The sequence below is a fragment of the Cryobacterium sp. Y82 genome (genome assembly GCF_002929495.1).
GTDB classification, from domain to species: Bacteria; Actinomycetota; Actinomycetes; order Actinomycetales; family Microbacteriaceae; genus Cryobacterium; species Cryobacterium serini.
This window is the reverse complement of record NZ_PJJJ01000024.1, coordinates 1-113517: the sequence shown is the minus strand read 5'-3', so window position 1 is coordinate 113517 and position 113517 is coordinate 1. Positions and strand designations below refer to the sequence as shown.

101 protein-coding genes are annotated in these 113517 nt (G+C 65.1%); 63 read left to right on the top strand and 38 right to left on the bottom strand.

Annotated elements, in window-relative coordinates; all coding sequences use genetic code 11:
* A partial coding sequence (locus CXY70_RS17710) for an HNH endonuclease signature motif containing protein (protein WP_199183361.1) occupies positions 1 to 463 on the top strand: 463 nt, incomplete at its 5' end.
* Between the two features lie 10 nt (positions 464 to 473).
* On the opposite strand, the gene CXY70_RS03435 is transcribed toward CXY70_RS17710, so the two are convergent.
* Positions 474 to 722 carry an SCO7613 C-terminal domain-containing membrane protein gene (locus CXY70_RS03435; RefSeq protein WP_369851621.1) on the bottom strand — a complete coding sequence of 83 codons (249 nt, stop codon included), beginning with the start codon at positions 720 to 722 and terminating at the stop codon, positions 474 to 476.
* Between the two features lie 28 nt (positions 723 to 750).
* Positions 751 to 1566, bottom strand: a complete 816-nt coding sequence (locus CXY70_RS03430) for an alpha/beta fold hydrolase (RefSeq protein ID WP_104190985.1) — start codon at positions 1564 to 1566, stop codon at positions 751 to 753.
* Positions 1567 to 1646: 80 nt separating this feature from the next.
* Between CXY70_RS03430 and CXY70_RS03425 the strand changes: the two genes are divergently transcribed.
* The 3 genes from CXY70_RS03425 (at position 1647) to putP (ending at position 5069) form a co-directional block, all read left to right on the top strand.
* Entirely contained in the window at positions 1647 to 2567 is a 921-nt protein-coding gene (locus CXY70_RS03425; protein WP_104190984.1) for an AEC family transporter, read from the top strand.
* A gap of 16 nt (positions 2568 to 2583) precedes the next feature.
* Positions 2584 to 3306 carry a fumarylacetoacetate hydrolase family protein gene (locus tag CXY70_RS03420; RefSeq protein ID WP_104190983.1) on the top strand — a complete coding sequence of 241 codons (723 nt, stop codon included), beginning with the start codon at positions 2584 to 2586 and terminating at the stop codon, positions 3304 to 3306.
* A 260-nt stretch (positions 3307 to 3566) separates the two neighbouring features.
* Positions 3567 to 5069, top strand: a complete 1503-nt coding sequence (gene putP, locus CXY70_RS03415; RefSeq protein ID WP_104190982.1) for a sodium/proline symporter PutP — start codon at positions 3567 to 3569, stop codon at positions 5067 to 5069.
* Between the two features lie 95 nt (positions 5070 to 5164).
* Here putP and CXY70_RS03410 read toward each other — a convergent pair whose 3' ends face one another.
* Positions 5165 to 6001: an exodeoxyribonuclease III gene (locus CXY70_RS03410; protein ID WP_104190981.1), complete on the bottom strand. Its 837-nt coding sequence runs from the start codon at positions 5999 to 6001 to the stop codon at positions 5165 to 5167.
* 110 nt (positions 6002 to 6111) lie between these two features.
* On the opposite strand from CXY70_RS03410, the gene CXY70_RS03405 reads away from it, so the two are divergent.
* Entirely contained in the window at positions 6112 to 7113 is a 1002-nt protein-coding gene (locus CXY70_RS03405; RefSeq protein ID WP_104190980.1) for a TIGR03557 family F420-dependent LLM class oxidoreductase, read from the top strand.
* A 48-nt stretch (positions 7114 to 7161) separates the two neighbouring features.
* On the top strand, positions 7162 to 7944 hold the full coding sequence (locus tag CXY70_RS03400; RefSeq protein WP_104190995.1) for a coenzyme F420-0:L-glutamate ligase: 783 nt from the start codon (positions 7162 to 7164) through the stop codon (positions 7942 to 7944).
* Here the strand turns inward: CXY70_RS03400 and CXY70_RS03395 are convergent.
* Positions 7941 to 8291: a polyketide cyclase gene (locus tag CXY70_RS03395; protein ID WP_104190979.1), complete on the bottom strand. Its 351-nt coding sequence runs from the start codon at positions 8289 to 8291 to the stop codon at positions 7941 to 7943. The genes CXY70_RS03400 and CXY70_RS03395 overlap by 4 nt on opposite strands.
* A 108-nt stretch (positions 8292 to 8399) precedes the next feature.
* On the opposite strand from CXY70_RS03395, the gene cofC reads away from it, so the two are divergent.
* Positions 8400 to 9080, top strand: coding sequence for a 2-phospho-L-lactate guanylyltransferase (gene cofC, locus CXY70_RS03390; RefSeq protein WP_104190978.1), 681 nt, complete (start codon positions 8400 to 8402; stop codon positions 9078 to 9080).
* 1 nt (position 9081) lies between these two features.
* On the opposite strand, the gene cofD is transcribed toward cofC, so the two are convergent.
* From cofD to CXY70_RS03370, 4 genes are read right to left on the bottom strand one after another with little or no spacing between them, the layout of a single operon-like run.
* Complete coding sequence (cofD, locus tag CXY70_RS03385) at positions 9082 to 10059, bottom strand: 2-phospho-L-lactate transferase (RefSeq protein WP_104190977.1); 978 nt, start codon at positions 10057 to 10059, stop codon at positions 9082 to 9084.
* Positions 10056 to 10844, bottom strand: coding sequence for an ABC transporter ATP-binding protein (locus CXY70_RS03380; RefSeq protein ID WP_104190976.1), 789 nt, complete (start codon positions 10842 to 10844; stop codon positions 10056 to 10058). Before CXY70_RS03380 ends, cofD begins: the two co-directional genes overlap by 4 nt.
* Positions 10835 to 11851 carry a putative F420-0 ABC transporter permease subunit gene (locus tag CXY70_RS03375; RefSeq protein WP_104190975.1) on the bottom strand — a complete coding sequence of 339 codons (1017 nt, stop codon included), beginning with the start codon at positions 11849 to 11851 and terminating at the stop codon, positions 10835 to 10837. Before CXY70_RS03375 ends, CXY70_RS03380 begins: the two co-directional genes overlap by 10 nt.
* Positions 11852 to 11873: 22 nt before the next feature.
* Positions 11874 to 12863 carry a putative F420-0 ABC transporter substrate-binding protein gene (locus CXY70_RS03370; RefSeq protein WP_104190974.1) on the bottom strand — a complete coding sequence of 330 codons (990 nt, stop codon included), beginning with the start codon at positions 12861 to 12863 and terminating at the stop codon, positions 11874 to 11876.
* Positions 12864 to 13066: 203 nt separating this feature from the next.
* Here CXY70_RS03370 and CXY70_RS03365 point away from each other — a divergent pair, with 203 nt between their 5' ends.
* Complete coding sequence (locus CXY70_RS03365; RefSeq protein ID WP_104190973.1) at positions 13067 to 14518, top strand: FGGY family carbohydrate kinase; 1452 nt, start codon at positions 13067 to 13069, stop codon at positions 14516 to 14518.
* Positions 14519 to 14573: 55 nt separating this feature from the next.
* Here the strand turns inward: CXY70_RS03365 and CXY70_RS03360 are convergent, their stop codons facing one another.
* On the bottom strand, positions 14574 to 15941 hold the full coding sequence (locus CXY70_RS03360) for a PLP-dependent aminotransferase family protein (RefSeq protein WP_104190972.1): 1368 nt from the start codon (positions 15939 to 15941) through the stop codon (positions 14574 to 14576).
* Between the two features lie 152 nt (positions 15942 to 16093).
* On the opposite strand from CXY70_RS03360, the gene CXY70_RS03355 reads away from it, so the two are divergent.
* The 9 genes from CXY70_RS03355 (at position 16094) to CXY70_RS03315 (ending at position 26130) form a co-directional block, all read left to right on the top strand.
* Positions 16094 to 16957, top strand: coding sequence for a nitrilase-related carbon-nitrogen hydrolase (locus CXY70_RS03355; RefSeq protein ID WP_104190971.1), 864 nt, complete (start codon positions 16094 to 16096; stop codon positions 16955 to 16957).
* Between the two features lie 27 nt (positions 16958 to 16984).
* Positions 16985 to 18418, top strand: a complete 1434-nt coding sequence (gene hydA, locus CXY70_RS03350; protein WP_104190970.1) for a dihydropyrimidinase — start codon at positions 16985 to 16987, stop codon at positions 18416 to 18418.
* Positions 18419 to 18426: 8 nt separating this feature from the next.
* Positions 18427 to 19443, top strand: a complete 1017-nt coding sequence (locus tag CXY70_RS03345) for a TIGR03842 family LLM class F420-dependent oxidoreductase (RefSeq protein ID WP_104190969.1) — start codon at positions 18427 to 18429, stop codon at positions 19441 to 19443.
* Between the two features lie 8 nt (positions 19444 to 19451).
* Positions 19452 to 20408, top strand: coding sequence for an ABC transporter permease (locus tag CXY70_RS03340; protein WP_104190968.1), 957 nt, complete (start codon positions 19452 to 19454; stop codon positions 20406 to 20408).
* Positions 20405 to 21232 carry an ABC transporter ATP-binding protein gene (locus CXY70_RS03335; RefSeq protein WP_104190967.1) on the top strand — a complete coding sequence of 276 codons (828 nt, stop codon included), beginning with the start codon at positions 20405 to 20407 and terminating at the stop codon, positions 21230 to 21232. The genes CXY70_RS03340 and CXY70_RS03335 overlap by 4 nt, the downstream gene beginning before the upstream one ends.
* Positions 21229 to 21999, top strand: coding sequence for an ABC transporter permease (locus tag CXY70_RS03330; RefSeq protein WP_104190966.1), 771 nt, complete (start codon positions 21229 to 21231; stop codon positions 21997 to 21999). The genes CXY70_RS03335 and CXY70_RS03330 overlap by 4 nt, the downstream gene beginning before the upstream one ends.
* A 48-nt stretch (positions 22000 to 22047) precedes the next feature.
* Complete coding sequence (locus CXY70_RS03325; RefSeq protein ID WP_104190965.1) at positions 22048 to 23196, top strand: ABC transporter substrate-binding protein; 1149 nt, start codon at positions 22048 to 22050, stop codon at positions 23194 to 23196.
* A gap of 88 nt (positions 23197 to 23284) precedes the next feature.
* Positions 23285 to 24607 (top strand): aspartate aminotransferase family protein, encoded by a 1323-nt coding sequence (locus tag CXY70_RS03320; protein WP_104190964.1) that lies wholly within the window; start codon positions 23285 to 23287, stop codon positions 24605 to 24607.
* Positions 24608 to 24630: 23 nt separating this feature from the next.
* On the top strand, positions 24631 to 26130 hold the full coding sequence (locus CXY70_RS03315; protein WP_104190963.1) for a CoA-acylating methylmalonate-semialdehyde dehydrogenase: 1500 nt from the start codon (positions 24631 to 24633) through the stop codon (positions 26128 to 26130).
* A gap of 80 nt (positions 26131 to 26210) precedes the next feature.
* Here CXY70_RS03315 and CXY70_RS03310 read toward each other — a convergent pair whose 3' ends face one another.
* Complete coding sequence (locus CXY70_RS03310; protein WP_104190962.1) at positions 26211 to 27125, bottom strand: LysR family transcriptional regulator; 915 nt, start codon at positions 27123 to 27125, stop codon at positions 26211 to 26213.
* Between the two features lie 392 nt (positions 27126 to 27517).
* Between CXY70_RS03310 and pyrE the strand changes: the two genes are divergently transcribed.
* Both pyrE and CXY70_RS17705 read left to right on the top strand, forming a co-directional pair.
* Positions 27518 to 28066, top strand: coding sequence for an orotate phosphoribosyltransferase (gene pyrE, locus CXY70_RS03305; RefSeq protein ID WP_104190961.1), 549 nt, complete (start codon positions 27518 to 27520; stop codon positions 28064 to 28066).
* Positions 28066 to 29244, top strand: coding sequence for a hypothetical protein (locus tag CXY70_RS17705; RefSeq protein ID WP_158250896.1), 1179 nt, complete (start codon positions 28066 to 28068; stop codon positions 29242 to 29244). Before pyrE ends, CXY70_RS17705 begins: the two co-directional genes overlap by 1 nt.
* Positions 29245 to 29306: 62 nt before the next feature.
* Here the strand turns inward: CXY70_RS17705 and CXY70_RS03295 are convergent, their stop codons facing one another.
* From CXY70_RS03295 to CXY70_RS03285, 3 genes are all read right to left on the bottom strand, one after another.
* Positions 29307 to 30107: an HAD-IIA family hydrolase gene (locus tag CXY70_RS03295; protein WP_104190959.1), complete on the bottom strand. Its 801-nt coding sequence runs from the start codon at positions 30105 to 30107 to the stop codon at positions 29307 to 29309.
* Positions 30108 to 30197: 90 nt separating this feature from the next.
* Positions 30198 to 30842 (bottom strand): metal-dependent transcriptional regulator, encoded by a 645-nt coding sequence (locus CXY70_RS03290; RefSeq protein WP_104190958.1) that lies wholly within the window; start codon positions 30840 to 30842, stop codon positions 30198 to 30200.
* A gap of 19 nt (positions 30843 to 30861) precedes the next feature.
* Positions 30862 to 32133, bottom strand: a complete 1272-nt coding sequence (locus tag CXY70_RS03285) for an Nramp family divalent metal transporter (RefSeq protein WP_104190957.1) — start codon at positions 32131 to 32133, stop codon at positions 30862 to 30864.
* Positions 32134 to 32207: 74 nt separating this feature from the next.
* Here CXY70_RS03285 and CXY70_RS03280 point away from each other — a divergent pair, with 74 nt between their 5' ends.
* From CXY70_RS03280 to CXY70_RS03245, 8 genes are all read left to right on the top strand, one after another.
* On the top strand, positions 32208 to 32858 hold the full coding sequence (locus CXY70_RS03280; protein ID WP_104190956.1) for a TrmH family RNA methyltransferase: 651 nt from the start codon (positions 32208 to 32210) through the stop codon (positions 32856 to 32858).
* 42 nt (positions 32859 to 32900) lie between these two features.
* Positions 32901 to 33269 carry a nuclear transport factor 2 family protein gene (locus tag CXY70_RS03275; RefSeq protein ID WP_104190955.1) on the top strand — a complete coding sequence of 123 codons (369 nt, stop codon included), beginning with the start codon at positions 32901 to 32903 and terminating at the stop codon, positions 33267 to 33269.
* Between the two features lie 61 nt (positions 33270 to 33330).
* Positions 33331 to 33816 (top strand): DUF3151 domain-containing protein, encoded by a 486-nt coding sequence (locus CXY70_RS03270; RefSeq protein ID WP_104190954.1) that lies wholly within the window; start codon positions 33331 to 33333, stop codon positions 33814 to 33816.
* Positions 33817 to 35103 (top strand): adenylosuccinate synthase, encoded by a 1287-nt coding sequence (locus CXY70_RS03265; RefSeq protein WP_104190953.1) that lies wholly within the window; start codon positions 33817 to 33819, stop codon positions 35101 to 35103.
* An 84-nt stretch (positions 35104 to 35187) separates the two neighbouring features.
* Positions 35188 to 35991, top strand: a complete 804-nt coding sequence (locus CXY70_RS03260) for a GNAT family N-acetyltransferase (RefSeq protein WP_199183360.1) — start codon at positions 35188 to 35190, stop codon at positions 35989 to 35991.
* Positions 35992 to 36129: 138 nt separating this feature from the next.
* Positions 36130 to 37089 carry a DMT family transporter gene (locus CXY70_RS03255; RefSeq protein ID WP_369851597.1) on the top strand — a complete coding sequence of 320 codons (960 nt, stop codon included), beginning with the start codon at positions 36130 to 36132 and terminating at the stop codon, positions 37087 to 37089.
* A 28-nt stretch (positions 37090 to 37117) separates the two neighbouring features.
* A complete protein-coding gene (locus tag CXY70_RS03250) occupies positions 37118 to 37501 on the top strand; it encodes a chorismate mutase (RefSeq protein ID WP_104190952.1) in 384 nt (127 codons plus the stop codon).
* A gap of 4 nt (positions 37502 to 37505) precedes the next feature.
* Positions 37506 to 38429 (top strand): SDR family NAD(P)-dependent oxidoreductase, encoded by a 924-nt coding sequence (locus tag CXY70_RS03245; RefSeq protein WP_104190951.1) that lies wholly within the window; start codon positions 37506 to 37508, stop codon positions 38427 to 38429.
* Between the two features lie 157 nt (positions 38430 to 38586).
* Here CXY70_RS03245 and purL read toward each other — a convergent pair whose 3' ends face one another.
* Positions 38587 to 40893 (bottom strand): phosphoribosylformylglycinamidine synthase subunit PurL, encoded by a 2307-nt coding sequence (gene purL, locus CXY70_RS03240; protein WP_104190950.1) that lies wholly within the window; start codon positions 40891 to 40893, stop codon positions 38587 to 38589.
* 221 nt (positions 40894 to 41114) lie between these two features.
* Here purL and CXY70_RS03235 point away from each other — a divergent pair, with 221 nt between their 5' ends.
* From CXY70_RS03235 to CXY70_RS03180, 12 genes are all read left to right on the top strand, one after another.
* Entirely contained in the window at positions 41115 to 41630 is a 516-nt protein-coding gene (locus CXY70_RS03235) for a GNAT family N-acetyltransferase (protein ID WP_104190949.1), read from the top strand.
* Between the two features lie 133 nt (positions 41631 to 41763).
* Positions 41764 to 42219 carry a tetratricopeptide repeat protein gene (locus tag CXY70_RS03230; protein WP_104190948.1) on the top strand — a complete coding sequence of 152 codons (456 nt, stop codon included), beginning with the start codon at positions 41764 to 41766 and terminating at the stop codon, positions 42217 to 42219.
* A 160-nt stretch (positions 42220 to 42379) separates the two neighbouring features.
* Positions 42380 to 42580 carry a hypothetical protein gene (locus CXY70_RS03225; protein ID WP_104190947.1) on the top strand — a complete coding sequence of 67 codons (201 nt, stop codon included), beginning with the start codon at positions 42380 to 42382 and terminating at the stop codon, positions 42578 to 42580.
* A complete protein-coding gene (locus tag CXY70_RS03220; protein ID WP_104190946.1) occupies positions 42577 to 43224 on the top strand; it encodes a response regulator transcription factor in 648 nt (215 codons plus the stop codon). The genes CXY70_RS03225 and CXY70_RS03220 overlap by 4 nt, the downstream gene beginning before the upstream one ends.
* 77 nt (positions 43225 to 43301) lie before the next feature.
* On the top strand, positions 43302 to 43640 hold the full coding sequence (locus tag CXY70_RS03215; protein WP_104190945.1) for a hypothetical protein: 339 nt from the start codon (positions 43302 to 43304) through the stop codon (positions 43638 to 43640).
* A gap of 93 nt (positions 43641 to 43733) precedes the next feature.
* On the top strand, positions 43734 to 44261 hold the full coding sequence (locus CXY70_RS03210; protein ID WP_104190944.1) for a PadR family transcriptional regulator: 528 nt from the start codon (positions 43734 to 43736) through the stop codon (positions 44259 to 44261).
* Entirely contained in the window at positions 44258 to 44941 is a 684-nt protein-coding gene (locus tag CXY70_RS03205) for an ABC transporter ATP-binding protein (RefSeq protein ID WP_104190943.1), read from the top strand. The genes CXY70_RS03210 and CXY70_RS03205 overlap by 4 nt, the downstream gene beginning before the upstream one ends.
* Complete coding sequence (locus tag CXY70_RS03200) at positions 44938 to 47157, top strand: FtsX-like permease family protein (protein WP_104190942.1); 2220 nt, start codon at positions 44938 to 44940, stop codon at positions 47155 to 47157. Before CXY70_RS03205 ends, CXY70_RS03200 begins: the two co-directional genes overlap by 4 nt.
* A 23-nt stretch (positions 47158 to 47180) precedes the next feature.
* Positions 47181 to 47669: a hypothetical protein gene (locus CXY70_RS03195; protein WP_146066041.1), complete on the top strand. Its 489-nt coding sequence runs from the start codon at positions 47181 to 47183 to the stop codon at positions 47667 to 47669.
* Positions 47666 to 48649: a hypothetical protein gene (locus CXY70_RS03190; protein WP_104190940.1), complete on the top strand. Its 984-nt coding sequence runs from the start codon at positions 47666 to 47668 to the stop codon at positions 48647 to 48649. The genes CXY70_RS03195 and CXY70_RS03190 overlap by 4 nt, the downstream gene beginning before the upstream one ends.
* Entirely contained in the window at positions 48646 to 49833 is a 1188-nt protein-coding gene (locus CXY70_RS03185; protein ID WP_104190939.1) for a S9 family peptidase, read from the top strand. Before CXY70_RS03190 ends, CXY70_RS03185 begins: the two co-directional genes overlap by 4 nt.
* A gap of 172 nt (positions 49834 to 50005) precedes the next feature.
* A complete protein-coding gene (locus CXY70_RS03180) occupies positions 50006 to 51373 on the top strand; it encodes an NAD-dependent succinate-semialdehyde dehydrogenase (protein WP_104190938.1) in 1368 nt (455 codons plus the stop codon).
* A 20-nt stretch (positions 51374 to 51393) separates the two neighbouring features.
* Here CXY70_RS03180 and CXY70_RS03175 read toward each other — a convergent pair whose 3' ends face one another.
* Positions 51394 to 52986, bottom strand: a complete 1593-nt coding sequence (locus CXY70_RS03175) for an AMP-binding protein (protein WP_104190937.1) — start codon at positions 52984 to 52986, stop codon at positions 51394 to 51396.
* A gap of 21 nt (positions 52987 to 53007) precedes the next feature.
* Between CXY70_RS03175 and CXY70_RS03170 the strand changes: the two genes are divergently transcribed.
* The 3 genes from CXY70_RS03170 to CXY70_RS03160 are packed head-to-tail and all read left to right on the top strand — an operon-like array spanning position 53008 to position 56770.
* The gene (locus CXY70_RS03170; RefSeq protein ID WP_104190936.1) at positions 53008 to 54828 is read left to right on the top strand and encodes a TIGR03364 family FAD-dependent oxidoreductase; all 1821 of its coding nucleotides are present in this window, start codon (positions 53008 to 53010) and stop codon (positions 54826 to 54828) included.
* Positions 54825 to 55565, top strand: a complete 741-nt coding sequence (locus CXY70_RS03165; protein ID WP_104190935.1) for a phosphonatase-like hydrolase — start codon at positions 54825 to 54827, stop codon at positions 55563 to 55565. The genes CXY70_RS03170 and CXY70_RS03165 overlap by 4 nt, the downstream gene beginning before the upstream one ends.
* 2 nt (positions 55566 to 55567) lie before the next feature.
* Entirely contained in the window at positions 55568 to 56770 is a 1203-nt protein-coding gene (locus CXY70_RS03160) for an alcohol dehydrogenase catalytic domain-containing protein (RefSeq protein ID WP_233205711.1), read from the top strand.
* Between the two features lie 97 nt (positions 56771 to 56867).
* Here CXY70_RS03160 and CXY70_RS03155 read toward each other — a convergent pair whose 3' ends face one another.
* From CXY70_RS03155 to kynA, 7 genes are read right to left on the bottom strand one after another with little or no spacing between them, the layout of a single operon-like run.
* The gene (locus CXY70_RS03155) at positions 56868 to 57329 is read right to left on the bottom strand and encodes a DUF3817 domain-containing protein (RefSeq protein WP_104190934.1); all 462 of its coding nucleotides are present in this window, start codon (positions 57327 to 57329) and stop codon (positions 56868 to 56870) included.
* Positions 57330 to 57366: 37 nt separating this feature from the next.
* On the bottom strand, positions 57367 to 58656 hold the full coding sequence (locus CXY70_RS03150) for an MFS transporter (RefSeq protein WP_104190933.1): 1290 nt from the start codon (positions 58654 to 58656) through the stop codon (positions 57367 to 57369).
* A 3-nt stretch (positions 58657 to 58659) separates the two neighbouring features.
* Positions 58660 to 59358 carry a phosphoribosylformylglycinamidine synthase subunit PurQ gene (purQ, locus tag CXY70_RS03145; RefSeq protein ID WP_104190932.1) on the bottom strand — a complete coding sequence of 233 codons (699 nt, stop codon included), beginning with the start codon at positions 59356 to 59358 and terminating at the stop codon, positions 58660 to 58662.
* Entirely contained in the window at positions 59358 to 59642 is a 285-nt protein-coding gene (locus CXY70_RS03140; RefSeq protein WP_104190931.1) for a phosphoribosylformylglycinamidine synthase subunit PurS, read from the bottom strand. The genes purQ and CXY70_RS03140 overlap by 1 nt, the downstream gene beginning before the upstream one ends.
* Positions 59643 to 59695: 53 nt before the next feature.
* A complete protein-coding gene (locus CXY70_RS03135) occupies positions 59696 to 61024 on the bottom strand; it encodes a kynureninase (RefSeq protein WP_104190930.1) in 1329 nt (442 codons plus the stop codon).
* A complete protein-coding gene (locus tag CXY70_RS03130) occupies positions 61021 to 61920 on the bottom strand; it encodes an amidohydrolase (RefSeq protein WP_104190929.1) in 900 nt (299 codons plus the stop codon). The genes CXY70_RS03135 and CXY70_RS03130 overlap by 4 nt, the downstream gene beginning before the upstream one ends.
* Entirely contained in the window at positions 61917 to 62771 is an 855-nt protein-coding gene (gene kynA, locus CXY70_RS03125) for a tryptophan 2,3-dioxygenase (RefSeq protein WP_104190928.1), read from the bottom strand. The genes CXY70_RS03130 and kynA overlap by 4 nt, the downstream gene beginning before the upstream one ends.
* Positions 62772 to 62867: 96 nt before the next feature.
* Here kynA and CXY70_RS03120 point away from each other — a divergent pair, with 96 nt between their 5' ends.
* On the top strand, positions 62868 to 63587 hold the full coding sequence (locus CXY70_RS03120) for a TetR/AcrR family transcriptional regulator (protein WP_104190927.1): 720 nt from the start codon (positions 62868 to 62870) through the stop codon (positions 63585 to 63587).
* Positions 63588 to 63641: 54 nt separating this feature from the next.
* On the opposite strand, the gene CXY70_RS03115 is transcribed toward CXY70_RS03120, so the two are convergent.
* The 3 genes from CXY70_RS03115 to CXY70_RS03105 form a co-directional block, all read right to left on the bottom strand.
* The gene (locus CXY70_RS03115; RefSeq protein WP_104190992.1) at positions 63642 to 64493 is read right to left on the bottom strand and encodes a VOC family protein; all 852 of its coding nucleotides are present in this window, start codon (positions 64491 to 64493) and stop codon (positions 63642 to 63644) included.
* Between the two features lie 111 nt (positions 64494 to 64604).
* On the bottom strand, positions 64605 to 65555 hold the full coding sequence (locus CXY70_RS03110) for a phosphoribosylaminoimidazolesuccinocarboxamide synthase (RefSeq protein WP_104190926.1): 951 nt from the start codon (positions 65553 to 65555) through the stop codon (positions 64605 to 64607).
* Positions 65556 to 65569: 14 nt separating this feature from the next.
* Positions 65570 to 66271, bottom strand: coding sequence for a FadR/GntR family transcriptional regulator (locus CXY70_RS03105; RefSeq protein ID WP_104190925.1), 702 nt, complete (start codon positions 66269 to 66271; stop codon positions 65570 to 65572).
* Between the two features lie 127 nt (positions 66272 to 66398).
* Between CXY70_RS03105 and CXY70_RS03100 the strand changes: the two genes are divergently transcribed.
* Genes CXY70_RS03100 through CXY70_RS03090 form a run of 3 tightly spaced genes read left to right on the top strand, consistent with a single transcriptional unit; the run spans position 66399 to position 70540 of the window.
* A complete protein-coding gene (locus CXY70_RS03100; RefSeq protein ID WP_104190924.1) occupies positions 66399 to 67766 on the top strand; it encodes an SLC13 family permease in 1368 nt (455 codons plus the stop codon).
* Between the two features lie 37 nt (positions 67767 to 67803).
* Positions 67804 to 69012, top strand: coding sequence for a CaiB/BaiF CoA-transferase family protein (locus CXY70_RS03095; protein ID WP_104190923.1), 1209 nt, complete (start codon positions 67804 to 67806; stop codon positions 69010 to 69012).
* Between the two features lie 19 nt (positions 69013 to 69031).
* Complete coding sequence (locus CXY70_RS03090) at positions 69032 to 70540, top strand: acetyl-CoA carboxylase carboxyltransferase subunit alpha/beta (RefSeq protein WP_233205710.1); 1509 nt, start codon at positions 69032 to 69034, stop codon at positions 70538 to 70540.
* Positions 70541 to 70619: 79 nt separating this feature from the next.
* Here CXY70_RS03090 and purD read toward each other — a convergent pair whose 3' ends face one another.
* Entirely contained in the window at positions 70620 to 71894 is a 1275-nt protein-coding gene (purD, locus tag CXY70_RS03085; protein ID WP_104190921.1) for a phosphoribosylamine--glycine ligase, read from the bottom strand.
* A 52-nt stretch (positions 71895 to 71946) separates the two neighbouring features.
* Between purD and CXY70_RS03080 the strand changes: the two genes are divergently transcribed.
* Complete coding sequence (locus tag CXY70_RS03080) at positions 71947 to 72324, top strand: sterol carrier family protein (RefSeq protein WP_104190920.1); 378 nt, start codon at positions 71947 to 71949, stop codon at positions 72322 to 72324.
* Between the two features lie 433 nt (positions 72325 to 72757).
* Positions 72758 to 77317: a lamin tail domain-containing protein gene (locus tag CXY70_RS03075; protein WP_104190919.1), complete on the top strand. Its 4560-nt coding sequence runs from the start codon at positions 72758 to 72760 to the stop codon at positions 77315 to 77317.
* Between the two features lie 65 nt (positions 77318 to 77382).
* Here the strand turns inward: CXY70_RS03075 and CXY70_RS03070 are convergent, their stop codons facing one another.
* Positions 77383 to 78300, bottom strand: coding sequence for a ribokinase (locus CXY70_RS03070; RefSeq protein WP_104190918.1), 918 nt, complete (start codon positions 78298 to 78300; stop codon positions 77383 to 77385).
* 38 nt (positions 78301 to 78338) lie between these two features.
* On the opposite strand from CXY70_RS03070, the gene CXY70_RS03065 reads away from it, so the two are divergent.
* The 3 genes from CXY70_RS03065 to purM are packed head-to-tail and all read left to right on the top strand — an operon-like array spanning position 78339 to position 81466.
* Complete coding sequence (locus CXY70_RS03065; protein ID WP_104190917.1) at positions 78339 to 78764, top strand: hypothetical protein; 426 nt, start codon at positions 78339 to 78341, stop codon at positions 78762 to 78764.
* 12 nt (positions 78765 to 78776) lie between these two features.
* Complete coding sequence (purF, locus tag CXY70_RS03060; RefSeq protein ID WP_104190916.1) at positions 78777 to 80366, top strand: amidophosphoribosyltransferase; 1590 nt, start codon at positions 78777 to 78779, stop codon at positions 80364 to 80366.
* Complete coding sequence (purM, locus tag CXY70_RS03055) at positions 80363 to 81466, top strand: phosphoribosylformylglycinamidine cyclo-ligase (protein WP_104190915.1); 1104 nt, start codon at positions 80363 to 80365, stop codon at positions 81464 to 81466. Before purF ends, purM begins: the two co-directional genes overlap by 4 nt.
* 144 nt (positions 81467 to 81610) lie before the next feature.
* On the opposite strand, the gene CXY70_RS18460 is transcribed toward purM, so the two are convergent.
* Positions 81611 to 81907 (bottom strand): DUF3073 domain-containing protein, encoded by a 297-nt coding sequence (locus tag CXY70_RS18460; RefSeq protein WP_104190914.1) that lies wholly within the window; start codon positions 81905 to 81907, stop codon positions 81611 to 81613.
* Positions 81908 to 82059: 152 nt separating this feature from the next.
* Here CXY70_RS18460 and CXY70_RS03045 point away from each other — a divergent pair, with 152 nt between their 5' ends.
* Positions 82060 to 83145 (top strand): NAD(P)-binding domain-containing protein, encoded by a 1086-nt coding sequence (locus CXY70_RS03045; RefSeq protein ID WP_104190913.1) that lies wholly within the window; start codon positions 82060 to 82062, stop codon positions 83143 to 83145.
* Positions 83146 to 83163: 18 nt separating this feature from the next.
* On the opposite strand, the gene CXY70_RS03040 is transcribed toward CXY70_RS03045, so the two are convergent.
* The 4 genes from CXY70_RS03040 to CXY70_RS03025 form a co-directional block, all read right to left on the bottom strand.
* Entirely contained in the window at positions 83164 to 85305 is a 2142-nt protein-coding gene (locus tag CXY70_RS03040) for an APC family permease (RefSeq protein ID WP_369851569.1), read from the bottom strand.
* A gap of 132 nt (positions 85306 to 85437) precedes the next feature.
* Positions 85438 to 86190 (bottom strand): PadR family transcriptional regulator, encoded by a 753-nt coding sequence (locus CXY70_RS03035; protein WP_104190912.1) that lies wholly within the window; start codon positions 86188 to 86190, stop codon positions 85438 to 85440.
* Positions 86187 to 87110 carry a DUF4097 family beta strand repeat-containing protein gene (locus CXY70_RS03030; RefSeq protein ID WP_158250894.1) on the bottom strand — a complete coding sequence of 308 codons (924 nt, stop codon included), beginning with the start codon at positions 87108 to 87110 and terminating at the stop codon, positions 86187 to 86189. The genes CXY70_RS03035 and CXY70_RS03030 overlap by 4 nt, the downstream gene beginning before the upstream one ends.
* A gap of 87 nt (positions 87111 to 87197) precedes the next feature.
* Positions 87198 to 87992: a CPBP family intramembrane glutamic endopeptidase gene (locus CXY70_RS03025; protein WP_104190911.1), complete on the bottom strand. Its 795-nt coding sequence runs from the start codon at positions 87990 to 87992 to the stop codon at positions 87198 to 87200.
* Between the two features lie 112 nt (positions 87993 to 88104).
* On the opposite strand from CXY70_RS03025, the gene CXY70_RS03020 reads away from it, so the two are divergent.
* Positions 88105 to 89265, top strand: coding sequence for a M20/M25/M40 family metallo-hydrolase (locus CXY70_RS03020; protein ID WP_104190910.1), 1161 nt, complete (start codon positions 88105 to 88107; stop codon positions 89263 to 89265).
* Here the strand turns inward: CXY70_RS03020 and CXY70_RS03015 are convergent.
* Positions 89262 to 89885, bottom strand: a complete 624-nt coding sequence (locus CXY70_RS03015) for a YitT family protein (protein WP_199183359.1) — start codon at positions 89883 to 89885, stop codon at positions 89262 to 89264. The two genes, CXY70_RS03020 and CXY70_RS03015, sit on opposite strands and share 4 nt — an antisense overlap.
* 52 nt (positions 89886 to 89937) lie before the next feature.
* On the opposite strand from CXY70_RS03015, the gene CXY70_RS03010 reads away from it, so the two are divergent.
* Positions 89938 to 93048, top strand: a complete 3111-nt coding sequence (locus CXY70_RS03010; RefSeq protein WP_104190990.1) for an efflux RND transporter permease subunit — start codon at positions 89938 to 89940, stop codon at positions 93046 to 93048.
* A 47-nt stretch (positions 93049 to 93095) separates the two neighbouring features.
* On the opposite strand, the gene CXY70_RS03005 is transcribed toward CXY70_RS03010, so the two are convergent.
* Entirely contained in the window at positions 93096 to 94658 is a 1563-nt protein-coding gene (locus tag CXY70_RS03005) for a M23 family metallopeptidase (protein WP_104190908.1), read from the bottom strand.
* A 225-nt stretch (positions 94659 to 94883) separates the two neighbouring features.
* Positions 94884 to 96410: a histidine ammonia-lyase gene (hutH, locus tag CXY70_RS03000; protein ID WP_104190989.1), complete on the bottom strand. Its 1527-nt coding sequence runs from the start codon at positions 96408 to 96410 to the stop codon at positions 94884 to 94886.
* A gap of 203 nt (positions 96411 to 96613) precedes the next feature.
* Between hutH and CXY70_RS02995 the strand changes: the two genes are divergently transcribed.
* Complete coding sequence (locus CXY70_RS02995) at positions 96614 to 97384, top strand: IclR family transcriptional regulator (protein ID WP_104190907.1); 771 nt, start codon at positions 96614 to 96616, stop codon at positions 97382 to 97384.
* A 96-nt stretch (positions 97385 to 97480) separates the two neighbouring features.
* On the opposite strand, the gene CXY70_RS02990 is transcribed toward CXY70_RS02995, so the two are convergent.
* Positions 97481 to 97942: a GNAT family N-acetyltransferase gene (locus CXY70_RS02990; RefSeq protein WP_104190988.1), complete on the bottom strand. Its 462-nt coding sequence runs from the start codon at positions 97940 to 97942 to the stop codon at positions 97481 to 97483.
* Positions 97943 to 98201: 259 nt separating this feature from the next.
* Here CXY70_RS02990 and CXY70_RS02985 point away from each other — a divergent pair, with 259 nt between their 5' ends.
* The 8 genes from CXY70_RS02985 (at position 98202) to CXY70_RS02950 (ending at position 111080) form a co-directional block, all read left to right on the top strand.
* Positions 98202 to 100295, top strand: a complete 2094-nt coding sequence (locus CXY70_RS02985) for a DEAD/DEAH box helicase (protein WP_104190906.1) — start codon at positions 98202 to 98204, stop codon at positions 100293 to 100295.
* Between the two features lie 187 nt (positions 100296 to 100482).
* A complete protein-coding gene (locus tag CXY70_RS02980; RefSeq protein ID WP_104190905.1) occupies positions 100483 to 101727 on the top strand; it encodes an amidohydrolase family protein in 1245 nt (414 codons plus the stop codon).
* A gap of 64 nt (positions 101728 to 101791) precedes the next feature.
* Entirely contained in the window at positions 101792 to 103039 is a 1248-nt protein-coding gene (locus CXY70_RS02975; protein WP_104190904.1) for a hypothetical protein, read from the top strand.
* Between the two features lie 143 nt (positions 103040 to 103182).
* Entirely contained in the window at positions 103183 to 104367 is a 1185-nt protein-coding gene (locus tag CXY70_RS02970) for an acetyl-CoA C-acyltransferase (RefSeq protein WP_104190903.1), read from the top strand.
* Positions 104367 to 105260: a 3-hydroxyacyl-CoA dehydrogenase family protein gene (locus CXY70_RS02965; RefSeq protein ID WP_104190902.1), complete on the top strand. Its 894-nt coding sequence runs from the start codon at positions 104367 to 104369 to the stop codon at positions 105258 to 105260. Before CXY70_RS02970 ends, CXY70_RS02965 begins: the two co-directional genes overlap by 1 nt.
* A 50-nt stretch (positions 105261 to 105310) precedes the next feature.
* Positions 105311 to 107368, top strand: a complete 2058-nt coding sequence (gene paaZ, locus CXY70_RS02960; RefSeq protein WP_104190987.1) for a phenylacetic acid degradation bifunctional protein PaaZ — start codon at positions 105311 to 105313, stop codon at positions 107366 to 107368.
* Between the two features lie 165 nt (positions 107369 to 107533).
* Positions 107534 to 109102, top strand: coding sequence for a hypothetical protein (locus tag CXY70_RS02955; protein ID WP_104190901.1), 1569 nt, complete (start codon positions 107534 to 107536; stop codon positions 109100 to 109102).
* A gap of 61 nt (positions 109103 to 109163) precedes the next feature.
* Positions 109164 to 111080, top strand: coding sequence for an O-antigen ligase family protein (locus CXY70_RS02950; RefSeq protein WP_104190900.1), 1917 nt, complete (start codon positions 109164 to 109166; stop codon positions 111078 to 111080).
* A 31-nt stretch (positions 111081 to 111111) separates the two neighbouring features.
* Here the strand turns inward: CXY70_RS02950 and CXY70_RS02945 are convergent, their stop codons facing one another.
* Positions 111112 to 111489 (bottom strand): ATP-dependent DNA ligase, encoded by a 378-nt coding sequence (locus CXY70_RS02945; RefSeq protein ID WP_104190899.1) that lies wholly within the window; start codon positions 111487 to 111489, stop codon positions 111112 to 111114.
* 178 nt (positions 111490 to 111667) lie between these two features.
* Positions 111668 to 112918, bottom strand: coding sequence for a low temperature requirement protein A (locus CXY70_RS02940; RefSeq protein ID WP_158250893.1), 1251 nt, complete (start codon positions 112916 to 112918; stop codon positions 111668 to 111670).
* Between the last annotated feature and the right edge of the window lie 599 nt (positions 112919 to 113517).

Sequence of the window (113517 nt, the reverse complement as noted above, 5' to 3'; positions counted from 1 at the left end):
GCGCATCCTCACCCACCCGCACACCGGTATCGTGCTCGATGTCAGCGCAGAACCGTTCCGGGTGCCGGCAAGCTTGAAGAAGTATTTGCGCCTGCGGGACGGGACCTGCCGGTTCCCCGGCTGCAACCGCTCCGCCGGGCACAGCGACCTCGACCACACCCGCGACAAACAATTCGGCGGCCCCACCACCGCCACCAACCTGCACCACCTCTGCCCCGCTCACCACAATCTGAAGCACTACTCCGCCTGGACCGTCACCGTCGACCTTGACGGCCCCCTCAATTGGACCAGCCCCGCCGGCAAACACTACGCCACCGACCCCGCCACCCGCATCAGCCCCCTGCGACAACAGGCCGACACGTCACCACCCCCACCGCAACCCGAGCCCGCAGTCGAACCGGCTCCGCCCAACCCGTGGGCCTCGGCCTGGGACATCACCGACCCCGACCCGCAGCCGTTCTAGGTGTAACCGGCTACCGCAGCGCGCTGATGCGCAGGGCAACCGACTTGAAGTTCGCTATGCGCTGTTCGTAGCGTGCAGCGAGAACGATAAGCAGGATGCCACCGCCACCGAGCCAGAGGAACCACGGAACCACGGAACCACGGAACCACGGAACCACGCTGTAGGCGAGGGCGATCCACGGCCAAAGCTGGGCGACACCGTTGATCAGCAGCACGGCAGCACCGATCACGAACGGCGCTTGCAGTAGACAATTGCCCACGACGCGGGCGGGGGAGGAGACGGAAGGATCAGAGGCTGTTGGTCGCGAGCCAGCTGACCAACACGCGCTGAAACTCCAGCGGATGCTCGACACTCGGCAGGTGAGCGGTGTCGCGGAACGTGCAGCCGCTGGCCTGCGGCAGCATTTCCAACAAAAATTCGTAGTGAGCCAGCGACGACGTGACGTCGAGCTCGCCCACGGTCACCAGCGCCGGAACGTCAATGTCACTGACCCGGTCGAGCGCGGCGGGCTCGAGCGGAATCGGGATTGGCGCTTCCGTGGCGTGGATGACGTTACGAAGGTTGAGCTCCTGCGCGAGGGCCAGAAAGGCGGGGTCGACGTCGGCCGCCTTGCGGGTCGGCCCGACCGCCCACAATGCAACTTCGAGCCGCGCCAGCCGCGGCCATTGCCGGCCGGTGAAGGCCGCATCCAGCTTGTCGAACAGGGCGTCTTCACGTTCGGTGAGCTCCACATCGGGAAATCCGCTGGGTCCTGACCCAATAGTGACCAGGCCTGCGACGCGCTCGGGGCTTGCCACAGCAAGATCGATCGCGATCGTGCCTCCGCGCGAGCACCCGATCAGGGTGGCTCGAGCCACGCCGAGATGATCGAGCAGCGCCGTGGCATCCGCTCGGTTGGAGAATTCAACATTCTCGGTCGTGGTTTGGCCGAAACCACGGGTATCGAAGCGGATGACATAGTGGCGGGCCGAGAGGGCCGCGACCTGCGGGTCCCACATGCGCAGGGTCGCGATGCCCGCGTGGAGCAGGAGCAGGGCGGGCGAGTCGGGGTCTCCCTGGGTCTCGTAATAGAGGGAAGCGCCAGGAACGTCGAGTCGGGGCATGCGTTGAGCGTAGCAACGTCGATCGCACGGCCGAAAGGGCCGTGCCGGTTCGTGCTGGGGTAAGCCTTAGGCTCGTCAGAATGGGCGGTGTATTGGTTGGGTTTTCGATTATCGGGTTTGTCATCCTGATCGGGTATTTTGTCGAGCGGTTCGGCATTATCGGCGCGGGCGCAGGCCGGGTACTCAACCGAATGGCCTTCTTCGTCGCCACTCCCGCGCTGCTGTTCACCGTGCTCTCTCACGCGGACGTATCGGTGATTTTCTCTGTATTTCTGGTCGCCATCGTCTGCACCCTCGTGGTCGGCGTGGTCATCTACCTCGCCCTCGCGCGGCTGTTCTTTCGAACGCCGCTGGCCGAGACGGTGCTCGGTGCCTCGAGCGCGACCTACGTCAACGCCAACAACATTGGGCTGCCTGTGGCCATCTACGTGCTCGGCAGCGCCCAGTATGTGGCGCCCGTACTGCTGCTTCAGCTGGTGATTCTGGCCCCGACCATCCTGGCCGTTCTCGACGTGGCCACCAGAGGCCGGGCCTCGTTCGTGTCGCTCGTGACGCAGCCGTTTCGAAACCCGATGATTCTCGGCTCGCTTGCCGGCGTGCTCGTGGCGACCTTCGATATCACCCTGCCAGCCCCGGTGTTGGCGCCGTTCGAACTGATCGGCGGAGCCGCCATTCCCCTGGTGCTGCTCTCATTTGGCATGTCGCTGCACGGCCAACGACTACTGAAGGCCGGAACCGGGCGTAAACAGGTCGTGGCGGCCACCATGATCAAGGTCGTACTGATGCCGATCATCGCGTTTCTGTTCGGACGCTTCGTGTTCGATCTTGATGGCGCCGAGCTCTTCGCCGTAGTCGCCGTCTCGGCTTTGCCGACCGCGCAGAACATCTTCAATTTCGCCTCGCGTTACGATCGAGCCATGGTCGTCACCCGGGACACCGTTTTTCTCACCACGATTTTGTCGATGCCCGCTCTACTCGTCATCGCGGCCCTGCTCGCCTGAGTCCCGAAAGGACCGCATGTCTACTTCTGGCCCGTTTACCGCACCCGAGGCCACCAGCTTGCCGATCATCGGCTCCGCTGAGCGCTTCTACGTGCACCGGGTGTACTGCGTCGGACGCAACTACGCCGATCATGCCCGCGAAATGGGCAACGACCCCGACCGCGAGGCGCCGTTCTTCTTCGCCAAGCCGGCCGACGCCGTGTTCGCCGTCGACGAGGGCGTTCCCGCGTACAGTGTCGCTCCGCACACGGTTCCCTTCCCGTCAGAGACCGACAACCTGCACTACGAGATGGAACTCGTGGTCGCGATCGGCGTCGGCGGCGCCGACATTGCGGCGGCGGATGCCCTCACCCACGTCGTCGGCTACGGCGGCGGCGTCGACCTCACCCGGCGCGATCTCCAAAATGCCGCCAAAGCACTGCGTCGCCCCTGGGATCTCTCCAAGGGCTTCGATTTCTCGGGACCCTGCACTGCGCTCGTTGCCGCCAGCGAGGTCGGCCATCCAGCTTCGGCACGTATCTGGCTCAATGTCGACGGCGTGACCCATCAGGACGGCGACCTTGCCGACCAGATCTGGCCAGTGCCCGACGTGATCGCCGCTCTGTCGCGGTTTGTCGCCCTGCGGCCCGGTGACCTCATTTTCACCGGTACTCCTGCCGGTGTGGGCCGAATTGGGCCGGGAAGTGCCGTCACCGCCGGCATCGACGGGGTCGGCGACCTCGCCTTTCACGTGGTCTGACGCATCATTTTGAGACTGTATCCAATTCTGCAAAACAACGGAAGGGACGACGGGATCGTCGGCCGTGTGAGGGCATTCTGGACCGGCGGCGCACAGCCTCGGACAGGGGGTAAGCCCCTCTGTTAACAAACGGTTACGTGGGCAATTGGGTGGTCAAACATGGCGTAAAGCCCGTATTTCTGCGAGACTGGAGTCTTGACCTTGCCCGCAACGCGGGTAATCACGTCCAGTACGTCGGGCATCCCAACAAAGGAATCCCATTGACGGATCAAACATTTCAGATAATCGCGATCGTTTTATACCTCGCTGGCATGGTCGCCATCGGGTATTTTGCCTTTCGGCAGACCAAAGATCTTGACGACTACATGCTCGCCGGCCGAGGCCTCAAACCCGGTACGGCTGCGCTGAGCGCCGGCGCGTCAGACATGTCCGGCTGGCTACTGCTGGGTCTCCCCGGGGCCATCTACGTATCCGGCCTCGTCGAGGCCTGGATAGCGATCGGCCTCACCATCGGTGCCTGGCTGAACTGGAAGTTCGTTGCTCCGCGGCTGCGCTCCTATACCTTCGTGTCGAAGAACTCCATCACCATTCCGAGCTTCTTCGAAAATCGGCTGAAAGACACTTCGCGTTTGCTGCGCGTGGTCTCCGGCCTGATCATCCTGGTGTTCTTCACCTTCTACGTCTCCTCGGGCATGGTGGCCGGCGGCGTCTTCTTTGAAGAATCCTTCGGCTCCACCTTCCTCACCGGCATGCTCATCGTGGCCGGCGTCACCCTGCTCTACACGCTGTTCGGCGGTTTTCTCGGCGCCACCCTCACCGACGTCGCCCAGGGCATCCTTATGCTCGTCGCACTGATCGCGGTGCCCTTCGTGGCGCTCAATGCCACCGGCGGAGTCGTCGCCACGCTCGAGTCCATCCGCGAAATCGATCCGAACCTGTTGTCCATCACGGCCGGCGGATCCGTGCTCGGTGTGATCTCGGCTGTTGCCTGGGGCCTCGGTTACGTCGGCCAGCCGCACATCATCGTGCGTTTCATGGCCCTGCGCACCCCGCAGGATGCCACGGCCGGACGCCGAATCGGCATCGGCTGGATGGTCGCCACCTCTCTCGGCGCTGTCGCGACTGCCCTGATCGGACTCGCGTACTTCCAGCAGAACCCGGACCTGACGCTCGCCAACCCGGAAACGGTGTTCCTGCTGCTCTCGCAGACCCTCTTCCACCCCTTCATCGCGGGCCTCGTTCTGGCCGCTGTGCTGGCCGCCATCATGAGTACGATCTCCTCGCAGCTGATCGTTTCCTCGTCGGCTTTGGTCGAGGACCTCTACAAGATCGTCGGCAAGGACGCGGCCCCGAAGCAACTCGTCATGCTCGGACGGGTCGGCGTACTACTCGTTGCCGTTGTCGCCGGACTCATCGCGCTGCAGCAGAACTCCACCATTCTCGACCTGGTCGGCTTCGCTTGGGCCGGTTTCGGTGCCGCCTTCGGACCTGTGGTTATCCTCTCGCTGTACTGGAAGAAGCTGTCCACCTGGGGCGCCCTCGCCTCGATGGTCACCGGTGCCGTCGTTGTCTTCATCTGGGGCAACTCCCCGCTCGGCGATATCCTGTACGAGATCGTGCCCGGCTTCGCGGCCAGCCTGATCGTGGCCGCCGTGGTTTCCCTCGTGACCTACAAGCCCAACGCCGACATCGACGCTGAATTCGATGCCGCTGCGGAGCAGGCTCACCCCAAGTATCAGGTACCGGAGAAGATCTCCGCGTAGCGCGCACCTGGCACGATACGACGGCACCTGCCCTCGGCCTCACGGCTGGGGACCGGTGCCGTCTGTGTTTGTGTCCGCGTGGCCGGCTGCAGGGTTTAGAAAATCATCGGACGATCGTCGTCATCGCCGCCGAGATCGAGGTCAACGAGCACCGGCACGTGGTCGCTCGGGGCGTCGCCCTTGCGTTCGTTACGGTGGATGCTGGCATCCGTCACGAGGTCGGCGAAGGCCGGCGAGCCGAGGATAAAGTCGATGCGCATGCCCTCGTTGCGCGGAAAACGCAGCTGCTTGTAGTCCCAGAAGGTGAAACCCTCCGGCACGATCGGTCGCACGACGTCGCTCAGACCGGCCTGCTCGAAGGCGTCGAACGCTGCACGTTCTTCGGGCGAGATGTGGGTCGACAGACCGGGTACGAAGCTCGGGTCGCCCATATCTTCGTCGCGGGGGGCGACGTTCCAGTCGCCCATCATCGCCAGGGCGAGTGCGGGGTGTCGGCTAAGTTCCTCGGCCGCATGGGACTTGAGGGCGTTCAGCCAGCCCAGCTTGTAGGCATAGTGCGGGTCGCCGAGAGCGCGCCCGTTCGGCACATACAGGCTCCACAGCCGCAGGTCATTCACGGTCACGCCGAGCGCGCGCGCCTCGAGCGGCTGATCTGGACCGACGGCACCTTTTTGAAAGCCGGGCATATTCGGAAAGGCGGTGACGACATCCGTCATCGGTTCGCGGCTCGCGAACGCCACGCCATTCCACTGGCTCAGGCCGTGAATGGCGAGGTCGTAGCCGGCGTCTTCGAATACCTGGGACGGAAACTGTTCGGGCTTGCACTTGATCTCCTGCATGGCCAGAACATCGATGTCCTCGCGTTCCATCCAGTCGATAATGCGCCCGGAGCGGGCACGAACGGAGTTGACGTTCCAGGTGGCAATGCGCATGCTCTCAGCCTATAAGGCGCCAAGCGGATGCCGGCTCGGCGGTATCGAATGCGCTTCTCGTCGTGTTGCGATTGAATGGGTACAAAATCTTTAGGCGCAGGAAGGTCACAATGACGGAGTTGCAGATTGGCTATGCGGCCATGTTGGAGCAGTTCGCACCGGCTGAGGCGGTCGCGCTCTCGGCCTACGCCGAGGAGCACGGTTTCACCGGCGTTATGGCGGCCGATCACTTTCAGCCGTGGGTTCCGGCCCAGGGGCAGTCGAGTTTCGTCTGGAGCGTGCTCGCCGCGATCGCCGAGCGCACCAAGGGCGACTTCGGTCCCGGCGTGACCGCCCCGACTTTTCGCTGGCACCCGGCGATGGTGGCCCAGGCTTCGGCCACACTGGCGTCAATGTATCCTGGTCGGCACTGGCTGGGCTTGGGTTCTGGCGAGGCCCTGAACGAGCACATCGTTGGTGGCTACTGGCCCGAAGCGCCCGAGCGCATCAACCGCATGTTCGAGGCCATCGAGATCATCTCGAAGCTGTTCGCCGGGTCGATCGCCGGCAAGGACGTCAAGCACTCCGGTCAGTTCTTCAAGCTCGAGTCGACCCGGCTGTGGACCATGCCCGAGGTAGCCCCCGAGATTCTGGTCGCCACCGCCGGCCCGGTCACCGCCAAGCGTGCCGGCCGGCTCGCCGACGGCCTCATTACGGTCGGCGCCCCGCTGGAGAAGATCTCGATGCTGTTCGGCAAGTTCGACGACGGTGCCCGCGAGGCCGGCAAGGACCCGTCGATCATGCCCAAGGTGCTGCAGCTGCACATGAGCTGGGCCGAAACCGACGAGGAGGCCATGACCAGTGCGCTGCACGAGTGGCCGAACGGTGGCATGAAGTTTCCGAAGGGCGACATCCGTTCGCCGTTTGAGTTCGAGCAAATGGCCAAGCTCGTGCGTCCGGAAGACTTCGAGGGCCGCATGATCATCTCGGCCGATCCCGACGAGCACCGCAAATACATTCAGAAGTTCGTCGACCTCGGCTTTGATCGCATCTACCTGCACAACGTCGGCCGCAATCAGAAGCAGTGGATCGACGTCTTTGGTGCATCCGTTCTGCCGAAGCTCGTTCGATAGATGCCGTACGATTCCCGGCCCGACGCTGCCGCCGCAGAAGTGGGCGCTATGGAACTGTTCGGCCTCAAGGTGTTCACGCTCGGTGGATTCGGCGAGATTCAGGCCGGCGACGACCTTGCCGGCCTGATCGCGGAGGCAGCGCGGTCGCGCCTGCTCGACGGCGATATCGTAGCAATTACCAGCAAAATCGTCTCAAAGGCCGAGGGCCGCGTCGTGGCGGCGGTGAATCGGGAGCAGGCGATCACCGACGAGACCGTGCGCGTCGTGGCCTCGCGGGCGCACCCCGGTGGTGTCACGCGCATCGTCGAAAACCGGCAGGGTCTGGTCATGGCCGCGGCTGGCGTCGACACCAGTAATGCCCCCGATGGCATGGTGCTGCTGCTGCCGGTTGATCCGGATTCCTCTGCGCGCATTATCTGCGCTGCCCTTCGCGAGCGCACCGGGCTGCAACTCGGCGTGCTGGTGACCGATACCGCCGGGCGTCCCTGGCGGGAAGGCCAGACCGACATGGCCATTGGCGCGGCCGGGTTCGCGGTGCTCGACGACCTGCGTGGCACAGCGGATACTTCCGGCCGCCGCCTCGACGTCACGGTCGCGGCCGTCGCCGATGAGATCGCTGCCGCTGCCGACCTGGTCAAGGGCAAGACCAGCGGCAACCCGGTCGCCGTGGTGCGCGGACTTGGCCGCCTGGTCGGCGCCCTGGCGCTTCCCGGCGCTCGGGCATTGCAGCGGCAGAGTGACAGCGACATGTTCCGGCTCGGCACGGCGGAGGCCTGTGCCGAGGGGTATGCCGAGGGGTACGCCGCGGGGCTCGCGGCTGGAAGAGACTAAATCGAGATCGTGAGGGCCTCGATCAGGCCGCTTTCGGCGTCGAGCTCGAAACGGTAGTTCAGGTCGACGCTGCGGCCGGGAAAGTTGCCCTCGACGCGGTTGACGACGGTCGTGGACGATTGATCTGTCTCGGTGCGCAGCGGGGTGGTCGTGTACTCGAACTCGGCAACGCTGCCGGCGAGCCAGGCGGCGATGGCCACCTCGCCCGTGTAGGTCTTGCCGTCATCGATGACGACCGCGTTCTCGGTGAAGGTCGCTCTGGCGGACGCGGGCTTGGGGCTCGCGCTGCGTTCAAGGTAGGTGGTGATCGACATGGGCAGCGTGCGTGCCTGGGTGGTGACTGACATGAAACCTCCTGGGTAGTTCAAACGAACGTATTCGGGTCGACGGATGTTTGCCGTCGACCCTTGAGGCTACCGCGCGCCGACTGCGCCCGACGCTGCTAGCGTTTTGCCATGGACGAAACACGCGGCACAGTCGACCGACCGTCGTCGCCGCCAGCCGCGGCCAACTGGGTGGTTGTCGTTCCCATCAAGGGGAGCTTGGAGGCGAAGAGCAGACTCGGGGCTGGGCCCGAACGGGCCGCGCTCGCCGATGCGTTCGCGCTCGACACGGTGGCGGCGCTGGTGGCGGCATCCGCTGTGGCACGCGTGTTCGTGGTGACCGCGAGTGCACGTCTGGGAGCGCTGCTCGCCGGGCTCGGCGCGGTCATCGTGCCCGAGGTGCCCGGCGCTGAAACGGGGTATGCCCGGTTGAATGCAGCGATCATGCAGGGCGTCGTGGCCGCGCGACTCGACCAGCCCGACGCGAATCTGGCCGTGCTGACCGGGGACCTGCCCGCCCTGCACCCGACCGACCTTGACGCTGCCTTCGTGCTCGCCGCCCAGCACACACGGTCCGTGGTACCCGACGCCGAAGGCGTGGGAACGACGAGTCTGTTTGCCCGTTCTGGCATCTCGTTCACGCCGCAGTTCGGAGTTGGCTCATGCGCCGCGCACCAGGCCGCCGGGCACGTTGTTCTCGACCTGCCGCCCCCCTCGACGCTGCGTCACGATGTCGACACCATTGTCGACCTCGACGTAGCCCGCACACTCGGGCTCGGCCCGCACACGAGCGCGCTGCTCGCCCAGCTCTAGTTCACAGGGCGAGCACGGCGGCGGCCATCGCGGTCGTGGCGGGCAGGTCGGTCATCCACAGCGGCGCCGCAGCAGAACGGATGCCGGCGGCCGTCAGCGCGGGCAGCGCCGCGGCATCCGTTTCGTCGACGAGCCAGGCGTCCAGGAGCCCACCTTGACTGCGGGCGCCGTAGTGCAGTCCGACGGCGAGGGCGCTCGTGTCGACCCCGATCGTGTGCAGGCAGGCGTCGGCCATGCCGCGCACGGCCGCGCCGCCGATGATCGGGGACACACCGGCCACCAGGGCCCTCGTGGAACGCAGGGCGTCGCGAACGCCGGGTACGGCCAGAATCGTGCCGATCGACACGACCGGGTTTGATGGCGGAAGCACGATGAGGTCGGCTGTCTGGATGGCGTCCAGCACGCCGGGCGCTGCGACCGCGTTGGCCAGCCCTCGCTGCTCAAACCGGGTTACGGCCACTCGGGCGCGGTAACGCACCCACCATTCCTCAAAATGAATATAGTCGCCGGCCGCATGCTCATCGATATTCTCATCGAGGCATACATATGTTTCGACGGGTTGGTCGCTCATCGGCAGTAGCCGCACTCCGGGCTGCCAGCGCCGGCACAGAAACTCGGTGGCTTCGCTGAGGGTCGACCCGCTTCGCAGTAGATCGGTGCGCACGATGTGCGTGGCAAGGTCGAGATCGCCGAGTGTGAACCACGACCAGCCCCGGCCGTAGGCGGTAATCTCGGAGGAGGCCCGCCGGGTTTCTTCGGGTCGGCCCCAGCCCTGCTCTTCGTTGATGCCTCCGCCGAGGGTGTACATGACGGTGTCGAGGTCGGGGCAGATGCGCAGCCCGTCGAGCCACATGTCGTCGCCGGTGTTCACGATCACCGTCACGGCTGCGTCGGGGGCGGCCGTGGCGAGGTGGGCGAGCAGCCCGCGGGTGAAGCGGGCGCCACCGACGCCGCCGGCGAGTACGGTTACGTTCCTCATGAGTTGCCCTTCGACGTGGCGGCGGAGTACACGATGACCGGGTGGCCGCCGCGCGGGTGTGGCAAAACGAAGCAGTCCACGCCGTAGACCTCGCCGATGATCTCGGGGGTGAGCACCTCGTCGGGGGTGCCGGTGGCAACGAGCCGGCCGCCGTCGAGCAGCAGGATATGGTCGCAGTACGCCGCCGCAAGGTTGAGGTCGTGCAGGGCCATGATCGCTGTGACTTCAAGCTCTCGCACCTGCCCCAGCAGCGAGAGCTGGGCGCTGACGTCGAGGTGATTGGTCGGTTCGTCGAGCAGCAGCAGGCTCGGCTGCTGTGCCATGGCCCGGGCAATCTGCACGCGCTGCTGCTGCCCGCCGCTCAGGGTCTGCCAGGACCGTTCGGCCAACGCCGCCGCGCCGACGGTCTTGAGGGCGCTGAAGGCGACGGCGCGGTCATCCTCACCGCCGAACGACCCCATCAGCCTGGTGCGATGTGGAATGCGGCCGAGCAGCACGACGTCGAGCACGGTCAACTCCACACTCGGCGCCGCGTTCTGTTCGAGCAGCGCGATGCGGCGGGCCGCTTCGCGCCGGGGCAACGACCCAACCGAGGCGCCGTCGAGGGAAACAGCGCCGGTATCCGCTTTGTCGATGCCGGCGATGAGCCGCAGCAGGGTGGACTTGCCGGCACCGTTCGGCCCGAGCAGGCCGGTGACGCTGCCGGTGGGAAGCGACGCCGAAACGTTCCGCAGAATTCTGGTGCCGTCGATGGAAAACGACAGCTGGTCGAGGTCTACGCCCACAGGTGCGATTTCTTTCTCTTGATCAGCAGAATGAAGACCGGCACGCCAATGAACGCCGTGATGATGCCCACCGGCAACTCGCGCGGATCGAACACCGTGCGCGCGAGCGTGTCGGCGATGACCAGAAACAGCGCGCCGCAGACCGCTACCAGCGGCAGGAGCCGGCGGTGCCCCGGGCCGCTGACGCCGCGCACGAGGTGCGGCAGGATGAGTCCGACGAATCCGATCGACCCGCTGACGGCCACCATCGCGCCGGTCAGCAGTGCGACCGATCCAAGCAGCGCCCAGCGGGTGCGGTTCACGTTGATGCCGAGGCTTGCCGCCGCGGTATCACCGAAGGCGAAGGCGTCGAGCCGGGTCGCCGACAACAGGATGCCCGTTCCCACGACGGCCACTGCCGTTGCGGCGATCGTGACACTCTGCCAGGTGGCGCCAGCCACCGAGCCGAGCAGCCAGTTGAGAATCTCGCGGTACGAGTCGCCCTTGGCGGCCCAGAAAATGATGAATGACGTCAGGGCGCCGGCGAGCTGCGCGATGGCAAGTCCCGCCAGTACGGCCCGCACGGGGGTGATCGTGCCGCCGACCCTGGCGATGCTCAGCGTTGCGACGAGGGCGAGCAAAGCGCCGGCAAATGCCGCGGCCGGCAGAAAAAACCCGATACCGAGAATCACGACGCAGACCGCACCGACGGATGCCCCGCTTGAGAGCCCGAGCAGGTACGGGTCGGCGAGGGGGTTGCGCGTTACGCTCTGCATCACGGCGCCGCTGAGCGCGAGGCCCGCGCCGACCAGCGCAGCTGTGAGCACGCGGGGCAGTCGCAGCTGCCAGACGATGGAGTCGATGAGGATCGGAACGGGCTCCGTCGCGAGGCCGAGGTGGGCGCCGATGCTGCCCGCCACCTGCCCGAGGGACACGGCGGCCGGCCCGATGGTCACGGCTACACCACACCCCAGAATCAAAGTGACGGTGGCCGCGAGGAGCCACCCGAGGTATCTGCTCCGAGTCACCGCAGTTCCCCACTGAACAAGATCACTCGTTCAGGTCGGCTAGCTGGGTGATCGCGGAGGACGCCGCTTCTACGTTGCGGATGCCGGCTTCGGTCGAAGCGAACGGCAGGATGATATAACGCTGGTTCTTCACGGCATCGAGCACCTGGGTGGCCGGGTCGGATTCGAGGTGGGCGATCTTTGAGGCGGCCGTGTTCCAGGTGGCGTCGACCAAAACAATGACGCTCGGGTTGGCCTCGATGACCGATTCCCAACCCACCGAGGTCCAGGTGTCGTTCACGTCAGCGAAGATATTGCTCAGGCCGGCGGCCTTCATGATCATTTCCGGCGAGCCGATACCGGCGCCGACGTAGGGCGTGGTGGTGCCGCTGGAGTACCAGAGGGCGGAAGTGTCGGTGGAGGTCGGTTCGAGCGTGGCCAATTCGTTCCGCAGGGCGCTGACCAGGTCGGCGGCGGCGGGCGCTGCCCCAAAGATTGCGCCGGCTTCCTCAATTTCGCTGAAGACGGTGTCGAAGGTGAGAGGGTTGGGCATCCGCTCGCCCTTGCAGGCAGCGGGAGAGACGTAGGTGCCCACACCGAGCGTCTCTAGGGCGTCACGTTCTCCTGCACCGTCCGCAGTGAAATTGGATTCCCAGCCCCCGTAGATGAAGTCGGGGTCCAGTCCGAGTACAGCCTCCTGACCGGGCAGAAAGTCGCTGATCACGTTGAGGTCGGCGCCTGTCGTTTCGAGCGACTCTGGCAGCGGGCCGTCGAGAAAGGCCGAACCCACGATGCGGTCGCCGACGCCGAGGGCCAACAGCAGTTCGGTCGCCGACGATTTGATCGACACGATGCGTTCGGGGGCTGACTCGACAGTGACGACCCGGTCACAGTTAAAGGCTGTCACCGGATAGCCGGCGCCAGCGGCGGGAGTCTCGGCGGGCGTGGCGGCCGGCGACAAGGCGGCGGCGCATCCGCTCAGCAGCAGGGTCGAAGTGGCCAGCGCAGCCAGGCACACGGTAAGTCGATTCATGAGGTCTCTTTCGGCTCGTCGCGGCTCGTCGCACGCGGCAACGCCACCGCAAACTGGCGGAATAATGATGGACCTCAGCCCAAATCCAGGCCAGCAGAACCGGTCAAAGCAAACCGGTGGTCTGCCTAAACTCTAGATCAATGAGACCGGGTCCGACTCCGCGACCCCGACAACATCGACCGATCAATTCCTGAAGGAAGAACATGGCTGACACAGAGTGCGTTCTTGGACTGGATCTGGGGACGAGCGGGCTCAAGGGCACTCTTCTTCGCTATGACGGACGCGTCGTGGCGACGGCTTCCGCTGAGTACGAATTCGACTCCCCGCACAGCGGATGGGCTCAAATCGATGCTGCCAAATGGGAGTTGGCAGCACGCTCGGTCGTCGGTCAACTCCGGCAGCTTGCACCAGATGCACAGATAGAAGCAGTCGGCATCGATGGGCAGATGCATGGGGTCCTCCTCGTCGACGAGCGCGGCGAGGCCATCGCCCCAGCGCTACTGTGGCCGGATACTCGAGCAATGGCCGAAGTTGAGACGTGGCGCACACTTGCGCCGCATTTAAAAAGTGCACTGGCCAACCCTTTGGGCACCGGAATGGCGGGTCCTCTTCTGCTCTGGGCGGCAGGTCACTGGCCGGATCAGTACCGTAGCGCCCATCGGTTCCTGTCCCCAAAAGATTGGCTCCGTACACGACTCATTCCAGAAGTTCTCGTCACGGACGCGTCCGACGCCTCCGCAACGCTGCTATGGGACGTTGTGAACAATGGATGGCACCGTGAACTCGCTGCCGAGTTGGGCATTCGCGCCTCGCTGTTTCCCGAAATCCGTCCCAGCAGCAGCGTTGCCGGGCGTCTGGATGCTGCAACTGCGGCGAGTTGGAGTCTTCCTGCGGGTATCCCGGTTTCTGTGGGATGCGGTGATGTCGCCGCCACCTTGACAGCGATCAACACCGGGTCTGCAACGTTGTCGATCATCGTGGGTTCTGGTGTACAGGCGCTCGTGGCCGACATCACCCCAACCGCCACTGCGCACCCGACGTTTCATTCATTCCGGTCCGCGACCGGGTCTTATTTCGGAATGGCCGCCCCGTTGAACGGTGGCCTCGCCCTCAAACGAGTGCGTGACCTGCTCGCAATGGAATGGAGCGAGATCTATGAATCGCCATATTTATCGATTCCCAACGATGAAGCCGTCTTCCTGCCGTACTTCGCCGGTGAACGAATCCCCGCGCTCACTCACGCATCGAACGCCGGCTGGCAAGGAATGGGGCTGAGCACCAGTCGTGAAATGCTCGCCGCCACGGCGGTCGAAGGGATGCTTTTTGGGCTCCGCCGAGCGATCGACCAGCTGCCCGGGCATGCGGGACTCATCCAAATGGTCGGGGGTGGCAGCAAACACCACGGAATTCGGCAACTAGCGGCAAACGTTCTGGGGCACCCCGTGGCCGGTCGACGCATCGAGAACGCCACCGCTTTGGGAGCGGCCCTTATCGCCGGAAAGATTGCAGGATGGCCGGCCGTCGTCTTCGACGAAGATGAAGCACTGCTGTCTCAACCTGAGCCATCCACCCGCATCGAGGGACGATTCGCCCGTTTTCAGGAAGCATCCGATCGAGTCGTGGCGCAGGCGAGCAACGAAGGAATGACTCGATAACTGGGTTCTGTATTCAGGTCTGCTGAACGAACGGCCCAACCGCGTTTGGCGAGGGCTACGACCAGCGCGCAGCGACCGGGTTCACAGTAGCGTCAAGCGGATGCGCCGCAGCGCGCAGGGCCTCGGCTACGGGTCGTATGTCGTCGGGCAGGGCGCCGGCGGTCACCCGAATGAACTCGGGACCACCGGTGTTCGACAAAAAGGGCGAGCCGCCGGCCACGCGAATGCCCGACGCGGCGAGACGCACAATGGCGTCACGCTCGTTGTGCACCGGCAGCCAGGTATTGATGCCGTCGGCTTGCACCACATTGAGCCCGCACTCGGCCAGGGCGTCGGCGAGGGCACGCTGGCGGGCGAAGTAGATGCGGCGGGCCTCGCTGACCTGCGCCATGCTCTCGCCGTTGGTGAGCAGGTCGTGCAAAATAGTTTGCAGCATGCGGCTGGTCCAGCCGGGACCGAGCATGCGCCGTGACACGATCGGGTCGATGAGCGCGGTCGGCCCGCCGAGGGCGGCAATGCGCAGGTCGGGGCCGTGCGATTTAGAGAAGCTGCGCACGTGCAGCGTGCGCTCCGGCAGCCAGACGCCAAGACTCACGTCGGGCGCGATGCTGATCTCGGCGGAATGGTCGTCTTCGATCACGATGGTGTCAGCGCTCGCGAAAGTTGTGCGTAGCAGCCGGGCCAGTTCTTTGGCCCGATGCGCCGTCATCGACGCTCCGGTCGGGTTCTGCGCGCGCGGCTGCAACAGCACAACCGCTGGGCCGAGCTTCAGTGCCGCAGCGAAGTCGGCCGGAACGATGCCGTGCTCGTCGACGGACACCGGCAGCCGTTCGAGGCCGAGCTGGTCGAGCAGGTCGAAAAACGGCGGAAACGACGGGTTCTCCACGATGACTCGGTCGCCGAAGTGGGTCACCGCGTCGAGGCTGCGCGAGATGGCGTCGAGGGCGCCGTCGACGATGGTGATGGTCGGGGCCGGGTAGGGCCAGGAAGCCCGCAGCACCTCGAGCAGCTCCGGAATAATCGGCAGATCCTGGTAGCTCGGCGTCACCGCTCGCTGGGAAACCCGGGAAAGCGCCGGCCCCAGCGACGGCAACAACCGCGGGTCAGGCGTGCCGCGCGAGAGGTCGAGGCGAACCGCGCCAACCGCACCAACCATGGACTGGCTGCGGGCCGGCAGCCACTTGGGTGCGGCTTCCTGCACGAAGGTGCCGCCGCGCCCACGTGACGTGATCAGGCCGACCGCGGAGAGCGCCTGCCAGGCGTGGCTGACCGTGGCGGGGCTCACGCCGAGCTCGCCGGCCAGCGCTCGAACGGTGGGCAGGCGGTCGCCCGGTGCGAGCCGGCCGGAGGCAATCAGCCGGCCGATGGCCGCGGCTATCCCCGCGGGGGAGCGCTGCTCGATCTCGCCGATAAAGTTCTGCATTGCCCTTGCCCTTGGGTGCGTTGGCCGACAGGATGAATAATGCGTGCGATACACAGAGAAACACATTTGAAATGTTTACGTTAAATAATAACAATACGAACAGCGCGGTTCGCATTGTCCCTTGACTAACGAAAGCAAGTGGAAGGCACAGCATGACTGTCGACAGTAGGAACGTCGTTCGAACAGCGATCACCCAGGCCACCTGGACCGGCGACGAGGAGTCCATGATCGCCAAACACGAGGGTTTCGTGCGTACCGCGGCCGCCCAGGGCGTGCAGGTGATTTGCTTCCAGGAACTGTTTCATGGCCCCTATTTCGGCATCGTGCAGGACTCCAAGTACTACGACTACGCGCAGGCCGTGCCCGGCCCTATCGTCGAGCGCTTTCAAAAGCTCGCCGCCGAGTTCAAAATGGTCATCGTCGTGCCGATGTACGAAGAAGAACAGCCCGGTGTGCTCTACAACACCGCCGCGGTCATCGACGCTGATGGCACCTACCTGGGCAAGTACCGCAAACACCACATCCCCCACCTGCCGCAGTTCTGGGAAAAGTTCTACTTTCGCCCCGGCAACACCGACTACCCGGTTTTTGACACGAAGTACGGCAAGATCGGCGTCTACATCTGCTACGACCGCCACTTTCCCGAGGGCTGGCGCGCACTCGGCTTGAACGGCGCCGAGATCGTGTTCAACCCCTCGGCCACCAAGCCCGGACTGTCCAACCGTCTCTGGGAGCTCGAGCAGCCGGCCGCCGCGGTGGCCAACCAGTACTACGTCGGAGCCAACAACCGTATCGGCAACGAGAAAGCCGAGTTCGGCGAGGAGGCCGTGACCTTTTACGGCAGCTCCTATTTCGTTGATCCCAAGGGCAACTACGTCGGCGAGCGGGCGTCGACCGACACCGAAGAGATCCTGGTGCGTGACCTCGACCTCGGCGTGATCCGCGAGGTGCGTAACTCCTGGCAGTTCTACCGCGACCGCCGCCCCGATTCCTATGAGCCCCTCGTCGCGCCGTAGCCCCAGCCGACCACAACGGAGGATGCCATGAAGACTTTGATCAAGAACGGCACCGTGGTCAACGCCACGGGCCGAGGGCTCGCGGATGTGCTGATCGACGGGGAGAAAATCGCCGCGGTGCTCGCACCCGGCGCGAACCTGCTCGGATTCGACGTGGCGGGCAATGTCGATCGCGTCATCGACGCGGGCGGCAAGTACGTCATTCCCGGCGGCATCGACGCCCACACCCACATGGAGATGCCGTTTGGCGGCACCCAGGCCAGCGACACCTTTGAAACCGGCACCCGCGCCGCAGCCTGGGGCGGCACCACGAGCATCGTCGACTTCGTCGTGCAGTACGCCGGCGAGGACGTGCTCGAGCGCTACGCCGCTTGGCAGCAGAAGGCCGCCGGACAGTGCGCCATCGACTATGGCTTTCACCAGATTCTCTCCGACGTGCAGGACACCTCCCTCACCGCGATGGACGAACTCGTGAACGAGGGCGTCTCAAGTTTTAAACTGTTCATGGCCTATAAGGGCGTGTTCCTGAGCGACGACGGCCAGATCGTCAAGGCCATGCAGCGGGCTGCCCAGAACGGCAGCATGATCATGATGCACGCCGAGAACGGCAGCGTCATCGACCTGCTCGTGCAGCAGGCCGTCGCCGCCGGCAACACCGGCCCGCTCTATCACGGCCTCACCCGGCCCTGGCAGGCCGAGGAAGAAGCCACGCACCGGGCGATTATGCTCGCCAACCTCACCGGCGCTCCCCTTTATATTGTGCACGTTTCAGCCAAGCAGGCGGTGGACCAGATCGCGACAGCGAGGGACAACGGCCAAAACGTGTTCGGCGAAACCTGCCCGCAGTACCTCTACCTCTCGCTCGAGGACAACCTCGGCGCAGAGAGCGACGAGTGGGGCCGTTTCGAGGGCGCCAAGTGGGTCTGCTCTACGCCGCTGCGCGCCAGGGCCGAGGGTCACCAGCACCATATGTGGCAGAGCCTGCGCACGAACGACATCCAGATGGTCTCCACCGACCACTGCCCGTTCTGCATGAAGGGCCAGAAAGACATGGGCCTGACCGACTTTTCCAAAATTCCCAACGGCATCGGCTCGGTCGAACACCGCATGGACCTCCTATACCAGGGCGTCGTCGATGGCAAGATCTCCCTCGAACGCTGGGTCGAAGTGTGCTCAACCACCCCGGCACGCATGTTCGGCATGTACGGCCAGAAGGGCGTCATCGCACCTGGCGCCGACGGCGACGTGGTGATCTACGACCCGAACGGACACACGTCCATTGGCGTCGAAAAGTCACACCACATGAACATGGACTACTCCGCCTGGGAGGGCTACGAGATCGACGGCCACGTCGACACCGTCATCTCCCGCGGCAAGGTCGTCGTCGACGATTTCGCCTACCTCGGCACCAAGAGTGACGGCCGATTTATCAAACGCGGCCTGAGCCAGTACTTGATTTAGGGGCAGACATGGATTTCGGAGCAGTACTCCAGACCAACCCGCCGTCATCGCGCACCGTGCAACTGGCCAAACTCGCCGAGGCACACGGCTACAGCCACGTCTGGACCTTCGACTCACACCTGCTCTGGCAGGAACCCTATGTGATCTACAGCCGCATCCTGGCCGAAACCAGCAGAATCATCGTCGGTCCCATGGTCACCAACCCGGCCACCCGCGACTGGACGGTCACGGCGTCGACCTACGCGACCCTCAACGAGATGTACGGCAACCGCACCATCTGCGGCATCGGCCGCGGCGACTCAGCCGTGCGCACCACCAACGGCTCCCCGACCACCCTGAAAACACTGCGCGAGTCGATCCACGTCATTCGAGAACTCGCCAACTCAAGGCCGGTCGAATACAACGGCGCCACCGTGCAGTTTCCGTGGAGTCGCGGCTCCAGCCTGGAGATGTGGGTCGCCGCGTACGGCCCGCTCGCGCTCAAGCTCGCCGGTGAGGTGGGCGACGGTTTCATCTTGCAGATGGCCGACCTCGACGTCGCCAAGTGGATGATCGAAAGCGTGCGCACAGCAGCCTCCAACGCCGGCCGCGATCCGCTGTCGATCAAGTTCTGCGTCGCCGCCCCCGCCTACATCGGCGAAGACTGGGAACACATGCGCAACCAGTGCCGCTGGTTCGGCGGCATGGTCGGCAACCACGTGGCCGACATCGTCGCCAAGTACGGTGCCGATTCCGCCGTGCCCAAGGCGCTCACCGACTACATCAAAAACCGCGAGGGCTACGACTACAACCAGCACGGCAAGGCCGGCAATGAACACGCTGCCTTCGTGCCCGACGAAATCGTCGACCGGTTCTGCCTGCTCGGCACCGCCAAAGACCATATCGAAAAGCTGGAGGCGCTCAGAGACCTCGGCGTCGACCAGTTCGCCGGCTATCTACAGCACGACAACAAGGAAGAAACGATGCGCGTCTACGGCGAGACCGTGATTCCAGCCCTGGCCGACTCGATCATGGCCACGAAATAGCCAAGCGGATGTCGACGACCAGCGAGCAGGCCGCCCCGCTCACGCGCGGGGCGCTCGGAGTGGCGAAACAGCACCAGCCCCGGCGTTCGGGGGTGCGCACTCGCCTGCGCGGTGGCCTGTTCGGCCTGGCCGGCCTCGTGCTGCTCGCCCTGATCTGGGAGCTGTACAAGACCTTTGGTCCGGTCGACGGCGTTGTCATCGGCACGCTTACCGTTCTGCCGCGCACGAGCGACCTGGCTATGCCCCATCTCTGGGTCATGTTCGAGCGCGTGCTCGAGCCGGTGACCGGCGCGGCATCCGCTCTGCCGCTGTGGGCGGCGGTGCTGGCCGGTTCGCTGTTCACCCTGGGTATCGCGGCGGTCGGCTGGCTGGTCGGGGTGACCGTGGGGCTCGCTCTGGCGCTGCTCATGCAGCGTTTTCGCCTGGCCGAGTCGGCCATCCTCCCGTGGATCATTCTGAGCCAGACCGTGCCGCTGATCGCGATCGCCCCGCTCGTGCGACGCTGGGGCGCACAGATCCAGTTCGGTGAATTCAGTTGGGAGAGCTGGATGTCGGTGGCCCTGATCGCCTCCTACCTCGCGTTCTTCCCGGTGTCCGTCGGCGCCCTGCGAGGCCTCGCCTCGCCCGACACCAACCACGTCGACCTCATGCACTGCTACTCGGTGGGGTGGTGGAAGACGCTCTGGCGGCTGCGCCTGCCAGCCAGTGTCGGCTACCTACTACCGGCCCTGCGCCTGGCCGCGGTCAGCGCCGTGGTCGGCAGCGTCGTCGCCGAGGTGTCGATCGGGCTGCGCGGCGGCATTGGCCGGCTCATCGTTGAATACGCCGGCGCGGCTGGCAATGATCCGGGCAAGCCCTGGGCGCCCATCTTCGGATCAATCCTGGTCGGCCTGGTCGCCGCCGGTTTTGTAGGTCTGATCGGCTTGTTCCTTCGGCGCTTTCGCAGGGAAGAGGTGTCAGCATGACCAACACAACGGATGTGCCTGCCGTGGATGTGCACAGTGTCAGCCGCATCTTTGCCGCCCGCAAAGGCCCGGGGGTCACTGCCCTCGACGATGTGAGCCTCACGGTTGCGCCCGGTGAATTCGTCAGTCTGATCGGACCGAGCGGATGCGGCAAGAGCACGCTTCTCAGACTCGTCGCCGACCTCGACGTTCCCACCAGCGGCAGCATCGAGGTGTTCGGCAAGCCGGCCCGGCAGGCCCGCATCGATCAGGACTACGGCATCGCCTTTCAGCAGGCTGGTCTGCTGCCCTGGCGCACCGTCGCCGGCAACATTGAGCTGCCGCTCGAACTGCACGGAGTGGGCAAGGCGACCCGGCGCCGTCGCGCGGCCGAACTGATCACGCTCGTCGGGCTCGCCGACTTTGCGAGCCACTACCCCGACCAGCTCTCCGGTGGCATGCAGCAGCGCGTAGCGATCGCCCGTTCGCTCGCCGAAAGCCCGAGCCTGCTGCTCATGGACGAACCGTTCGGCGCTCTCGACGAGATGACCCGGGAGCGCATGCAGAACGAACTCGTGCGCATCTGCGTCGAGACCCGGGCGGCCGTTGTGTTCGTCACCCACTCCATTCCCGAGGCGGTGTTTCTCTCCAACCGCGTGGTGGTCATGTCGCCGCGGCCCGGGCGCATCCGCTCCATTGTGAGCGTGGGACTTGGCGATATGAGCGGCCGCAGCGAGGACCTGCGCGAAAACGAGGGCTTCTTTCACTCCCTCAGCGAGGTGCGCGACCTGCTGCACGGCGATGCCGCTGCCCCAACGGGAGCGCAGGGGGTCGAGACCCGATGAGAACCAGTCAGCCGCGGCTCGTTCAGACCGTACTGGCCCCGATCGTGTTCGGCGTGGCCGTCATTGCGCTCTGGCAGGCCCTAATCACCGGGCTGGGCATCAAGGCCTTCATCCTGCCGGCACCCTTTGCGATCGGCGCTGAATTCGCCGGCAATCTAAACAACGTTGCCAGCGGAATGGCGGTCACCGGCCGCAACTCCCTGATCGGCCTGATCATCGGCGCCCTGTTCGGTATCACACTCGCAATCCTGGCAGCCCTCGCGCGGCTGCTCGACGAGATGGTCGCGCCGGTCGTCGCCGCCCTCTCGGTGGTGCCGATCGTGGCGCTCGCTCCGGTGCTCTACACAATGTTTGGCGCCGGCGCGGAGACCGCCCGGCAGCTCGTCGCGGCGCTCGCCGTGTTCGTGCCGGTCTACTTCAACACCCTCAAGGGCCTGCGCCAGGTGCGTCCGGTGCACCGCGACCTCATGCGTGCCTACGCCGTCACCAGTTGGCAGGCCACCCGGGCGGTCACCCTGCCCACTGCCTTGCCCTATGTCTTCACCGGCCTGCGCGTAGCGTCCTCGCTCGCCGTGATCAGCGCCCTGATCGCCGAATATTTCGGCGGACCGGTCGGCGGCCTCGGCAAGTCGATCACGTCAGCCGCGTCGAGCAGCAACTATGGCCTGGCCTGGGCCTACGTGCTTGGCTCGATCATTCTTGGTCTCCTCTTCTATTGCGCAGCTCTCGCTGTGGAGAAGCTCGTGACCCGCCGATCCGGCGGCTAACCGGTCCACCTGGAAACACTCACAGCACCAGCAACCAAGGAGGTAGTCATGAAACAGCGCATCAAATGGTTCGGCACACTCGGTTCTCTCGCGGCAGTTGGCGCTCTGGTTCTCAGCGGATGCAGCAGCGACGGCAATGCGCCGACCTCGAGCGACGCGAGCGGCGCACTCACGCCCATGACCCTGCAGCTGCAATGGTTCGCCCAGGCCCAGTTCGCGGGCTACTACGCTGCCGTAGACCAGGGCTATTACGAAGATGAGGGCCTTGACGTCACCATCGACGAGGGTGGCGCTGACATCGTTCCGCAGGATGTGCTTGCCGCCGGCGACGCCGACTATGCCATCTCGTGGGTGCCCAAGGTACTCGGCTCGATCGAACAGGGAGCCAACATCACCAACGTTGCTCAAATCTTCGAGCGCAGCGCCACCACCCAGATCTCACTTAAAGACAAGAACATCAGAACGGCGTCCGACCTGGTGGGCAAGAACGTGGGCAGCTGGGGCTACGGCAACGAGTGGGAACTCTTCGCCGGCATGCAGAAGAGTGGCGTCGAGCTTGGCGACATCAACCTGATCCAGCAGGCATTCGACATGACCGGCTTTCTGGCTGGCGACATTGACGCGGCCCAGGCCATGACCTACAACGAATACGCCCAGGTTCTGGAAACGGTCAACCCCGACACCGGCGAACTCTTCCAGCCCGATGAGCTCAACGTCATCGACTGGAACGAAGAGGGCACCGCCATGCTCCAGGACTCCATCTGGGCCAACGCCGACAAGCTTCAAAGCGACGCAGACTACGCCGACAACACGGTGAAGTTCATCAAGGCGTCGATCAAGGGCTGGATCTATGCGGCCAACAACCCCGCCGAGGCCGCCGGCATTGTCACGGCAGCCGGTTCGACTCTGGGTGAGAGCCACCAGCTGTGGATGACCAACGAGGTCAGCAAGCTGATCTTCCCGTCCAGCAACGGCGTCGGCATGATCGATGAATCGGCCTGGTCCAACACGGTGGACATCGCCATGAACACCAAGAACGAGACCGGCGCGACCATCATCACGACCGAGCCGCCAGTAACGGCCTACACGAACGAGTACGTCACGAAGGCCCTCGACGAGCTGAAAGCTGAGGGTGTCGACGTTTTGGGCACCGATTGGAAGCCCACCGAGGTCACCCTCAACGAGGGCGGCAACTAACTGCACCCGGCCGGGCGGCGCAGGCCGCCCGGCCCCACACCTTTCTCATGACGACAACCATCCACTACAAAGAAAGCCAGCGATATACGTGACTGACACCAGCACACAAACCCTCAATGCGCACACCAGCGAACTCGACCGCGCGCACGTCTTCCATTCCTGGTCGGCGCAGGCGGCACTGAAGCCGCTCGTCATCGCCGGCGGGCTCGGCTGCCGCGTCTGGGACCACGACGGACGAACGTACCTTGACTTCTCGAGTCAGCTGGTGAACGTGAATATCGGCCACCAGCATCCGGCCGTCGTGAAAGCCATCACCGAACAGGCCGCCCTGCTGACGACCATCGCTCCGTCCACCGCCAATCTCACCCGCGGCGAAGCGGCCAGGCGCATCACCGACCGTGCCCCGGCCGGGTTCAACAAGGTCTTCTTCACCAACGGGGGAGCGGATGCCAATGAGAACGCCATACGCATGGCCCGCCTCAACACCGGCCGCGACAAGGTGCTCTCGCTCTACAAGTCGTACCACGGCAACACCGGAGCGGCCATCGTCGCGACCGGCGACTGGCGCCGCATTCCCAACGAGTATTCGCGCGGCCACGTGCACTTCTTCGGCCCGTTCCTCTACCGCAGCGAATTCTGGGCGACCAGCGAGGCCGAGGAATGCGCGCGTGCCCTGCACCACCTCGAACGCGTCATCCAGAGCGAGGGCGCAGCCTCGATCGCCGCCATTTTGCTCGAGTCCATTCCCGGCACCGCCGGCATCATGATGCCACCGGCCGGCTACCTGCCCGGTGTGCGCGCGCTCTGCGACAAGTACGGCATCATGCTCATCCTCGACGAGGTCATGTGCGGCTTCGGCCGCACCGGCCACTGGTTCGCGTTTCAAGCGTATGACGTCATGCCCGACCTGATCACTTTTGCGAAGGGCGTCAACTCCGGTTACGTGCCCGCCGGCGGTGTGATCATCTCCGATGCCATCGCGGCTACCTTCGACGAGACCGTCTTTCCCGGCGGACTCACCTACAGTGGGCATCCGCTCGCCATGGCGTCGATCGTCGGCGCGCTCGACGCGATGGAGGCCGAAGGCATCGTCGAGAACGCCGCCCGCATCGGGCGTGACGTGCTCGAGCCGGGCCTGAAAGCGCTGCAGGCCAAGCATCCGATCATCGGCGAAGTGCGCGGTGTCGGCGTCTTCTGGGTTCTCGAGCTCGTGGCTGACCCGGCGACCCGCGAGCCGGTGAGCGCCGCCGTCATGGCCCGGGTGAAGGCCGAACTGCTCGGCCGCGGCCTGCTGCCGTTCCTCATGGAGAACCGCATCCACGTTGTGCCGCCCTGCGTCGTCACCGATGCCGAGGTGGCCGAGGCGCTCGCCATCTACGACGAGGTTCTCAGCCTCGCCCTTCTGTCCTAACCGATCCACTGAAAGGCTCAACCATGACCGACCTTCCCACCATTTCGCACTACATCAACGGCGCAGCAGCAGCAGGTACCTCGACCCGCACCGCGCCGGTTTTCAATCCGGCCACCGGCACAGTCGCCAAAAACGTGTTGCTCGCGAGCGCTCGCGACCTCGACGACGCCGTCGCGGTCGCCCGGGCGGCCTACCCGGCCTGGCGCGATATGAGCCAGGCCCGCCGCCAGACCATCATGTACAACTTTCGCGAGCTGCTCAACGCCCGCAAGGGCGACCTGGCCGAAATCCTGACCGCCGAACATGGCAAGGTCACCTCCGACGCACTCGGCGAGATCATTCGCGGGCTCGAGGTCGTCGAATTCGCGCTCGGCATGCCGCATCTGTCCAAGGGCGAGTACTCCGAAAACGTCTCAACCGGCGTCGACGTATACTCGGTCCGCCAGTCGCTCGGCGTCGTTGGCATCATCAGCCCGTTCAACTTTCCGGCGATGGTGCCGCTCTGGTACTTTCCGATCGCCATTGCGGCCGGCAACACCGTCGTGCTCAAGCCGAGCGAGAAAGACCCATCCGCGTCGAACTGGCTCGCCGAGCTTTTCACCGAAGCTGGGCTGCCCGCCGGTGTGTTCAACGTCGTGCACGGCGACAAGGAAGCCGTCGACGCATTGCTCGTAAACCCCGACGTGCAGGCGATCTCCTTCGTGGGCTCGACGCCCATCGCCCGCTACATCTACGAGACTGCCGCCAAGAACGGCAAGCGCGTGCAGTCCCTCGGTGGCGCGAAAAACCACATGCTCGTGCTGCCAGATGCCGATCTTGAGTTGACAGCGGATGCCGCAGTGAATGCCGGTTTCGGATCCGCGGGAGAGCGCTGCATGGCCATCAGCGTCATCGTGGCCGTCGAGCCGGTCGCCGACGAACTCATCGCGAAGATCGCCGAACGCGTCAAGAGCCTCACCGTCGGAGACGGCACGCGCGGCTGCGACATGGGCCCGCTGATCACGAAGGTGCACCGCGACAAGGTGGCCGGTTACATTGACATCGCCAAGGCTGACGGCGCCGACATCGTCATCGACGGTCGCGGTGTCAAGGTCGACGGCGACCCCAACGGTTTCTGGCTCGGCCCGACCCTGTTCGACAAGGTCAGCGTTGACTCGGCCGTGTACCTCGACGAGATCTTTGGACCGGTGCTGTCGATCGTGCGGGTGGCCAGCTACCAGGAGGGACTCGATCTCATCAACGCCAGCCAGTACGGCAACGGCACCGCCATTTTCACCAACGATGGTGGGGCCGCCCGCCGGTTCCAGAACGAGGTGCAGGTGGGCATGGTTGGCATCAACGTGCCCATTCCGGTGCCGGTCGCGTATCACTCCTTCGGCGGCTGGAAGAATTCGCTGTTTGGTGACGCCAAGGCCTATGGCCCCGCCGGGGTCAACTTCTTCACGCGAGAGAAGGCCGTAACGAGCCGTTGGCTCGACCCCAGCCACGGCGGGATCAACCTGGGCTTCCCCCAGAACCAGTAGTCCCGCATCTCTCTCCCGCGAGAGCGCAAAAAGTGCTCGTTTGATCCGTCTAATCGGGCACTTTCTGCGCTCTCGCCGACCTACTTCGCGCTGTGAGAGAGTTGCACCTGCGAGGCTTGGGCTCGCAGCGCCTCTATGACGGTGCGCACGGCCAAGCGCTCAGCTCGGTCGGGGCGCATGAGCGCCACGATCTGGCGCTCGGATTCGATGCCCCGCAGGGGCTTCAGTACGAGGCGGCCGGGCTGGCCCCCGCCGGAGGTATAGCGCGGCACGAGGGCGATGCCAAGCCCGGCAATCACAAACGATTCAATCAAGGCGAGGTCGGCAAAGCGCTGCGCCATCGACAAGTGAGCGCCGGCTTCCTGCTCGATCGCGTGCAGAATGCGCTCGAAGGGGTAACCGTCGGTCACCCCGATCCAGGTCTCTCCGATGAGGTCACTCGGGCGCAGCCAGGCGCGATCGGCAAGCGGATGCCCCACCGGCAGCCCCACATCGAGCGGCTCGGTCATCAGCGGAACGACGGTGAGGCCCCGGCCGGCCCAAGACAGCTGCCCGCTCATTGCATGGGCCAACACAATGTCATACTCGGCGGTGAAGGCGGGAAAGTCGCTCAGTTCGGGGTCTTCGTCGGCGCAGTTCAGCACGAGCCCGGGCCCCAGGTTTTTTATGACGCCGGGCAACAGCATTTGACCGGCCGTTGGAAAGGTGACCAGACTCACCTCACCAGTGGCGTTGTTGCGAAATTCGTCCCAGAGTGCGGTTGCTTTCGCCAGCGACACTGCGACATCCGTTGCGCTGCGGGCGAGGGCGCGGCCAGCGTCTGTGAGTTCGAGGCCGCGTCCGTGCCTCTGGGTGAGCGGCAGACCGGCCTCGCGTTCGAGCACCTTGAGCTGCTGCGAGACGGCGGAGGGGGTGCGATGAGTGGCCAAAGCGACCGCGGTGACGCTGCCGCGGTCGGCAAGCTCGCGGAGTAGTTCAAGTCGTTGCACGTCCATGTAGCCACTCTAAACAATCCATGCAAAATAAAGCGATTGTGCTGCATGGTTCAGGGTGGTCAAATAGGAAAGTCATACACGAGCAGTGTCGCCTCCGTGCCGGGCCAGTTCACCTCCTTCGAAAGGCACTCCGTGTTCATCCTCATCGCCATCTTGCTCGTTGCTGTTGTTTCAATCGTTGCCCTCGTCGTCGAGGTGCATCGCGATGGCTACCGCCAGATCGAGCGTCGCAACCTGGTTCGCATCTTCTAACACAAGAGTTCGGCTATCCGAGCGTGGACGAGTCGTAGCCCACGCGACGGCTCGCCTCTGGCCTGTGTGAAAAAGCCCCCTCCACTCGCGCCCGTTGGCGGCCACGTTCGGCCTGCTGGGCATGCCCTAAACTGGCGATTGTGACTGATACACGGCAAAAACTCATCGACTTCATCTCGGCCGAGGCCGTTTTTCACGGAGACTTCGTTCTCACCAGCGGCAAAAAGGCCACCTATTACGTGGACCTGCGCCGGGTGAGCCTCGACCATCGGGTTGCGCCGCTGATCGGGCAGGTCATGCTCGACCTCATCAAGGATGTGCCGAATGTGGTTGCTGTTGGAGGCATGACCATGGGGGCCGACCCAATCGCCGCTGCGGTCATGCACCAGGGCGCTGCCCGCGGCGCGACCTATGACGCGTTCGTCGTGCGCAAGGAACCCAAGGACCATGGTCGCGGCCGCCAGGTTGAAGGCCCCGACCTCGCCGGCAAGCGCGTGATCGTGCTCGAAGACACCTCGACCACCGGCGGCTCCCCTCTCGCCGCCATCGAAGCCTTGCTCAAGGTCGGTGCTGAGATCGCTGGCGTCGCCGTCGTGGTCGACCGCAACACCGGTGCCCGCGAAGTGATCGAGGCTGCTGGCTACCCCTACTTCGCCGCGATCTCCCTTGAGGATCTGGGGCTCAACTAGTGGCACCAGACGATGACGAGCGGGGAATCGACTGGCTCGCATCGCAGCTCAACCCGGGCGCCACTGGTGCTGACTTGCCTGTCGAAGCTTCAGATGACGCCAAAACGGTCGTGACCGAGCGCGAGGTTGCAGAGCCCGTTGAGGTGCCCGTTCCGGCAGCGCCCGCCGGGCCGGCTCCCTGGTGGACCACTCCGCTGCCGCAACCGGTCGAAGTTGAAGCTGACACCAGCGAGGTTGACAGCGCTGAGGCTGAGCCCAGCGGACACTCCGATTCAGCGCATGACGATGAACCGGCCACCGCTGCCGAACAGGAGGTCGTCCCACCGACCGAGAGTGAGCCGGAGCTGGAGCTGGCCGCGCAGCCCGCTGCAGGGGGCGAGCCGATCACACCCGACCCGACGGCGCCCGAACTAACCACACCGGCACCGGTGCCCACTGTCGTGCCCGAGGCGGTCGAACACCAGGGCACGGCAGCAACCGAGTTGCTTCCCGTCTCTGCAAAGGATGCTGACGCGAGCATCCGCTTAGCCGAAGCCGGCGAGCCAACGTACGCCGAGGCGCAGAGCCGCCACTGGTCCAGGCGCGGCGCTCCCGGAGCGACCCAGGCAGCCCTGGTCTGGACCGCCGTCGGGTTACTCGCCCTCATCGTGCTCGTGGGGTTGTTCTATCTCGGCCAGCGCCTCGTCGCGAGCCCGGCAGCGGCGCCGGCACCGACCCAATCCGCGACACCGACGCCGACACCGACACCGACACCCACACCAACGCCGACCCCGGAGGTCACGGCGGCGCAGACTGCCGGAGTGCACGAGTGGAACGCTCTGTTTGGTGGCGAGTGCCTCGAACCGTATGCGTCCCCATGGGCGGAGGAATTCACGGTCTTCGATTGTGCAGCCGCACACACGGCCCAGCTGGTGTATCGCGGCAATTTTGGCGGCGACGCGACCACAGCCTTTCCGGGGGAGGCAGCACTCGCGGCCCAGATCAACCTGCTGTGCACGGCACCCGGCATCCTCGACTTGAACGCGGCCGGCGCCTACCCGAATCTGCAGATGCAGGGGAGCTATCCGATCAGCGCAGAACAGTGGACCGATGAGCCGCGCTACTACTACTGTTTCGCCAGCCGCGCCGCGGCCGAGCCGCTCACTGCGAGCATCGTGGGAGCCGGTCCGACCGCTTAAAGCGGGCGCACCGCCTCGCGCCTAGACGGAGCGCTAAACAAACCGGCGGGGGAGGAAGGCGTCTAGATCTCGTCGCTTTCGATCGGCTCGGTCGAGAGTAGCTCGTGCACGCCGGCCACGATCTCGTCTGGCCGAAACGGGTACCGGTTGATTTCGGCCTCGTCGCTGATGCCGGTCATCACGAGGATCGTGTGCAGCCCCGCCTCCATGCCGGCGACGATGTCGGTGTCCATGCGGTCGCCGATCATGCCGGTGTTCTCCGAGTGCGCGCCGATCTTGTTCATCGCCGAACGGAACATCATCGGGTTGGGTTTGCCGACGACATAGGGCTCCATACCGGTGGCCTTGGTGATCAGCGCCGAAATCGCGCCGGTCGCCGGGGTGGGGCCGTCCTTGCTCGGCCCGGTCGCATCCGGGTTGGTTGAGATGAATCGCGCCCCGCCGAGGATCAACCGAATGGCCTTGGTGATCGCCTCGAACGAATAGTTGCGGGTCTCGCCGACCACCACATAGTCGGGGTCGGTCTCGGTCATGATGAACCCGGCTTCGTGCAGCGCTGTCGTGATGCCGACCTCTCCGATCACGAAGGCCGTGCCGCCGGAGACCTGAGACTTGAGAAAGTCTGCCGTTGCCAGGGCGGAGGTCCAGATGCGGTCCTCTGGCACGTTCAGCCCGCTCGCGCGCAGCCGGGCGCTCAGGTCGCGCGGCGTGAAAATGGAGTTATTAGTGAGCACGAGAAACGGCGTGCCAGCGTCGGTCCATTGCTGCAGCAGTTCGGCCGCCCCCGGGAGGGCCTGGTTCTCGTGCACAAGCACACCGTCCATGTCGGTGAGCCAGCATTCGATTTCGTCGCGTCGTGCCATCAGGCGCTCCTTTTCGTCGTGTTCAGCCTAGCCGCGCTGAGTTTCGCCACGGTAACTGGCAACACGCAAATAAGCGGATGCCCTACTAGCTCAGACGGTCACCCAGATCGACGCTGCCGCAGCCGTCGTCAGCTGCCGGCTCTGGCCATCCGCTAGAACGATGGTCAGCGCCGCCGCCAGCGTGAACTCGGTGCCCGGTCCGATCAGATCGGCAGCAAGTTCGCGCAGTACGGCCGGGTCGCGGTCGCTGATGCGCAACACGGTGCCCGTATGCCCGACCGTGACCTCCGCCAGCAGTACGGCCGGCGGTCGCAGCACGGTGCCATCGGCGGACGGAATCGGATCGCCGTGCGGATCGTGCGCCGGAAACCCGAGCCGCGCATTGATCGCCGCGAGCAACCGGTCCGAGATGGAATGCTCGAGAATCTCGGCCTCGTCATGCACCTGGTCCCAGTCGTAGCCCATCTCGCCGACCAGCCAGGTCTCGATCAGGCGATGCCGCCGCACGACGGCGGTCGCGCGCAGCCGGCCGGTATCCGTCAGCGCCAGCGGACCATAGGGAACGTGGGTAAGGAGCCCGCTTGCAGCGAGTTTCTTCACCATTTCCGTAACGGATGACGGCGCCACACCCAGCCGAACGGCGAGCGCTGAGGGTGTGATCAGGTCGGACTGCCACTCGGTGTGGGCATAGATGGTCTTGAGGTAGTCCTCGGCTGCGCCGGAAGTGTGCGTCATATCTATTTCAGGTTACCGTTCAGGCTCCGGTGAAAACGAGTACCAGCAGCACGACGTTCAGAGTGACCAGAGCGAGGGCGCAGGCAACCCCGGCGGCGGTCGTGAACCAGCGATTGGTGAAGGTGCCGAGGAGGCCGCGCTGCGCGGTGAGCCAGACCAGCGGAATCAGGGCAAACGGAATGCCAAAGGACAACACCACCTGGCTGAGCACGAGCGCCTGGGTCGGGTCGAACCCCACACCGAGAATGAACAGCGCCGGAATCAGCGTGACCAATCGGCGCAATATCAGAGGGATGCGCACGTGCAGCAGGCCGTGCATGATCTCGGCCCCGGCATAGGCGCCGACCGAAGTAGAGGCCAGACCCGAGGCGAGCAGTCCAATAGCGAACGTTGTCGCAATCGCCGGCCCGAGCGTGTCTTTGAGCGCCGCATACGCCCCCTGCAGGGTGTCGGTTCCGTCTACACCCTGCAAAGCGGATGCCGCGAGCAGCAGAATGGCCAGGTTCACCGTTCCGGCAATCACCATGGCAATCGTCACGTCCCATTTGGTAGCCCAGATCAACCGCCGGGTGGCGACGATTCCCTGCCATTCGGGAAATCTGTCCCGCGCCAGAGAAGAATGCGCGTAGATGGCGTGCGGCATGATGGTGGCGCCCAGGATGGACGCGGCGAGCAGCACCGAGTTGGAGCCCTCGAACCGCGGCACCAGTCCGGAGAGCACCCCGCCGGCCTCGGGCGGCGAGAAGAACACGCCAGCGGTGAAGCCCACGGTGATGATGAGCATGAGCGTGATGATGACGCGTTCGAAGACGCGCGGTCCGCGTCGTGTGTGCACCATGAGCACGATCATTGAAATGGTGCCGGTGATCACGCCGCCCCAGATCAGTGGCAGGTTGAATAGGAGGTTGAGGGCGACCGCGCCGCCGATGATCTCGGCGAGGTCGGTGGCCATGGCGACGAGTTCGGCCTGCACCCAGTACAGCCGACGGGCCGTCGGTCGTTTCATGCGCACGCCGAGAATCTCGGGCAGGCTCGCCCCGGTGACGATGCCGAGCTTGGCCGAGAGGTATTGGATGAGCCAGGCCATGACGTTGCCCGCTACGACGACCCACACCAGTAGGTAGCCGTAGCGGGCTCCGGCGGTCATGTTGCTCGCCACGTTTCCCGGGTCGAGGTAGGCGACTCCCGCAACCAGAGCCGGTCCGAGCAACCACAGTAAGCGGCTGGAGGCGACCGTGGTGGGAGCCTTGGAGAGCAGGCGATCGGGAGCGACTGCATCCGTTTTAGTCATGCCGAAACCATAGCCAGATTTTCGGTTAACCGAAAGCCCAAATGTGAGCGCTGGGCGCAGGTTACGGTTAAGTAGTGACCGAGCCAGCCGCCCCAACCTTCACCGCCGACAACCCCACCCCTGAGCGCTCGACCTACGGCGTCGGCCCGTGGCCGGGGGAGTGGCCGAGCGAGGAGCGCTACGACGCCGACCTGCTCGAGCACGGCGACACCCGCAATGTGATCGACCGCTACCGCTACTGGAACATGGCGGCCATCGTGGCTGACCTTGACGAGCACCGGCATCCGTTTCACGTGGCCATTGAAAACTGGCAGCACGACATGAACATCGGCTCCATCGTGCGCAGCGCCAACGCGTTCGGCGCCGACACCGTGCACATCATCGGCCGAAAGCGCTGGAACAAGCGCGGCGCCATGGTCACCGACCGTTACCAGCACGTTCTGCACCACACCGACGTCGCCGCTTTTGTGGACTGGTGCGAGAGCGGGGCACTGCCGATCATCGCCATCGATAATGTGCCCGGCAGCGTCATTATCGAGACCTTCACCTTTCCCGAACGCTGCGTACTCCTGTTCGGCCAGGAAGGCCCCGGACTGTCGGAGGAGGCTATCGCCGCCGCCGATTCCATCGTCGAAATCAGCCAGTTCGGGTCGACCCGGTCGATCAACGCCTCGGCCGCCGCGGCCGTCACCATGCATTCCTGGGTGGTTCAGCACCGGTTCTAACGTTTTCTGCATTCCGTGACGGTTTGGGGCTAGCGTGACGGTATGACTGCGATCACTGACGATCTTCCCGCCCGGCTCCTCCACGAAGAAAACGCCGGCTGGCAGGCAATCCTGGGCGGGCGGGGCGGCGCGTACTATCAGCGCGAAATGACCGACGATGCCCTGATGATCGTGCCCGGCGCTGTCATTACTCGCGACCAGGTCACCGCATACTTCGACCAGGCGGCTCCATGGGAGAGCTACGGCATTCACGAACCCGCCATCATCCGTCTCGGTGAGCATGCCGGTGTCGTCGTTTACAAGGCAATCGCTCGCCGGGGCGAGGTGGTCGCCGAGTTGAACATGTCGACGACCTACCTGTTCGTGAACGGTGGCTGGCGCGTCGCAGCCCGGCAGCAAAGCCCGGCCTAGCCTTTTCGGCCGACCGGGCCCGTCGCGGGGGTGGGGCTCCCCGGCCTTGCTAGGATTCAGTGTGACCGGCGACAATTTGATTTCAGAGCCCGAGACCCTTCTTCCCGCAGAACCGGAGGTGCTCGAGGCCCTACGCCGAACCGCGAGGAGCGAGATCGCCGCGGTGGCGCAGGTGCACCCGACCTCTCCGCTGGCCTGGGCTGAACTGGCCGACGCCACCCACCACGAGGGTCGCCTCCTAGAGTCGTACGCGTACGCCCGGGTCGGCTACCACCGCGGACTCGATGCCCTGCGCAAGGCCGGCTGGCGCGGCCACGGCCCCATTCCGTGGCGCCACGAACCCAATCGCGGCGTGCTGCGCGCCCTGTTCGCGTTGCGCCGGGGCGCCGAAGAGATCGGTGAGACCGACGAGGTCTCCCGCCTGACCGCTTTTCTGACGGATGCCGATGCGAGCGCCATCGACATCATCGCTAATTTGCACACCGGCAGCCCCGGCTTCGACCCGGCGCCGCCCACCGAAGCTTTTGTTATTCGAGGAGAAGACTAGATGCCCGCGATCGTACTCATCGGAGCCCAGTGGGGCGACGAGGGCAAGGGTAAGGCCACCGACCTGCTCGGCAGCCGGGTCGACTACGTCGTCAAGTTCAACGGCGGCAACAACGCCGGTCACACCGTCGTCGTCGGCGACGAGAAGTACGCGCTGCACCTGCTGCCGTCAGGCATCCTGAGCCCCGGAGTCACCCCGGTCATCGCCAACGGCGTCGTCGTCGACGTCGAGGTGTTGTTTGAAGAACTCGATGCGCTGGCCGAGCGCGGCGTCGATGTGTCGCGGCTCAAGGTCAGCCTCAACGCGCACGTCATCACCGCCTACCACCGCACCCTCGATAAGGTCACCGAGCGTTTTCTCGGCAAGCGCCAGATCGGCACCACCGGGCGCGGTATCGGCCCCGCGTACGCCGACAAGATCAACCGCGTCGGTATTCGTGTGCAGGACCTGTTCGACGAGAACATCCTGCGGCAGAAGGTAGAGGGAGCTCTCGACCAGAAGAATCACATGCTGGTCAAGGTCTACAACCGTCGCGCCATCGAGGTCGAGGAGATCGTCACCGAACTGCTCAGCTACGCTGAACGACTGCGCCCGATGGTCGCCGACACCGCCCTGCTTCTGCACCAGGCCTTGAACGCCGGCAAGACCGTATTGTTCGAGGGCGGCCAGGCCACCATGCTCGACGTCGACCACGGCACGTACCCCTTCGTCACGTCGTCGAACGCCACCTCGGGCGGCGCGGTCACCGGTTCGGGTATCGCTCCGAACCGCATCGACCGGGTCATCGCGGTCGTCAAGGCCTACACGACCCGGGTGGGCAGCGGCCCGTTCCCCACCGAACTGTTCGACGAGTCGGGCGAATACCTGCGCGCCAACGGCTTCGAGTTCGGCACCACCACCGGGCGCCCGCGCCGTTGTGGCTGGTACGACGCTCCGATCGCCCGCTATACCGCGCGCATCAACGGCGTCACCGACTTTGTGCTGACCAAGCTCGATGTGCTCACCGGCCTGGCCGAGATCCCGGTCTGCGTGGCTTACTCGGTTGATGGTGTGCGCGTCGACGAAGTGCCGGTCTCACAAAGCGACTTTCACCACGCCGTTCCAATCTACGAGAACTTCCCCGGTTGGACCGAGGACATCACCGGTGTGCGCACGTTTGACGCGCTGCCGCAGGCCGCGCAGAACTATGTGCTTGCACTCGAAAGCATGAGTGGATCGCGCATTTCGGCGATCGGCGTCGGCCCCGACCGTGAAGCCATCGTGGTGTGTCACGACCTGATCGACTAGAACTGAATCGTCAACCGGACTCGAAATGTGTCCAGTTGACGCAATAAGCGGAGAATTCCTCACTTTACCTGTCACACTGGGCGAGTGAGCGCCGTGAGACCCCATTCCCTGACCCTGACCGGTCGTTTTGTACAGCTTCAACCGCTCGGTAGTGCGGTGCTGCCCGACCTGGCGCGCGCTATCGCGCACCCCGAAGTGTTTGCGGCTGGCTTCGGTGGAGGCCCGGCAGCCCTGCACCGCGATGTTGACGGCTTCATCAAGTGGGCGCATGAGTACTTTCAATGGGAGGGGCTGCCCTATGTGGTGCGGCTGCTCGGCGGCCCGAACGACGGCGACGTCGTCGGCACGACCACCCTCGGCGACATCGACGTCGTCAACGAAGCCATCCACCTCGGCTGGACCGCCTACGACCCGCGCGTCTGGGGCACCGCCGTCAATGCCGAAACCAAACTGCTCGTGCTCGGTACCGCCTTCGACAACGGCTTCGGCCGGGCCAAAATTCAAGCGGATGCCATCAACGAGCGTTCCCGCGCCGCCATCCTCGGCATCGGCGCCACGTTCGAGGGCATCCTGCGCCGTGATCGTCCGCGCGCCGACGGCACCTGGCGTGACAGCGCCGTGTACTCGATCCTCGCCGATGAATGGCCGGCCGTGCGCGCCGGGCTCGAGGCTCGCCTCGACGCCTTCGAGGGCCGATTCGTGACCTATCGTGATCTGCGTCCCGCCGGGCCGAGCGGCACAATCGTGGGCGGTGGGCCACGCGGCGGCTTTGGTCGGGCCGCCGGAAATGTGCCGGATGTGCCGGATACGCCGGATGTGCCGGATACGCCGGATGTGCCGGGTGCGCCGGATGTCGAGCGCAGCGCCGGGGCCGACGCGTCTCAGTAGGGAGCGGCATCCGGTCCTGCCTGTCGGTTGGATTTTTTGAATTAGCCGCCAAGAGCATCCGCTGCCATTGTTCGGCGCATTGCAGACGTTGAGCTCCACCGAGCCCGTGCCTGGCAGCGGCCGCTATAGGCTCGGGGAGTGCCCTCAACGACTGCCGCCAGCAAAAGCCTGATCGTGCTGCAATTTCTCGGCATGGGAGCGATCTGGGGTTCGAGCTTTCTCTTCATGAAGGTCGCGCTCGATGGCGTCAGCTTCGGGCAGATCGCCTGGTCGCGACTCGTGCTCGGCGGGCTGACCCTCGGGCTGATCGTGCTCGTAACCCGTCCACGCATCGGGAGCGGGCCGGTGCTGCCTCGGGAGGGCGTGGTCTGGCTACACTTTCTGGTCATCGCGATCAGCGGATGCGTGATTCCGCACCTGCTCTTCGCCTGGGCCGAACAATACGTCTCCTCAAGCCTGGCGAGCATTTACAACGCGGTCACTCCGATCATGACGGCGTTGATGGCGACGCTCGCCTTTCGAGTGGAGAAACTCGTGCGCGCGCAGGTCGCGGGCGTCGTGCTCGGCATCGTCGGTGTTGTCGTGATCATCGGTCCGTGGCAGTATTCCTCGCTCACGGGCAATCTTTGGGGCCAGCTTGCCTGCCTGGGCGCGGCCGTCTGCTACGGCTTCACCTTCGGCTACACTCGGCGTTTTCTGAGTGGGCGGCCGATCGCGGCATCGACGTTCGCCTTTCTGAACATCGGTATCGCCGGTGTCATCATGCTGCTGCTGACGCCGGTGCTGGCCTGGAGCCCGGTGGCGCTGACCGTGCCGATCGTGCTGTGCCTGGTCGCGCTCGGTGCGCTCGGCACCGGTCTGGCCTACATCTGGAACATCAACGTGTTGCGCGCCTGGGGTCCGACCAATGCGTCCACGGTGACCTATGTGACGCCCGTGGTCGGCGTGGCGCTGGGGGTGCTCGTGCTCGCGGAAACATTCTCCTGGCACGAGCCGACCGGGGCGCTGTTGGTGCTGCTGGGCATACTCCTGACGCAGAAACGATTGCGGCTGCGGTCATTCGGGGCGCGCAGCCGGGCGGCGGCGGCATCCGCTTGACGGCGTGGGCATGCATTATCGTAAAAGTATGGCTGTACACGAGGAATTACCCGCCGACGCCGACGCGGCCGCGACCCTGCAACTGCACAGCATTCGGGAGAGCATCGACAACATTGACGCCGCGCTCATTCACCTGCTGGCCGAGCGGTTTAAATTCACCCAGCAGGTTGGGCGGCTCAAGGCTGCCCACGGACTGCCGGCCGCCGACCCGGCGCGTGAACTCATGCAGATCGACCGACTGCGCGGCCTCGCCGAGGATGCTCATCTCGACCCGGCCTTCGCCGAAAAGTTTCTCAACTTCATCATCGCCGAGGTGATCCACCATCACGTGCGAATCGCAGGCGGCGAGCCGGTGGAGCCGGGGCGCTCTGCCGGATCGGCGCCAGCATCGTCGCCGATTTCAGCGTCGTAGCCTGGTGAGCTGGAACCCGCGTTCGCTGCCCGACCAGTCCGGCAAGACCTTTGTCGTGACCGGCGCCAACGCCGGACTCGGTTACTTCACGAGCGAGCAACTCGCCGGCACGGGCGCCCACGTTGTGCTCGCCTGCCGCAACCTCGCCAAAGCGGACACCGCGGCGGCGGCCATCCGTACCCGCGTACCGGGGGCATCCGTTTCTGTGTTGCAACTCGACGTGGCCGACCTGCAGTCGGTGCGAGGCGCGAGCGAGACCTTGCGCGCGCTGCCGCGCCTCGATGGCCTGATCCTTAACGCCGGAATCGTGCATCCGTCCCGCGACCGTCAGGTCAGCCTCGACGGCAACGAGCTGATCTTCGCCACGAATTTTCTCGGGCACTTCGCGCTGACTGCGGGTTCGCTCATGGCGCTGCGCCGCACGCCCGGGAGTCGGGTGGTGTCGCTCGGGTCGCTGATCTCCCGGCTGATGGATTCCTCTCTCGACGACCTCCAGCTGGCCACCACCTACAACGGGTGGAGGGCCTACGCGCAGTCCAAGATCGCCATGCAGGTGTTCGGGTTCGAGCTCGACCGGCGCCTGCGGGCTAGTGGTGCCGGAATGGTGCAGTCACTGGTGGCGCATCCGGGATATTCCATTTCGGGGTTGACTCCTGGTATCCGTTCGGTGAACGATGTGTCACGCGGTAAACGGGTGAGCGACGGCCTGCAGCTGCTCGTCGGAGCGCAGGGCAAGGAACAGGGAGCCTGGTCGACCGTGCGCGCGGCCCTCGACCCGGATGTCCATGGCGGCGACTACTTCGGCCCGCGCCTGCTGACCCGCGGCGCTCCCACCCGCCAGCCGGCCACACGCACCTCTCGCGACCGCGCCGTGGCCGCCCGGCTCTGGGAGCGAGCCGAAACCCTGATCGGCGAACCGTTCCTCTAGGCCATTTCCAGGTGGTCGGCCGGCTCTCGGCGCATAACTCCTGCAATTGGCGCGCCAATGGTGACAGTGCCGCGTGTTTCCGGGACCTGGCTTGGCGCGCCGCGGAATTTGCAGGAGTTACGCGCCCTCGACGTCTCGAAAACCGGGGACGGGGACGTCAGGCGAAGGCGGCGGGGAGCGGGGATTGGTGACGATTGCGCATTTCCGTCAGCGGGGCGGCGAAGACGTCCTGCACCTCGAGGGCGTGCAGGGTGGCGTCGGTCACGCCGATGCGCAGCACCGGAATGTAGCGGCCGGCACACAGACCGAGAAATTTCACGTCGTCTTCGCGCGGCACGCTGACGATGACGCGACCGGCTGACTCTGAGAACAGGGCAGTGGATGCGTCCACCCCGTCCCGATCCAGAATGTCACCGAGCCAGACCCGCGCGCCCACTCCGAAGCGCATGACGGCTTCGGCGAGGGCCTGGGCGAGCCCACCCTCGCTGAGGTCGTGGGCGCTGTCGATGAGGGCTTCCTTCGACGCGGCGTGCAGCAGCCCGGCGAGGGCCTTCTCGCGGCCGAGATCCACGACCGGCGGACGACCACCGAGGTGGTTGTGCAAGACTCCGGCCCAGGCCGAGCCGTCGAGTTCGAGGCGGGTGTCGCCAAGCAGGTAGATGTTGTGCCCGTCGTCCTGCCAGCCGCTCGGGATGCGGCGGGCGACGTCGTCGATCACGCCGAGCACGGCCACGACCGGAGTGGGGTGAATCGGCTGGTCGCCGGTCTGGTTGTAGAACGAGACGTTGCCGCCGGTGACTGGAATCTCGAGCTCCAGGCATCCATCGGCGAGGGCCGTTACGGCCTCACGGAACTGCCACATGACCTCGGGGTTCTCGGGGGAGCCGAAGTTGAGGCAGTCGCTGACGCCCGCTGGCACCGCACCGGTCGCGGCAACGTTGCGATAGGCCTCGGCGAGGGCGAGCTGCGCGCCGCGGTACGGGTCGAGCTGGCAGTAGCGGCCGTTCGCGTCGGTGGCGATACTGAAGCCGAGTCCGCTCTCTTCGTCGACGCGAATCATTCCGCCGTCGTCGGGAAAAGCCAGAGCCGTGTTGCCCTGCACGTAGTGGTCGTACTGGTCGGTGATCCAGCTCGGGTCGGCGAGGTTGGGCGAACCGAGCAGGTCGAGGAACTGCTCTCGTAGGGTCTCGCCGTCGAGCGCGCGCGGCAGCACGGAGGCGGTGTCGGCCTGCAGGGCGTCGATCCAGGTCGGGTAGGCGAGCGGGCGTTCGTAAACCGGGCCGTCGACGGCGACGGTGCGTGGCAGTACGTTGACGATTTCTTCGCCGTGCCAGTTGATGATCAACCGGCCGGTATCGGTGACCTCGCCGAGCACGCTGGTCTCGACATCCCATTTCTTCGTGACGGCCAGAAAGCCCTCGAGCTTTTCGGGTGTGACGATGGCCATCATGCGTTCCTGGCTCTCGCTCATGAGAATCTCTTCGGCGGTCAGCGTTGGATCGCGCAGCAGCACCTTCTCGAGTTCGATGAACATGCCGCCGTCGCCGTTCGAGGCGAGCTCGCTGGTCGCGCACGAGATGCCCGCCGCCCCGAGGTCCTGGATTCCCTCGACGAGCTTGCCAGCGAACAGCTCTAGGCAGCACTCGATGAGCACCTTCTCGGCGAACGGGTCGCCGACCTGCACCGCGGGGCGCTTGGTGGGCCCGCCGGCGCTGAACGTGTCCGAGGCGAGAATGGATGCCCCGCCGATGCCGTCGCCGCCGGTGCGGGCTCCAAACAACACGACCTGGTTGCCGACGCCGCGGGCGTTGGCAAGGTGCAGGTCTTCGTGGCGCAGCACGCCAACCGAGAGAGCGTTGACGAGCGGGTTGCCCTGGTAGACCCGGTCGAACACGGTTTCGCCGCCGATGTTGGGCAGGCCGAGGCAGTTGCCGTAAAAGCTGATGCCCGAGACCACGCCGTGTACAACGCGGGCGGTATCGGGATCGTTGATGTCGCCGAAGCGCAGGGCATCCATTACGGCAACCGGGCGGGCGCCCATCGAGATGATGTCGCGCACAATGCCGCCCACGCCGGTCGCGGCGCCCTGGAACGGTTCGATGTACGAGGGGTGATTGTGCGATTCGATCTTGAACGTGACCGCCCAGCCCTCGCCGACGTCGAGCACGCCCGCGTTTTCGCCCATGCCGACCATGAGGTTCTTCTTCATGGCGGGGGTGACCTTCTCGCCGAACTGGCGCAGGTACATCTTCGAGCTTTTATAGGAGCAGTGCTCGCTCCACATGACCGAGTACATGGCCAGCTCGCCCGACGTTGGGCGGCGGCCCAGAATTTCGCGGATCTTTGCGTACTCGTCGGCTTTGAGCCCGAGTGCCCCGTAGGGCTGCTCCTTTTCGGGCGTCGCAATAGCGTTGGAAACGGTGTCGGCGACGCCGCGGGAAGAGGTTTTAGAAACAGCGGTCACGTGTGGAATTCTCCCCGAGATAGCGGATGCTTGACCCGGCAAGTCTACCGGTCGCCCCGACCCCGCCCGCAGGCAGTGAACTTGGGCCCCCTTGCCGCCCTCTGTTGGCTGGTCAGCCGACAATCAGGAGGGCGACAGCACTGTCGCTTGTCCATAGAGCCAGTACCCTTATCCAGGGTAGAGGTACTTCTCCGGGGCGTTCCAGTCCGTACTCTTGGTACATGGCAGCCAGCGTCCGCTTCGCCCGATCGAGAGACCTCGACGCTTTCGAGAAAATTGAAAACGACGCTGATCGGCTTTTGATCAACAAACTCAAGCCGGATGACTGGGCTGCCGCACCCACGGGCGCTAATCGTGCATCGGAGCCCGGCTTCATCCTCGTCGTCGAGCTCCACGACGGTCACGTAGCCGGCTTTGTCCACGTTCTAGAGGTCGACGGCATCTGCCACTTGGAGCAGCTGTCCGTAGCACCGGGGGATGGGCGAAAGGGCTGGGGTCGAGCGCTCGTCGAGGCCGCCAAAATTCAAGCGCGGAAGCGCGGCTACCACCGCATCTCGCTTCGCACCTACGCGGACATTCCCTGGAACGCCCCGTTCTACGCGAGCGCCGGTTTTGTGGAGGAAGAACCAGCAACGCAATTTCACCGTTCCCTTGTCGGCATCGAGAACGAACTTGGGCTTGACCGATATGGGCGCCGGGTGCAGATGGTTGCCCACCTTGAGGCGCCAGGTCCGTAAGACGTTCCCTGACGGGCAGTGCTCAAGGAGTCCTACAGTCTGCCAAAATAGGCCCGTGACTGACTGGGAAGAACGAATCAGAATATTTTAGACTGACGCCAGTGGCGCCGACCAGGAGCTCACTTTCGGCTCTATGCAGGCTCTGGTCGCAGAGCGACGTGACGATGATCCGGCCGCCATCTTCGAGTGGGCGTCGGTGCATGACTTTCTTGGACGGGAAGCGGAAGCGATTCCGCTTTACCGCCGTGCACTGGAACTTGGTCTCGATCCTGTCCGTAACTCTCAGGCTCAAATGCAGCTGGCCAGCTCACTTCGCAACGTCGGTGAGACCACCGAAGCGGTCAAGATTCTCGAAGGCATGGAACCGGACGCAACTGTCGGCGAAGCTTTTCTTGCTTTAGCGCTCTTCGACGCTGGGCGGCCCGGCGATGCTTTACGAGTCGCCCTCAAGGCTTCGGCAAAGTCCCTGCCCGTCTATCGCGGTGCGATCAACCACTACGCCGACGCGATCGTCGACTCCCACCAGCCGCCTGCGATGGACAGAAGGTTTAACCGTCCCAGTGAGGGTTCGAGCTGCGGACACATGTGACCGTGACGGGTGCGCTGTCCGAAAAGGGCAATGTATGAGGGGAGCATGGTGGTGCAAGAGCTCTACATGATTTGCGCATTTTGCGCTCGTTATTGCCAGCCCGCCTGTGACGGTGGCTTGATTTTGCAAACATGCACCGGGCGCGCGTGTCGAGGTGCTGATGCGCGGGCGACCGGGGCAAGAACTCCACCTGCGCATCAGCAACACGCTATTACTGGGCCGCGTCGATCCTTCATCCGGTGGCCTCGGACTGATCGGCCTGACCGAACGGGTGAACATGGTCAGCGGCACCCTGACGAACCTTGTCGCCGATGAACGGTTCATTCTCGATGCGACACTGCCCTGGGAGATGCCCTCGTGATCCGTTTGGCGATCGTGGACGACGACGCGTTGGTGCGCACCGGGTTACGGCTCATTCTCGGTGGTGAAACTGATATCCAGATCGTCGCCGAAGCAGCCAACGGCGTGGAGGCAGAAAAACTTGCCGGTGACGTCGACGTGATGCTGATGGACATCCGCATGCCGGTACAAGACGGAGTGACGACGACGGAGAAGCTCATGGCGCACCCCACAGCGCCAGCCATCATCGTGCTGACAACTTTCGAAGCGGACGACCTCGTCCTTCGTGCTCTGGGGGCCGGCGCCGCCGGCTTTCTGTTGAAAGACACGTCGCCCGCGCGCCTGATCGGCGCAATCCATGCCGTCGCAGCCGGTGAACCCATGCTCTCACCAACGATTACACGCCGGTTGATCGCCGCAGCCACCAGCACCGCTGCAACAGCCTTGCTGAACTCCGCAGCGTTAGCCTCGCTCGCCACGCTCACCGACCGAGAACGCGACGTCGCTATCCAAATTGCACGCGGACTTCCCAACGCAGAAATAGCCACTCGTCTGTTCGTGAGCGTCGCGACCGTAAAAGCAACGATCACACACATTTTTCAGAAAATCGACACCACTAACCGAGTGCAGCTGGCGATGATGGTGCGCAACGCCGGACTGCTCTGATCCCCAACCGGCGCCTGCCTTTATAGCGGAGAATCTTTTCGTTGTAGTCCCGGTCTGTGGGCACTAGGTTATGACGCATGGAGCGACTTCAGCCGCGTGCGACCGTGGCAGTACCGGTTTTCGCCCTCGCGCTGGCAGTTGGCGCTGCGGCTTCCTTCGGCATAGGCGACGCCGTCGGTATCCTCAGCGGGGCCGCGGAAGGTGTGTCCGTGCTCACATGGCTGATGGGTTGGGTGCTTCTCACCTGGGCCGTAGTCATCGGCGGAAGCTACAGTATTCTGCTCGGCGTGCGGTCGCTTTCTCGGCGCCCGATATCCGTTGTGCAAGTTGCGCTGATCGCCTGCGCTTTCGCACTCATCGCGGTCGTGCTGGCGACCTATCCACTCTGGGGAACCGGTTCGGGCGTCGGCAGCTAACCGAGGGTTCACCAGCTCGTTGAACTCCGGGCTGGTTTTGCCTGACCACGGAAGCATGACGTGTGACTATACACTGCGTGTATAGTTGGAGTCGTGGACAACTCCTTGACCTTGCTCGGGTTGCTCAGCGTCGAACCCAGCTATGGCTACGACCTCAAGCACACCTACGATCGATTTTTCGGAGTGCGCAAGCCCCTCGCCTTCGGTCAGGTCTACGCGAGCCTCGCGCGCATGACCCGCGACGGGCAGATTCTTGCGCTTGCCGACGAGGCTGGCGGCGGTCCCGACCGCAAGAAGTATGAGGTGACCGACCTTGGCCGGCACCGCGTTTCGCAGTGGATGTTCACCCCCGACGTCCCCTCAGAGACTTTGCAGAGCAACCTTTTTGCCAAGACCATCATTGCCCTTCTAGTCAACGACAATGCCGACCGGCTCCTCGACGTGCAACGCACCGAACACCTCGCGCGGATGCGCGAACTCACCCGTGAAAAGCAGGGCGCGAATTTGATGCGCATGCTGCTGTGCGACCACGCGCTCTTCCACATTGAGGCCGACCTGCGCTGGATCGACCTGACCGCCGCCCGACTCACCCAACTGCGAAACGAGATCACCCTGCCATGACCGTCTTCATCCAGGCCCGGGGCCTGCGCAAGTCCTTCGGCACGACGGATGCCCTCCGGGGCATCGATCTCGACATCCACCGCGGCGAGGTCATCGCCGTGATGGGCCCATCGGGCTCTGGCAAGTCGAGCCTTTTGCACTGCCTCGCCGGTGTGCTGGTGCCGGACAGCGGCAAGGTAATCGTCGACGGTGTCACCGTCAGCGCCCTCAACGAGGCTCGTCGCTCTGCCCTGCGCCTGGCCGAGTTCGGCTTCGTTTTTCAGTTTGGGCAGCTCCTGCCCGACCTGACTGCGGTCGACAACATCACCATCCCCCTCCTGCTCAGGGGTATGAAACGCCGGCAGGCGTTGAAGGAAGCGCACGGATGGCTCGACCGCCTCGGCCTCGAGGCTGCCGCCGCCAAGCTGCCCGGCGAACTTTCCGGCGGCGAGGCCCAGCGCGTAGCGATCGCGCGGGCCCTCGTGGCGCATCCGTCGGTGCTCTTTGCAGATGAGCCCACCGGTTCCCTGGACTCACTCGCCGCCGAGAACGTTCTGACGGCGATGCTCGAGCTCGTGCGACAGGCGGGAACTACCCTGGTGATGATCACCCACGACCCTCGCACGGCGGCCTACGCCGACCGAGAGATCATCGTGCGTGATGGCCAGCTGGCCGCAACTGACCGAGTCGGGATCTCATGAACCCGAGCATCGTGCGTCTAGCCGTGATCGGCAGCCGTGCCTCCTGGGGTCGGCTCCTGGGTATCACTGCCGGTGTCGCGGTGGGTGTCACGCTCGCGCTCTTGCTCGGGGGCGCCTACCAAGGCCTCGACGCTCGCGACGAGCGGTCTAGCTGGATGAGCGCCTCCGGGGGCTACGTGGCCGACGGCGACACAAGCCCGCGCGCGGTGACCGGTGACATGGCGTCGCTCGGCACTGACCGAGTACTGCTGGCCCGGACGACCGACCGGCACGAGGGAGCACGGATCGGGCGCTTTGATGTCGCTGCACTAACGACGTCGAGCGTCACGATTCCGGGCATCACCGACCTGCCGCAGTCGGGGGAATACTACGCATCGCCCGCGCTCATCGACCGCATTGCGAGGGTTCCAGCCGACGAGCTCGGCGACCGCTTCGGAACACTCACGGGAACCATTAGTGACGCGGGTTTAGCGAGCCCCGACTCGCTCGTCGTGGTTGTCGGTGCCACTGCGAACGACCTGCTCGAGCGCCCCACGGCCCAGATTGTGACCGACTTCACGGGCCTGCCCTACCGAGCGAACTCCAGTTACCAAACCGTGGCGATCGTGGGCGCCATCGCCGTATTGTTCCCAGTGCTGCTGCTGGTGAGCATCGTGACCGGGCTCGGTGCCGCCGCCCGGCGGGAGCGCTTTGCCACACTGCGTCTGATCGGCGCTACCCCGCGCACGGTCGCCGCGATCGCCGCGTTGGAGACGGCGGCCACTAGTCTCGTCGGCGCGCTGATCGGCGTGCTGATGGCCGCACTGCTCGGCCCGGTCGCCGCGCTCGTTCCCGTCGACGACGGCGTGTTCTTTGCCGCAGACCTCGCCGTGACTCCGCTCACGGCAGCCCTGGTGGTGGCGGTGACCGTCGCGGCATCCGCGGCGACCGCGGGCTGGCGCATCCGTCGTGCGGGTATCGGGCCGCTCGGCCAAACGAAGCAGCGACAAGAGAAGACCCCCTCAATGCTTCGCCTGCTGCCCCTCGCCGGCGGGTTGGGCATGCTCATCGCCACGACCCTGGCCGTGCTCGCCGGACTACCAGTTCCGCGCGTCGGAACGCTGATCATCATCGGTTTCACCATCACCACCGTAGGTCTGCTCGTGGCAGGCCCCTACCTGACCCTGATTGCCGGCCGCATCATGGCGCGGCGCAGCGGAAAAGCGGCCGGAATCATCGCGGGCAACCGCATCCGTCGCACGCCCGTGGCCACGTTCCGCTCCGTGAGCGGCCTCGTGGTTGCCGTATTCATGGTGAGCGTCTTTGCGGGCGCCGCGACAACCGCTGACCAAAGCGCGGCCCCCATTGTTGGGCCTGGATCACTTGCCGTCACTACCCTTATCCAATATTTGGAGCCCACCCTAGACGCGGCCGACCCCGTGGGAACGGATGCAGAACGCGCGCGTCTCGCCGCAACCCCGGGCATCACCGGGGTGGTCACCGTGTACACGCTTGACTCGGGTGACAGCCCCGACGTGGGCCGGCTCTTACTCGTGGCGGAAGCCGCGAACGGCCTCGGCCTCGGGGCTGTTCCGCCTGCGGCCGTCGTCTCCGTCAATAGCGACGTCATGACGGGTGCGCCCGCCGTGTTCACCCCGGCGGAAGCGACCGATGTGGCGGAGCTCACGCCGAGCATCCTGCTCCTTGGCACCGACGGGTCGACGGCCGCGCTCGAACGGGCACGAACGGCGTTGCAGGCAAGCACGATTTTCACAACCGGATGGAGGCCCGCCGTCACCCGAACGGATCTCGCCGATGATCGACTGCAGTCCATGGCGGCCAGTTATGCCACCCTCGCCTATTTGGGTATCGGCGTGGCGACGCTTATTGCCGGGCTCTCACTCGCTATCGCCACCGTCTCGGCAATGATCGACCGTCGACGGATGCTCGCCCTGCTGCGGTTGCTCGGCATGAACCTCGCCGGCCTTCGCCGCATCATCATCCTCGAAGCGGCCGCCCCGCTACTGGCCGTAATGGCCCTGTCCATCGGGCTTGGCTTTCTCGTCGCCGACCTCATCCTTGTGGGGTTGACCGACAGTGGCCGATCGGTCGGCTGGCCCGATGCGCGCTACCTCGGAGCGCTCACAGCGAGCGTGGTACTGGCCCTCGCTGCGGTTGCCGCTGCCGCCGGTCGGCTGGGGAAAAACACGGATCTGGCCGCGATTCGCTACGAATGACCTCCTGATGCAGGATGGATCTGATGAGAACAAGAACTGACGAATCGGCCTCGGGGGATGACCGCACCTCTCGGGGTCACGCCGTGGCCGCATTTACGGCATTGGGCCTCCCCGTTCGTGTGTCCCTGCCGAGCCTCGTGTCCCTCGTCGAACAGTCAAGGAAGACGCGAATCTCGATCGCCTCCACGCCACTGCTGAATGGAACCGAAATTTGCGGGCTCTGGTTGTCGCGCGAAACCGACGATTTGATCTTCCACGTCGAAACGGATTCGGAACATCATCGGCAGCAGATTGTCTGTCATGAGTTGGCGCATATGATCTTGCGCCATGACGAGGTGGCCGACCCGACGTTACATGGCATGCTCGGAACGGATGGTCCGCTCATCGCGTTCGGCCGTTCCGATTTTCGCGACGAGTTCGAGTTGGCGGCGGAGTCGCTGGCCGATCTCCTGACCGGCGCCATTCGCACCAGCACTAAGGAGCCTGAGGGCTTCGAAGGAGTGTTTGGATGATGCAACTGATCGTCGCCCTGGCCCTCTGGGGACTCGTAGGCGCGCTGTCCCTCGGTACCCGCCGACGCACGGATCAGAGCATTCTCTATGCCGCCGTCATGATTGCGGTCTCGCTGACCCTGAACATCGACGCGGTGTACTTCGCAGCAGACGGCCTTCTCGGGGGCCGAAATTACGCGGATCTGCCCGCAAATCTTTTACTCCTCCTCGGCGTTTATTTCCTGTCGCGAGCCATTCTGCGAGCATCGTCGCCCAGCCGCGCGAACGCGGCGGCCAGGCCGTTTCGGATCGGGGCCGTCATCACGGCCAGCCTCATGGTGACGACCTTCGTCCTCATTGACGCGCCCACAACCTCGGGAACGTTTATGCAGGACTTCGGCAACCAACCCGCAGCTGCCGCCTACTCCCTGATTCAATTTACCTATTTGGGCATCGTCGTGGCCCTGACTGGAACGATCTGCCTGCGCTTTGCCGGACGCATGAGCACCCCGGCTCGTCGACTCGGGTTCCGTGTCGTGGGCGCCGGTTGTGGCGCGGCCGTTCTCACTGTGCTCAGCGTCGTGGGAATGGATCTTGCGCATGTCTTCGGGTCGCTGTCGCTGCTTTCCCTCTTTGCGAGTGCCTACGATGTGCTGAATCTGGCCGCTATCCTGCTTCTCTGTTTCGGATTATCTCTCCCGCCGATTCTGGGCTGGGTCAGCACTAAGCTCCATCGGCGCAAACTACAGGCGGCTCTCCCCGACCTCACGCGCATTTGGGCTGATGTTTCTGCCCAACGCATTGAGTTGGGTGATGGGTCTCACCCTTACGCGCCAGGTTTGGTATCGCGCGACGTTGACACCGTTGTGCACCGCATGCTGGTGGAGATCCGTGACGCTCTTCTGTTCAACCCGACTGCTCGCGACCGACTTAGAGATAAAGATCTCACGTTGCTCGCAGCGACCGAGACGCGCATCGGTGCGCAGCGGACATCCGCTTGAGAATCGGTTATCTGCTGTTCTCCGGCGGTTTGTTCTCCGGCGGTCTCCTGGTTGCGAGTCTGGCTGTCGTCAGGAAGATCATCAGAACGGATGCGCCGAGGTGCGAACGACTCCGCCTCCTCGAGGTCGATGATGTCTCGTCGTCGCCGTACGCCGTGACCCTGCCCTTGAACGATGCGACACAGGCGCCGGGACACTACGCGATCTGGTTCGACTCCGGCCGTGGCTACGCACAGCTCGGTGCAGTCCTCGCCGTTGATGAGCGCGCCTCCATCGTTACGCGTGCGGTCGTCATCGCGCGCGGCACACCGCTGCGAGCGGGCCTCTCGGCGAGGTGGAGCGGGGTCGTACCGTCGCAAGCAGTGGATGTCGCACTGCCGTTCACCGCCGTCACCGTCCCGACCGCACTCGGTCCTGCGCCCGCCTACCGCTTCGACGCCCCGATCGACCGGCTACCCGCCTCGACGTGGGCGATCCATATCCACGGGCAGGGCGCGAGCAGGGCGGGCCCGCTGCGCGGCGTTCCGGTCGCCCACTGTGCCGGCCTCACATCGCTCGTGGTCTCGTACCGGAACGACCACGAGGCCCCGAGCTCGCGCGATAGAAAATCGATGCTGGGCCAGACCGAGTGGCGCGATATCGACGCGGCCCTTACGTACGCCGTGGCCCACGGCGCAGAAAAGATCATTCTCGTTGGCTGGTCAATGGGCGCGACGATCGCTCTGCAGCTCACCCGGTCATCACAGCATCGGAAGCGCATCATCGGGCTGTGCCTCATCGCCCCGGTCGTCAATTGGCGGGCGACGATTCTTGCCGCCGGCCGTCGAGCGCGCGTGCCGGCTCCCGTGACTCGCTTGGCGCTACATGCCCTCGAAAGTCCCTCGTGGCGACGGGTAACCGGCCTGCAAGAGCCAATACGCCTCGGTGATCTGAACTGGATCGACAACGGCTTTGACCTCGAGGTCCCAACGCTGGTACTGCACAGTTTTGGCGACCTCTCCGTTCCGATCGCCCTGTCGCGGGCGTTCGCGGATGCCCACACCGGCCTGGTCGAGCTCGTCACGCTACCCCCGGCTCCGCACACGCTGGAATGGAACAGGAGCCCCCACCTGTGGGAATCCGCTCTCTCCGAGTGGCTGCATCGCATACAGCTATCGAGAAGTCCCTGGCGCAGCTCGGAATAAGGCCCAGAGCCAACGCTGGGTCTGCAGCTGCCCGTGATTCGAGGACCAGCGCGCGCTGAAACTAGCGCCTCAACTCCACTGGCCTCCTGAGCCTTGACAATTGCCGCGAACATGATTGGCTCGTATTACGTGATTTCCTCCGGAACAGTAGCCCCGTGAAAGGAGGTGGCTCGTGAGCCACCACGCCGTTATCAACCCCGCCACCGGCGAGACCGTCAAGACGTACCCCCAGATTTCGAGTGATGAACTCGAGCAGGTCATCGCATCGGCAGATGCGGCCCACGTTGGCTGGTCACGGTCTTCCTCGACCGACGAGCGGGCCGCCCTCCTGCGCCGGGTCGGTGATTTGCATGAGGAACGCCGCGACGAGCTCGCGGCCATGATCGTGCGCGAGATGGGCAAGCCCGTCGATCAAGCGCTCGGCGAGGTCGACTATGCCGCCGACATCTACCGGTACTACGCCGAGAACGCGCAGGAATTTCTGAAGGACGAACCCATCACCCTGCGCAGCGGCGGGGGTTCTGCCTTCATGCGCTCCAAATCGCTCGGTGTGCTGATCGGTGTCATGCCGTGGAATTTCCCGTATTACCAGGTTGCGCGCTTCGCTGCACCGAACCTCATGACGGGCAACACGATCATCCTCAAGCATGCGTCGCAGTGCCCGGAGTCGGCCGCGGCGATTGAGCAAATCTTTCACGACGCAGGCTTCCCGGCCGGCGCCTATACCAATGTCTACGCGGACAGCGAGCAGGTCGCCACGATCATCGCCGACCCGCGGGTACAGGGCGTCTCCCTCACCGGTTCGGAGGGCGCCGGCGCGGCCGTTGCCGAGGTCGCCGGTCGCCACCTCAAGAAGGTCGTGCTGGAGCTGGGCGGGTCGGACCCGTTCATTTTGCTGAGCACCGACGACATGGCCGCAGCAGTGGATGCCGCCGTCGCCGGTCGCCTCCGCAATGGCGGACAGGCCTGCGACGCCGCCAAACGATTCATCGTGATCGATGGACTTTACGATGAGTTCACACAGAAGTTCACCGCCGCTATCCTGGCGTGCTCTCCCAGCGATCCGACCGTCCCCGGGGCAGACTACGGACCCATTTCGTCCCTCGCCGCGGCCGAGCATCTCGAGGAGCAGGTCGAGCGCGCAGTCGCGCAGGGAGCGACCCTAGCGACCACGGGCAAACGGTCTGGCACTTTCTACCCATCGGCCGTGCTCACCGATGTCACGCCAGACAACGACACGTACCATGAGGAGTTCTTCGGCCCCGTAGCATTCGTCTACCGGGCAGCCTCAGAAGATCACGCCGTCACCCTCGCAAACGACACTCCCTTCGGCCTGGGCTCCTACCTGTTCACGACCGATCCCGAGCAGGCTCTGCGCGTTGCTGACCGCATCGAAACCGGCATGGTGTTCGTCAACCTCGTCGACGCCGGCAGCGCAGAGCTACCGTTCGGCGGGGTGAAAAGAAGCGGCTTCGGGCGCGAACTCGGACGCTTCGGTGCCAGCGAGTTCGTGAACAAGAAGCTCATCCGCATCGGCTGACCCCATGCCGACCGTGGCGGCTAAACCGTCGCTGCACGCTCCTGCGCTCGAAGGTCTTTGCGCAGAATCTTGCCGGAGGCCGACTTCGGAATCACCTCGATGAACTCGACCGCGCGCACCTTCTTGTGCGGGGCGACCCGCTCGCTGACGAAGGCCATGACCTCCTCGGCCGTGACACCAGACTCAGCCACGGTGACGACGAAGGCCTTCGGTATCTCCTGGCCGTCGGCATCCGCTGCGCCGATCACGGCCGCATCCGCGATCTCTGGGTGGGTGAGCAGCAGCGCCTCGAGTTCGGCCGGCGCTATTTGGTAGCCCTTGTACTTGATCAGTTCTTTGCTGCGGTCGACGATGGTCACCTCGCCGAGCGCGCTGACTGTGGCAATGTCTCCGGTGTGCAGAAACCCGTCGGCGTCGATGGTCTCGCGGGTCGCCTTCTCGTTGTTGAGGTAGCCGAGCATCACGTTCGGGCCACGCACCAGCAGTTCGCCCCGTTCGCTCACCCCGTTTTCTGGAGCCTCGATCTCGTCCCCGGTTTCGGTCGAGATGAGCTTGCAGTCCATGTTCGGAATTGTCACACCCACCGAGGCGCGCGACAGGTGCGGAGCATCGATTGGAATCAGGTGACTCACCGGGCTCACCTCCGTCATGCCGTAGCCCTGCAGAATGCGACAGTCCAGCCGGGCGGCGACGGCCGCGGCGAGGGCGCCGTCGAGCGGTGCTGCCCCGGAGAGAATGGTGTGAACGCTTGACAGGTCATATTTTTCGACCAGCGGATGCTTCGCGACGGCCACCGCGATCGGTGGTGCGATGAAGACGTAGCTGCAGCGGTGGTCCTGGATCATGCGCAGAAATTCGACGAAGTCGAACCTGGCCATGGTGACGAGGGCAGCCCGCTGTTTGAAGGCGAGGTTCAGCAGAACCGTCATTCCGTAGATGTGGTAGAACGGCAGCAGCGCGAGCACCTTGTCCTCTGGGACGACGCCGATCAGGTCGCGCGCCTGCTGCACGTTCGCGATGAGGTTGCGGTGGCTGAGCATGACGCCCTTGGGCGCTGCGGTCGTGCCGGAGGAGTAGGGCAGAACGGCCACGTGCGTGGCCGGGTCGATGGTCACGGTCGGCGCTGCGGCATCCGCTGCCAGCAAATCAGCGAGCGACGGATGCCCCGTCTCGCCCTCGATGACCACGATGCGCTCGTCGGGAATGCCCGACGCGTGCGCTGCCGCCTTGGCGCCCGGTAGCAGCGGCGAGACGGTGATGAGCCAGGTGGCGCCGGAGTCGTGGAGCTGGCGGTGGATATCGTCGGGGGTGTAAAGCGAGTTGATGGTGGTGACGGTTGCGCCCGCGCGCAGGATGCCGTGGAAGATGGCCGTGAATGCAGGCGTGTTCGGGCAGAGCAAGCCCACGACCGTGCCGGGACCGACACCTTCTGCGGCAAGAGCACCAGCTACCCGGGTGATCTGATCGACCAGAGTGCGGTAGCTGAGTTCAGCGCCGCTCACCCCGTCGATGACGGCAATGCGATCGAGTTCAGCCTCGCTCAAAGCGTCGAACAGGTAGTCGAAAATGGTGACGTCGGGAATCTCAACGGGAGCGTAGGGGCTCGTGAACACGAAGATCTCCTTTGATCGGGCGTGAACTCTACACGGTACCGCCCAGCGCCGGGACGAAACTGTGCATGTGACCACAGACACGCTCGTCCAATTGCCGCTGCCCGTTCACCTGCTGGTTACCCGGCGCACCATCGTTGTTGGCGTGGCCTGCTTAACGTGGCTAAACGTACTGGCCTTGACTCAGGAAGGTTTCACGTGGCAATCCCCAGCCCTTTTTCACGCACCTCTTCTCGTACCGCCACGACGGTGCTCGCCCCGATCTCCTCGATCGTGACGACCAAGGGTGAGGCGCCCGGGCATTACTTCCAGGCGATCGTGCCGGCGGACAGCAGCATTTCTTCACTCGAGGAATTCGCTGGCAAGACGGTCTGTTTCGTCGACCCGTCCTCGACCAGCGGTTACCTGTTTCCCTCCTATAACCTGCTCGAAGCTGGCGTCGATCCCGTCTCCGACGTGACCCCGGTCTTTGCCGGCAAGCACGATGTGAGCGTGCAGAAGGTGGGCGAAGGCAAGGAATGCGAGGTCGACTTCGCCGAAGACAGCGAGGTCGCCAAGAGTAACAAGGTGAAGGTCGTCGCTGAGACCATGGTTCCCGGTGCACCCGATCGTGCTGATGATTCTCGTGACGGTGGTCCTGGTCGAAGGGCTGGCAGTGTGGATGCGGCGGGTGTTCCGATGACGCGCTTCGACGTGGTCGTCGTCGGCAGCGGAATCGTCGGACTCGGGCACGCGCTCGCCGCCGTCGACCGGGGCTTGTCCGTGGTCGTTGTCGACCGGGCGGGAGCCGTCGGCGGGGCATCCGTTCGAAATTTCGGTCACCTGTGCTTCACGCCGCAAAGCGGCCTGGCCCGTGAATTTGCGCTGCGATCGCGCCCGCTGTGGCTGCGACTGGCAGCGGATGCCGGAGTCTGGCTGCGCGAGTCGGGCACCGTCGTCGTTGCCAGGGCAGACGACGAACTGGCCGTTTTATCCGAACTGGCGGCCCAGCGGGGAACCGAATCGCTCTTTGGTAGTGGTCAACCCGACGTGGTGGTGCTGAGCGCTGCCGAGGTCAACGCTCGTTTGCCGCTGGCCCCCGATACGGCACGCGGCGGAGCGATGCTTGCGTGGGACCTTCAGGTCAATCCGCGCCAGGCCGGAGCCGGTCTCGCCGCGTACCTGGCCAGTCGGGGCGTCGAATTTCGATACCGAACCGCGGTGACGGCCGTGCGCCCCGGTCGGGTCACAACGACTCGGGGGTCGATCGATGCCGGAACGGTCATCGTGGCGGTGAACCATGACATCGACCAGTTGTACCCGGAAGTCGCGGAGCGCGACGGCATTGTGCGCTGTGGCCTGGACATGCTGCGCGTCGACGCAGGCCTTCGTGCGCCCCTGCCTGCGCCGGTGCTGACCGGCTGGTCGCTTCTGCGCTACGGGGCATTCTCCGGTCTGCCGGCCGCCGCGGTTTTGGGCGAACGGCTACGGCGGGAGTACCCGGCGCTCGGCGAACTCGACCTCAACCAGATGTATACCCAGTTGCCCGACGGATCGCTGATTGTGGGGGACACGCACTATCGCGGGGCTTCCGTTTCTCCATTCCAGAATGAGCATGCCTTCGAGCAGCTGCTGCACCTCACAGGTGAGCTGTTTGGCGTGACGCGCCCGCGGGTGCTGGAACGGTGGCAGGGCGTCTACGCCTCAGGCCGTGCCGACTTTCTCATCGACCAGCCCGAACCCGGCGTCTATCTCGTTGCGGCAACCACCGGAATCGGTATGACGACCGGGCTCGGTCTCGCGGAGCACGTCATCGCAACCGTGTGCGATTCATCCATCTCCCTTACCCTGAAAGGCACCCCATGAGCACTGCACCACTTTCCCTCGATCTCGACGATTTTGACACCGAAGACGTTGACGTTGAGCTCGTAGTCTTCGACATGGCCGGCACCACCGTGACCGACGACGGACTGGTCGAGCGGGCGTTCGTGCTCGCCGCCGAGCGTTGCGAATTGGCGGACACCGCCGATGAGGTCGCCGAAGCCATCGATTTCGTGCGCGAGACCATGGGGCAGTCCAAACTTGACGTCTTTCGCGAACTGACCGACTCCGAAGAAGCGGCCGTCGCCGCGACGGCCGAGTTCGAAGCCGCCTACGGTGAACTCGTCGAACAGGTCGGGGTGACGGCGATCGCGGGCGCGGCCGACCTGTTCCAGGAACTGCGGGACTCCGGTGTGAAAGTGGCGCTGGTGACCGGATTCTCCCGAGCGACGCAGGACACGCTCATCGACTCACTCGGATGGAACGACCTCATCGACGTCAGCCTCTGCCCGGCCGAAGCCGGCCGTGGCCGCCCCTACCCCGACCTGCCGCTCACCGCGCTACTGCGTACCGGGGCGTCGAGTGTTGCAGCCATGGTTGTCGTCGGCGACACCGCGAGCGACATGCGCTCAGGCCTGAACGCTGGCGCCGGCCTGATCGTGGGAGTGCTGACCGGCACACACGACAGCGACACCCTCGAAGAAGCCGGGGCCGACGTCGTCATCGCGAGCGTCGCCGACCTCGCCGAACTGCTCGGCCTGCGTGAGGAGACGATCGAGTAGCCATGCCCGAACACGATTCAGTTGCTGAACACCTGACGCTGCCAGCCCTCACCCGCGGAGTCGGACGTGAGGTGGTGTTGCCGCGCGCCGCAGAGGCCATGGTCTGGTCGGGGGTTGGCCAGCCGCTCGCATGCGTGGCGGTACCCGGCGTGCTGCTGCGACCCGGTGACGTGCTGGTCGAAGTTGAATTGGCCACGGTTTGCGGCTCCGACGTACACACAGTGCTCGGTCACCGTTCGTCTGCCAAACCGCTCGTGCTCGGGCACGAGCAGATCGGCCGCATCGTCGCCGTCACCGAACGATCATATGCAGCAAATGGAATGCCCCTGCGGGTCGGGCAACGAGTGGTCTGGTCTGTCGCCGTAAGTTGCGGAACCTGCCCGCGCTGCCGTCGTGGCCTGCCCCAGGAGTGCCTCGAGGTGGTCAAATACGGCCACGAACAGATGCAGCGCGGCTGGGAACTCAGTGGAGGTTTCGCCACCCACGTGCAGGTGCGCGCCGGGACCGCGGTCGTCGTCGTCGACGAGCAGGTTCCCGCCACGGTCCTGGCCCCGGCTTCCTGCGCGACCGCCACGGTTGTCGCGGCGCTTCTGGCGGCATCCGCTCTCGTGCCGCTGGCCGGAGCCACCGTGTTGGTGACCGGCGCGGGAATGCTCGGCGTTACGGCCTGCGCGATGGCCACGGACGCCGGCGCCGTCGTGGTCGTCAGCGACCCGGACGCCGCCCGCCGGCAGCTCGCGCTCGCGTTCGGGGCCGCAGCGGTCGCGGACCCTGAGGCGCCGCGCGAATCGCCGACCGGGGTTGCGAGCGTTCTCGCCGCACTACAGGATGCGGGTGCTGCCGAGCCGACGATCGCACTCGAACTGAGCGGCGCGCGGTCAGCCGTGCAAACGGTGATAGACCTGATCGGTACCGGCGGCGTGGTCGTGCTGGTCGGCAGCGTCTCACCCGGGGCGCCGGTGCTGCTCGACCCGGAGTCGATCGTGCGCCGCCTGATCACCGTGCGCGGCGTGCACAACTACACACCGGGCGACCTGCAGCAAGCCGTGACCTATCTCAGCGGAGCGTGGCACCGGCATCCGTTCTCGGCCCTCGTCGGAACGACGTTCCCCCTCGAGAAAGCGGATGCTGCGCTCGCGTTGGCCGCCATCGCGCGGCACCCCCGTGTCGGCATCACCCCGCAGCCACCCGCGACGCTCGGCTGAGTCACCCCGGTCGTTCTTCACCGCGCCAGCTACTGGTGGACGCGCCAGTCATCGTGGGGGCACCGACCGGTTACCGGTGCGGTGACCAATAATGGCGCTAGCTGCCGGCGCCGGGTGGACCGATCGTGAGCAGAGTCGCCATAATCGACACCAGCGCGATACCCATGATGCTGGCGAGCAGGACCGGTCGGGCCAGCATCCAGCGCAGCAGGGCGCTGAGCCGGGTGTGGTCGCGTAGATCGCTTGTGCGCGTGGAACGCCAGCCGCCGTCGAGGGCCCCGCGGCGTTCGAGGGCCCGGTCGAAGGCAATCGTCGCGAACGGAATGATCGCCGTGAGGCAGGCCAGGGCGATCAGCCGGGCTTTCCAATGCTGGTTGACACCAATGAAGACGGCCGTCATGGCGTAGGCGATGAAGACGAGACCGTGCAGGAACCCGCCGATCTGCACTCCCCACTCGCCGGCCCGTACGACGTATTTCAGTAGCATGCCGATGATCAGCAGCGACCAGGTGATCGCCTCGGCAATGGACACGAAGCGGTACAACGAGCGGGGAGACACGAAAATACTCCAGAAGTTGGTAGACGGTAGGCGAAAGCTACGCCCGAGGATGAGCCTGATCTTTTAGGTCATCCGCGGCCGGGTGTTGGTCAGGGTCAGGCGCACGAGTCGAGCGGGGCTGTTGGACGACCTTGGCCAGCACTGGAGAGAACAGCACCACGAGCAGCCCCGCCGCCGGAACAATGAGCAGGCCGAATCGGAGGGACGAGGCATCTGCTATCGCACCGACGAGCGGCGGCGACAGGAGAAACCCCACCCGCAGGAGCCAACTCACGATCGTGAGGCCCGTGCCGGGCTTGAACCCTGGGAGTTCATTGGCGGCATGCATCGCTGCCGGGATGAGCGTTGCTACGCCAAGCCCGGCCAGGCCTAATCCGATCACCGTTCCGACGATTGTCGGGAAGATCAGGGCAACGCCCATTCCGACAAAGACGATCACGCCGCCGGTGCGAGCCACGGCGCGCTGGCCGAAGCGATCCACCAGTCGGTCCCCGAAAATCCGCCCGACAAACTGCATCCCCTGCAGGGCGATGAAGCCGAGACCCGCGACGAATGCCGATGCGCCGAGGGAATTCGACAGGTAGATCGCAGACCAGGAGCTTCCCGCATCTTCCACGACAGCGCCCGATGCCGCGATCATGACCAGCGCGGCGAGGACCGCGTATTTAACCAACGATCCCAGCGTGAGCCCGGCTGCTTTCGGTCGGCTGTTTTCCGGAGCCAGAAACGGGGTGACCTCGGAAGGTTCCGGACCATCCAGGAGCAATCGGTAGGCAACGAGCGCCATGAGACTGAACAGAACGGCTGAGGCGGTGAGGTGAGCGGACAGCGGGATTGCCAGTTGCGCCGCCACCGCGCCGAGGATGCCACCGCACACCGCTCCAACACTCCACACCGCGTGGAAGGAGTTCAGGATCGATCGTTGGTAGAGCCGCTGCACTCGTAAGCCGTGCGAGTTCTGCGCGACGTCGGTGATCGAATCCATCGCTCCGGCGAGAAAGAGGCCGGCGGCGAGAGCAACCCAGACGGGGGCAACTCCGGCCAGAAGTATTCCGGTGGCCGTCAGTGCGGTGGCCACGATCGCCACTCGAGACGAGCGGAAGCGGCGAACCAGTACTCCGGCCGTCAACCCAGCGATGAGCGCCCCGAGGGGGAACGCGGCGACAGCGAAGCCAAACGCCGCGTTGGTGAGTTCGAGGTCGGCTTTGATCTCGGGGTATCGCGGCAAGAGGTTGGAGAAGAGAGCCCCATTGGTGAAGAACAGCACCCCCACGCCGGTGCGAGCTCGACGCACACGGGTGGGGGGTTGCGCGGAGGGGCCCGGCATGGGCTAGCGCGCGACGAGCGCCCCGGCGATGACCGAGGTGAAGAAAGTCAGGCCGTCGACGCCGCTCGCCATGGCATCGTCGGTGTCGGGGCCGAACCCGGCCTCGACGGCGTGCTCGGGGTGCGGCATGAGGCCGACGACATTGCCGCGGGCGTTGGTCACGCCGGCGATGTCGTTCAGCGACCCGTTCGGGTTGCCGCCAATGTAGCGGGCCACGATGCGGCCCTCGCCCTCGAGTGCCTTGAGGGTCTCGTCGGAGGCCATGAACGAGCCCTCGCCGTTCTTGAGTGGAATGACGATCTCGGCGTTGGCGGAGAACTCGCTCGTCCAGTCGCTCGCGTTGTTCTCGATGCGCAGGCCCTGGTCACGGCAGATAAAGCGGCCCTTGTCGTTCCGAATGAGTCCGCCGTCGAGCAGGTGGGCCTCGGTGAGCATCTGGAATCCGTTGCAGATTCCGAGCACGGGCATGCCTTTGTTCGCCGCGTCGATGACCTCGGTCATGATCGGTGAGAGGCTCGCGATGGCTCCGGCCCGCAGATAGTCGCCGTAGCTAAATCCGCCCGGCAGCACGAGGGCATCGACACCGTGCAGGTCGTGGTCGCCGTGCCAGAGGGACACGGCGTCGGCGCCGGCCAGGCGAATCGCGCGCGCAGCGTCGCGATCATCGAGCGAGCCGGGAAAGGTGACGACGCCGATGCGCATCAGGCGACCGCTGACGAGGGGGCGTCCTGCACGTGGATGCCGACGACATCTTCGATCACGGAGTTGGACAGCACCGTGTCGGCGAGCTCGCGCACGGCGGCTAAAGCGTCGGCATCCGCTTCACCTTCGATGGAAATCTCGAAGCGCTTGCCGACGCGCACGCCGGTGACGTTTGCCAGCGCTGACTGGGTCTGACCGAGGCGACCGAGGGCGCCGGCGACGGCCTTGCCCTGGGGGTCAAGCAACTCGGCCTTGGGCATTACTTCGACGACGATCGTTGGCACAGGGCACTCCGCATACAGTCTGGGGCTTATAGTCGTGGCAAATCCCTATAATTCTATAGGCCGGGTCGACCGCGCTGGCCCGCCTCGGTGTGGGCCGACTCTGCTACGCCGCTCTGGCCGAGCAAAATGCCGCGCAATACGTCGCGCACGGCGGCCACCCCGTCGTAGGTCTCCACGAAACTCGTGCTGAACGGGGCGAGGCCGAGCCGCAGCCCGTTGGGTGCCCGAAAATCCGGGATCACATCGTTGTCCCACAGAATCTTCGTGACCTCGCGCATAAGCGGATGGTTGATGGTCACGTGCCCGCCGCGGTGGGTCTGCTCGCGCGGCGAGGCAACGGTGACCCCCATCGGCGCAAGCCAGTCATCAACAAGCGTGATCGCGAACTCGGTCAGCGCGACCGACTTGGCTCGTACCGCCCCGATCGTGGCTTCGCCCAGCATGGCGATGGTGTCCTGCATGGCGAGCATACCCAGCACGGCAGGCGTGCCGCTCATGAATCGACGGATGCCGGTGGCCGGCCGGTACCCCGGCCCCATCTCGAAGATGGCTTGAGAACCCATCCACCCCTGAATCGGCTGGGTCAGCACGGACTGCAGGTCGCTTTTCACATACCCGAAGGCCGGAGCCCCCGGGCCCCCGCTCAGGTATTTGTAGGAGCAGCCGACCGCGAGATCCACGTCGCAGCGGTCGAGTTCGATTGGAACAGACCCGACCGAGTGGCTCAGATCCCAGAGCACGAGGGCATCATGCTCGTGCGCGACGGCCGTGATGGCCTGCATGTCGGCGAGGTAGCCGGAGCGGTAGGCCACGTGGCTGAGCAGCACGAGCGAGGTCTGCGGGCCGACGACGCTGCGTACCTGTTCGGCGGTGACCCCGCCCTCGGTATCGGAATCGATCCACCGGAGTGTCAGGCCGCGCTCGCGCGCGATGCCTTCCAAAACGTAGCGGTCGGTGGGAAAGTTGTCACTGTCGAGCACGATCTCGGTGCGTCGCGGCCGTGAATCCACGGCGGCCCTGGCCAGTTTGTAGAGCAACACGGTGGTCGAGTCACCGACGAAAACCTGCCCGGGCTCGGCGCCGAGGCAGGCCAGGCCGAGGTCGTCACCGATCTGCAAGGGCAGTTCCATCCACTGCTCGTCCCAGCCGCGAATGAGCCGGGTGCCCCAGTCGTGTTGCAGAAAGTCGGCGATGCGTTCGGCGCTGGCCCGCAGCGGGCGTCCGAGCGAGTTGCCGTCGAGGTAGGCGCGTGGGTTGGCGGCGTCGGCGTCGGTTCCCAGAAACCTGGCGCGAAAGTGCGCCAGACCGTCAATGCGGTCCATCCGCCGGGCAAAAGCGAGGGGGACATCGAGGCTATTCGCACCGTTCATAGTGGGTGTCATGCGAGAACCTCCAGTTCAAAACGGGTGAGGGCGCGAGCGGTGACGAGCCAGTCGGCGAAGTCTTCGGGGTTACGTGGTCGTTCGCCCGGAATAAATGTGACCCGAGTGTCGGCCAGGGTCAGGCCGAGCGGTGCCGGCGAGCAGAGCGCGGTCAGGACGTCGTCGGGGGACAGTCCGGCGCCAAGCAGCGCCGTGATCTCACGGGAGTTCAAACCGAGTGGGAGTGGCCCGTTGCCGAGATCGGTACCGTAGAGCACCCGGCCGCCGGCCGCATGGAACCGACGCAGATTGTCGCTCGCAATCTCAAATGCGGGGGTGGGGCGACCCCAACCGTGAATGTCCAGCGTGCTGATCCAGGTCATGCGTGCGGCCATCGCGGTCACGAGATCGTCGGGGAGGCACTCCGAAAAAGGGGTGTGGGCGAAGGCATCCGCTCCGGCCACAAACGCGCGATCGGCCTGTCCCGCACCCTCGGCGTGTGCGACGACCGGCAGCTTCAACTCGTGTGCCCGGCCGACGACCGCGGCCAGAGCCTCGGTGCCGAGCACCGGCCCGGCCAGTGAGTTCAGGGTGATTTTTAGAACGGATGCCCCGGCTGCCGCCTGCAGATCGACCGCGATGGCGGCGTCCGCTGCTGAGGCGACCGCACAGCTCCAGCCGGGCTCGGCCCACCCGGCACGCAGAGGGTAGCCGCCGAAAGCAGTGATGAACTGGTGTGCGCATGCCAAATCGGGCATAGCAGTGTTGAGACCGTCCGGCAGCCAGCCGCCGAGGTCGAACGCCCGAGCGATTCCGCCACCGGGCAAGAGAGTTGCGTCGATCAGGGCGAGGTGCACGTGCGCGTCGAGAAAGCCCGGCAACACCGAGCCTCGACCGACCAGAAAATGAGTGGTCACGCGCCGATCTCCGTGCGTACGGCGAACAGCTCTGGGAAAAAGGTGAGTTCGAGAGCTTTTTGCAGAAAGGCCGCGCCGCTCGACCCCCCGGTGCCCTGCTTCGTGCCGATGATGCGCTGCACCGTCTTGAGGTGGCGAAACCGCCAGAGTTGAAAATTGTCTTCGAGGTCGACGAGTTCCTCGCAGGCCTCATAGGCGGCCCAGTGTTCGCTGGCATTCTCGTAGATTCCGCGAAAAGTTTGCACGAGCTCTGGGCGAAATGTCCAAGCCTCGGTCACGTCGCGTTCGAGTACATCGGCCGGAATATGGAAGCCGTCCCGGTGCAAATAGCGCAGAAACTCGTCGTAGAGGCTGGGCGCTTCGAGTGTTGCGGTCAGCAGGGCGTGGGCCGGGGCATCCGCTTCGAAAACCGTGAGCATGCGGCGGTTCTTGTTGCCGAGCACGAACTCGACCGCGCGGTATTGATACGACTGGAACCCGCTGGAGTTGCCGAGATAGTGCCGAAACTGGGCATATTCAGTGGGCGTCAGGGTGGCGAGCACCGACCACTGCTCGGTGAGGGTGCGCTGAATATGCTTGACCCGGGCGATACCCTTCAGGGCTGGCGCGAGCTGGTCCTGACGCAGTGCCTCGATGGCCGCGTGCAGTTCGTGGAGCACAAGCTTGAGCCAGAGCTCTGTGGTTTGATGCTGGATGATGAAGAGCAATTCATCGTGGTGTTCCGGAACGCTGACCGGCTTCTGCGCATCGAGCAGCGTGGGCAGGTCGAGGTAGGCCCCGTAGCTCATCTTTTCTCGAAAATCGGTGACAATCTTGGGGTCGAATTCGCGAGTGTTGTTCTTGAGAGTCATCGGGTTCCGTTCGGCTTGTTCAAATTGTGCGCAGGTTGCAGCGATGGGCGCAACACTAAAGCGAACCGTGCCGGCCGAAGTTCTAGACTGGAGCTCATGACCCCGCCGACCCGAAAGCCTCAGGATGGCGTGCCAACCCCGTCTGCACCCGAGAAGTCTGCACCCGTGCCGCCTCGTCGTCGCGACGCCCGGCTGAACCGTGACCGCCTCATTGTGTCGGCTCGCGCCCAGTTCGCGCAGCACGGTATCGATGCTTCACTCGAGGAGATCGCGCGTCAGTCCGAGGTTGGCGTGGCGACCCTGTACCGCAACTTTCCGACCAGAGACGACCTTGTGCGAGCGCTTTACGACCTCGCCCTCGCCGAACTGCACGCGGTGCGCGGAGAGATCGAGGCGGCGCCCAACCCGTGGGAGGCGCTCGTCATCTACACCGAACGGGTTGCGGAATGGCTCGTCGCTGAACCGGCGCTGCCGCCGATTTTGCGCCGCATGGCCCAACTGGACCCGTCGGCGCGACCCGCCGCCGAGTTCGACGGCTTCATCGCAAGTCTCGTGGCCCGCGCGAAAAAGGACGGAACCCTGCGCCGGGACGTGGACGCGGTCGACCTCGCTGTGCTCGTCACTATGGTCGGATCGCTGGGCGGCCTCGGCGCCGGCTATGCCGGCCAGTGGCGTCGGCAGCTCTCCATCGTGCTCGACGGCCTGCGTGTGGCCGACGCGACCCGGCCCAAGCTGCCCGGCCGCCCGCTCAACATCAAGGACTACCAGGCCACCGTGCACGGGCTCACCCGTCGCGCCGCTCGCGCCGCACGCTGATTCGTCGCAGGCACGTCGGCGTCCCCGGTGCTGCCCGCGGTGCTGCCCGCGGTGCTAGAGCGTCGCGACCGGGTCCGAAGCGGATGCCGCACCGCTGGCGCGCACCCGGATGCGGTTGGCCCACGGGTCGTCAAACGCGAGGGTCTGCCCGTCGTGACTGGTGGGGACTTTGTAGTGGGTCATCCGCTCGTTGAGAGCGCCAATGTCGTCGGCGCCGGGCACGATGATGCTGATCTCCCCAAGACCCAGCGCCAGGCGGCGCTTGCCGCTGCCCGAGCTCTCCCAGGTATTCATGGCCATGTGGTGGTGGTAGCCCCCGGCCGAGACGAACAGGGCGGAAGGACCAAAGTTTGCGGTCGCCTCGAAGCCGAGACGGTTCACGTAGAACTCGCGAGCGCTCGCGACATCTCCGACCGAGAGGTGCACGTGACCGACGACGGCGCGGCCCTCACTCGGCGCCGCCGACAGATGCTCAGAAATGAAGGCGTTCGGGTCGAGGTGGAGCGAGGCCATTTCTACCTGGCCGTGGGTCCAACTCCACAGGGTGCGGTCGCGGTCCCAGTACAACTCGATGCCGTTTCCCTCCGGGTCGGTGAAGTAGAAAGCCTGGCTGACCAGGTGATCGGCGCTGCCGGTGAAGGTTCCCGGGGACTTCGTGCCGATCGAGTACACGGCGGCAGCGAGGTCGGCCTGCGTGTCGAACAAAATGGCTGAGTGGTAGAGCCCAGCCGAGCGCGGTTCAGCCGCGGCGAGCTCGGGCGCGTGCTGCAGAATAACGAGCGGTGTCTGGCCGCGCCCGAGCACCGCGACCGGCCCGTCATGGCTCTGTAACTCGAGCGTTACGACGTCTCGGTAATAGGCGATCATGGCGTCGAGGTTGCCCACGCGCAGGGTCACCGCGCCCATTCCGGTGTCGGCGGCCAGCAGGTCCTTCGCGCTTAGAGTCACAGCAGGCACAACTCAGGCGTTGCCCGGGCTATTCCGCTATCCCCAGGCATCCGGACGGCAGTTTGCGTCTCAGGCGCCGGTGAGGCGCTCGAGCAGTTCGCGATAGCGGGCAGCCGTCTGCTCCACGATCTCGGACGGCAGCTCGGGCGGGGCGCCGGTACCGTCCCAGTGGGCGGCGAGCCAGTCGCGCACGATCTGTTTGTCAAAGCTCGCCATGCGCTCGTCGGGCGTCGTGCCGGTGTGCCAGGCTTCTGCGTCCCAGTACCGACTGGAGTCGCTCGTGAGCACCTCGTCGGCGAGCACTGTCGTGCCGGTCTGCCGATCGGCGCCGAATTCAAACTTGGTATCGGCGAGAATGACGCCGGTCTTCTCGGCGATCGCTCCGGCCGTGGCAAAGAGGGTGAGCGAGAGGTCGCGGAGTTCGGCGGCAACGCCCGCCCCGACGAGTTCGATCGTGCGCTCGAACGTGATGTTCTCGTCATGCTGGCCCATCGGAGCCTTCCACGCGGGGGTGTAGATGGGTTCCGGCAGGCGGTCGCCGTTCTGCAGGCCGGCCGGCAGCTTGATGCCGCACACCGACTGGGACTCGACGTATTCCTTCCAGCCGCTGCCCGTCAGGTACCCGCGCACAACGCATTCGATTGGATACATGTCGAGGGTGCGGCAGAGCATTGCCCGGCCAGCGACGGGCGCCGGGATGAGCTCGCACACGGTGCTTCCGAGCTGTTCGTGGTCGGCGACGAGGTGATTGGGGATGCCGGTCAACCGGTCGAACCACCACAGGCTGAGGGTCGTGAGTAGCTCACCCTTGCCCGGGATGCCCGGCTCCAGCACATGGTCGAACGCGCTCACTCGGTCGCTGGCGACCACGAGCACGCGGGAGGCGCTCGCCAGGTCGGCCGGGACATCCGTCGTGCCGCCGGTCGGAATATACAGGTCTCGCACCTTGCCAGAGTAGGCATGAGCCCATCCCGGCAGTTCGCGGGCGGCGGATGCTGTGGGCTGCGCGAATTCGGTCACGCTTGTATTCTCTCCTACTTCAGCAGGGCAACGTCGGAGACGAGCTTGATGTGCGAGAGCATCGCCGCGCTCGCGGCCGCGACGTCTCGTGCCCGGATCGCCGCGGTGATGGTTTGGTGCGAGGCCAGGGACTGCTCGGGCCGGCCCGGCTGGGCCAGGGACTCCAATCTCGTTTCGAGGATCATCTCGGCGATGAACGCCATGAGCTGGGCGAGGACGGGGGAGTGAGCGGCGGCCGTGACGGACTGGTGAAAGAGCTCGTCTCCCTGCGCGCCGCGGTCGCCGAGCGCGATTTCCTCGGCCATAACCTGCACGGCGTTCTCGATTGCCGCCAGGTCGGCATCGGTTCTCCGCAGCGCGGCGAGCTCGGCTAGTTTCACCTCCAGGGTGCTGCGAGCCTCAACGATTTCCGGCAGCCGGTTGCGGTGGTCACGGAGTCCCTTGATCACCGTTGCGATGCTGGGCCGATAGACGAGTACGGCGCCGGTGCCGTGCTGAACGTCGATGACTCCGAGCACCTCGAGGGCGACGAGTGCCTGCGCCAGCGTGGCGCGAGAGACACCGAGACGTTCCGCGAGATCGCGCTCGGCGGGCAGTAGGTCGCCGGGGCCCAGATGGGCCGACTCTATATAGGACAGAAGCTGCGCCACGAGCTGTTCGTACAGCCGTGGTTTCGACACGCGCGACAGGGGCTGGGGTTCAAGGTCCTGGGCCACGCGGGTGCCTCCTCATCGAAGTGTGACCCTCAGGGTACACGGGCATTGACAAACTCACCTACTATCTAGGAGGCTAGTCCAGTGAGCCAATAGCCCACTTTCGCTTAAAAATCATGGAGGAACAAGGATGTCCGCTCCCATCATCTCGATCATCGTCCTGGCGGTGATGTTTCTGACCGCCACGCTACTTCCCGTCAACATGGGTGCGCTGGCTTTTGTTGGTGCCTTCCTGCTTGGCGCCGTCTTCCTCGGCATGGAGACCGCCGACATTCTTGCCAATTTTCCCGGCGGGCTCTTCCTGACGCTCGTGGGGGTCACGTACCTCTTCGCGATCGCGCAGGGCAACGGCACGATCGACCTGCTCGTGCGCGGGTCGGTTCGACTTGTCGGTGGACGGGTAGCTCTCATTCCCTGGATCATGTTCATCATCACGGCCGTGATCACCGCCGTTGGTGCGCTGTCTCCGGCCGCGGTGGCGATCGTGGCGCCGATTGCGCTCGGCTTCGCCCGCAAGTACAAGATCAGCCCGCTGCTCATGGGCATGATGGTGATTCACGGAGCGCAGGGCGGCGGATTCTCGCCCATCGCCGTCTACGGCGTGATCGTCAACAGCCTCATCTCGACTACGGGACTCGACGCGAGCCCCACGGCGGTGTTCCTGTCGAGCCTCATCTTCAACTTCCTAATCGCCGTCGTACTATTCATCGTGCTTGGTGGCCGGGGGCTTCTCTCCAGCCGGGTCGGCCATTTTGTGGAGCAGGCAGCCGAGGCTCGGATGGCGGTCAGCGTGGGAGCCAGAGCCGGTGGCGACGTGGCGTTCAAGGGCTTCGGCTCCGGCATCTACGGCCCTCGCGACCCTGCCGGTGACGGAGCACAGGAGGCGCCGAGCCGTGCCGAACGCATTCCTCAGCTGATCACCGTGGCCGGCCTCATCGCCCTGGCCGTCATCGCGCTCGGCTTCAAGGTTGATGTGGGCTTCGTAGCCATCACCATCGCTGTCATCCTCGCCCTGGTCTCACCCGCGGCGCAGAAGGGTGCCGTCAACAAGATCAGCTGGTCGACCGTGCTGCTCATCTGCGGCATGCTCACCTTCGTGGGCGTACTCGAGGAGGCCGGCACCATCGAATACGTGTCGGATGCCGTAGCCAACCTGGGCATGCCCCTGCTGGCAGCGCTGCTCATTTGCTACATCGGTGCCATCGTCTCGGCCTTCGCCTCTTCGACCGCCATCCTGGCCGCCCTGATTCCCCTCGCCGTGCCGTTCCTGGCCAGCGGCGAAATCGGGGCGATCGGCGTGATCTGCGCCCTCGCCGTGGCCTCGACCATCGTGGACGTGTCGCCGTTCTCCACGAACGGTGCTCTCGTGCTGGCCAATGCTCCCGATGAGGTCGACAAGGACCGCTTCTACAAGCAGATCCTGGCCTACAGCGGCATCGTCGTGGTGGCCGGCCCCGCCATTGCCTGGGCGGTGCTGGTTCTGCCCGGCTGGCTGTAGACGCACCCGCATACCGCACATCGAAAGAGGACTGACTATGAGCACGGACACCCAGACCCGAGCGCGTGGTCCACTCGAGGGCTATCTGGTCGTTGACCTGAGCCGTGCCCTTGCCGGGCCGCACGCGAGCATGATGCTCGCCGACCTCGGGGCACGCGTCATCAAGGTGGAAAATCCCGGAGTGGGAGACGATACCCGGGGCTGGGGTCCGCCGTTCGTCGGTCCCGACGACAACCTGCAATCCACGTATTTCCTCTCCTGCAACCGCAACAAGGAGTCGATCGCCCTCGACCTGAAGAGCGACGACGGCCGCGCCGTGCTGCGCGACCTGCTGCTGCGCGCCGACGTGGTGGTGGAGAACTTCCGCCCCGGTGTTCTGGACCGCCTCGGGTTCTCGCCCGAGGCGATGCACGAGCTGAACCCGTCGCTCGTTATCCTTTCGATCACCGGTTTTGGCCACGACGGCCCCGAGTCGAGCCGCAGCGGCTACGACCAGATTCTGCAGGGCGAAGCCGGCCTCATGTCACTCACCGGGTCAGGCCCCGACGACCCGCAGCGGGTGGGGGTTCCGATCGCCGACCTGCTCTCGGGCATGTACGGCGCCTTCGGGCTCCTCGCGGCCTTACTGCAGCGCGAGCGCACGGGGGAGGGCCAGATCGTTCGTACCTCGCTCCTGGCCGCGCTCGTGGGAGTGCACGCTTTTCAGGGCACCCGCGCCACGGTGGCGGGCGAGGTGCCAGAGGCCCAGGGCAACCATCATCCGTCGATCGCACCCTATGGACTGTTCGCGTGCCGCGACGGCAGCGTGCAGATCAGCATCGGCAGTGAGAAGCTCTGGGCCACCTTCGCGGCCGAGTTCGGTCTCGATCCCGCTCGAGCCGAGTGGGCCACCAACGCGCACCGTGTGCGCAACCGGGAGAGCCTCAAAGCGGCGATAGCGGATGCCTTCGCTCACTTCGATGCCGTGCCGCTGCTGCAGAAACTTGCGAAAGCCGGACTTCCGGCCGGGAAGGTGCGCTCATTGGATGAGGTCTACCAGTGGGACCAGGTCTTGTCGCAGGGGCTGTTGATCGACGTCGAGCATGACGTGCTCGGCAAGATCAGCCTCCCGGGCCCGCCGCTGCGGTTCTTCGGACGCGCCGACACGGCCGAGACGACCAACACCACGCACTCCGCCCCGCCGGTGCTCAACCAGCACGGCACCGAAATACGTGACTGGCTCAATCGCGCTGTCGAAGGGATCTAACGTGCCGAACAAAAGCGTCGTGACCGAACCGAAAACGCGCCACCTCAGCGCCGCCGAACTCATTGGGGTGGTACTCGATGAGGGATCGTTCTCGAGCTGGGACCAGCCCGTTGTCGATCCCGACCCGGACGAGGCGTACCGGCTTGATTTGGTGAAGGCTCGGCAGAAGAGCGGCAGTGACGAATCCGTGCTGACGGGTGAGGGCCTGATCCGCGGGCATCGGGTAGCGATCGTGGTGAGCGAGTTCGCGTTCCTGGGCGGATCGATCGGGCTCTCTGCCGCGGACCGTATCGTCGACGCGATCGAACGCGCCACCCGTGACGGGCTGCCGGTCCTGGCCGGACCGGCCTCTGGCGGCACCCGTATGCAGGAGGGTACGCTCGCTTTTCTCTCCATGGTGAAGATCACCGCCGCCGTGCGGGCGCACCGGCAGGCGGGGCATCCGTATCTTGTCTACCTACGGCACCCCACCACGGGCGGGGTCATGGCGTCGTGGGGATCGCTCGGGCACGTCACGGTGGCGGAGCCGGGCGCGCTGCTCGGGTTTTTAGGCCCGCGGGTCTATGAAGCGCTCTACGGAAAGAAGTTTCCGGAGAACGTGCAGGTCGCCGAAAACCTGTTCCACCACGGCCTGATCGACGCTGTCGTTACGCCCGAGCAGCTGCCGGAAATCGTCGACCGGGCGCTCACCATCCTCACCGGCAAGGCGACCACCCCGGTGGCGGCCCCGGAGACGTTGCAGGTGTTCCCCGCCTCTGCCGGCGCATGGGCATCCATTCAAATCTCGCGAAACCCGCGCCGGCCCGACCTGCGCCAGCTGCTCGCCTATGGCGCGCACGACGTGCTCCCGCTCAACGGCACGGGCGAGGGCGAAAACGACCCGGGGCTCATGCTCGCCATGGCGCGATTCGGGCAGCAGAGCTGCATCGTTCTCGGCCACATCCGCCCGCGGCCGTCGCGAGACACCACGATGGGCCCGGGGTCGCTGCGCGAGGCCCGTCGGGGTATGCGCCTCGCCGAAGAACTCGGCCTGCCGCTGCTCACCGTGATCGATACGGCCGGGGCCGCCCTGTCGAAGGAGTCAGAGGAGGGCGGGATGGCCGGTGAAATCGCCCGTTCCCTGAACGAGCTCATCGGACTGCGGTCGGCCAGCGTGTCGGTCTTGCTCGGCCAGGGGGCCGGCGGTGGGGCGCTCGCGCTGCTACCGGCCGACCGCACCATTGCCGCGCAGCATTCCTGGCTGTCACCGCTGCCGCCAGAGGGCGCGAGCGCCATCGTGCACCGCACGACGGAATTCGCCCCGGCCATGTCGGAGGCGCAGGGAGTGAACGTTGCGTCGCTCTTTGCCAATGGGATCGTCGACCATATCGTCGACGAGCGCCCCGATGCAGCCGAGGAAGGACGGGCATTCTGCCAGCGGATGGCGGCGGCCATCGAGTACGAGCTGTCCACGCTCTCAAGCGTGCCCATAGACGAGCTGCTCACGCGCCGGGTGTCGAAGTTTCGCGCAATGGGCCGACGCACCTAGCCCACTGGTCGGCGACGCTCCTAGCGCGCTCGTCGCCAATGGCCCCGGCATCGCCCTTCGCGCGGTGGCGGGGACTCGCTCAGGCAACGCGCGCGGCGATGTCCGTTCGATAGTGCGAACCCTCCAGTGACACCTGCCCGAGCGCCTCGTAAGCGCGGGAGCGGGCTTCGGAGAATGAGGCGCCCACGGCGACGACGCTGAGCACTCGGCCGCCGGTGGACACGAGCGTACCGCCTTCGTCGCCCGCGGTCGCGGTCGCGGCGTGTGCGATCGTGACGCCGGGCACCCGCAGCGCGGCGTCCAATCCGGTGATCTCGCGCCCGACGAGCGGGTCCTGGGGGTAATTTTCGCTCGCGAGCACCACGGTTACGGCCACATCGGCACTGAACTCCGGCCGGGGCAGCGTGCCGAGTGTGCCGGTCGCCGCCGCAAACAGCAGACCCGACAGCGGCGTGAGCAGTCGCGGCAGCACGACCTGCGTCTCGGGGTCTCCGAAGCGGGCGTTGAATTCGATGACGCGGATGCCGACATCCGTCAAGATCAGTCCGCAGTAGAGCAGCCCGACGAACGGGGTACCCTCGGTGGCGAGCTGGCGGATGGTCGGCAGCGCAACCGTCTCGATGATCTCATCGACGAACTCGTTCTCGCTGCCGAACTGGGCGTCAAGCCAGGGCAGCGGCGAGTAGGCACCCATGCCGCCGGTGTTGGGGCCGGCGTCGTCGTCGAGGGCGCGTTTGTAGTCCTGGGCGGGCGACAGCGGTAACACGGTGTGGCCGTCGCTGAGCAGAAACAGCGAGATCTCCTGGCCGTCGAGAAACTCTTCGATGAGCACGCTGCCGTGTTCGAGCCAGAAGGTGGTGTGGTCGAGGGCTGCGGCGCGATCCGACGTGACCAGCACGCCCTTTCCGGCGGCGAGGCCGTCGGCCTTGACCACGTAGGGTGCTCCGAACTCGTCGAGCGCGGCCTCGGCCTCGGTGAGTGAGGCGGCGCGCACGGCGCGGCCGGTGGGAACCCCGGCCTCATCCATGATGCGCTTGGCGAAAGTCTTGCTGCCCTCGAGGGCAGCGGCGGCCCGATCGGGACCAAACACGGCGATACCGCGGGCGCGCAGGGCGTCGGCGACGCCGGCCACGAGCGGAGCCTCCGGGCCGATGACGACGAGTTCGATGCTGTTCAGCACGGCATAGTCGGTGACGGCGACCGGGTCGTTGGCATCGAGCGCTACAACCGCAACTTCGGCGGCGATACCGGCGTTGCCGGGGGCGCATTCGACGCTCGGTCGCGGCTGCTCTCGAAGCAGTGCGGTAATGATGGCGTGCTCGCGGGCACCGGAACCAAGGACCAAAATTTTCACCGTTTCAGGCTACCCGATGCCCCGCGCCCGGCGGATCGGGCAGACTAGAACCATGGCACGAGCACGCATCGACGACGGAGCCGGCCGGGCGGCCGTGCGGGCGGCCCTCGCCGCGCTAACCGCTGGAACCAGCGCGAGCCGGGACATTCGGGCGCAGGCGGTGCGCTACACCCTGCAATTGCTGGCCGAACAGGCCGAGGGCAACACCCTCGAGGTGCGAGTGCCGCCGTTCGGCGCTGTGCAGTGCGTCGCCGGTCCTCGCCACACCCGCGGTACCCCGCCCAACGTGATCGAAACGGATGCCGCCACCTGGCTCGCGCTCGCGACCGGCACCCTGCCCTGGGCGGACGGCCTGGCGAGCGGCGCCATCCACGCCTCCGGGTCCAGGGCCACCCTGATCGGGCATGTGCCGGTGCTGCCTCTGCCTTAGTGGTTGAGCTTGCATGTCCGACGTAAGTTCGCGTTGAGTCAATAGTGCTGGCGAGTCTTATTTGTGACGAAAAGTCGTTTGTTTCTTCGATAATGCACAGTTCGCTGCGACACTGAACCACTCGGCATGCGAGACGGCCGGCCCTGGATCCGCGGCCCGCTCGCGTTTGACCCCACCCAAACTTGGCGCCCCGCCGGCCAAAACCGTGCCGCCACGCCCGTCGAATAATCTACCTGGCACAGGTAACACCCTCGCCTCGCTACTGCAGGCAAATCAAGCTCGCGCTGCCGTGACGGGCCACATCCTGAGGCTTTGACCTCGAGACACGCGTGGCAGGGGTAGAAACCCCGTTTGTTCATGTGGAAGACACGTCCGCGATGGGTGCCGACCGTAGCTTGAGCGAGACCGCTCCAATGAAACAGAGGCCTGCTCCGTGCGCAAATCGACTCGTCCATTTCGTCCGTCGATGTTTGCCCTCGGCCTGGTGCTGTTAATCGGTGGGGGCGCCGGAGCCCTTGCACCAGGGGTGTCAGCGACGGCGGCCGAAGCCGCACTGCCCCCGCTCCTGGTCACCGAAGTCACCCCGGACAACGTCGGGTACGACAATTTCGAGTTCTTCGAGGTCACGAACACGACGACCGTGGACATCGACTTCGCGGCCGCCGGCATCGGCCTGGCCTACATCTTCACGGACTCGGATGACCGCACCAAAGACGTACCCTTCGTTATCCCGGGCGGCACCGCCATCGCTGCCGGGGCAACCACGGTGTTCTGGGTCGACTACACCACCACGACCGTCAACACCCAGGCGTTCACCGAAGCCGATTTCCGTGCGCATTTCGCCACCGAGACCAGCTCTGCCGACGTGTATCCGGTGGTGCGGATCACCGGACAGCCGGGTATGGCAAACGGCGGTGGGCGCGGAATCCGCATCGTCGACGGCACCGACGCTTCGATCAGTTGGGCTGTCTACCCGGCCGGCTCCGTCTCCGTCGACAAGAGCGCCCACTTCGGCGCCCCGGCAACGAGCACATCACCATCGCAGGAGCTGGTGCAATCGCTCGGCACACCGACCCCTGGCAACCCGGCCCCGGACACAACTCCGACCCCGACCCCAAGCGCGACCCCGACCCCGACCCCGAGCGCGACCCCGACCCCGAGCGCGACCCCGGCGGCCCCATCCAATGCCGACACCGCACCGCTGCAGATCACGGAGATCACGCCGGACAGCACCAACGTCGGATCGGCCGACGGCGGCGAGTTCATCGAGGTCTACAACGCCACCGCGGCTCCCATCAACTTCGGGGACTACACGCTCAACTACCTGTATCCGCTGGCCGACCTCACCAACAGCTCAACCGTGCGCTGGCCGAGCACCCCGAACGACATCGTCATCGCCCCCGGCGGAAACCTCGTGTTCTGGATCAAGAACGGCCAGAACGACGCCCTTACCGACACGGATTTCAACGCTGCATTCGGCTCCGACCTCAGGATGGGGCTGGATTTGGTCGAGGTCTTCAGCGGTGGAATGGCCAACGGCTCGCCACGCGGCATCGAGATTTTGACCAATACCGGTTTCAGCGTCAACACGGCCTACTACAACCTTGCCGGCGCCGACGACGTCGAGGCCAACCAGGGAATTCAGTATGGCAACGACGGGAGTAACCCGGGTCGCCAGCTCAACCTCGGCAAGGCCGCAGCCAATCCGGGCAAGGTTTTCGCGGCGCAGGTGCCGAGCGACCTCAAAACGGTCGCCTCCGACACGACCGCGCCGGTGATCGACGACCGTACCCTCGCCGAGATCGATCCGGCCGTCAACTTCGCTCTCGCGGCCACCGTCACCGACGACGTGCGTGCCCGCACCGTCGAGTTGCACCTCAAGAGCAACATCGACATCGACTTCGCGACCACAAACCTGTCCACCGACGGCGCCGACGGCTACCGGTACGACCTGCAACGGGTCGACCTCACCGGCAAGCGCTGGTACGAGTACTACTTCACGGCAGGTGATGGCAGTTCCGAAACCAGCACCGCGGTCGTGCGGGTCGAACTCACCGGCGTCGACAACTCACCGGTGCGACTGAATGTCACCGACGGCCAATTCGTCGCCGGCAACACCGTGCTCTCGGCCGCTGGAGACAGCAGCACCATGAGCTTGAGCATCGACAACCAGATCGTGCCGACCAACCCTGAGCTGGAGTTCGCTCCCCAATTCGTGTTCGAGGTCACCGCCGTCAATACCTTCTTTCAGAACGGCGTGCGCATCGGCACCGACGTGCTGCGCATCTTCGACGACGGCATCCCCGAGGGCTGGGAGACCATCGCGACGCCGGTGCCGCTCACCTACGTGAAGCAGGGCGAGAACCTCGTTGTCAGCGTCTGGGCCGGCTCCAAGGTCGCCCCCGAGATCAACCCGAACGAGAACAACGACGACTTTCAGATTCGAAACATGCGCCTGGTTCTGCCCGACGGTCGCAGCCTGCAACCCACCGGATATAGCGACCCCAGCCTCGCACTCAACATGGGCGACAGCGCCGGCAAGCTCGACTTCTACAACGCGAGCTTCACCCTTCCCCAAGACGCATACCAGGCCGTCGCCTACGACTGGGACACCACCGCGGTTGCCGACGGTGCACACAGCGTAAACGCGAGCAACGGCATCGACATGGTGCGGCGCTCTGTGACGGTCGACAACACGGCTCCCGTCGTGACGACAACCGCTGTTGCCGGCCAGCTCTACCAGGGTGAATTCATGCTCGAAGGTGCCGCGACGGATGCCGGCGCCGGCTTCGCCACGCTCGTCGCGACTCTCGACGGCCTGCCCATCGAGCTGCCCTACGCAACCTCGTCGATCAAGCTGGCCGACGGGGAGCACACCCTACTGCTTACCGCCCGGGACAACGTCGGCAACGTCGGCGAGCTCAGTACCGTCTTCTCCACCCCGGTCGAGGAACCCGGCAACGAACTGATCACGCCCCTCGACGGTGCCATCGTGGAGGAAGGACCGCTCGACCTCAGCGCGCGGGCGACCGACCCGACCGGTGACCAACTGAACGTCACCCTGCGGCGCGGGTTCACAGCATCCGCTGCCGACAACACCGTGCGGGGCTTTTCGGGCACCACCGCCATTGCGAACGGCACGGAGCGGGCGACCAAGACCCTGCTCACCGGCGACCAGGTCACCGCGATGGCGCGGCTGGACGGCGCCGTCGAACCGATCACCTCAGACTCTCAGTTTCCCTACCAACTGTTCGAGGTGGACGTTCCAACCGATGCCGGCGCTGATTTCACCGCGCGGGTGCGCTGGGACGGCACCGCGAATGCCGACGCCAAGGTGTTGCTCTACGTTCAGAACCTCAGCACGGGCGTGTGGGAGGAGTTCGACCGCCACGTGACGATTGGCGATGGCGCAACCGCCTTCACCCTCGAGGCCATGGTGCCGGCACTGGGCCACGTGCAAAACCAGGTCCTGACCGTACTGATTCAGCACTCCGAGGGCTTTGCCGGTGCTGACCTCTCGGACCGGTCGAGCGCCCTGCCGGTCAACAACGTGAACGACACCGCGCGGGCGAACTACGACTTCACGCTCGCCGTGGAATCCGACACGCAGTACTACAACGACACGTTTTACCAGCGCCAGCTCGACATTCACGACTACCTGCTCGAGCAGCGCACTGCCATCAACCTGCAGTATCTGTTTCACACCGGCGACATCGTGGACAACTTCGAAGCCGAACACCAGTGGACCAATGCCAATGCGGCCTACAGCATGCTCGACGACGCCCAGCTGCCCTACGGCGTGCTCGCCGGCAACCACGACGTCGGCCAGAAAGATGCCGACTATGCCGCGTACAAGGCCAATTTCGGGGCCGAACGCTACGAGGCCAACCCCTGGTACGGCGACAGCTTTGAAGACAACCGCGGCCACTACGACCTGATCACGGCCGGCGGGATCGACTTCATCATGCTCTACCTTGGCTGGGCGCCGAGCGCGGAGGGCATCGCCTGGCTGAACGAGGTGCTGGCGCAGTATCCCGAGCGCACCGCCATCCTCAACCTGCACGAATATATGCTCACCACCGGCGGTCTCGGGGCAGTACCCCAGCAGATCTACGACGAGGTCGTCGCGCCGAATGCCAACGTGGCCATGGTCTTCTCCGGCCACTACCACGACGCGTTCACGCGCATCGACCAGTTCGACGACAACGACGACGGCACCCCCGATCGCTCGGTCTACCAGATGCTGTTCGACTACCAGGGCCTGCCAGAGGGCGGTCAGTCGTTTCTGCGGCTGCTGCACTTCGACAACGCCGCCGAGCAGATTAGCGTGCGCACCTACTCGCCGTACCTCGACGCGTACAACTCCGACGACCCCACCCTCGACCTGGAGCACCAGGAATTCACGGTGCCCTACGCGGCCTTTGGCATGACGTCGATGCAGAAAGAGCTCGCAACGGATGCCTTCACCGTCGATATCCTCAGCGAAACCGCGATCGCAGTGTTCGAGGCGGTGGCGAGCGGCACCACCGTGACTGCCAGCTGGAACCCCGGCGTTGGTACGCACGGCTGGTTCGCCTACTCGAAAGACCCCTACGGAGCCGTCGCGTACTCCGAGGTGCGCACCCTGACCGTCGCGGCGCCGGTCGTGGTGCCCGAGGTGACGAGTTCCGAGCCGGTGATTCCCAGCGTTTCGGTGCCCACCGCGTCCGATTCGTCGCGGAGGGTGGTTTCGGCCGCGTTGACGCCCGCCTCGCAGGCCCTGGCCGACACAGCGCGCGCGGCGCTCGCTGCAGAGATTGCCGCTGCACCAACGGATGCCGCTGCCGCAGCCCCTCACACCGCAGCCGACGACGTCGGCGTCGTGGGTGAGGTCACTCCCGTCGACGACGTGGTGCCGTTCACCATCTGGACGATCGCCCTGATCCTGCTCGGTACCGTGGCCGCCGCGGCGACCGCGGTGGTCACTATTCGGGTGGTGCGCACCCGCTCCTGAGTCGGACAGGAGAGAGCAAAAAGTGCCCGTTGAGCCACCCAATCGGGTCGTTTACTACGCGCTCGTTAATGGAGGATTGCGTCGACCTCGGCCTGGGCGGGCATCGAGGTGGTCGCCCCGACGCGGGTCACCGCGATCGAGGACGCGACCGTGGCGTAGCGCACGGCGTCGATCATCTGATCGGGCGTGACATCGGTGCCGCGCACGTAAACGACCGCGAGGCGTGCCACGAGCGCCCCGACGAAGGTGTCGCCAGCCGCAGTCGTATCGACCGCCGTCACCGGGCGAGCCGGGGCGAGGCCCAGGGCTTCGCCGTCGAACGCCACGACCGAACCCTCCGAACCCAGCGTCACGATCGCCCAGGTGCCGCCGGCGCTGAGCACCTCGGCCGCGCGCACCGGGTCGCTCTCCCCGGTGAGTTCGGCGGCTTCACCCTGGTTGGGAACGACGAGGTCGACGGAAGCGAGAAGGCCGGGCGGCAGCGGCACCACCGGCGCCGGCGTTAGCACGGTGAACACACCGGCCGAGCGAGCGAGGGTGATCCCCTCCTCCACCACCCGGGTCGGCAGCTCGCACTGCATCACGAGAAAGCACGAATCGGCAACAACCGCGCGCTGCTCCACGCTCAGGGTGGTGACGGAAGCGTTCGCCCCCGACACCACGACGATCGAATTCTCGCCGCTGTCCACGACGGAGATGTGGGCGGTGCCGGTGGGGGCATCCGCTGTGGCAAGTTCGGAGGAACGGATGCCCTCGCGCACCAGCAGCGCGCGCAGCTCGGTTCCATAGGCATCCGCTCCCACCGCTCCCAGAAAGGTCACGTCCGCGCCAAGGCGAGCGGCGGCAACCGCCTGGTTGAGCCCCTTGCCGCCCGGGACCGTGCTGAAACCGGCCCCGAAGATTGTCTCACCGGGCAGGGGGAGGCGCGCCTGGCGCACGACGAGGTCCATATTGGCGCTTCCAAGTACCGCAATCGTGTTCATATAGCCAGTCTCCCATCTGCCCATGGGACAATAGACTGGTGAGTTCCCCCGAGCAGCCCCAGGACCCGTCGGCCGACATCGTCGCCGACAACCCGACCGCCAATGAGACCGTACTGGCGGAGACGACCGTGACCGTGCATCGGGCGCCGCGGTACCGCAATTTTATGCTGCTCGGCGCCATTGTCGGGGTGCTGCTCGCCCTGATACTCACCATTTCCTTCCCCGAGAACGACGAGTACGACCGGGTGCAGATCTTCGGATTCCTGCTGCTCGGCGGTCTTGCCGTCGGCACGACGCTCGGTGCGATCGTGGCCCTCGTGATCGACCGGATCATTGGTCGCTCAAACGTGTCGGTCGTCGCCGATAGACTGGGGGCGAACGAAGTAAGTACCAACGAACTGCGTACCGCTGAGCCTGGCTCCGGCGCTCCCAACGATGATTTTCAAGCGTTCAACGAGAAGTAAAGAGGCTACGGCTTGCCCGGTGGCGACGGACTGTTAAATCACGATCTTCTTCCCAATGAAAAAGGCCCGCAAGATGCCTGTGGCGTCTTCGGTGTGTGGGCTCCCGGTGAAGAGGTGGCCAAACTCAGCTACTTCGGGCTGTATGCCCTGCAACATCGGGGTCAGGAATCGGCCGGAATCGCTACGAGCGACGGCACCAAGATCCTCATCTACAAAGACATGGGACTTGTCTCCCAGGTCTTCAACGAGGCCTCGCTGAGCACCCTGCTCGGGCATATCGCTGTCGGGCACACTCGGTATTCCACGACGGGTTCGTCGAGTTGGCAGAACGCCCAGCCGACCCTCGGCCGTACCTCGAGCGGAACGGTGGCCCTCGGCCACAATGGCAACCTCACCAACACCGCCGAGTTGCTTCAGCTCGTGCGCGAACGCTATCCGCAGGTCGACGGTGAACTTGCGCGCGGCAATACGACCGATACCGCCGTAGTCACCGCCCTGCTCACCGGCGACCTCGATCACACCCTCGAAGCCACAGCGCTCGAGGTGCTGCCGCGCCTTCGCGGCGCCTACTGCCTCGTCTTCATGGACGAAACCACCCTGTATGCGGCCCGCGACCCGCAGGGGGTGCGGCCACTGGTGCTCGGCCGCCTCGAACGCGGCTGGGTCGTCGCCTCCGAGACCGCAGCCCTCGACATTGTCGGTGCGAGCTTCGTGCGCGAGGTCGAGCCGGGTGAGCTCATCACCATCGACGAGAACGGGCTGCGCACCCAACGATTCGCGAAGGCCGAGCCCAAGGGCTGCGTCTTCGAATACGTCTACCTCGCGCGACCAGACACCACCATCGCGGGTCGCGGCGTGCACGAGGCCCGGGTCGAGATGGGGCGCCGCCTCGCCGCCGAGCACCCGGTCGAAGCCGACCTCGTCATTCCCACCCCGGAATCCGGCACCCCGGCGGCCATCGGCTACGCGCAGGCATCGGGCATCCCGTTCGGCCAGGGCCTGGTCAAGAACTCCTACGTCGGGCGCACCTTCATCGCGCCGTCGCAGACCATCCGCCAGCGCGGCATCCGCTTGAAGTTGAACCCGCTCAAGAACGTCATCAAGGGCAAACGCCTCATCGTGGTCGATGATTCGATCGTGCGTGGCAACACGCAGCGTGCCCTCGTGAGCATGCTGCGGGAGGCCGGCGCCGCCGAGGTGCACGTGCGCATCTCGAGCCCGCCGATCACCTGGCCGTGTTTCTACGGCATCGACTTTGCCAGCCGCGCCGAACTCGTCGCTACCGGCCTCGAGATCGACGAAGTGCGCCAGTCGATCGGCGCCGACAGCCTCGGCTACCTTTCCGAAGACGGCATGATCGAAGCCACCGAGCAGCCGCGTGCGCGCCTCTGCACGGCCTGCTTCACGGGCGTGTACCCGATCGCGTTGCCGGAATCGCAGCACCTCGGCAAGAATCTGCTCGAGCGACCCGCCGCCTCCAACGGATGCGACCCCGGTCCGGATTCCGAACTGGAAGCCGTTCTGGCGCCCGCCGTGCGCCGAGAAGAAGCCCTCGCCCGGTTGGGCCAAGTACCGTTCGGTGACCCGGGAAGACCAGAATGAGCAATTCGTCCTATGCAGCAGCCGGAGTCGACACCCGGGCCGGGGACCTCGCGGTCGAGCTCATGAAGTCGGCCGTCTCCAAGACACACGGCCCAGAGGTCTGGGGCGGGGTCGGCGGCTTCGCTGGATTGTTCGACGTGTCGTTCCTCACCAAATTTCGGCAGCCCCTGCTGGCCACGTCGACGGATGGTGTTGGCACCAAGGTCGCCATCGCCCAGGCGATCGACAAGCACGACACCATCGGGCAAGACCTGGTCGGCATGGTCGTCGACGACATCATCGTGGTCGGTGCGCGCCCGCTGTTCATGACCGACTACATCGCCTGCGGCAAGGTCGTGCCGGAGCGCATCGCTTCGATCGTGGCCGGCATCGCCCGTGCCTGTTCCGAGACGGGAACCGCTCTCGTCGGCGGAGAAACCGCCGAGCACCCGGGCCTCCTCGGGCAGGACGACTACGACGTGGCTGGCGCGGCCACCGGCGTGGTCGAGGCCGACCAGGTGCTCGGCGCCGAGAAGGTCGTTTCGGGTGACGTCGTCATCGCGCTGGCCTCCAGCGGTCTGCACTCCAACGGCTACTCGCTCGTGCGCCACATTCTGGCGCAGCGTGGCATCGGCTACACCGATACGTCGGCTGAACTCGGCGGCATGGTCGGTGAGGTGCTCCTCGAACCGACCCGCCTGTACACCGGCCCGCTGCTCGACGTGATCAACGATCCAGAACTGGCCGGCGCCATCCACTCGCTCAGCCACGTCACCGGCGGCGGGATCGCGGCAAACCTGGCCCGCGTACTGCCCTTCGGGTCCTGGGTCGAGGTTGACCGGTCCACCTGGTCGCCCGCCCCCGTGTTCCGGGTGCTCGGCGACATGGCCGGGTCCACGTTGGAAAGCGCGGAGGGAACCTGGAACCTCGGAGTGGGCATGTTCGCGGTCGTGGATGCGGCATCCGCTTCATCGGTCATCGCCCGTCTGGCCACGAGCGGTATCCCCGCCTGGGTCACCGGGCGCGTCTCGCGCGCCGCGCACGACCTGACCGGCTTCGAGCAGGGTGCCAAGGGCGTCAACGGCGGCGCTGTGCGCCTCGTCGGGGCCTACGCGAACTAGCGCGCCCGAAGACTGCGGCGCACGCGTCGCGGGCTCCGGGCGCAGACGCCCGCGACTAACGCTGTTTTCTGCGGTCGCTGCTGGATGGGCGCCGCACCGCCGCGCCTACATCAGGAACGCCCGGACAGCGGACGCAGGGGGAGCTTAGGCGCGCTTCTGCTCGTCTTCGGTGGCGTAGTGGTCGACGTAACGGTCATCGTCGCCGTCGGGATCATCATCGTCATCGTCATCGTCAGAGGAATTCGCTGCGCCATCGGTGGCGGCACTTTTGGCCTTGTCCGCTTCGTACTCGGGCCACTTGGCGAGGTCTTCGTCGAGGCGCGGGTCGGACGGATGCCCGGTCAACTCGCGTTCGAGCGCGTTGTAGTTGGTATCCGGGCTGAAATACTTCAGCTCCCGAGCTACCTTGGTGTGCTTTGCTTTTTGACGGCCGCGCCCCATGCGTGACCCCCTTACGATGCCAGGCCGAGCGAGTCGCGAGACCCTCGGGATTTGCCGAACGGAATGTGTAAAAACTAGAGTTTAGTTTAGCATGATGGGCCTTGTGCCCCGCGGACGCCGTTCGCACGGCTAATCCGTAGGAATGGGGTGACATGACGGGTAACGTTAGCGTGCCCATCGTCATCATCGGCGCCGGCCAGGCCGGGCTCTCCGTTGGTTTCTACCTACGTCGATTTGAGCTCGTGGCCGGTCGCGACTTTATTATCTTCGACCGGGGCCCGGGCACGGGCGGCGCGTGGCAGCACCGCTGGCAGGCCCTGCATCTCGGGTCGGCGCACCGCGTCAACGACCTTCCCGGTATGAAAGAACTTGGCCTGAGCTTTAATACGGCCGACCATACCGTTCCGGCCCGCGACGTCGTCAGCGACTACTACCGCGACTACGAGCAGCACTATGAACTCACTGTCGTGCGTCCGGTGACCGTGACCAGCGTGGCTCCGATGCAGTCCGACCTCGTCGTGGCCACGAGTTCGCCCGTTTTCGGTGACCAAAAAACCAACGCGCGCATGATCGTGAACGCGACCGGGACCTGGGGGGCGCCGTTCGTGCCGCACTACCCCGGCGCGCGCACCTTCGAGGGAGCGCAGGTGCATACGGCGAACTACGTCTCAAGTGAAGCGTTCGCCGGTCAGCGTGTCGTCGTGGTCGGCGGCGGAACGTCAGCGATCGGGTTCCTGCTCGAGCTTGAGGGGGTGGCGAGCGACCTGACCTGGGTGGCACGTCGTCCGATCGATTTCAGTCACACCGACGAGCTCGCAGAAGTGACCGCCGTGGCGGCCGTGATGTCGCAGGATCGTGCGGCTCGGGCAGGCAAAGCCCTCCCGAGCATTGTCAGCGGCGCCGGGGTACCGGTCACGCGCCGCATCGCGGCCGGCATCGACCGGGGAGTGCTCGTGGCTCGTCCCATGTTTTCGAGCATTGAGCCGACCGGTGTGCGGTGGAGTGACGGAACCTTCACCGAGGCGGACGCGATCGTCTGGGCATCCGGTTTTCGGCCAGAGCTGCGGCACCTGGCCCCGCTCAAGCTGCGGGAAAAAGCCGGCGGCGTTTCGGTGGGTTCCGGTGTGTCCGGGACCGACCCGCGCATCTTCTTCGCCGGATACGGCCCGCAGGCGAGCACTGTCGGTGCCAACCGGGCCGGTCGCATCATCGCAAGGCAAATCATGGCCAGGCTGTAGCCGGGCGCCGAGTTCGTTTTACTTGCGCTTGCGGCGACGGGATGCCGACGGTCGCGACTGCGACGGAACGGTTCCGACGATCGGGGCCGACTTTGTCGCCCCGTCTACGATACCTGCCGACGGGGCGAGCGGTCGGCGCGATACCGGCCGGGAGCGCACCGGCTCTCCACGACGGTCCTGACCCGGGATCGGGCGGGAGCGGCGGCCGTAGATGAGCTCAGAGGAGTCGAGCAGCCATGGCACGAGGGCAATCGTGACACCGTGCACGAGCATGAGCTTCTGGCGCAGCCGACGTGCCTTGTGGTTGTGCAGCAGGCCTTCCCACCAGTGCCCGACGATGTAGATCGGCGTGTACACGGTGATGACCTCGGAACCGTGATCCTGGCGACGCTCCTTAATGTAGCTGATCAGCGGCCAGCTGATGTCGCGGTAGGGCGAGGCGACGATGCGCAGGGGCACCTGAATGTTCTGTTTGACCCAGGCGCGTTTGAGTTCCTTGGTCTCGGCGGTGTCAATGGAGACGTGCACCGCTTCAAGGCTGACATGCCGCGCCGCGATGGCGTAGTCGAGGGCCTTCAGCACGGGCTTCTGCATTTTGCCGACGAGCACGATTGCATGGTCGCCCTGCGAGCCGAAGGTCGTGATCGGGTCGACCTCGATCTCTTTGGCGACGTCCCGGTAATACCGGTTGACGCCCATCATGAGAAAGAAAAGAATCGGCATCATCACGAAGACGAGCCACGCGCCGTGGGTGAATTTCGTCACCGTGACGACGATGAGCACGACGCCGGTCAGTGCGGCTCCAAAACCGTTGATCGACAGACTCAGAATGATCGAACCCCGGTTCGGAGGGTTCTTTTTCAGCAGTTTCAGCCAGTGCCGCACCATGCCGGTCTGGCCGAGGGTGAACGACACGAACACACCGATGATGTAGAGCTGGATCAGCACGGTGAGGTTGGCCTGATAGACGACCATGATCGCCACTGCGGCCAGGGCCAGCAGAACGACACCGTTGGAATAGATGAGCCGGTCGCCGCGGGTGCTCAGCGACTTGGGTGCGTAGGAGTCCCGGGCGAGAACGGAGCCGAGGAGCGGGAAACCGTTGAAGGCCGTGTTCGCGGCCAGCAGCAGCACGGCCGCTGTAGCTGCCTGCAGCACGAAGAACATGAGGGAGAAATCGCCGAAGGTCGCGGCGGCGACCTGGGCGATCAGGCTGCGCTGCGGAGCCGTGGCGCACTCGGCCCAGCCGATCAGGTCGCAGGCGCGCTCCGCGTAATGCACTTGGGAGATGAGGGCGAGCGCCGTCAATCCGACGAACAATACGATGGCGATGCCGCCCATCAGGGTGAGCGTGCGCTGGGCGTTCTTGACCTTGGGATGTTTGAAGGCGGGCACTCCGTTGGCGATCGCTTCCACGCCGGTCAGGGCGGAGCATCCGCTCGCAAAGGAGCGCAGCAAGAGCAGGATGAACGCGGCCTGGGCCAGGTTCTCGCCTTGAACGGTGTACCCGGCCGACTCCGCCACCGGGGCATCGCCGAGGAGAGCCCGCACGAGTCCGACGATGATCATGAGCAGCACGCTGCCGATGAACAGGTAGGTCGGAACGGCGAAGGCCTTGCTCGACTCCCGGACGCCGCGCAGGTTCGCCGCCGCCAGCAAAATGATGAACGCGACGGCGAGCTCGACGCGCAGGGGAGCCAGCGCGGGTATTGCTGAGATGATGTTGTCCACGCCGCTTGCGACCGACACGACCACGGTCATCACGTAGTCGACCAGCAGAGCGGATGCGACGACCAGACCGGCCTTCTCGCCCAGGTTCTTGTGGGCGACCTCGTAGTCGCCGCCGCCAGAGGGGTACGCCTTGATCAGCTGGCGGTACGACGCGACCACGACGACGAGCAGCACCACGACTACCGCGGCCACCCCCGGCGCGAAGCTCAGAAAAGCGAGCCCGCCGAGGGTGAGAATCATGAGCAGTTCCTGCGGCGCGTAGGCCACGCTCGACAGCGGGTCGCTCGCAAAAATGGGCAGGGCGAGGTGTTTGGGCAGCAGTTGGCCGTCCAAGTGCTCGGTGGGGAGCGGATCGCCGATGATCCACCGCTTGGGTGAACGGTTCTCTGGTACGGGGGCATTCGCCTCGGGTGTCACGAGGGATGACACTACACCTACCCGGTTCCCTATCAAATCGAATAGCCGATGCAAAACCGGTAAAATTCCGACACGCCGTACGTTTCGGCCGAAAAAAGCGGCGTGTCGCGAAAATCACCGGCCTTGCCTACCAGTTTTGCAGGGCTACGGTTCCAGGGTGGCGAGGACGCTTGCGCGCACGTCGGCGAGCTTTCGGCGGAGTGACGAAACAGTGTCGGGCGGCAGGACCGACCGGTAGGCCTTTGTGCGCAGGTCGGCGCGCAGCTGCTGCCGAAACTCGTTGAGCACCATGTCGGCCTCGCGCAGAGCACGCGTGGAATCGTGGCGCGCGGTCGGGGCAGCGTCACTCGGGGCAGCGTCACTCGGTGAAGCGTCGGCCGGGGCAGTGGCGGCCGAGGGTTCGGCGGGCGGGTGCTCGGGGGGCATCGCGCGCTCCCCGGTCGACGAGCCCGATGGATCCCAGGAACCGGGCGTGCCGTCGTAGCCGCGCGGTTCAGAAGCGGTGGAACCGCGCGCCTGCCGCGCGGCCGAGGCGAGGTCGGCGCGCAGGGTTTTCATAGCGGAATTGACGCCGCTGCGCACCTGGTCGGCGAGGCGCCGCACGGAGTCGGTTACCTCGTCTTCAATTGCTCCGAGTTCGCCGTCGCGGGCGAGCACCTCGGCGCGGCCGGCATCGGTAATCTGGTAAACGGTCTTGCGGCCGTCGGCCTGCTTGGTGACGAGGCCCTCCTCTTCAAGCTTCGCGAGCCGCGGGTAGATCGTGCCGGCGCTCGGGCTATAGGTGCCACCGAACCGGTTACTCAGCGCCTGGATCAGTTCGTAGCCGTGTCGGGGCCGTTCGGCGAGCAAGCTCAGCAGGTAGAGGCGCAGGCTGCCGTGGGCGAACATGGCGCTCATGCCGGGTCCTGCACGGTATCAACGGAGGCTGGCGGCACGGCATCCGCGGCGCTGGCCGAGGCTGTACCGGTCGAGGCTGTTCCGGTCGATTCGGCGCCGGTTTGTGCCGCGCCCGCGGTCTCGCTGCGCACGATCGAGATGTCGCCAGACACGGAGTTGGAGCGCAGGTCGAGCCAGCTGCCGTCGAGGGCGCCGGTGGAACCCTCATAGCCCTTCCCGAACGCGGTGCGCACGGTGTGGTCATCCAGTTGGAGTGTGCCGGAGAGGGTGTTGAGGTGATAGCGCGCGGCAACGCGGGGCTCAAGCCGCACGGTGAGGTCGCCGCTAACCGAGTTCGTCACGATCTGGTCCGGCGCGCCTGCCAGGTCGAGGAACACGTTGCTGGAAACCCCGTCGAGCGTGAACTGACGGATGCTGCCGCTCGCCGTGATATCGCCCGATACGGTGTGCACGGAAATCGCTCCGACGTGATTGCGCACCGAGATTTCGCCGTTCACCGCGTTGAGGTCGAGGTCGCCCTGTACGTCGTCGATGACGAGATCGCCGGAAACGGTGCTGAGTTTCGCGTCATTGCGGAGGCCAGAGACGAGAGCATCGGCCGAGACGACCCCGAAGCGCAGCGCGACGTCGCGGGGAACGGAGATGCTCACCTCGGCGCGTGCGGTGCCGCGAAAGGACGCGAACACCTCGATGAAATTATCCCAGCGTAGCTGCGGGTGATCGATCTCGAGGCGGTCGCCGTCCATCGAGATCTTCAGGTCTTTGCCGGTCACGCCGTGCACTTCGATGCGTACACCTGGCTCGTCATGGCCGATGATGTCGACCGTGCCGCCGATGAGGCCGACCTTGAGCTTGCGCACCAGTTCGATATCGATGATCTTGGTCTGCCCGGGGGCGACCAGCCATTTTTCCAATGACACCGTGTGTCCTTTCAGAGGTGTGAACTCGCGATATATCGCGTGTTCTACAGGACACGATATATCGCGTTTCTGAGAGGTGCAAGAGGGTTAGTACAGAAAAATGGCCAGCCAGTCGCGATTGTGCGCGTGCACGAGTACGAGAAACACCACGACATCGAACAGAAGGTGCACACAGACCACATAGGTCAGTGAGCGGGTGCGGGCGAAGGTGTAGCCCTGCAACAGAGCGAACGGAACCGTCAGCAGCGGACCCCACGACTGGTAGCCGAGCTCCCAGAGAAACGACGAAAAGATCACGGCCTGCAAAATGTTGGCCTGCCAGTCGGCAAAATGCCGGCGCAACAGGGCGAAGGCAATGCAGATGAAGAACAATTCGTCCCAGATGCCCACAAAGCCCACGCCCACGAACAGGCGGGCGATCTCATCGGGCGCGGTCACCGCCGGCCAGTTCTGGTACGCGCCGCTTCCGATGAAATAGCTCGGCAAAATGAAATACCCGAGCAGGACCACGATGGGCAGATAGGCGCGTTCAAGAGTGGTCCAGCGCTGCCCGGTGCGAATCGGAAACCGAATCGCGTGGTCCTTGAAGTAATACCGCGAGAGGAGGTACGGCGTGAGCACGGAGAGGCTCAACACCGTTCCCATGAGGGCGATGTTGGGGTAGCTGATGTTCGCCTCGACCGAGATCGTGCTGATGATCACGAGGCCGACGGCAAGGAGCAACAGGTCGCGAAACAGGGCGCGGTTGATCAGAAACGCGAGCACGAGCGCCGCGGCCAGCGTCGCGTAGCCGGGAAGCGGCATCCGCAATGCGAAGAGCAGCACAGAAGATGCGCTCACCAGCCCCGCCGGAATCAGCCCCCACTGCGTTGTCTTGCCCATGCTGCACCCTACCCAGGGCAGCGCCCAATTTCGGGAGAGCGGGCAAATGGTTGCTGGAGCACCTGCGAAGCAGCGACGTACCCGCTTTCGCGAGAGGGCCTAGATTCAAGGAATGACCCGTCTACCCCCTGAGATTCATCCCGTCGCGATCTTGCAGCAGCTCGTGCGCATCGATTCGGTGAACCCCGACCTCGTGCCGGGGGCCGCCGGGGAGGCCGAGATTGCGGCCTGGTGCGCTGACTGGCTGCGCCGGCAGGGTTTCGACGTCTCGGTGCTGGAGCAGACTCCCGGGCGCCCGTCGGTCGTCGGCGTGAAGCGTGGAACCGGCACCGGCCGCTCGATCATGCTCAACGCCCACCTCGACACGGTCGGCGTCGCAACCTACGCCGGCGACCCGTTCAGCGGTGATCTCCGTGACGGCCGGGTGTACGGGCGCGGGGCCGTCGATACCAAGAGCGGGCTCGCGGCCATTCTCGTGGCGGCGGCGCGGGCATCCGCGCACGGACTGGCCGGGGACGTGATCGTCACGCTGGTCGCCGATGAAGAATTCGGGAGCATCGGCACCGAGGAAGTGCTGCGCAGTTTTCGCGCCGACGCCGCCCTGGTGGTCGAGCCGAGCAGCCTCGAACTCACCACAGCGCACCGCGGCTTCGCCTGGTTCGAACTTGAGCTGACCGGCCTCGCCGCGCACGGCTCACAGCCAGAGCTCGGCGTCGATGCCATCTGGCACGCCGGCCTGGCCCTGCGCGCCCTCGACGGCCTGCGTCAACGGTTAAACGCTGCCCCGGCGCACGCGACTCTCGGCCACGGCGCGGTGCGGGTGTCGAAAATTGCCGGTGGTGACGATGCCGCCACCGTCGCGGCCCGCTGCATACTCACGCTGGAACGACGGATGCTGCCTGGCCAGTCACCCGACAGCGTCGAGGCCGAATTGCGTGCCCTGTTCACCGAGCTGGCCATTGAAGAACCCCAGTTCCAGTTCACGCTGACCAGACTGGTGGCCCGCGCTGCCTTCGAGGCCGAGCCGCACTGGCCGATCCTGCGTGCGCTGTCCGGCAATGCCGAACGAGTGCTCGGCCGCCCGGCGGCCACCCGCGGCGAACCGTTCTGGACCGACGCCGGACTTATTCTCGAAGCCGGCATACCCTGCGTCGTGTTCGGTGCCGACGGCGAGGGCCTGCACGCCGACACCGAGTGGGCCGACGCCCAGTCGGTGCTCGCGCTCGCCGACATTCTGACGGGCACGATCACCGAATTCTGTAGGCCCAGCTAGAGGGTCGTAGTGAGGGCGGGATCGGCCGCACGAACGGTGCCCACGGGGCGTTTGATCGCGAAGAGAGGGATCGTGCGCTGGCAGAGGGGACCGATCAGCACGGCGAAGAGTGCGGTGCCGATTCCCACGTTGCCTCCGAGCGCCCAGCCGATGCCGAGCACGATTACCTCGATGCCGGTACGCACGATCCAGATCTTCCATCCGGTGCGCTCGTGCAAACCGGTCATCAGGCCGTCGCGCGGGCCGGGGCCAAAGTGCGACCCGATGTAGAGGCCGGTGGCGACCGCAATCAGCAGCAGCCCCGCGGCGAAGAGCAGAATGCGCGCCCACAGATCGAGGTCGGCGGGAATCAGCCACAGGCCAACATCCGCTGCCGGGCCAACAAGTACGGCGTTCAGCAGCGTTCCAGCACCGGGCTTCTGCCGAATCGGGATCCACAACAACAGCACCACCCCGCTCAAGAGAATCGTGATCAGTCCGAAGCCCAGGTGGGTGTGGTTGTCGATGCCCTGGGTCAGCACATCCCAGGGGGCCACGCCAATTCCAGCACGCACAATCAGCGCAATGCCGATTCCGTAGAGGAAGAGGCCAATCAGCAATTGGATCAGTCGACGAGTCACGAAGATTTAGTCTAAAGGTCGGACCGTCTGTGTGCACTGACATACTAAGTTGGTGCATTTTCTCGCGGTAGTGAGCATGAAGAACCGGGCGCTGATCGCCCTCATCACCATTGTGGCGGCCGTGTTCGGCAGCCTGGCCCTGACCGGGCTCAAGCAGGAGCTCATTCCGTCTTTGCAGCTTCCTCAGCTGCTCGTGTCGACGAGCTACCCGGGGGCGTCGCCGCAGGTCGTCAACGACGACGTGTCGACCCCGATCGAGACCGCCATTCAGGGCCTCGTCGGCCTCGAGACGACGTCGACGACGAGCGACACGAACTCATCGCTGGTGAGCGCCACCTTCACGTACGGCACCGACTTGGTCAAGGCGGAATCCCGCATCGGCCAAGCCATCAACCGCATAAAAAACGTGCTGCCGGCCGATGTCGACCCGCAGGTGATCAGCGGAAGCATCGATGATTTTCCGGTGATCTCGCTCGCGGTCGCGTCGAGCGATACCGCGGCGCTCGCCGACGAACTGAAACGCAGCGTGCTCGGCGACATTCGCGACGTAGCTGGCGTGCGCGCCGCCGCCCTGGTCGGCGACGTCGGACGCCGGGTCACGATCACACCCAACGCCGCTGAGCTCGCCGCGCGCGGGCTCAGCGCGCAAAACATCACGTCGGCGCTGCAACAGAACGGGTCGCTGATTCCGGCCGGCGCGATCACCGAGGGGGATACGACCCTGTCAGTGCAGGCGGGCTCGCGGCTTGGGTCGGTCGACGATATCGCGGCGCTGCCGCTCATTGCCAGCTCGGCCGGTTTGACCGGTGCCACTGGCACAGTGGATGCCGCAGCCACGACCATCGGTGACGTCGCCACTGTCGACCTCGTCGAGAACCCGGTCACGAGTATTTCCCGGGTAAACGGCGAACCCGCTCTGACCATTGCTGTCACCAAGATTCCTGCGGCGAACACCGTGGACGTGTCCGAGGCGGTGCGCGCCATGCTTCCGCAGCTCGAGGCGGCCGTCGCGCCGGCCACGTTCACGGTCGTGTTCGACCAGGCGCCGTTTATTCAGCAGTCGATCGATGCGCTCACCCAGGAAGGCCTGCTCGGCCTCGGCTTCGCGGTCATCGTGATTTTGCTGTTTCTGCTCTCGGTGCGCGCGACCCTGGTCACGGCCATCTCGATTCCGACCTCGGTGCTGATCACCTTCATCGGCCTGCAGAGCGTGGGCTATTCGCTCAATATCCTCACCCTCGGAGCACTCACGATCGCCATCGGCCGGGTTGTCGACGACTCCATCGTGGTCATTGAAAACATTAAACGGCACCTTGTTGCCGGCGCCAACCGCGCTGCCACAATCGTCTTCGCGGTGCGCGAAGTGGCCGGAGCGATTACGGCTTCGACCGTCACGACGGTCACGGTGTTCCTGCCGATCTCCTTTGTGGGCGGATCGACCGGGGAATTGTTTCGTCCCTTCGCGCTCACCGTGACGATCGCTCTACTCGCCTCGCTGCTCGTGTCACTGACCATCGTGCCCGTGCTCGCGTACTGGTTTCTGCGGGCGCCGAAAGCCGTCGTGGCCGCCGTATCCGCTTCGACCGGGCTGTCGGAAGCGGCCGAGGCCGACGAGAACCCGGGACGACTGCAGAAGGGCTACCTGCCGGTCATCCGGTTCACCCTAACTCACGCCGTCGCGACCTTGCTGCTGGCCGTTTTCGTGCTCGGCGGAACGGCCGCGCTCGTGCCGTTCATGAAGATCAACTTTCTCGGGTCAACCGGGCAGAACACCTTTCGGGTGACGCAAACGCTGCCGGTAGGCAGCAGTCTCGCGGCGCAGGATGTGGCATCCGCTTCGGTCGAGACCGCGCTGCAGGGCCTCGACGGCATCGACACCGTGCAGCTGTCGATCGGCGGTGGAAGCGCAGCGAGCGCCTTCCGCGGCGGAGCTCCCACCTCCAGCGCTGTGACCTATTTGATCACCACCGCCGACGGTGCCAACGCCGATGCGGTGCAAAACCACGCGCGCATTGCCCTCGCCAAACTGGGCGACGTGGGCGAGATCTCGGTGGCTGCCGCGAGCGGTTTCGGGGCCTCCTCCGGCATCGCCGTCGATATCACAGCGGCCACGGATGCCGACCTTCAGGCCGCGACGACGTCCATTCTCAGCGCGGTGCAGAAACTCCCCGCCATCAGGGAGAGCGCGAGCACTCTCGCCTCCTCGCTGCCATACCTGGCCGTCACGGTTGACCGTAAGGCCGCAGCTGCTGCCGGGTTGAGCGAATTTGCTCTCGGCACGCTCGTGTCGCAGGCCATGCAGCAAAGCGCCATTGGATCGATTGTGATCGACGAGACCAACCTGACCGTGTACCTGTCATCGGAGTCGCCGCCGACGACATCCGCTGATCTCGCAGCCGTGCAGATTCCGACCCGCACCGGATCGGTGGCCCTGGATACCCTCGCGACCGTCGAACAGGTCGAGGGGCCGAGCACCCTCACTACGACGAAAGGGCTGCGCACGGCGACCGTCTCAGCAACCCCTGCGAGCGACGACCTGGGCGCGGCGAACGCGCAGCTGAGCCAGATGCTCGATAACACGAAGCTACCGACCGGGGCTGCCGCTACGCTCGGCGGGGTCAGCGCCGACCAGGCCGAGGCGTTTCAGCAGCTCGGCGTCGCCATGCTCGTGGCCATTCTCATCGTGTACATCGTGATGGTGGCAACGTTCCGGTCATTGCTGCAACCGCTGCTGCTGCTCGTATCGGTGCCGTTCGCGGCGACCGGGGCGATTGCGCTCCAGGTTGCGACCGGCATTCCGCTGGGCGTGCCGTCCCTGATCGGGGTGCTCATGCTGATCGGGATCGTGGTGACCAACGCCATCGTGCTGGTCGACCTGGTCAACCAGTACCGGCGGCGCGGCCTGTCGGTGCCTGACGCCCTGGTTGCCGGCGCAAGCCGCAGGCTGCGGCCCATTCTGATGACGGCGCTCGCTACCATCTTCGCCCTACTGCCGATGGCAACCGGCCTCACCGGCCATGGCGGATTCATTTCGCAGCCGCTCGCCCTCGTCGTCATCGGCGGGCTCGTATCGTCGACCGTGCTGACGCTGATTGTGCTGCCGGTGCTGTACCTGCTGGTCGAGGGCGCTCGGGAGCGGCGGGCGCTGCGTCGAATCGACTGAACTCGGCCGAATCACACCCTGTCCCGCCCTGGCTATTCAGGGACCAGCTAGCCGCCGAGAACGACGCCGCGATTCAGGAAGAATGGTTGCGGGTCGATGCACACGCTGTCGACCCGAACCTCGACGTGGGAGTGGCAGCCGGTGGACAGACCGGTGTTGCCGATGCTGCCAATCTGCTGGCCGGCGGTGACCCGATCACCGGCAGCGACCGAGGTTTCACCGCTGGCGAGGTGCGCATAGCCCGTCTGCACACCCTCCCCATGGTCGAGCAGAATCCAATTGCCGTAACTGCCCACGGAGCCCGCTGCCCGCACGATTCCGGCGGTGGCGGCGAAAACAGGGGCTCCGCAGCTCGCCCCGATGTCAGTGCCGTAGTGGAACGCGCCGACTCCGGGGAGTGGGCGAATCGGGCGTGGCCCGTAGGTATCCGTTATGGCACCGTGCACGGGGTTGGCCCAACCCTGCGCGCTGAGCTGGCCGACGTCGGTGCGAATGATCGGCCGCACATCGAGCGCGGCCAGCGTTGCTGCAGCGTTCGCCGCCTGCGATGCCGCGGCGACCAGCGCCAGACCCGCGGCCTCGAAGTTGATCGAGGCCGCGTCGAGTGTCGCCTGGCTCGCGTCGACCGGCACTGAGCTCGCAGCAGCGCGCGTTTCAGCGTCCTGTTGGCTTAGCTTCACTGCTCGCGCCTGGTCAGTTTCGGCATCGGCCTTGATCGTTTCGATGTTGTCGGTCACGCGGTCCAGCTGGTCGAGCGTGCTGAGCTGGTCGAGCACGTTGCCCAGCGAGTGCCCGCCGAGAAAGACGTCGGCGATTCCAGCACCGTTTTGTTGTTGAGCGAGCTTGCGTGCGAGCACGGCGAAGCTGCGGCTGGAGACGCTCGCTTGCTGCGAGGCCTCAACGGCTAGCCGATGAACGAGAGCGGCGCGGCCCTGCGCGATCGTCTGACTTGCTCGCGTTGCTTCCAGGTCGTCGCGAGCGGTGTCGAGCGCGGCTTGCGTGGTTTGCGAGCGAGTGAGGGCTGTCGCCAACGCTGCGGCCCGTTCCACGCTGAGTTCCTGGGCGGAAGCGCGCTGCGCTACAGCCTGATCTGCCGCGGCACGCTGTTCGGCGAGCGCTCGTGCAGCAGTTGCCCGGGCGGTGGCCGCCGCCTGCGCGGATGTCGCGGCTGCTGCTTCTGCCGCCGCCACGGAATCGGTGGGTGCGCCCGGGGTTGGGTCGACCGTCGGTTCAATGGTTGGTTGCGGGGTTTCAGACACCGGCGGGATGGGGCCATCACTCGGTTCCGGCGCGGGCTCCTCCGTTGGGGGCGGGGTCGGCGTTGGTGTGGAATCGATGTCCGGTGTCGGTGTCGGTGTCGGTGTCGGCGTTGGTTCCGGTTGCGGGGAAGGGCTGGTGATTGGCTCAAGGGCTGGTTCTGGTTCTGGTTCTGGTTCTGGTTCTGGTTCTGGTGTGGGTGCGGTTGACGGTTCAGGCGTAGGCGTTGCGGCGGGGGTCGGCTCCGCCGTCGCGATCGGTGCCGGGCTCGCGGCGGAGCCGGCGGGCACCTCGTCGGCGCTCGCCGCGACCGGTGCGCCGAACAGTGCGAGTGACATGATGACGACTGTCACCAGCCAGCCTTCAGCGCCCCGCGGCACTCGACGCCGTGGTCTCGCTCGCCCAAGCCGAACGGTGTGAGAGCGGGCGGCGGGTAGCAACATTGAAGTACCTGATCCATTCGGGTAATGGATTTCCGCGGCTCGGGCGGGCCAGCGTGGCGCAAGTATGGCACGGTACTGCAATGCTTACAACGGGTTGGAGGCGTTGTGCAAGGTCGCTACAAGGTTGGCCGAACCTTAGGCCAATCCGGTTCCGGCAGCCAAGCGCACCGCACCCGACGCCACGAGACCCGCAACGCCTTCTATTTCGAGGGAGAGAAAGCGGTCGTGGCCGGGGCCGCCAGCGACGGTGCGCACGAGGTCGCGCACCGCTCCGGTCGCCGCAGCCGGGGCGAGCGGCGCCCTCAGGTCGAGCGATCGGGCGGCGGTCATGATCTCGATCGCGAGCACCCGGCCGAGTCCGTCGAGCGACCGGCGCAGCTTGCGCGCGGCATGCCAGCCCATCGAGACGTGGTCCTCCTGCATCGCCGAGGAGGGAATCGAGTCAACTGATGCCGGCGCGGCGAGGCGCTTAAGCTCCGACACGATTCCGGCTGCGGTGTACTGCGCGATCATGAGTCCGGAGTCCACGCCAACCTCGTGTGCCAGAAACGGTGGCAGGCCCTTGCTGCGGCTCGCATCGAGGTGACGGTCGGTGCGTCGTTCACTCATGCTGGCGACATCCGCTGAGGCGATGGCGAGAAAGTCCAGCACGTAGCCGAGTGGGGCGCCGTGAAAGTTGCCGTTCGACAATACTCGCCCGTCGATGGTGACGACCGGGTTGTCGATGGCGCTGGCCAGTTCGCGGCCGGCTACCAGGGCGGCATGGGCGGCCGTGTCGCGCGCGGCGCCGTGCACCTGCGGGGCGCAGCGCAGGGAGTAGGCGTCCTGCACCGACGCGTCTTCCGGGCCGGCATGGCTCGCCAGCAGGCCCGAGCCATGGAGCAGGTGGCGCAGATTCGCGGCGCTGTCGGCCTGACCGAGCTGGGGCCGCAGCTGCTGCAGATCAGCCGCGAAGACGGCGTCCGTTCCAAGCAGAGCCTCCACGCTCATCGCCGCGGCGATGTCCGCCGTTACGAGCAGACGCGTGAGATCGTCGAGGGCGAGCACGAGCATGCCGAGCATGCCGTCAGTGCCGTTAATCAGGGCGAGGCCCTCCTTTTCGGCGAGCACGACCGGTGCGATTCCGGCGGCGGCCAGGGCTTCTTTGCCACCGACCAGAACACCGGTTGCGTCGCGCGCCTGGCCTTCGCCCATCACAACGAGGGCACAGTGGGCGAGGGGGGCGAGGTCGCCGGAACAGCCGAGCGAGCCGTATTCGTGCACGACGGGAGTGATCTCTGCGTTCAGCACGGCGGCATAGGTCTCGGCGGTGGCGGGCCGCACGCCGGTACGACCCGTCATCAGGGTGCTCAGGCGCAGCAGCATCAGAGCGCGCACGACCTCGCGTTCCACCTCGGGGCCGCTGCCGGCGGCGTGCGAGCGCACGAGGCTCGCCTGAAGCTGGGCGCGCCGGTCGGGCGTGATGAACGTTGTCGCGAGGGCGCCGAATCCGGTGGAGATGCCGTAGTGCGGCTCGGTATCGGCGGCGAGGGCGTCGATGATCGTGCGCGTCGCAGCGACCTGCGTGAGGCTTGCCGGGTCGAGCGTCACGCGCGCGTTGTGGCGCGCGACGGCAATGACATCTGAAAAAGTGAGCGCGGCGGTGCCGATGACGACACCCATGCCAGCGGATGCCCCGCTCGGGCCGTGCGCGGATGTGCCGGGGGAAGTCGCGATGGTCATTCTTTGATTGCACACCCGCGCCGAGGTGGGCGATACGCCGATATCATGGAAACTGTCCGGGATACCGGACAGGCATCCGCTTTGAACGCATACGGAACATGTGCAGATAGGCGGCCCAGCGCCAGCGCAGACGAGGACCTGCCATGAAAGCACCGTCCAAGGTTCCGGCCGCCCAAAGCGTTCTGCGCGTGCTGGCACACCTCGCCGCGCAGCGTGGGCCGACGCCGGCGGCCGTGGTAGCAAGCGCCCTCGACTTGCCGCGCTCGACCGTCTACCAATTGCTCGACGTGCTCGTGGCCCAGGGGTTCGTCGTGCACCTGCCCGAGGAACACCGCTACGGGCTCGGCGTCGCCGCGTTCGAGCTGAGCTCCGGGTTCAGTCGGCAGGAACCGCTTTCCAGGCTCGGCCGCCCGCTGATTGCCAAGCTCGTCGACCGGTTGGGGGAGAGCGCACACCTCGTCGTGCTGCACGGACGCGACGTCATCTACCTCGTCGAGGAACGTGCCGCACATCGCCCCTCCCTCGTCTCCGATATCGGGGTGCGTCTGCCCGCCCACCTCACCGCGAGCGGACGCGCCCTGCTCGCAGCCCTGCCCGCAGCCCAATTGCGTGCGCTCTTCCCGACCTCGGGCCTCGAACAACGCGACGGCCGGGGTCCGCGCACGAAGCTCGAGCTGAGGGCCGTGCTTGATCGTGTCAGAACGGATACCTACGCCACCGAAGACGGTGAGATCACGCCCGGCATTGCCTCGGTCGCGCTCGCCGTGCGCGACCATGCCGGCTGGCCGGCCGCCGCGATCGCGGTGACGTTCGCGCACGACCGGTTCGCCGAGGCCTACTGGCCGGAGATCGCCCAGATTGTGGCGGCGACGGCCGCAGAACTGTCCAGTCGCATCGGCGGCCGCCCGCGCTGAGGCGTGGCCGGGCACCGCCGCGCCTCGCGGCACTCCCTAAAGAAACGGGCACTCGTTCCTCAGGGTGCCAGCTTCTTCAACGAGTGCCGCGAGCGGTTACAGGCTTTTCGCGAAGCAGACGCTGAGTTCTTCGCCGACATACGGGCCGAACAGGTCGATTTGCTCGTAGCCGCGCCCGCGGTACAACGCCATCGCCGCGTGTTGCAGCGTGCCCGTTTCCAACGCGAGAGAACGGATGCCGCGGCCAGCGGCATCCGCTTCGATGCGGTCGAGCAGGCGGCCGGCCACACCGCGGCCCCGAGCCTCTGCGTGCACGAACAGTCGCTTCAATTCAGCGCAGGTATCGGGACCGAGCGGAACGAGGGCGGCCATGCCGCAGGCGTTGCCGAGCGCGTCGCGAGCCACGTACACGTCGACGCCGGGACGCTCGAGTTCGTCGGTGCTGAGCAGAAACGTGTTCTCCACCGGGTACAAGGAGTACGCGAAAACGGTGCCGGCGGCGAGAAGTGCCTCGACGTCGGCCTGCCGGGGTGGCTCAATACTGATCGAAATGGTCATGTCACCAGAATAGAGCGAGGCAATGTGTGCCCCGCTGCGTGACTTTTCAGGATGCATCGGGTAATGTAGATAAGTCGGCTCTTGACACCGCGCTGTGCGCGGATGGGTTTGTAAGTCAAGTTGGGCCGGTTTCCCAGTAATCCGCTGGTGAAAAATCACTGTATGTGAACGGCCCCGACCAAGATTGCTCGGGTTCTCAGTTACGTCGCACGTGCGATGTTGTTCTGCCATGTACTGAACACAACCCAGAGATATTTTTATGCCTCAAGGCAATTCGCACAACTCCTCCGTCGGTCGCGGCGGTAAGAACTTTGATCCCAAGTACGCCTCCAAGGGTGGACCGGGCCACGGCGGCTCCAACAACGCCGGCAGCAAGAGCCCCGGACACCGCGGTTATCGCGCTGACGAGGGCGCGCCCAAGAAGCAGCGCTGGAACGCCGACGAGCGCGCCGCGCGTTCGAACGAGCGGCCCTCGAGCGAGCGCCCAGCCTACGGCTCGCGTTCCGTTCGCCCCGAAAACGGCGGCCGTACCAACAGCGAGCGCAACGAACGTCCCGCCTACAATAACGATCGTCCCCGCACGGATCGTCCGGCCTACAACAACGACCGTCCGGCGCGTACCGAGCGTCCCTCCTATGGTGACCGCAACAGCGCTCCCCGTACCGAGCGTCCGTCCTATGGCGACCGGGCGCCGCGCACTGACCGTCCGGCCTACAACAATGAGCGTCCGTCCTATGGCGACCGTGCGCCGCGCACGGATCGTCCGGCGTACAACAATGATCGTCCGGCCCGTACGGAGCGTCCGTCGTATGGCGACCGTGCGCCGCGCACGGATCGTCCGGCGTACAACAATGATCGTCCGGCCCGTACGGAGCGTCCGTCGTACGGCGACCGTGCCCCGCGCACGGATCGTCCGGCCTACAACAATGAGCGTCCGGCACGTACGGAACGTCCGTCCTATGGCGACCGCGCCCCGCGCAGCTTCGACGATCGCGCCCCGCGCCGCTCGAACGACGACCGCCCGCCCCGTCGTGACTTTGGAAACGACCGTCCGACCCGTTCCGACGATGGCGACAGCAAGTTCTACCCGAAGCGCAGCGAAAACGGCGCCAAGCCGACCTTCGCCGGTGGCGACGACGTTGTACTCGAGCGTCTCGAAGCCATCGCGACGACGGCCTCCGATGTCGTCGGTGTGACGTTCGGCGACCTGGGTCTCGGCGAGAACATCGTGCGCGAGCTCGCCGCCCTCGGCGCTCCGTCACCGTTCCCGATCCAGGCTGCGACCATCCCCGACGTGCTCGCCGGGCGCGACGTGCTCGGCCGTGGCAAGACCGGATCCGGCAAAACCATCGCCTTCGGCGCTCCCCTGGTGGAGAAGCTGATGGAGAACAACGGTGCCAAGGACCGCAAGATGGCCCGCAAGCCTCGCGCGCTCATCCTGGCCCCGACCCGTGAGCTCGCCCTGCAGATCGACCGCACCGTGCAGCCCATTGCCCGCAGCGTCGGCCTCTTCACCACCCAGATCTACGGCGGCGTTCCGCAGTACCGCCAGGTCAGCGCACTCCAGCGCGGCGTGGACATCATTATCGGTACCGCCGGCCGCATCGAAGACCTCATCGACCAGGGTCGCCTCGACCTGAGTGAAGTCGTTGTGACCGTTCTCGACGAGGCCGACTATATGTGCGACCTCGGGTTCCTTGAACCGGTGCAGCGCATCCTGCGCCAGACCAAAGCCGGCGGCCAGAAGCTGCTCTTCTCCGCGACCCTCGACAAGGGCGTTGCCTCGCTGGTCAAAGAATTTTTGACCAACCCGGCCGTGCACGAGGTTGCCGGCGAAGACCAGGCCTCCTCCACCATCGACCACCGCGTGCTCGTCATCGAGCACCGCGACAAGGGCCGCATCATCGAAGAGCTCGTCAACCGTGAGGGCAAGACGCTCATCTTCAGCCGCACCCGCGCCTACGCTGAGCAGCTCGCTGACCAGCTGGAGGACGCCGGAGTCAAGGCCACGAGCCTGCACGGTGACCTCAACCAGGCTCGTCGTACCCGTAACCTGCAGATGCTCACGAGCGGCCGGGTCAATGTGCTCGTCGCAACGGATGTCGCTGCTCGCGGAATCCACGTCGACGACATCGACCTGGTCATCCAGGCCGACGCCCCCGACGAGTACAAGACGTACCTGCACCGTGCGGGACGCACCGGCCGCGCCGGCAAGACCGGAACCGTCGTGACGCTTATCCCCAAGCAGCGCAAGCGCCGCATGGACGAGCTGCTCGACCGGGCCGAGATCGACGCGAGCTACACCTCCGCTACCCCCGGTGACGCGGCTGTACGCGAACTCGCCAACATCTAATATCAATTCGCACATTCGCTTGTAGCCAAAATGGGCATCCACCGTTCGGTGGGTGCCCATTTTGTTTTCTTTCCCATTAGGGGCACGATCAGTTGTAGGCACCAGGGGGAAATGCCCGAGGATCGGCTGCACTGAAGCAGCCGATGGGCTCCCCGGTCGCCCCGCCGGCACCCACTGAAAGGTCCTCATGACTGTCTCTTCAACTGTTTTCCAGAATGCCCATGTTTTTGACGGCGAACGGTTCCTTCCCGAGCCGACGGACATTGTCTTCACTGGACCCACTGTCGCGGCGGTCGGCCCGCAGGCCGGATCTGACCCGGCTTTTGCGAACGCCAGCGTGATCGATTGCACCGGCAAGACGGTGTTGCCCGGGCTGATCGACCTGCACATCCACTCCACAACCTCGAACCCGGGATCACTTCAGGCTTTCACCGAACCGTTCTCCCTGCAGTTTTACGAATCAGTTCGCAATCTCGAAGCCACCCTGCGCGCCGGAATCACCTCGGCTCGCGACGCTGGCGGCGCCGATCTGGGCACCAAGCTTGCCGTTGACAGTGGACTGATCAAGGGTCCGCGCCTGCGGTTGGCAATCAGCATCATGTCCCAAACCGGCGGACACGCGGACTTCTGGCAGCCTTCCGGAGCGGAGTCCCCAACCATGGGTTCACACCCCGGCCGTCCAAGCGGAATCGCGGACGGAGTCGAAGAAGTGCGCAAGGTCACTCGGCGCATGCTTCGGGCCGGCGCCGACCAAATCAAGATCTGCTCGACCGGCGGCGTGCTCTCGCCGACGGATGATCCGCGGCACTCGCAATTCACCGAGACCGAGATTCGGGTCATCGTGGAGGAGGCCGAAGCGCAGGGTAAATATGTCATGGCGCACGCGCAGGGAGCCGCCGGAATCAAAAACGCCCTCCGGATGGGGGTGCGCACGATTGAGCACGGAATCTATCTCGACGACGAAGCCATCGCCCTCTTCCTGGAGAAGAACGCGTACCTCGTTCCCACCCTCGCCGCACCGGAGGCTGTGATTCGCAAGGCCGCAACGGGACAGAGCGGACTCTCGCCGCTGGTTATCGCGAAAGCTCATCAGGTCATTGACATTCACCGGGAATCCATCAGACGAGCAGTCACCGCCGGTGTGCGTATCGCCATGGGCACCGATTCCGGGGTGGGCGTGCACGGCGAAAACCTACAGGAGTTAGCCCTGCTCGCCGGGGTGGGCATGACGCTCGAGCAGGTACTCGCCGCCACGACGTCGGTGGCCGGAGAACTCATCACGCCCCTCGGATCCGTCGGGCGATTAGCTCCGTCGTATGTGGCAGACGCCGTGATCCTGAACGCTCGCCTCGACTCCGTCGAGCAACTCGCAACTCTCCCCACCATGATCGACCAGGTGTGGAAGGACGGCCGAAACCAGTTCCCCGTCTAGGCGATTTCGCATCGCTGCATGTCGGACCGTTTCGCTCAGTGCTGAGAAGAAAAGACCTGGATTCATGTTAGATCAACCCATTTATGTCGCTACGGTGATTATCCTGCTCCTCGCCGTCGGCGAGGTGATTTCCATTCTCTCGAAAGCATGGATACCTTCCCTGCTGATTATCTTCGTCGGATATCTCGTGCTTATCTGGACCGGCGTACTTCCGGCCGACCTGATCCCGAACTCGGCGTTCGCGGCCGTGGGGTCGCTTCTGGTGGCGGCCGTCATCACACATATGGGCACGCTGATACCGATCAATCAACTCCGTTCGCAATACAAAGCAATCTTGATCGCGCTGCTTGGAATCGTTCTCGGTGCGGGGCTGATCCTCCTGGTCGTGTCGCCGATTCTCGGCTATGCCACAGCCGTGGCGGGCGCCGGGCCGGTGACGGGGGGCATCCTCGCGTACATCATCACCGCTGATCGCCTGACGGAGTTGGGCCTGAACCATCTCGTCGTCATCCCCGCCCTCGTCTTAGGCATGCAAAGCCTCATCGGCATGCCGCTCGCGAATATTCTTCTCCGTAAGTACGCGGTGAAACTTCGTGACGGCGGCCAACTGCAACCGGCCGCCGCATCAGATTCGAACACATTGAGTGCCCGTGATGGCAGCGATCGCGCGAGCGCCGTGGGTGCGCGCACCGCGCTTGCCACGAACCTGAAGGTGCGCACGACCATCGTGACAGCGAAAAAATTTCAGCTGCTGCCGGAACGCTTTCAGGAACCGACCATCATTCTGATGCTGTTACTAGCTTCCGGAAGCTTGGCCACGTGGCTGGGATCGCTCACCGGTGTCAACTATGGAATTTGGGCGCTGGCAATCGGGATTATTGGCCACGTGCTCGGAGTTTTCCCGCCCAAAGCAATGCAGCAGGCAAATGCTTTCGGACTCGCCATGGCCACGGTTATCGTCGTCGTCCTTGCGAGCATGAGCGCGGTCACCTGGAACGACATGATGCAGGCGTTCTGGCCCGTGCTGTTAATTCTCGGTGTTGGTGGAATTGGCATTATCGCCGGAGGGTGGATCGCCTCAAAACTTTTCAAATGGGACCCGTTGAAGGGCATCCCCGTAGCTCTGACGGCACTGTTTGGTTTTCCGGGGGATTACATTCTCTGCCAGGAAATCAGCCGCTCCGTAGGGCGCGACGTAGAAGAGCAAAAGGCAATTTTTGACGAGCTGATTACGCCGATGCTCGTAGGCGGTTTCACCACGGTCACGACGGCGTCGATCGTGGTGGCGTCGATTCTGGTGCAGACCATCTAGTCGGCGCGGACGTTCGCGTCGCAACGACCAGAATTCGGGAGTTGCCGCGCGAGCATCCGTCTGCCAGAATTACTTTCCGAACGGTCGGTAATTTATTCCACGTTCCCGCAGGTACCCGCAGACACCGTCGTCAGGAGATAAACATGGCTGAGGCCTACCTCGTTGGAGGAGTACGCACCCCCGTAGGCCGCTACGGTGGTGCGTTGGCCGCGGTTCGACCCGATGACCTCGCCGCGCTCGTCGTCGGCGAGGCCGTGCGCCGCGCCGGCATCGATTCGGGACTCATCGAAGAGATCATCTTCGGTGCCGCCACCCAGGCTGGCGAAGACAATCGCAACGTCGCGCGCATGGCCGGGTTGCTCGCCGGACTGCCAGACCACGTACCGGGAATCACCGTCAATCGGCTCTGTGCCTCCGGCATGTCGGCGATCACCATGGCCGCCCAGGCTATTCGCGCCGGCGACGCCGACCTCATGATTGCCGGCGGCGTCGAGTCGATGACCCGCGCCCCCTGGGTGCAGGCCAAGCCCGACCGTGCCTGGGCCAAGCCCGGCGCCCAGTTCGACACCTCTATCGGCTGGCGCTTCGTGAACCCCAAACTCGCCGCCCGCGATAAGGCCACCTTCTCCATGTCGGAGACCGCCGAGGAGGTCGCCCAGCTCGACGGTATCACCCGCGAAGAAGCGGATGCCTTCGCCCTCCGCAGCCACCAGCGCGCCGCCGCCGCGATCGACGCCGGCCACTTCGTCGATGAAATCGTCGGTGTACCCACCAAAAAAGGTGAGGTGCTCGTTGATGAGGGCCTGCGTCGCGACACCACCCTCGAGGGCCTCGCCGCTCTGCGGCCCATTGTTGCCGGCGGTTCGGTCGTCACGGCCGGCAACGCGAGCTCGCTCAACGATGGCGCGTCCGCGGTTCTCGTGGCAAGCGGTGAGGCCGTGAAAAAGTACGGCCTCACGCCGCGCGCCAGAATCGTGGTCGGCGCCAGCGTGGGCCTGGCCCCGGAGATCATGGGCCTCGGCCCGGTCGCCGCCACCCAGCGTGCCCTCGATCGCAGCGGCCTGAGCATCGCTGACCTCGGGGCGATCGAGCTCAACGAAGCCTTCGCTACCCAGTCGATCGCGTGCATCCGCCGCCTGGGCCTCGATGAAGAAATCGTCAACCGCGACGGCGGCGCGATAGCGCTCGGGCATCCACTCGGATCAAGCGGAGCTCGCCTCGTCGTCACCCTGCTCGCCCGCATGGAGCGGGAAAACGCCCAGCACGGCCTGGCCACCATGTGTGTGGGTGTGGGCCAGGGCTCGGCCCTTATTTTGGAGCGTGTCTGATGTCTGTATCTGAACTTGAGCTCGGTGATCGCGGTGAAAGCGGCGTTCCCGATCGCGTCGGCATACTCGGCGGCGGTCGCATGGGCGCCGGCATCGCGCACGCCTTTTTGCTCGCCGGAGCCCACGTCGCCCTCGTCGAACGCAATGACACCGAGGCGACGGCCGCCCGCGAGCGGGTGCTGCGCGCCGTCGACGCGAGTATCACCCGCGGTGCAACCGGTGAAACCCGCCCGGAACTTACGGCTCGTCTCGTCGTTGGCGCCGATTTCGGTTTGTTCAGCGACCGGGAACTCGTTGTCGAAGCCGTTCCAGAGGTGCGCGCGCAGAAGATAGAGGCCCTGCAAAAGGTCGAGGCCCAACTTTCGGCCGAGGCCGCCCTCGCGAGCAATACCTCCTCGATCTCGATCAACGACCTCGCCGACGAGCTTGCGCGCCCGGCGCGTTTTCTCGGCCTGCACTTCTTCAACCCGGTGCCCGCCTCGAACCTGGTCGAACTCGTCACCGGCAGCGCTACCTCACCCGAATTGGTAGCGGATGCCCAGAGCTGGGTTTTCGCCCTCGGCAAAACTCCCATCACCGTCAGTGACGCGCCCGGCTTCGCCTCGTCCCGGCTCGGAGTGACCCTCGGGCTTGAGGCCATCCGCATGCTGGAGGAGGGCGTCGCTAGCGCTGCGGATATTGATGCCGCGATGATGCTGGGCTACAAGCATCCGGTCGGGCCGTTGAAACTGACCGACTTGGTTGGCCTCGACGTGCGTCTCGGCATCGCCGAGTACCTGCGTAAGCAGCTCGGCGCCCGTTTCGAACCGCCGGCGCTGCTGCGCCGGCTCGTGGCCGAGGGCAAGCTCGGCCGCAAGTCTGGCCAGGGCTTCTACCACTGGGACGAAGCCTGATGGCCGCCCAAACCGAGGCTGCACCCCGCACGCAGCATGAAGGAGAACTCATGACGACCATTCTGCCCAGCTACGTCCAGGGCGCCTGGTGGACCCCCACCGACGCATCCGCTGCCGTCGACGTCTGTGACGCCTCGACCGGTGAGGTCGTCACTCGTGTCAGCACCCAGGGCCTCGACCTCGCCGCCGCGCTCGAGTACGCCCGCAGCGTCGGCCAGAAATCGCTCGGCGAGCTCACCTTTCACCAGCGTGCCGTGCTGCTCAAGCAGATGGCACTGCTGCTGACCGGGCGCAAACCGGAGCTCTACGCGCTGTCGAGCCGCACCGGCGCCACCAAGGTGGACTCCTGGGTCGACATCGACGGCGGCATCGGCGTGCTGTTCAGCTATTCATCGAAGGGCCGCCGGGAGCTGCCGAATGCCCGCGTGTACGTTGACGGGCCGGTCGAGCCGCTTTCCAAGGACGGTTCCTTCATTGCCCGCCACATCTACTCGCGCCTGCCCGGTGTGGCCGTGCAGATCAACGCGTTCAACTTTCCGGTCTGGGGCGCCCTCGAGAAGTTCGCGCCGGCCTTCCTGGCCGGTGTGCCCACCGTGGTGAAGCCCGCGACCCCCTCCGGCTACCTCGCCGAGGCTTTCGTTCGCATCCTGGCAGACTCCGGTCTGCTGCCGGAGGGTTCGCTGCAGCTCGTCTCCGGCAGCGTGCCGACCCTGTTCGATGACGTGCGCCTCGGCGACCTCGTCGCCTTCACCGGATCTGCGTCGACCGCCGAAAAGCTGCGGGCGAGTGACTCGGTGCAGACCGGGGGAGTGCGCTTTACCAATGAGACCGACTCGATCAATGCCTCCGTTCTCGGAACGGATGCCGTTGCCGGAACCCCCGAATTCGACGCTTTCGTCAAGCAGGTCGTCACCGAGATGACCGTCAAAGCCGGACAGAAGTGCACCGCCATCCGCCGCGTTATCGTGCCGCGCGCGGCCATGGACGACGTGGTCACGGCAGTGCAAGCACGCGTGAAGCAACGCATTGTGCTCGGCGACCCCCGCGCCGAGGGCGTCACCATGGGCCCGCTCGCCTCGACCGCGCAGCGCCTCGAGGTGCTCAAGCAGGTAGCCCGCCTGCAGGCCGCCGGCGGCCTGCTGGTTGTCGGCGGAACGGATGCCCCCGCCGTGTTGCACGCAGACGGCACGACCGCGCTCGCTCCCGATGGCGCTTTCGTCGAGCCGCTACTGCTGCGCTTCGACGACGCCTCGGCCGCCGCCGTACACGAGGTCGAGGCTTTCGGCCCGGTGTCGAGCGTGCTCGGCTATGACACCCTTGACGAGGCCATCGCCCTCGTGCGGCGGGGCGGCGGGTCGCTCGTGACCAGCATCGCCACCCACGATCCCGAGGTTGCCGTCGCCCTAATGACCGGAATTTCCGCCTTCAACGGTCGCGTCCTCGTGCTCGACCGCGACGATGCACGCACCTCCACCGGGCACGGATCACCGGTGCCGCAGCTCGTGCACGGCGGCCCCGGCCGGGCCGGCGGCGGCGAAGAGCTCGGCGGCATCCGTGCGGTGCTGCACCACATGCAGCGCACCGCCATTCAGGGTTCGCCCGAGATGCTCACGGCCATCACTGGAATCTGGCACCAGGGTGCATCTGCGCGAGCCGGCGCCACGCATCCGTTCCGGAAGAGCCTCGCTGAACTCGTGATCGGTGACCAGATCGTCTCGGGCTCACGCACGGTGACGCTGGCGGACATCGAGACCTTCGCCCAGTTCACCGGGGATACCTTCTACGCCCACATGGACGAAGCGGCGGCGGCGGCCAACCCGTTCTTCCCGGGCCGGGTGGCACACGGCTACTTGCTGGTCTCGTGGGCAGCCGGCCTGTTCGTCGATCCGGCGCCCGGGCCGGTTCTCGCGAACTCCGGCCTCGAGAACCTGCGGTTTGTCACGCCGGTCTCGCCCGGCGACAGCATCCGTGTCGCGCTGACTGCGAAGCAGATCACACCGCGCGAAACTGACGAGTACGGCGAGGTGCGCTGGGATGCCGTGCTGACCAACCAGAACGACGAACTCGTCGCGTCCTACGACGTGCTCACCCTGGTCGCCAAGCACTAGGCAGCACTTTGCTCGACCTGCGGGACCGCGAACTGCGCTGGTGCACGACTAACTCAGAGCCCCGTAAGGGGGTAGCGGGGTTCGTCGAAAACTGACTTGGATAATTGTTGCATGACATAGGGTCAACGTAGGGGAGCATTGCTTCGCACGTTTGGGCATGCAGCCATGACCGACGTTCGCACCAGATCAAAGGTCATCATGGGGAACTTCTTCACCCGCATCCGAGAGCGCAGCTTCGCGGTCGCTCTCACAGTAGCGGCCGTCTTAACCTTCGGGGCCCTCGCGGCGGCGCCGGCCACCGCGGTAGAAGCGGACCCGACCAGTGAGCCAGCTGTAGTCGTCGAAACTCCGGTTGCGCCCACTCTTTCGGGAACGATCTACGGCGAAACAGTCAACGGGCCGATCCCGCTCGAGGGGGCGTACATCCTGACCGGTCGTCTATCTGATCGCTTTACCGAGACTGATTCCAGCGGGCATTTCACGCTGCCAAATATGAGTGCCGGACCAGAATCCTTCAACGTCTACTACCCGCCGAGCCTTGACGAGCTTGGTTTCATCTCGGCCGACTCGGGGACCTTCACCATTGGGTCCGAAAACGTCGTTCGGGACATGACTCTCACTCCGGGCAGCGCGATCAGCGGTACCGTGAGCAAGAACATAAACGGGGTTGTCTCACCCGCCGTTAATCTCGTCGTCACGGGGCACCCTATGAGCGAGACCGGTGACTCGTTTGCCTACACGGATACCAATGGCAACTACTCGCTGGGCTCAATGGCCGCTGGCAGTTACAAAGTCAGTTTTGGCACGCACGGCTCGGGAGTAGGACTCGTTCCCACCTACTACGAAAACGCGTCGGATTTGGCATCCGCCACCGTTATTGCCCTGCCAACGGCGGCGCGAAGGGCGGGAATAGACGCCACGCTGGTCTCGGACGGATCACTCCCTCCCGTCACCGGTATTGTCCCGACTATCACCGGTGAGGCGCAAGTCGGACAAACCGTGACTGCCGCGAGCGGAGCGTGGGTGCCGTCTGACACCGCCCTGACCTACGCGTGGACCCGCCTCGATGGCACCGTTATTGGCACCGACAGCACGTACGCGATCACCGAAGGGGACTCGGCAAACAGGCTGAAGGTCACCGTGACCGGTACCGCAGCAGCATACGAATCCCGGTCGTTCACAAGTGCTGAAACCACGTATGTGCGACCGGCGTCCACTTCCACGCCTGAGCCGACTGCGTCCCCGACTGCGACCCCGACCCCGACTGCGTCCCCGACGACAGTGCCAGCCTCCGAGCTTGCTGTGACCGGAAGCCCGACCCCCGCCTCCGTCGTTGGAGCAAAAAGCGATCGCGTGACTACGCCGGCCGCGATCCTTGTGGTCGGCGCCAGCATTCCCATCACCGGCGAGGGCTTCAAGCCCTTTGAGGTCGTCGACATCTGGCTGCACTCAACCCCGGTGCTTCTCGGTACCCTCACGGCCAATGCCCGGGGCAGCATCAGCGGCAGCTTTGCTATGCCGACGGGGCTCCCAACCGGCACCCACCACGTCGTCTTGGTTGACGAAGCCGGTGTCTCGTACACCTCCGCCGCACTGGTTGTCACGACGACCGCAGCACTAGCCTCGACCGGTGCTGACATCTCCTCGGGCTGGCTCGCACTGGCCCTCATGGTGCTCGGTGGCCTGGCGTTGACCGTCGCCGCGCGTCGCCGCACCGCCTCGGCGCTGAAATAGCCTCACGCACCTGCACTAACCAGCGGCCTTCGACGATATTTCCGCCGAGGGCCGCTTTGTGATGTCCAGAACGGTCCCCGCCAAGCGGATGCCGCAGCGCGGAGCGCCGAGATCCGTCCCGGTTCCGCCGGGTCGGCGCCGTGCGGCAACGGTAGGGCTGTGGCTGCTCGTGGCCTCCTCGATCTTCTTTCTGCCCGACGCTTTCGTGCGCTGGTTTCTACCGAAAGACGCACTCGCAGCCATTGCCGTCGTCCTCGCCTCCGTGGCGGTTGCCCGGGGACGGTTGCCGCGCTGGTTTGTGGCTGCGGCATCCGCTGCTCTCGCCGTTGCCCTGCTGAGCGTGCTGATCTCGGCGGCTCCCGGTGTGCAGCTCTGGGGTCGCTGGCCGCGGTATGAGGGCCTCGTCACGCTTCCGGTCTACTTCGGTGCGGTGTGGACCGGCGCACGATTACTGGGCCCGGCCGCTCCAACAAATACCCTACGCACGCTGGTTCGGGCCATCGCGACGGCGGCCATCGCCCTCGGCCTGGTCTCGCTGCTCGAAGCAGCCGGAGCCCGACCCATCGCAACGGACCTGGCACGACCGGGGTCCCTCACCGGGAATGCCACCGACCAGGGCGTGCTCGGAGCCATTTTCTGCGCGATGCTCATTCTCCCCGTACTGCGGGTATGGGCCGAACCGAGAAAAGCGCTCGCAGAGCGAGCCTGGCTGAGCACGGCTTTGCTGCTCGCGGCAGTGACCGTCATCGTGAGCGCATCTCGGGCGGGACTGCTCGCTGCCGTAGCGGTGCTCGGCATCCTGATGGTTCTCGAAATCGTGCGGTCAACGGCCCGGCGGCGACTGCGCCTCGTCGGGCTCACCGCCCTCGCGGGGGTGGTCCTCATCGGCGGTGCGCTGGCTGTACCCTTCACGCGTAGTCGCCTGCTCGGTGCGAGCCCGCTCTCGACCCAATCCCTTGAGGGCCGATTCGTTTTCTGGAGCGACGCCGCCGATGTGCTCGCTGAGCGTCCGCTCGGGGTTGGCGTGAGCGGGTTCCTCAACGCCAATTCCCGCAACTCCACGAGTGATTCAGTGCTGGACTCCCCGCACAACTGGGTCATCCAAGTACTTCTGGCAGGCGGAATACCGCTCTTCGCCGTGGTCGGCGGCCTTCTCGTCACTGCCGCGGTGGTCGGCCTGCGCTCCTGGCGACGATTGTGCGTCCCCGCACCATTATCGGCCGCGGCACGGCGCTCGATCAGCGGTCTGGTCCCAGCGGATGCTGCCCGCAGCGACGTTCTCGCCGGTGCGCTCGCAGCGCTCGGCGGATTCGGCGTCGCTCTGCTGACGCACTTCACGGCCCCATCAACCACCATCGTGGCCGCTCTTCTGCTGGGAGTCCTCGTAACCAGCCCGCCGGATGCTGGGCTCCGGGTTCGAATGCGGCGCGGTTCGCCGCGGTTGGCCGCGACGGTCGCACGCACTGTTCTTCTTGGCGCCTGGTCAATCTGGCTAGTCATTCTGGTCAGCGCGGAGATCCCTCTGGCCTCGGGCGTCTCGAATGCGGCCCGCGGTGACATTCAGACCGCCGAGAGTGCTTTTGACGCGGCGTATGCCATCCGCCCGTGGGACGCCGACCTCGCGGGCATCGCCGCCCAGTCGTTTGCCGCTGCAGCGGATGCCCGTGTGCCTGGAGCCGCGGCCTTGGCCGTTCACTGGGCTGAGCGTTCGCGAGCAGCTCTTCCCCACACAGCGACGACCGAACGTGCGCTCGCGGTCGGACAGTTTGCCGACGGTAATGCACCTGGTGCCGTGAAAACCCTCGTCGACCTCGTCGAACTCGCCCCGATGGACCCCACCATCGCGGTCCAGAACGCGATCGTGCTCTACACGAGTGGCGACACGGACGGTGCACGCCGTGAGGTCGAGCGCGCCCTCGCACTCGACCCGACGAACGATATGGCCCTGCAGCTCGAGGAGATGCTGCTGAATGAGTGAGCGCTTAGGCCCGCACCTTTAAATCACTGGACTAGGTCAAGACTGTGTCGGTGTGAGCGGTCGTTCGCGCGTCAATTGTCGTCTTCGGACGCGCTGCCAAAGTGGCGACTGGCAGCGAACCCGCCTCACTGACGATCACGAGCCCCTGGGCACTGTTGGCCGAGCGGCTGAGGTCCTCGATCCACTGTCGATTCAGCGTGGCTGCGTGTCCGCCCACGTATTTGAAATACAGCGGGATGGCCTGGTTTAGCCAGACAGAGCTGCGACCAGACCCCACCGATGGGGAATCCTGCCAGGACAGGAGAAAACTTTCGCCCCGGCGCAGCTTCTGCACAATCACGAGTTGCAGGTGCGCAAGGATGCGATCATCGACCTCCACGACGACGCGGTCATACGTAAGAGAACCCATGATTGCCTTCCTTGTGTTTCAGCGACCTTGCTTATTTCAGTATCTCGGTTGGGCGGGCGCAACAGTAGAGTCGAACGACCCCATTGGCCCCGCACTCGCTGCGTTCGGGGCCTGGGCCCCGTCCCCGGGCCCAGGTTCTAAACTGGGCCCGGGTTCTTAAGGTGGGCCCGGCATTCGCTCAGCCGGCGTCGTCGTCGGTCGTACCGGCGTGAACCCGCGTGATGGTCTCCCACGCTGCGACGGTGACCAGAATGACCGAGGTCACCGCGCCCAGCCCGAGTGGAGTCATGACCGCTGACGCCGTACCGGCCAGAGCGAGCAGCGCGACCCCGATCAGGTGCGATACGAGCACGGTGCGTGTGACAATCCAGCGAAAGAGCAGCAGCCCCACCAGATAGAACAGCGGGCCGCCAACGAGGGTGACGGCAACAGGAAGCGTCATAGCGTCCTCGGGGTGCTCGAGCACCGACTTGTCGGCGACCGAGGTCAGTACGATTCCCGCGATGATGATCGCGTGCACATACGTATATGCCAGCCGAGCAATGCGGCCGGGCTCACTCGATGCTGAAATCGACTTGCTCCCGGCCTGCTCCCCGTGATCGAAATAGAGCCACCACATCGCCACCCCGTTCACAAAGGCGAGGAACAGCCCGAAGATCCCTAAAGCGGAGGCCTCCTGGTCGACAAATGCAAACCCGGTCACCAGGAAGGACTCACCGACGGCGATAATCACGAACAGGGCGCTGCGCTCCGCGATGTGGGGCCCGGAGACATCCCAGTCATCAACGCCCGGCGCTTTCAATCCTGGAATGCGAAACCCGAGGCTCGCCGAGCCGTATTCGATAGCCAGTGCGATCAGCCAGGCCGGCAGCCGGATAGACAGGGGCATAAGGGCCCCGACAATCCAGAACACGCTCGCGACCGAGAGCCATAGCAGAATACGCAGGAAGGTCGCGTGCAGAGCAGGATCATGCCGGGCCAGGGCGAGCACCATGAAGACGGTGCGGCCCAGCTGAAGGACAACATAGGCGATGGCGAAAACCAGCCCTTGATCGCCGAATGAATCGTAGATCGACGTGCTGATCACAAGGCCGATAAGGGAGAGTCCGATAACGACGCCGCGCACTGGAAGCTTGGCCGGGTCGAGCCAGTTCGTCACCCAGGTCGTGTACACCCACAGCCACCACAGAGCGAGCACGAGAATGATCGACTCCAGCGCCCCGACCCAGGACTGGTTGGCATACAGGTATCGCGACAGTTGGGTGAGCGCGAAGACGAAGATCAGGTCGAAGAACAACTCGATGTAGGTGACCCGATCACTGCGTTCGGAATCCTCCGGCCGCAAGAGGCTGCGTCGAAAACCGAGGCGCAGGATCCACGCGCGATGCTCAAGCGGATGCTGCTGCGTCTTGTTCTCTGATCGGCTCACGCCCTTATTCTGCCCGGCACCCCCCGCGTTCGCCCATTCATTTTCCAACCCATTTGTGGGTTGGACTCATATTTCGGGAAGGGGCGATGTTCTATCAGGGTTTGCCTTGCCCCGAAGGTCCCCGGTGCAGGATGGGCGCGTGATCAATTGTGTGCCGGGTTGCCGTACCTGCGCCGAGCCTGAACGGGCCGGCTTTTGCTGGTGGGGGAGCGGATGCGAACACGCGACACGCCCGGGTGGGGGGCGTTTTGACGGGTGGGTGCAGGGACCGTAATGTATCTATACGTACCCCAAAGGTGCGAAAAGCCGCAGTGCTTTTCGGCCTCACGTGGGACCGTCTTCTAGTCAAAACAACTCGCAGTTCTTGACGTATCTTATAGGTGCGTAGAGCGTGTGTGTTGGGCTAGGATTGTAAGCCTCCCTCCTGCTGTTCCTGAGTTGGTCGAGTCGCATGGTTTTGATCGCTTTTTGGCGCTTGAAACTGGGTGTTTCTTCGATTTGACAGGGTCTGGTCGGAGGGGTAAGTTAGACAAGTTGCCCCGGAGCGACAGCCCAGTAGGGCCTGAAGTCGGGGTGTCCGATCCTTGAGAACTCAACAG

What these genes read in the sequence shown, in the direction of transcription:
- CXY70_RS03430 (WP_104190985.1), bottom strand. Translation starts at nt 1,566, where the DNA reads ATGCCCCGACTCGACGTTCCTGGCGCTTCCCTCTATTACGAGACCCAG.
- CXY70_RS03425 (WP_104190984.1), top strand. Translation starts at nt 1,647, where the DNA reads ATGGGCGGTGTATTGGTTGGGTTTTCGATTATCGGGTTTGTCATCCTG.
- CXY70_RS03420 (WP_104190983.1), top strand. Translation starts at nt 2,584, where the DNA reads ATGTCTACTTCTGGCCCGTTTACCGCACCCGAGGCCACCAGCTTGCCG.
- CXY70_RS03410 (WP_104190981.1), bottom strand. Translation starts at nt 6,001, where the DNA reads ATGCGCATTGCCACCTGGAACGTCAACTCCGTTCGTGCCCGCTCCGGG.
- CXY70_RS03405 (WP_104190980.1), top strand. Translation starts at nt 6,112, where the DNA reads ATGACGGAGTTGCAGATTGGCTATGCGGCCATGTTGGAGCAGTTCGCA.
- CXY70_RS03400 (WP_104190995.1), top strand. Translation starts at nt 7,162, where the DNA reads ATGGAACTGTTCGGCCTCAAGGTGTTCACGCTCGGTGGATTCGGCGAG.
- CXY70_RS03395 (WP_104190979.1), bottom strand. Translation starts at nt 8,291, where the DNA reads ATGTCAGTCACCACCCAGGCACGCACGCTGCCCATGTCGATCACCACC.
- cofC (WP_104190978.1), top strand. Translation starts at nt 8,400, where the DNA reads ATGGACGAAACACGCGGCACAGTCGACCGACCGTCGTCGCCGCCAGCC.
- cofD (WP_104190977.1), bottom strand. Translation starts at nt 10,059, where the DNA reads ATGAGGAACGTAACCGTACTCGCCGGCGGCGTCGGTGGCGCCCGCTTC.
- CXY70_RS03370 (WP_104190974.1), bottom strand. Translation starts at nt 12,863, where the DNA reads ATGAATCGACTTACCGTGTGCCTGGCTGCGCTGGCCACTTCGACCCTG.
- CXY70_RS03365 (WP_104190973.1), top strand. Translation starts at nt 13,067, where the DNA reads ATGGCTGACACAGAGTGCGTTCTTGGACTGGATCTGGGGACGAGCGGG.
- CXY70_RS03360 (WP_104190972.1), bottom strand. Translation starts at nt 15,941, where the DNA reads ATGCAGAACTTTATCGGCGAGATCGAGCAGCGCTCCCCCGCGGGGATA.
- CXY70_RS03355 (WP_104190971.1), top strand. Translation starts at nt 16,094, where the DNA reads ATGACTGTCGACAGTAGGAACGTCGTTCGAACAGCGATCACCCAGGCC.
- hydA (WP_104190970.1), top strand. Translation starts at nt 16,985, where the DNA reads ATGAAGACTTTGATCAAGAACGGCACCGTGGTCAACGCCACGGGCCGA.
- CXY70_RS03345 (WP_104190969.1), top strand. Translation starts at nt 18,427, where the DNA reads ATGGATTTCGGAGCAGTACTCCAGACCAACCCGCCGTCATCGCGCACC.
- CXY70_RS03340 (WP_104190968.1), top strand. Translation starts at nt 19,452, where the DNA reads ATGTCGACGACCAGCGAGCAGGCCGCCCCGCTCACGCGCGGGGCGCTC.
- CXY70_RS03335 (WP_104190967.1), top strand. Translation starts at nt 20,405, where the DNA reads ATGACCAACACAACGGATGTGCCTGCCGTGGATGTGCACAGTGTCAGC.
- CXY70_RS03330 (WP_104190966.1), top strand. Translation starts at nt 21,229, where the DNA reads ATGAGAACCAGTCAGCCGCGGCTCGTTCAGACCGTACTGGCCCCGATC.
- CXY70_RS03325 (WP_104190965.1), top strand. Translation starts at nt 22,048, where the DNA reads ATGAAACAGCGCATCAAATGGTTCGGCACACTCGGTTCTCTCGCGGCA.
- CXY70_RS03315 (WP_104190963.1), top strand. Translation starts at nt 24,631, where the DNA reads ATGACCGACCTTCCCACCATTTCGCACTACATCAACGGCGCAGCAGCA.
- CXY70_RS03310 (WP_104190962.1), bottom strand. Translation starts at nt 27,125, where the DNA reads ATGGACGTGCAACGACTTGAACTACTCCGCGAGCTTGCCGACCGCGGC.
- CXY70_RS03295 (WP_104190959.1), bottom strand. Translation starts at nt 30,107, where the DNA reads ATGGCACGACGCGACGAAATCGAATGCTGGCTCACCGACATGGACGGT.
- CXY70_RS03290 (WP_104190958.1), bottom strand. Translation starts at nt 30,842, where the DNA reads ATGACGCACACTTCCGGCGCAGCCGAGGACTACCTCAAGACCATCTAT.
- CXY70_RS03285 (WP_104190957.1), bottom strand. Translation starts at nt 32,133, where the DNA reads ATGACTAAAACGGATGCAGTCGCTCCCGATCGCCTGCTCTCCAAGGCT.
- CXY70_RS03275 (WP_104190955.1), top strand. Translation starts at nt 32,901, where the DNA reads ATGACTGCGATCACTGACGATCTTCCCGCCCGGCTCCTCCACGAAGAA.
- CXY70_RS03265 (WP_104190953.1), top strand. Translation starts at nt 33,817, where the DNA reads ATGCCCGCGATCGTACTCATCGGAGCCCAGTGGGGCGACGAGGGCAAG.
- CXY70_RS03250 (WP_104190952.1), top strand. Translation starts at nt 37,118, where the DNA reads ATGGCTGTACACGAGGAATTACCCGCCGACGCCGACGCGGCCGCGACC.
- CXY70_RS03235 (WP_104190949.1), top strand. Translation starts at nt 41,115, where the DNA reads ATGGCAGCCAGCGTCCGCTTCGCCCGATCGAGAGACCTCGACGCTTTC.
- CXY70_RS03230 (WP_104190948.1), top strand. Translation starts at nt 41,764, where the DNA reads ATGCAGGCTCTGGTCGCAGAGCGACGTGACGATGATCCGGCCGCCATC.
- CXY70_RS03225 (WP_104190947.1), top strand. Translation starts at nt 42,380, where the DNA reads ATGCGCGGGCGACCGGGGCAAGAACTCCACCTGCGCATCAGCAACACG.
- CXY70_RS03215 (WP_104190945.1), top strand. Translation starts at nt 43,302, where the DNA reads ATGGAGCGACTTCAGCCGCGTGCGACCGTGGCAGTACCGGTTTTCGCC.
- CXY70_RS03205 (WP_104190943.1), top strand. Translation starts at nt 44,258, where the DNA reads ATGACCGTCTTCATCCAGGCCCGGGGCCTGCGCAAGTCCTTCGGCACG.
- CXY70_RS03200 (WP_104190942.1), top strand. Translation starts at nt 44,938, where the DNA reads ATGAACCCGAGCATCGTGCGTCTAGCCGTGATCGGCAGCCGTGCCTCC.
- CXY70_RS03195 (WP_146066041.1), top strand. Translation starts at nt 47,181, where the DNA reads ATGAGAACAAGAACTGACGAATCGGCCTCGGGGGATGACCGCACCTCT.
- CXY70_RS03190 (WP_104190940.1), top strand. Translation starts at nt 47,666, where the DNA reads ATGATGCAACTGATCGTCGCCCTGGCCCTCTGGGGACTCGTAGGCGCG.
- CXY70_RS03165 (WP_104190935.1), top strand. Translation starts at nt 54,825, where the DNA reads ATGAGCACTGCACCACTTTCCCTCGATCTCGACGATTTTGACACCGAA.
- CXY70_RS03160 (WP_233205711.1), top strand. Translation starts at nt 55,568, where the DNA reads ATGCCCGAACACGATTCAGTTGCTGAACACCTGACGCTGCCAGCCCTC.
- CXY70_RS03150 (WP_104190933.1), bottom strand. Translation starts at nt 58,656, where the DNA reads ATGCCGGGCCCCTCCGCGCAACCCCCCACCCGTGTGCGTCGAGCTCGC.
- purQ (WP_104190932.1), bottom strand. Translation starts at nt 59,358, where the DNA reads ATGCGCATCGGCGTCGTCACCTTTCCCGGCTCGCTCGATGATCGCGAC.
- CXY70_RS03135 (WP_104190930.1), bottom strand. Translation starts at nt 61,024, where the DNA reads ATGACACCCACTATGAACGGTGCGAATAGCCTCGATGTCCCCCTCGCT.
- kynA (WP_104190928.1), bottom strand. Translation starts at nt 62,771, where the DNA reads ATGACTCTCAAGAACAACACTCGCGAATTCGACCCCAAGATTGTCACC.
- CXY70_RS03120 (WP_104190927.1), top strand. Translation starts at nt 62,868, where the DNA reads ATGACCCCGCCGACCCGAAAGCCTCAGGATGGCGTGCCAACCCCGTCT.
- CXY70_RS03115 (WP_104190992.1), bottom strand. Translation starts at nt 64,493, where the DNA reads ATGGGCGCGGTGACCCTGCGCGTGGGCAACCTCGACGCCATGATCGCC.
- CXY70_RS03100 (WP_104190924.1), top strand. Translation starts at nt 66,399, where the DNA reads ATGTCCGCTCCCATCATCTCGATCATCGTCCTGGCGGTGATGTTTCTG.
- CXY70_RS03095 (WP_104190923.1), top strand. Translation starts at nt 67,804, where the DNA reads ATGAGCACGGACACCCAGACCCGAGCGCGTGGTCCACTCGAGGGCTAT.
- CXY70_RS03080 (WP_104190920.1), top strand. Translation starts at nt 71,947, where the DNA reads ATGGCACGAGCACGCATCGACGACGGAGCCGGCCGGGCGGCCGTGCGG.
- CXY70_RS03070 (WP_104190918.1), bottom strand. Translation starts at nt 78,300, where the DNA reads ATGAACACGATTGCGGTACTTGGAAGCGCCAATATGGACCTCGTCGTG.
- purM (WP_104190915.1), top strand. Translation starts at nt 80,363, where the DNA reads ATGAGCAATTCGTCCTATGCAGCAGCCGGAGTCGACACCCGGGCCGGG.
- CXY70_RS18460 (WP_104190914.1), bottom strand. Translation starts at nt 81,907, where the DNA reads ATGGGGCGCGGCCGTCAAAAAGCAAAGCACACCAAGGTAGCTCGGGAG.
- CXY70_RS03045 (WP_104190913.1), top strand. Translation starts at nt 82,060, where the DNA reads ATGACGGGTAACGTTAGCGTGCCCATCGTCATCATCGGCGCCGGCCAG.
- CXY70_RS03035 (WP_104190912.1), bottom strand. Translation starts at nt 86,190, where the DNA reads ATGAGCGCCATGTTCGCCCACGGCAGCCTGCGCCTCTACCTGCTGAGC.
- CXY70_RS03025 (WP_104190911.1), bottom strand. Translation starts at nt 87,992, where the DNA reads ATGGGCAAGACAACGCAGTGGGGGCTGATTCCGGCGGGGCTGGTGAGC.
- CXY70_RS03020 (WP_104190910.1), top strand. Translation starts at nt 88,105, where the DNA reads ATGACCCGTCTACCCCCTGAGATTCATCCCGTCGCGATCTTGCAGCAG.
- hutH (WP_104190989.1), bottom strand. Translation starts at nt 96,410, where the DNA reads ATGGGTGTCGTCATCGGCACCGCCGCGCTCACTTTTTCAGATGTCATT.
- CXY70_RS02995 (WP_104190907.1), top strand. Translation starts at nt 96,614, where the DNA reads ATGAAAGCACCGTCCAAGGTTCCGGCCGCCCAAAGCGTTCTGCGCGTG.
- CXY70_RS02990 (WP_104190988.1), bottom strand. Translation starts at nt 97,942, where the DNA reads ATGACCATTTCGATCAGTATTGAGCCACCCCGGCAGGCCGACGTCGAG.
- CXY70_RS02985 (WP_104190906.1), top strand. Translation starts at nt 98,202, where the DNA reads ATGCCTCAAGGCAATTCGCACAACTCCTCCGTCGGTCGCGGCGGTAAG.
- CXY70_RS02980 (WP_104190905.1), top strand. Translation starts at nt 100,483, where the DNA reads ATGACTGTCTCTTCAACTGTTTTCCAGAATGCCCATGTTTTTGACGGC.
- CXY70_RS02975 (WP_104190904.1), top strand. Translation starts at nt 101,792, where the DNA reads ATGTTAGATCAACCCATTTATGTCGCTACGGTGATTATCCTGCTCCTC.
- CXY70_RS02970 (WP_104190903.1), top strand. Translation starts at nt 103,183, where the DNA reads ATGGCTGAGGCCTACCTCGTTGGAGGAGTACGCACCCCCGTAGGCCGC.
- CXY70_RS02965 (WP_104190902.1), top strand. Translation starts at nt 104,367, where the DNA reads ATGTCTGTATCTGAACTTGAGCTCGGTGATCGCGGTGAAAGCGGCGTT.
- paaZ (WP_104190987.1), top strand. Translation starts at nt 105,311, where the DNA reads ATGACGACCATTCTGCCCAGCTACGTCCAGGGCGCCTGGTGGACCCCC.
- CXY70_RS02955 (WP_104190901.1), top strand. Translation starts at nt 107,534, where the DNA reads ATGACCGACGTTCGCACCAGATCAAAGGTCATCATGGGGAACTTCTTC.
- CXY70_RS02950 (WP_104190900.1), top strand. Translation starts at nt 109,164, where the DNA reads ATGTCCAGAACGGTCCCCGCCAAGCGGATGCCGCAGCGCGGAGCGCCG.
- CXY70_RS02945 (WP_104190899.1), bottom strand. Translation starts at nt 111,489, where the DNA reads ATGGGTTCTCTTACGTATGACCGCGTCGTCGTGGAGGTCGATGATCGC.